The organism is Domibacillus sp. 8LH, from assembly GCF_038806185.1.
Classification (GTDB): Bacteria; Bacillota; Bacilli; order Bacillales; family Domibacillaceae; genus Domibacillus; species Domibacillus indicus_A.
In genome coordinates this window covers 1-112,423 of sequence record NZ_JAVJNG010000014.1, presented here as the reverse complement: position 1 = coordinate 112,423, position 112,423 = coordinate 1, and the positions used below count along the sequence as shown (strand labels likewise).

The 112,423-nt window shown below is 40.2% G+C and carries 134 protein-coding genes, 7 pseudogenes and 1 riboswitch (1 of these 142 cut by a window edge); of the genes and pseudogenes, 49 read left to right on the top strand and 92 right to left on the bottom strand.

Annotated features, from left to right (window positions below):
- From RG959_RS16010 to RG959_RS15965, 10 genes are all read right to left on the bottom strand, one after another.
- A protein-coding gene (locus RG959_RS16010; RefSeq protein ID WP_342797960.1) for a glycoside hydrolase family 32 protein crosses the window boundary here: on the bottom strand, positions 1-125 show its 5' portion. Its footprint begins 1,363 nt before the window's first position; only the first 125 of its 1,488 coding nucleotides appear in the window; the start codon lies at positions 123-125; its stop codon lies beyond the left edge, outside the window.
- 4 nt (positions 126-129) lie between these two features.
- Complete coding sequence (locus RG959_RS16005; protein ID WP_342797959.1) at positions 130-1,380, bottom strand: MFS transporter; 1,251 nt, start codon at positions 1,378-1,380, stop codon at positions 130-132.
- 378 nt (positions 1,381-1,758) lie between these two features.
- Positions 1,759-2,763 (bottom strand): carbohydrate kinase family protein, encoded by a 1,005-nt coding sequence (locus RG959_RS16000; protein WP_342797964.1) that lies wholly within the window; start codon positions 2,761-2,763, stop codon positions 1,759-1,761.
- An 89-nt stretch (positions 2,764-2,852) separates the two neighbouring features.
- A complete protein-coding gene (locus RG959_RS15995; protein WP_342797958.1) occupies positions 2,853-3,479 on the bottom strand; it encodes a YesL family protein in 627 nt (208 codons plus the stop codon).
- Positions 3,476-4,321: a carbohydrate ABC transporter permease gene (locus RG959_RS15990; RefSeq protein ID WP_342797957.1), complete on the bottom strand. Its 846-nt coding sequence runs from the start codon at positions 4,319-4,321 to the stop codon at positions 3,476-3,478. The genes RG959_RS15995 and RG959_RS15990 overlap by 4 nt, the downstream gene beginning before the upstream one ends.
- A gap of 14 nt (positions 4,322-4,335) precedes the next feature.
- Positions 4,336-5,244 carry a carbohydrate ABC transporter permease gene (locus tag RG959_RS15985; protein ID WP_342797956.1) on the bottom strand — a complete coding sequence of 303 codons (909 nt, stop codon included), beginning with the start codon at positions 5,242-5,244 and terminating at the stop codon, positions 4,336-4,338.
- A 59-nt stretch (positions 5,245-5,303) separates the two neighbouring features.
- Positions 5,304-6,578 carry an ABC transporter substrate-binding protein gene (locus tag RG959_RS15980; RefSeq protein WP_342797955.1) on the bottom strand — a complete coding sequence of 425 codons (1,275 nt, stop codon included), beginning with the start codon at positions 6,576-6,578 and terminating at the stop codon, positions 5,304-5,306.
- Between the two features lie 140 nt (positions 6,579-6,718).
- The gene (locus RG959_RS15975; RefSeq protein ID WP_342797954.1) at positions 6,719-7,864 is read right to left on the bottom strand and encodes a response regulator; all 1,146 of its coding nucleotides are present in this window, start codon (positions 7,862-7,864) and stop codon (positions 6,719-6,721) included.
- Entirely contained in the window at positions 7,857-9,608 is a 1,752-nt protein-coding gene (locus tag RG959_RS15970; protein ID WP_342797953.1) for a cache domain-containing sensor histidine kinase, read from the bottom strand. Before RG959_RS15970 ends, RG959_RS15975 begins: the two co-directional genes overlap by 8 nt.
- Positions 9,608-10,858, bottom strand: coding sequence for an ABC transporter substrate-binding protein (locus tag RG959_RS15965; RefSeq protein ID WP_342797952.1), 1,251 nt, complete (start codon positions 10,856-10,858; stop codon positions 9,608-9,610). Before RG959_RS15965 ends, RG959_RS15970 begins: the two co-directional genes overlap by 1 nt.
- 300 nt (positions 10,859-11,158) lie before the next feature.
- Between RG959_RS15965 and RG959_RS15960 the strand changes: the two are divergent.
- Positions 11,159-11,269 (top strand): annotated as a pseudogene (locus RG959_RS15960) (excalibur calcium-binding domain-containing protein); the annotation flags it as partial.
- A 268-nt stretch (positions 11,270-11,537) separates the two neighbouring features.
- Here the strand turns inward: RG959_RS15960 and RG959_RS15955 are convergent.
- A complete protein-coding gene (locus RG959_RS15955) occupies positions 11,538-11,942 on the bottom strand; it encodes a hypothetical protein (RefSeq protein ID WP_342797951.1) in 405 nt (134 codons plus the stop codon).
- A gap of 365 nt (positions 11,943-12,307) precedes the next feature.
- Positions 12,308-13,570 (bottom strand): glycosyltransferase family 2 protein, encoded by a 1,263-nt coding sequence (locus RG959_RS15950; RefSeq protein ID WP_342797950.1) that lies wholly within the window; start codon positions 13,568-13,570, stop codon positions 12,308-12,310.
- A gap of 739 nt (positions 13,571-14,309) precedes the next feature.
- Between RG959_RS15950 and RG959_RS15945 the strand changes: the two genes are divergently transcribed.
- Together RG959_RS15945 and RG959_RS15940 are read left to right on the top strand one after the other, a co-directional pair.
- Complete coding sequence (locus RG959_RS15945) at positions 14,310-15,641, top strand: metallophosphoesterase (RefSeq protein ID WP_342797949.1); 1,332 nt, start codon at positions 14,310-14,312, stop codon at positions 15,639-15,641.
- Between the two features lie 897 nt (positions 15,642-16,538).
- On the top strand, positions 16,539-16,682 hold the full coding sequence (locus tag RG959_RS15940) for a hypothetical protein (protein WP_342797948.1): 144 nt from the start codon (positions 16,539-16,541) through the stop codon (positions 16,680-16,682).
- 131 nt (positions 16,683-16,813) lie between these two features.
- Here RG959_RS15940 and RG959_RS15935 read toward each other — a convergent pair.
- The 4 genes and pseudogenes from RG959_RS15935 to RG959_RS15920 form a co-directional block, all read right to left on the bottom strand.
- Positions 16,814-17,017, bottom strand: a pseudogene (locus RG959_RS15935) (helix-turn-helix domain-containing protein); the annotation flags it as partial.
- Positions 17,018-17,249: 232 nt separating this feature from the next.
- A complete protein-coding gene (locus RG959_RS15930) occupies positions 17,250-18,011 on the bottom strand; it encodes a glycosyltransferase family 8 protein (protein ID WP_342797947.1) in 762 nt (253 codons plus the stop codon).
- Positions 18,012-18,168: 157 nt separating this feature from the next.
- Positions 18,169-19,128 carry a glycosyltransferase gene (locus RG959_RS15925; RefSeq protein WP_342797946.1) on the bottom strand — a complete coding sequence of 320 codons (960 nt, stop codon included), beginning with the start codon at positions 19,126-19,128 and terminating at the stop codon, positions 18,169-18,171.
- On the bottom strand, positions 19,125-19,661 hold the full coding sequence (locus RG959_RS15920; RefSeq protein ID WP_342797945.1) for a PIG-L deacetylase family protein: 537 nt from the start codon (positions 19,659-19,661) through the stop codon (positions 19,125-19,127). The genes RG959_RS15925 and RG959_RS15920 overlap by 4 nt, the downstream gene beginning before the upstream one ends.
- 100 nt (positions 19,662-19,761) lie before the next feature.
- Between RG959_RS15920 and RG959_RS15915 the strand changes: the two genes are divergently transcribed.
- On the top strand, positions 19,762-19,896 hold the full coding sequence (locus RG959_RS15915; protein ID WP_342797944.1) for a zinc ribbon domain-containing protein: 135 nt from the start codon (positions 19,762-19,764) through the stop codon (positions 19,894-19,896).
- 304 nt (positions 19,897-20,200) lie between these two features.
- On the opposite strand, the gene RG959_RS15910 is transcribed toward RG959_RS15915, so the two are convergent.
- From RG959_RS15910 to yneA, 10 genes and pseudogenes are all read right to left on the bottom strand, one after another.
- Positions 20,201-20,458 carry an ABC transporter gene (locus tag RG959_RS15910; protein ID WP_342797943.1) on the bottom strand — a complete coding sequence of 86 codons (258 nt, stop codon included), beginning with the start codon at positions 20,456-20,458 and terminating at the stop codon, positions 20,201-20,203.
- A gap of 203 nt (positions 20,459-20,661) precedes the next feature.
- Entirely contained in the window at positions 20,662-20,907 is a 246-nt protein-coding gene (locus tag RG959_RS15905; protein WP_342797963.1) for a tyrosine-type recombinase/integrase, read from the bottom strand.
- A 157-nt stretch (positions 20,908-21,064) separates the two neighbouring features.
- A complete protein-coding gene (locus RG959_RS15900) occupies positions 21,065-21,565 on the bottom strand; it encodes a tyrosine-type recombinase/integrase (protein ID WP_342797942.1) in 501 nt (166 codons plus the stop codon).
- A gap of 179 nt (positions 21,566-21,744) precedes the next feature.
- Positions 21,745-21,846 (bottom strand): annotated as a pseudogene (locus tag RG959_RS15895) (YneF family protein); the annotation flags it as partial.
- 461 nt (positions 21,847-22,307) lie between these two features.
- Positions 22,308-23,873, bottom strand: a complete 1,566-nt coding sequence (locus RG959_RS15890) for an ABC-F family ATP-binding cassette domain-containing protein (protein ID WP_342797941.1) — start codon at positions 23,871-23,873, stop codon at positions 22,308-22,310.
- Between the two features lie 719 nt (positions 23,874-24,592).
- Positions 24,593-24,808: a YneF family protein gene (locus tag RG959_RS15885; RefSeq protein ID WP_050182786.1), complete on the bottom strand. Its 216-nt coding sequence runs from the start codon at positions 24,806-24,808 to the stop codon at positions 24,593-24,595.
- Positions 24,809-24,941: 133 nt separating this feature from the next.
- On the bottom strand, positions 24,942-26,945 hold the full coding sequence (gene tkt, locus RG959_RS15880; protein ID WP_342797940.1) for a transketolase: 2,004 nt from the start codon (positions 26,943-26,945) through the stop codon (positions 24,942-24,944).
- A 119-nt stretch (positions 26,946-27,064) separates the two neighbouring features.
- Positions 27,065-27,298 (bottom strand): DUF896 domain-containing protein, encoded by a 234-nt coding sequence (locus tag RG959_RS15875; protein WP_342797939.1) that lies wholly within the window; start codon positions 27,296-27,298, stop codon positions 27,065-27,067.
- A gap of 74 nt (positions 27,299-27,372) precedes the next feature.
- Positions 27,373-28,029 (bottom strand): YneB family resolvase-like protein, encoded by a 657-nt coding sequence (locus RG959_RS15870; RefSeq protein ID WP_342797962.1) that lies wholly within the window; start codon positions 28,027-28,029, stop codon positions 27,373-27,375.
- Between the two features lie 5 nt (positions 28,030-28,034).
- Positions 28,035-28,346 carry a cell division suppressor protein YneA gene (yneA, locus tag RG959_RS15865; protein ID WP_342797938.1) on the bottom strand — a complete coding sequence of 104 codons (312 nt, stop codon included), beginning with the start codon at positions 28,344-28,346 and terminating at the stop codon, positions 28,035-28,037.
- 153 nt (positions 28,347-28,499) lie between these two features.
- On the opposite strand from yneA, the gene lexA reads away from it, so the two are divergent.
- Positions 28,500-29,117 (top strand): transcriptional repressor LexA, encoded by a 618-nt coding sequence (lexA, locus tag RG959_RS15860; RefSeq protein WP_242233037.1) that lies wholly within the window; start codon positions 28,500-28,502, stop codon positions 29,115-29,117.
- 204 nt (positions 29,118-29,321) lie between these two features.
- Here the strand turns inward: lexA and RG959_RS15855 are convergent.
- A pseudogene (locus RG959_RS15855) lies at positions 29,322-30,122 on the bottom strand (GGDEF domain-containing protein).
- A 611-nt stretch (positions 30,123-30,733) separates the two neighbouring features.
- On the opposite strand from RG959_RS15855, the gene RG959_RS15850 reads away from it, so the two are divergent.
- On the top strand, positions 30,734-31,495 hold the full coding sequence (locus tag RG959_RS15850; RefSeq protein ID WP_342797937.1) for an SDR family NAD(P)-dependent oxidoreductase: 762 nt from the start codon (positions 30,734-30,736) through the stop codon (positions 31,493-31,495).
- A 33-nt stretch (positions 31,496-31,528) separates the two neighbouring features.
- Here RG959_RS15850 and RG959_RS15845 read toward each other — a convergent pair whose 3' ends face one another.
- The 10 genes from RG959_RS15845 to RG959_RS15800 form a co-directional block, all read right to left on the bottom strand.
- Positions 31,529-32,314, bottom strand: a complete 786-nt coding sequence (locus RG959_RS15845; RefSeq protein ID WP_342797936.1) for an ABC transporter permease — start codon at positions 32,312-32,314, stop codon at positions 31,529-31,531.
- 3 nt (positions 32,315-32,317) lie between these two features.
- Positions 32,318-33,109 carry an ABC transporter permease gene (locus tag RG959_RS15840; protein ID WP_342797935.1) on the bottom strand — a complete coding sequence of 264 codons (792 nt, stop codon included), beginning with the start codon at positions 33,107-33,109 and terminating at the stop codon, positions 32,318-32,320.
- On the bottom strand, positions 33,102-34,118 hold the full coding sequence (locus tag RG959_RS15835) for an ABC transporter ATP-binding protein (RefSeq protein ID WP_342797934.1): 1,017 nt from the start codon (positions 34,116-34,118) through the stop codon (positions 33,102-33,104). The genes RG959_RS15840 and RG959_RS15835 overlap by 8 nt, the downstream gene beginning before the upstream one ends.
- Positions 34,119-34,256: 138 nt before the next feature.
- Positions 34,257-35,579, bottom strand: a complete 1,323-nt coding sequence (locus tag RG959_RS15830; protein WP_342797933.1) for a D-serine ammonia-lyase — start codon at positions 35,577-35,579, stop codon at positions 34,257-34,259.
- The gene (locus tag RG959_RS15825) at positions 35,576-36,766 is read right to left on the bottom strand and encodes a DNA polymerase IV (RefSeq protein ID WP_342797932.1); all 1,191 of its coding nucleotides are present in this window, start codon (positions 36,764-36,766) and stop codon (positions 35,576-35,578) included. Before RG959_RS15825 ends, RG959_RS15830 begins: the two co-directional genes overlap by 4 nt.
- 160 nt (positions 36,767-36,926) lie before the next feature.
- Positions 36,927-37,406, bottom strand: coding sequence for a site-2 protease family protein (locus tag RG959_RS15820; RefSeq protein WP_342797931.1), 480 nt, complete (start codon positions 37,404-37,406; stop codon positions 36,927-36,929).
- Positions 37,407-37,552: 146 nt separating this feature from the next.
- Positions 37,553-37,846, bottom strand: coding sequence for a Dabb family protein (locus RG959_RS15815; RefSeq protein ID WP_050182798.1), 294 nt, complete (start codon positions 37,844-37,846; stop codon positions 37,553-37,555).
- A 71-nt stretch (positions 37,847-37,917) separates the two neighbouring features.
- Positions 37,918-38,208: a hypothetical protein gene (locus tag RG959_RS15810; RefSeq protein WP_242233045.1), complete on the bottom strand. Its 291-nt coding sequence runs from the start codon at positions 38,206-38,208 to the stop codon at positions 37,918-37,920.
- A 154-nt stretch (positions 38,209-38,362) separates the two neighbouring features.
- Positions 38,363-38,614 (bottom strand): hypothetical protein, encoded by a 252-nt coding sequence (locus tag RG959_RS15805; protein WP_342797930.1) that lies wholly within the window; start codon positions 38,612-38,614, stop codon positions 38,363-38,365.
- 201 nt (positions 38,615-38,815) lie between these two features.
- Positions 38,816-39,466 (bottom strand): YiiX/YebB-like N1pC/P60 family cysteine hydrolase, encoded by a 651-nt coding sequence (locus RG959_RS15800; RefSeq protein ID WP_315692237.1) that lies wholly within the window; start codon positions 39,464-39,466, stop codon positions 38,816-38,818.
- Positions 39,467-39,609: 143 nt separating this feature from the next.
- On the opposite strand from RG959_RS15800, the gene RG959_RS15795 reads away from it, so the two are divergent.
- On the top strand, positions 39,610-39,714 hold the full coding sequence (locus RG959_RS15795) for a YjcZ family sporulation protein (protein WP_251273559.1): 105 nt from the start codon (positions 39,610-39,612) through the stop codon (positions 39,712-39,714).
- Positions 39,715-39,764: 50 nt separating this feature from the next.
- On the opposite strand, the gene cotJC is transcribed toward RG959_RS15795, so the two are convergent.
- From cotJC to RG959_RS15780, 3 genes are read right to left on the bottom strand one after another with little or no spacing between them, the layout of a single operon-like run.
- Positions 39,765-40,334: a spore coat protein CotJC gene (gene cotJC, locus RG959_RS15790; protein WP_251273560.1), complete on the bottom strand. Its 570-nt coding sequence runs from the start codon at positions 40,332-40,334 to the stop codon at positions 39,765-39,767.
- Between the two features lie 22 nt (positions 40,335-40,356).
- Positions 40,357-40,620, bottom strand: coding sequence for a spore coat protein CotJB (locus RG959_RS15785; protein ID WP_251273561.1), 264 nt, complete (start codon positions 40,618-40,620; stop codon positions 40,357-40,359).
- Positions 40,613-40,858: a spore coat associated protein CotJA gene (locus RG959_RS15780; RefSeq protein WP_242233051.1), complete on the bottom strand. Its 246-nt coding sequence runs from the start codon at positions 40,856-40,858 to the stop codon at positions 40,613-40,615. Before RG959_RS15780 ends, RG959_RS15785 begins: the two co-directional genes overlap by 8 nt.
- A gap of 139 nt (positions 40,859-40,997) precedes the next feature.
- Here RG959_RS15780 and RG959_RS15775 point away from each other — a divergent pair, with 139 nt between their 5' ends.
- Positions 40,998-41,216, top strand: coding sequence for a hypothetical protein (locus tag RG959_RS15775; protein WP_309087424.1), 219 nt, complete (start codon positions 40,998-41,000; stop codon positions 41,214-41,216).
- A 527-nt stretch (positions 41,217-41,743) separates the two neighbouring features.
- Here the strand turns inward: RG959_RS15775 and RG959_RS15770 are convergent.
- From RG959_RS15770 to modA, 4 genes are all read right to left on the bottom strand, one after another.
- Positions 41,744-41,980 (bottom strand): WYL domain-containing protein, encoded by a 237-nt coding sequence (locus RG959_RS15770; RefSeq protein WP_342797928.1) that lies wholly within the window; start codon positions 41,978-41,980, stop codon positions 41,744-41,746.
- Positions 41,981-42,068: 88 nt separating this feature from the next.
- Positions 42,069-42,365: an IDEAL domain-containing protein gene (locus tag RG959_RS15765; protein ID WP_251273563.1), complete on the bottom strand. Its 297-nt coding sequence runs from the start codon at positions 42,363-42,365 to the stop codon at positions 42,069-42,071.
- A 765-nt stretch (positions 42,366-43,130) separates the two neighbouring features.
- On the bottom strand, positions 43,131-43,787 hold the full coding sequence (gene modB, locus RG959_RS15760) for a molybdate ABC transporter permease subunit (RefSeq protein ID WP_342797927.1): 657 nt from the start codon (positions 43,785-43,787) through the stop codon (positions 43,131-43,133).
- 4 nt (positions 43,788-43,791) lie between these two features.
- Positions 43,792-44,595, bottom strand: a complete 804-nt coding sequence (gene modA, locus RG959_RS15755; protein ID WP_342797926.1) for a molybdate ABC transporter substrate-binding protein — start codon at positions 44,593-44,595, stop codon at positions 43,792-43,794.
- 122 nt (positions 44,596-44,717) lie between these two features.
- Between modA and RG959_RS15750 the strand changes: the two genes are divergently transcribed.
- Positions 44,718-45,635 carry a substrate-binding domain-containing protein gene (locus RG959_RS15750; protein ID WP_342797925.1) on the top strand — a complete coding sequence of 306 codons (918 nt, stop codon included), beginning with the start codon at positions 44,718-44,720 and terminating at the stop codon, positions 45,633-45,635.
- A 71-nt stretch (positions 45,636-45,706) separates the two neighbouring features.
- Here RG959_RS15750 and RG959_RS15745 read toward each other — a convergent pair whose 3' ends face one another.
- Entirely contained in the window at positions 45,707-46,543 is an 837-nt protein-coding gene (locus tag RG959_RS15745; RefSeq protein WP_342797924.1) for an STAS domain-containing protein, read from the bottom strand.
- A gap of 548 nt (positions 46,544-47,091) precedes the next feature.
- Positions 47,092-47,745 (bottom strand): glycoside hydrolase family 25 protein, encoded by a 654-nt coding sequence (locus RG959_RS15740; protein ID WP_483298897.1) that lies wholly within the window; start codon positions 47,743-47,745, stop codon positions 47,092-47,094.
- A 191-nt stretch (positions 47,746-47,936) separates the two neighbouring features.
- On the opposite strand from RG959_RS15740, the gene RG959_RS15735 reads away from it, so the two are divergent.
- The 6 genes from RG959_RS15735 to RG959_RS15710 all read left to right on the top strand — a co-directional run bounded on the left by RG959_RS15735 (position 47,937) and on the right by RG959_RS15710 (position 51,997).
- A complete protein-coding gene (locus tag RG959_RS15735; protein WP_342797923.1) occupies positions 47,937-48,101 on the top strand; it encodes a hypothetical protein in 165 nt (54 codons plus the stop codon).
- A gap of 156 nt (positions 48,102-48,257) precedes the next feature.
- On the top strand, positions 48,258-49,007 hold the full coding sequence (locus RG959_RS15730; RefSeq protein WP_342797922.1) for a TraR/DksA C4-type zinc finger protein: 750 nt from the start codon (positions 48,258-48,260) through the stop codon (positions 49,005-49,007).
- A gap of 167 nt (positions 49,008-49,174) precedes the next feature.
- Positions 49,175-49,705, top strand: a complete 531-nt coding sequence (locus RG959_RS15725; RefSeq protein ID WP_342797961.1) for a GNAT family N-acetyltransferase — start codon at positions 49,175-49,177, stop codon at positions 49,703-49,705.
- 268 nt (positions 49,706-49,973) lie between these two features.
- Complete coding sequence (locus RG959_RS15720) at positions 49,974-50,831, top strand: manganese catalase family protein (RefSeq protein ID WP_342797921.1); 858 nt, start codon at positions 49,974-49,976, stop codon at positions 50,829-50,831.
- A 138-nt stretch (positions 50,832-50,969) separates the two neighbouring features.
- Positions 50,970-51,398, top strand: coding sequence for a YugN family protein (locus RG959_RS15715; protein WP_342797920.1), 429 nt, complete (start codon positions 50,970-50,972; stop codon positions 51,396-51,398).
- A gap of 104 nt (positions 51,399-51,502) precedes the next feature.
- Positions 51,503-51,997, top strand: coding sequence for a L,D-transpeptidase family protein (locus RG959_RS15710; RefSeq protein WP_342797919.1), 495 nt, complete (start codon positions 51,503-51,505; stop codon positions 51,995-51,997).
- Positions 51,998-52,056: 59 nt separating this feature from the next.
- Here the strand turns inward: RG959_RS15710 and RG959_RS15705 are convergent, their stop codons facing one another.
- A complete protein-coding gene (locus RG959_RS15705) occupies positions 52,057-53,316 on the bottom strand; it encodes an ATP-binding protein (RefSeq protein WP_342797918.1) in 1,260 nt (419 codons plus the stop codon).
- 106 nt (positions 53,317-53,422) lie between these two features.
- Positions 53,423-53,842, bottom strand: coding sequence for a hypothetical protein (locus RG959_RS15700; protein WP_342797917.1), 420 nt, complete (start codon positions 53,840-53,842; stop codon positions 53,423-53,425).
- Positions 53,843-53,965: 123 nt separating this feature from the next.
- Between RG959_RS15700 and RG959_RS15695 the strand changes: the two genes are divergently transcribed.
- Entirely contained in the window at positions 53,966-54,283 is a 318-nt protein-coding gene (locus RG959_RS15695) for a DUF2642 domain-containing protein (RefSeq protein ID WP_342797916.1), read from the top strand.
- A gap of 341 nt (positions 54,284-54,624) precedes the next feature.
- The gene (locus tag RG959_RS15690) at positions 54,625-54,822 is read left to right on the top strand and encodes a hypothetical protein (RefSeq protein WP_342797915.1); all 198 of its coding nucleotides are present in this window, start codon (positions 54,625-54,627) and stop codon (positions 54,820-54,822) included.
- A gap of 88 nt (positions 54,823-54,910) precedes the next feature.
- Here the strand turns inward: RG959_RS15690 and RG959_RS15685 are convergent, their stop codons facing one another.
- The 3 genes from RG959_RS15685 to RG959_RS15675 form a co-directional block, all read right to left on the bottom strand.
- The gene (locus RG959_RS15685) at positions 54,911-55,138 is read right to left on the bottom strand and encodes a LexA family protein (protein ID WP_342797914.1); all 228 of its coding nucleotides are present in this window, start codon (positions 55,136-55,138) and stop codon (positions 54,911-54,913) included.
- Between the two features lie 227 nt (positions 55,139-55,365).
- A complete protein-coding gene (locus RG959_RS15680; RefSeq protein WP_342797913.1) occupies positions 55,366-55,701 on the bottom strand; it encodes a hypothetical protein in 336 nt (111 codons plus the stop codon).
- Between the two features lie 52 nt (positions 55,702-55,753).
- Positions 55,754-55,844: riboswitch (cyclic di-GMP riboswitch) on the bottom strand.
- A gap of 101 nt (positions 55,845-55,945) precedes the next feature.
- Positions 55,946-56,086: a hypothetical protein gene (locus RG959_RS15675; protein WP_342797912.1), complete on the bottom strand. Its 141-nt coding sequence runs from the start codon at positions 56,084-56,086 to the stop codon at positions 55,946-55,948.
- A 33-nt stretch (positions 56,087-56,119) separates the two neighbouring features.
- Between RG959_RS15675 and RG959_RS15670 the strand changes: the two genes are divergently transcribed.
- Entirely contained in the window at positions 56,120-56,491 is a 372-nt protein-coding gene (locus RG959_RS15670) for a hypothetical protein (RefSeq protein ID WP_342797911.1), read from the top strand.
- 54 nt (positions 56,492-56,545) lie between these two features.
- Here the strand turns inward: RG959_RS15670 and RG959_RS15665 are convergent, their stop codons facing one another.
- Positions 56,546-57,217, bottom strand: a complete 672-nt coding sequence (locus tag RG959_RS15665) for a Bax inhibitor-1/YccA family protein (protein ID WP_342797910.1) — start codon at positions 57,215-57,217, stop codon at positions 56,546-56,548.
- Positions 57,218-57,453: 236 nt separating this feature from the next.
- The gene (locus RG959_RS15660; protein WP_242233074.1) at positions 57,454-57,759 is read right to left on the bottom strand and encodes a hypothetical protein; all 306 of its coding nucleotides are present in this window, start codon (positions 57,757-57,759) and stop codon (positions 57,454-57,456) included.
- A gap of 652 nt (positions 57,760-58,411) precedes the next feature.
- Between RG959_RS15660 and RG959_RS15655 the strand changes: the two genes are divergently transcribed.
- The 3 genes from RG959_RS15655 (at position 58,412) to RG959_RS15645 (ending at position 60,806) form a co-directional block, all read left to right on the top strand.
- Positions 58,412-58,570 carry a hypothetical protein gene (locus RG959_RS15655; protein ID WP_342797909.1) on the top strand — a complete coding sequence of 53 codons (159 nt, stop codon included), beginning with the start codon at positions 58,412-58,414 and terminating at the stop codon, positions 58,568-58,570.
- 278 nt (positions 58,571-58,848) lie between these two features.
- Complete coding sequence (locus RG959_RS15650) at positions 58,849-59,334, top strand: YhcN/YlaJ family sporulation lipoprotein (protein ID WP_342797908.1); 486 nt, start codon at positions 58,849-58,851, stop codon at positions 59,332-59,334.
- Positions 59,335-59,522: 188 nt separating this feature from the next.
- On the top strand, positions 59,523-60,806 hold the full coding sequence (locus tag RG959_RS15645) for an ATP-binding protein (protein WP_342797907.1): 1,284 nt from the start codon (positions 59,523-59,525) through the stop codon (positions 60,804-60,806).
- A gap of 207 nt (positions 60,807-61,013) precedes the next feature.
- On the opposite strand, the gene RG959_RS15640 is transcribed toward RG959_RS15645, so the two are convergent.
- Positions 61,014-61,178 carry a hypothetical protein gene (locus RG959_RS15640; RefSeq protein WP_309087374.1) on the bottom strand — a complete coding sequence of 55 codons (165 nt, stop codon included), beginning with the start codon at positions 61,176-61,178 and terminating at the stop codon, positions 61,014-61,016.
- Positions 61,179-61,286: 108 nt separating this feature from the next.
- Between RG959_RS15640 and RG959_RS15635 the strand changes: the two genes are divergently transcribed.
- Together RG959_RS15635 and RG959_RS15630 are read left to right on the top strand one after the other, a co-directional pair.
- Entirely contained in the window at positions 61,287-61,394 is a 108-nt protein-coding gene (locus RG959_RS15635) for a YjcZ family sporulation protein (protein WP_285881603.1), read from the top strand.
- 219 nt (positions 61,395-61,613) lie between these two features.
- A complete protein-coding gene (locus tag RG959_RS15630) occupies positions 61,614-61,877 on the top strand; it encodes a hypothetical protein (protein WP_342797906.1) in 264 nt (87 codons plus the stop codon).
- 76 nt (positions 61,878-61,953) lie between these two features.
- On the opposite strand, the gene RG959_RS15625 is transcribed toward RG959_RS15630, so the two are convergent.
- The gene (locus RG959_RS15625; RefSeq protein ID WP_342797905.1) at positions 61,954-62,202 is read right to left on the bottom strand and encodes a hypothetical protein; all 249 of its coding nucleotides are present in this window, start codon (positions 62,200-62,202) and stop codon (positions 61,954-61,956) included.
- 318 nt (positions 62,203-62,520) lie between these two features.
- Here RG959_RS15625 and RG959_RS15620 point away from each other — a divergent pair, with 318 nt between their 5' ends.
- A complete protein-coding gene (locus RG959_RS15620; RefSeq protein ID WP_342797904.1) occupies positions 62,521-62,883 on the top strand; it encodes a hypothetical protein in 363 nt (120 codons plus the stop codon).
- Positions 62,884-63,384: 501 nt separating this feature from the next.
- Positions 63,385-63,564 (top strand): small acid-soluble spore protein H, encoded by a 180-nt coding sequence (locus RG959_RS15615; protein WP_251273586.1) that lies wholly within the window; start codon positions 63,385-63,387, stop codon positions 63,562-63,564.
- 83 nt (positions 63,565-63,647) lie between these two features.
- Here RG959_RS15615 and RG959_RS15610 read toward each other — a convergent pair whose 3' ends face one another.
- Complete coding sequence (locus tag RG959_RS15610) at positions 63,648-63,890, bottom strand: hypothetical protein (RefSeq protein ID WP_342797903.1); 243 nt, start codon at positions 63,888-63,890, stop codon at positions 63,648-63,650.
- Positions 63,891-64,055: 165 nt separating this feature from the next.
- On the opposite strand from RG959_RS15610, the gene RG959_RS15605 reads away from it, so the two are divergent.
- From RG959_RS15605 to RG959_RS15595, 3 genes are all read left to right on the top strand, one after another.
- On the top strand, positions 64,056-64,388 hold the full coding sequence (locus RG959_RS15605; RefSeq protein WP_342797902.1) for a hypothetical protein: 333 nt from the start codon (positions 64,056-64,058) through the stop codon (positions 64,386-64,388).
- An 87-nt stretch (positions 64,389-64,475) separates the two neighbouring features.
- Positions 64,476-64,619 carry a hypothetical protein gene (locus tag RG959_RS15600; RefSeq protein WP_342797901.1) on the top strand — a complete coding sequence of 48 codons (144 nt, stop codon included), beginning with the start codon at positions 64,476-64,478 and terminating at the stop codon, positions 64,617-64,619.
- Between the two features lie 187 nt (positions 64,620-64,806).
- Positions 64,807-64,998, top strand: coding sequence for a hypothetical protein (locus RG959_RS15595; protein WP_342797900.1), 192 nt, complete (start codon positions 64,807-64,809; stop codon positions 64,996-64,998).
- Between the two features lie 128 nt (positions 64,999-65,126).
- Here the strand turns inward: RG959_RS15595 and RG959_RS15590 are convergent, their stop codons facing one another.
- Complete coding sequence (locus RG959_RS15590; protein ID WP_342797899.1) at positions 65,127-65,555, bottom strand: hypothetical protein; 429 nt, start codon at positions 65,553-65,555, stop codon at positions 65,127-65,129.
- A gap of 187 nt (positions 65,556-65,742) precedes the next feature.
- Between RG959_RS15590 and RG959_RS15585 the strand changes: the two genes are divergently transcribed.
- From RG959_RS15585 to RG959_RS15570, 4 genes are all read left to right on the top strand, one after another.
- Positions 65,743-65,925: a Spo0E family sporulation regulatory protein-aspartic acid phosphatase gene (locus tag RG959_RS15585; RefSeq protein ID WP_342797898.1), complete on the top strand. Its 183-nt coding sequence runs from the start codon at positions 65,743-65,745 to the stop codon at positions 65,923-65,925.
- A gap of 370 nt (positions 65,926-66,295) precedes the next feature.
- Positions 66,296-66,445, top strand: a complete 150-nt coding sequence (locus RG959_RS15580; protein ID WP_251273592.1) for a hypothetical protein — start codon at positions 66,296-66,298, stop codon at positions 66,443-66,445.
- Positions 66,446-66,683: 238 nt separating this feature from the next.
- The gene (locus RG959_RS15575; protein ID WP_342797897.1) at positions 66,684-67,124 is read left to right on the top strand and encodes a hypothetical protein; all 441 of its coding nucleotides are present in this window, start codon (positions 66,684-66,686) and stop codon (positions 67,122-67,124) included.
- Between the two features lie 411 nt (positions 67,125-67,535).
- A complete protein-coding gene (locus RG959_RS15570) occupies positions 67,536-68,042 on the top strand; it encodes a hypothetical protein (protein WP_342797896.1) in 507 nt (168 codons plus the stop codon).
- 55 nt (positions 68,043-68,097) lie between these two features.
- Here the strand turns inward: RG959_RS15570 and RG959_RS15565 are convergent, their stop codons facing one another.
- Both RG959_RS15565 and RG959_RS15560 read right to left on the bottom strand, forming a co-directional pair.
- Positions 68,098-68,733, bottom strand: coding sequence for an MBL fold metallo-hydrolase (locus RG959_RS15565; protein ID WP_342797895.1), 636 nt, complete (start codon positions 68,731-68,733; stop codon positions 68,098-68,100).
- 90 nt (positions 68,734-68,823) lie between these two features.
- Positions 68,824-69,081 (bottom strand): hypothetical protein, encoded by a 258-nt coding sequence (locus tag RG959_RS15560; RefSeq protein WP_342797894.1) that lies wholly within the window; start codon positions 69,079-69,081, stop codon positions 68,824-68,826.
- A gap of 198 nt (positions 69,082-69,279) precedes the next feature.
- Here RG959_RS15560 and RG959_RS15555 point away from each other — a divergent pair, with 198 nt between their 5' ends.
- On the top strand, positions 69,280-69,495 hold the full coding sequence (locus tag RG959_RS15555; RefSeq protein ID WP_342797893.1) for a hypothetical protein: 216 nt from the start codon (positions 69,280-69,282) through the stop codon (positions 69,493-69,495).
- Positions 69,496-69,591: 96 nt separating this feature from the next.
- Here the strand turns inward: RG959_RS15555 and RG959_RS15550 are convergent, their stop codons facing one another.
- The 3 genes from RG959_RS15550 to RG959_RS15540 all read right to left on the bottom strand — a co-directional run bounded on the left by RG959_RS15550 (position 69,592) and on the right by RG959_RS15540 (position 72,376).
- Positions 69,592-69,945 carry a hypothetical protein gene (locus RG959_RS15550; RefSeq protein WP_251270117.1) on the bottom strand — a complete coding sequence of 118 codons (354 nt, stop codon included), beginning with the start codon at positions 69,943-69,945 and terminating at the stop codon, positions 69,592-69,594.
- 1,172 nt (positions 69,946-71,117) lie between these two features.
- A complete protein-coding gene (locus RG959_RS15545; protein ID WP_342797892.1) occupies positions 71,118-71,741 on the bottom strand; it encodes a hypothetical protein in 624 nt (207 codons plus the stop codon).
- A gap of 227 nt (positions 71,742-71,968) precedes the next feature.
- Positions 71,969-72,376 (bottom strand): hypothetical protein, encoded by a 408-nt coding sequence (locus RG959_RS15540; RefSeq protein ID WP_342797891.1) that lies wholly within the window; start codon positions 72,374-72,376, stop codon positions 71,969-71,971.
- Between the two features lie 301 nt (positions 72,377-72,677).
- Between RG959_RS15540 and RG959_RS15535 the strand changes: the two genes are divergently transcribed.
- The 3 genes from RG959_RS15535 to RG959_RS15525 all read left to right on the top strand — a co-directional run bounded on the left by RG959_RS15535 (position 72,678) and on the right by RG959_RS15525 (position 74,099).
- Positions 72,678-73,466 (top strand): hypothetical protein, encoded by a 789-nt coding sequence (locus tag RG959_RS15535; protein WP_342797890.1) that lies wholly within the window; start codon positions 72,678-72,680, stop codon positions 73,464-73,466.
- 178 nt (positions 73,467-73,644) lie between these two features.
- Complete coding sequence (locus RG959_RS15530; protein WP_242233099.1) at positions 73,645-73,812, top strand: aspartyl-phosphate phosphatase Spo0E family protein; 168 nt, start codon at positions 73,645-73,647, stop codon at positions 73,810-73,812.
- Positions 73,813-73,949: 137 nt separating this feature from the next.
- Positions 73,950-74,099, top strand: a complete 150-nt coding sequence (locus tag RG959_RS15525; RefSeq protein WP_342797889.1) for a hypothetical protein — start codon at positions 73,950-73,952, stop codon at positions 74,097-74,099.
- An 81-nt stretch (positions 74,100-74,180) separates the two neighbouring features.
- Here the strand turns inward: RG959_RS15525 and RG959_RS15520 are convergent, their stop codons facing one another.
- From RG959_RS15520 to RG959_RS15510, 3 genes are all read right to left on the bottom strand, one after another.
- Complete coding sequence (locus RG959_RS15520; protein WP_251270123.1) at positions 74,181-74,564, bottom strand: DUF6173 family protein; 384 nt, start codon at positions 74,562-74,564, stop codon at positions 74,181-74,183.
- A 178-nt stretch (positions 74,565-74,742) separates the two neighbouring features.
- Positions 74,743-75,921 (bottom strand): beta-ketoacyl synthase N-terminal-like domain-containing protein, encoded by a 1,179-nt coding sequence (locus tag RG959_RS15515; RefSeq protein ID WP_342797888.1) that lies wholly within the window; start codon positions 75,919-75,921, stop codon positions 74,743-74,745.
- Between the two features lie 296 nt (positions 75,922-76,217).
- On the bottom strand, positions 76,218-77,576 hold the full coding sequence (locus tag RG959_RS15510) for a glutamine synthetase family protein (protein WP_342797887.1): 1,359 nt from the start codon (positions 77,574-77,576) through the stop codon (positions 76,218-76,220).
- A gap of 393 nt (positions 77,577-77,969) precedes the next feature.
- On the opposite strand from RG959_RS15510, the gene RG959_RS15505 reads away from it, so the two are divergent.
- A complete protein-coding gene (locus tag RG959_RS15505; RefSeq protein ID WP_342797886.1) occupies positions 77,970-78,185 on the top strand; it encodes a hypothetical protein in 216 nt (71 codons plus the stop codon).
- A gap of 33 nt (positions 78,186-78,218) precedes the next feature.
- Here the strand turns inward: RG959_RS15505 and RG959_RS15500 are convergent, their stop codons facing one another.
- The 5 genes from RG959_RS15500 to RG959_RS15480 form a co-directional block, all read right to left on the bottom strand.
- Positions 78,219-79,250 carry an FUSC family protein gene (locus RG959_RS15500; protein ID WP_342797885.1) on the bottom strand — a complete coding sequence of 344 codons (1,032 nt, stop codon included), beginning with the start codon at positions 79,248-79,250 and terminating at the stop codon, positions 78,219-78,221.
- Positions 79,251-79,555: 305 nt separating this feature from the next.
- Positions 79,556-79,705, bottom strand: coding sequence for a hypothetical protein (locus tag RG959_RS15495; protein ID WP_342797884.1), 150 nt, complete (start codon positions 79,703-79,705; stop codon positions 79,556-79,558).
- Between the two features lie 105 nt (positions 79,706-79,810).
- Positions 79,811-80,005 (bottom strand): hypothetical protein, encoded by a 195-nt coding sequence (locus RG959_RS15490; protein WP_251270128.1) that lies wholly within the window; start codon positions 80,003-80,005, stop codon positions 79,811-79,813.
- A 180-nt stretch (positions 80,006-80,185) separates the two neighbouring features.
- Entirely contained in the window at positions 80,186-80,383 is a 198-nt protein-coding gene (locus RG959_RS15485; RefSeq protein WP_342797883.1) for a hypothetical protein, read from the bottom strand.
- Positions 80,384-80,597: 214 nt separating this feature from the next.
- Positions 80,598-80,825, bottom strand: coding sequence for a hypothetical protein (locus RG959_RS15480; RefSeq protein ID WP_342797882.1), 228 nt, complete (start codon positions 80,823-80,825; stop codon positions 80,598-80,600).
- Positions 80,826-81,969: 1,144 nt separating this feature from the next.
- Between RG959_RS15480 and RG959_RS15475 the strand changes: the two genes are divergently transcribed.
- From RG959_RS15475 to RG959_RS15465, 3 genes are all read left to right on the top strand, one after another.
- Complete coding sequence (locus RG959_RS15475) at positions 81,970-82,524, top strand: DUF7010 family protein (RefSeq protein ID WP_483298896.1); 555 nt, start codon at positions 81,970-81,972, stop codon at positions 82,522-82,524.
- A 610-nt stretch (positions 82,525-83,134) separates the two neighbouring features.
- Positions 83,135-83,527, top strand: a complete 393-nt coding sequence (locus RG959_RS15470) for a hypothetical protein (protein ID WP_342797880.1) — start codon at positions 83,135-83,137, stop codon at positions 83,525-83,527.
- A gap of 313 nt (positions 83,528-83,840) precedes the next feature.
- Complete coding sequence (locus RG959_RS15465; RefSeq protein WP_342797879.1) at positions 83,841-84,011, top strand: hypothetical protein; 171 nt, start codon at positions 83,841-83,843, stop codon at positions 84,009-84,011.
- A gap of 1,558 nt (positions 84,012-85,569) precedes the next feature.
- Here RG959_RS15465 and RG959_RS15460 read toward each other — a convergent pair.
- Both RG959_RS15460 and dctA read right to left on the bottom strand, forming a co-directional pair.
- Positions 85,570-85,773 carry a hypothetical protein gene (locus tag RG959_RS15460; RefSeq protein WP_342797878.1) on the bottom strand — a complete coding sequence of 68 codons (204 nt, stop codon included), beginning with the start codon at positions 85,771-85,773 and terminating at the stop codon, positions 85,570-85,572.
- Between the two features lie 299 nt (positions 85,774-86,072).
- Positions 86,073-87,413: a C4-dicarboxylate transporter DctA gene (gene dctA, locus RG959_RS15455; protein WP_342797877.1), complete on the bottom strand. Its 1,341-nt coding sequence runs from the start codon at positions 87,411-87,413 to the stop codon at positions 86,073-86,075.
- Between the two features lie 648 nt (positions 87,414-88,061).
- Here dctA and RG959_RS15450 point away from each other — a divergent pair.
- Complete coding sequence (locus RG959_RS15450; RefSeq protein ID WP_342797876.1) at positions 88,062-88,388, top strand: hypothetical protein; 327 nt, start codon at positions 88,062-88,064, stop codon at positions 88,386-88,388.
- A 1,085-nt stretch (positions 88,389-89,473) separates the two neighbouring features.
- Here RG959_RS15450 and RG959_RS15445 read toward each other — a convergent pair.
- A complete protein-coding gene (locus RG959_RS15445; protein ID WP_342797875.1) occupies positions 89,474-89,677 on the bottom strand; it encodes a DUF6366 family protein in 204 nt (67 codons plus the stop codon).
- A gap of 291 nt (positions 89,678-89,968) precedes the next feature.
- The gene (locus tag RG959_RS15440; RefSeq protein WP_342797874.1) at positions 89,969-90,523 is read right to left on the bottom strand and encodes an SMI1/KNR4 family protein; all 555 of its coding nucleotides are present in this window, start codon (positions 90,521-90,523) and stop codon (positions 89,969-89,971) included.
- A gap of 372 nt (positions 90,524-90,895) precedes the next feature.
- Here RG959_RS15440 and RG959_RS15435 point away from each other — a divergent pair, with 372 nt between their 5' ends.
- Positions 90,896-91,513, top strand: a complete 618-nt coding sequence (locus RG959_RS15435) for a hypothetical protein (RefSeq protein WP_342797873.1) — start codon at positions 90,896-90,898, stop codon at positions 91,511-91,513.
- 51 nt (positions 91,514-91,564) lie between these two features.
- On the opposite strand, the gene RG959_RS15430 is transcribed toward RG959_RS15435, so the two are convergent.
- Together RG959_RS15430 and RG959_RS15425 are read right to left on the bottom strand one after the other, a co-directional pair.
- Positions 91,565-92,044 carry an immunoglobulin-like domain-containing protein gene (locus tag RG959_RS15430; RefSeq protein ID WP_342797872.1) on the bottom strand — a complete coding sequence of 160 codons (480 nt, stop codon included), beginning with the start codon at positions 92,042-92,044 and terminating at the stop codon, positions 91,565-91,567.
- Between the two features lie 391 nt (positions 92,045-92,435).
- On the bottom strand, positions 92,436-92,807 hold the full coding sequence (locus tag RG959_RS15425; protein ID WP_342797871.1) for a YxiG family protein: 372 nt from the start codon (positions 92,805-92,807) through the stop codon (positions 92,436-92,438).
- 235 nt (positions 92,808-93,042) lie between these two features.
- Here RG959_RS15425 and RG959_RS15420 point away from each other — a divergent pair, with 235 nt between their 5' ends.
- The 3 genes and pseudogenes from RG959_RS15420 to RG959_RS15410 all read left to right on the top strand — a co-directional run bounded on the left by RG959_RS15420 (position 93,043) and on the right by RG959_RS15410 (position 94,820).
- Complete coding sequence (locus RG959_RS15420; protein ID WP_342797870.1) at positions 93,043-93,720, top strand: DUF975 family protein; 678 nt, start codon at positions 93,043-93,045, stop codon at positions 93,718-93,720.
- 148 nt (positions 93,721-93,868) lie between these two features.
- A pseudogene (locus RG959_RS15415) lies at positions 93,869-94,080 on the top strand (excalibur calcium-binding domain-containing protein).
- Positions 94,081-94,358: 278 nt separating this feature from the next.
- Positions 94,359-94,820, top strand: a complete 462-nt coding sequence (locus RG959_RS15410; RefSeq protein ID WP_251270610.1) for a CarD family transcriptional regulator — start codon at positions 94,359-94,361, stop codon at positions 94,818-94,820.
- A 99-nt stretch (positions 94,821-94,919) separates the two neighbouring features.
- Here RG959_RS15410 and RG959_RS15405 read toward each other — a convergent pair whose 3' ends face one another.
- The 3 genes from RG959_RS15405 to RG959_RS15395 all read right to left on the bottom strand — a co-directional run bounded on the left by RG959_RS15405 (position 94,920) and on the right by RG959_RS15395 (position 98,229).
- Positions 94,920-95,177 (bottom strand): DUF3006 family protein, encoded by a 258-nt coding sequence (locus tag RG959_RS15405; protein WP_342797869.1) that lies wholly within the window; start codon positions 95,175-95,177, stop codon positions 94,920-94,922.
- Positions 95,177-96,886: an S-layer homology domain-containing protein gene (locus tag RG959_RS15400; RefSeq protein WP_342797868.1), complete on the bottom strand. Its 1,710-nt coding sequence runs from the start codon at positions 96,884-96,886 to the stop codon at positions 95,177-95,179. The genes RG959_RS15405 and RG959_RS15400 overlap by 1 nt, the downstream gene beginning before the upstream one ends.
- A 110-nt stretch (positions 96,887-96,996) precedes the next feature.
- The gene (locus tag RG959_RS15395; RefSeq protein ID WP_342797867.1) at positions 96,997-98,229 is read right to left on the bottom strand and encodes an S-layer homology domain-containing protein; all 1,233 of its coding nucleotides are present in this window, start codon (positions 98,227-98,229) and stop codon (positions 96,997-96,999) included.
- Between the two features lie 517 nt (positions 98,230-98,746).
- On the opposite strand from RG959_RS15395, the gene RG959_RS15390 reads away from it, so the two are divergent.
- Entirely contained in the window at positions 98,747-98,929 is a 183-nt protein-coding gene (locus tag RG959_RS15390; protein WP_342797866.1) for a hypothetical protein, read from the top strand.
- Between the two features lie 49 nt (positions 98,930-98,978).
- On the opposite strand, the gene RG959_RS25180 is transcribed toward RG959_RS15390, so the two are convergent.
- A complete protein-coding gene (locus tag RG959_RS25180; protein WP_369335185.1) occupies positions 98,979-99,164 on the bottom strand; it encodes a phage holin family protein in 186 nt (61 codons plus the stop codon).
- A gap of 493 nt (positions 99,165-99,657) precedes the next feature.
- Here RG959_RS25180 and RG959_RS15385 point away from each other — a divergent pair, with 493 nt between their 5' ends.
- Entirely contained in the window at positions 99,658-100,344 is a 687-nt protein-coding gene (locus tag RG959_RS15385) for a toxin regulator (protein ID WP_342797865.1), read from the top strand.
- Between the two features lie 339 nt (positions 100,345-100,683).
- On the opposite strand, the gene RG959_RS15380 is transcribed toward RG959_RS15385, so the two are convergent.
- The 5 genes and pseudogenes from RG959_RS15380 to RG959_RS15360 form a co-directional block, all read right to left on the bottom strand.
- Entirely contained in the window at positions 100,684-102,792 is a 2,109-nt protein-coding gene (locus RG959_RS15380) for a S8 family serine peptidase (RefSeq protein ID WP_342797864.1), read from the bottom strand.
- A gap of 647 nt (positions 102,793-103,439) precedes the next feature.
- A pseudogene (locus RG959_RS15375) lies at positions 103,440-103,763 on the bottom strand (phage terminase large subunit); the annotation flags it as partial.
- A gap of 227 nt (positions 103,764-103,990) precedes the next feature.
- Positions 103,991-104,329: a hypothetical protein gene (locus tag RG959_RS15370; RefSeq protein WP_342797863.1), complete on the bottom strand. Its 339-nt coding sequence runs from the start codon at positions 104,327-104,329 to the stop codon at positions 103,991-103,993.
- A gap of 142 nt (positions 104,330-104,471) precedes the next feature.
- Positions 104,472-104,951 (bottom strand): DUF3942 family protein, encoded by a 480-nt coding sequence (locus RG959_RS15365; RefSeq protein WP_342797862.1) that lies wholly within the window; start codon positions 104,949-104,951, stop codon positions 104,472-104,474.
- Positions 104,952-105,224: 273 nt separating this feature from the next.
- Positions 105,225-105,839 carry a stalk domain-containing protein gene (locus RG959_RS15360; protein ID WP_342797861.1) on the bottom strand — a complete coding sequence of 205 codons (615 nt, stop codon included), beginning with the start codon at positions 105,837-105,839 and terminating at the stop codon, positions 105,225-105,227.
- 217 nt (positions 105,840-106,056) lie between these two features.
- On the opposite strand from RG959_RS15360, the gene RG959_RS15355 reads away from it, so the two are divergent.
- On the top strand, positions 106,057-106,236 hold the full coding sequence (locus tag RG959_RS15355; RefSeq protein ID WP_342797860.1) for a hypothetical protein: 180 nt from the start codon (positions 106,057-106,059) through the stop codon (positions 106,234-106,236).
- 181 nt (positions 106,237-106,417) lie between these two features.
- Here RG959_RS15355 and RG959_RS15350 read toward each other — a convergent pair whose 3' ends face one another.
- From RG959_RS15350 to RG959_RS15320, 7 genes and pseudogenes are all read right to left on the bottom strand, one after another.
- Positions 106,418-107,116 (bottom strand): polysaccharide deacetylase family protein, encoded by a 699-nt coding sequence (locus RG959_RS15350; protein ID WP_342797859.1) that lies wholly within the window; start codon positions 107,114-107,116, stop codon positions 106,418-106,420.
- 128 nt (positions 107,117-107,244) lie between these two features.
- Positions 107,245-107,448: a sigma factor-like helix-turn-helix DNA-binding protein gene (locus tag RG959_RS15345; RefSeq protein ID WP_342797858.1), complete on the bottom strand. Its 204-nt coding sequence runs from the start codon at positions 107,446-107,448 to the stop codon at positions 107,245-107,247.
- Between the two features lie 180 nt (positions 107,449-107,628).
- Entirely contained in the window at positions 107,629-107,757 is a 129-nt protein-coding gene (locus RG959_RS15340) for a hypothetical protein (protein ID WP_342797857.1), read from the bottom strand.
- Positions 107,758-108,149: 392 nt separating this feature from the next.
- A complete protein-coding gene (locus RG959_RS15335) occupies positions 108,150-108,299 on the bottom strand; it encodes a hypothetical protein (protein ID WP_342797856.1) in 150 nt (49 codons plus the stop codon).
- A complete protein-coding gene (locus RG959_RS15330) occupies positions 108,296-108,472 on the bottom strand; it encodes a hypothetical protein (RefSeq protein WP_342797855.1) in 177 nt (58 codons plus the stop codon). Before RG959_RS15330 ends, RG959_RS15335 begins: the two co-directional genes overlap by 4 nt.
- Positions 108,459-108,665: pseudogene (locus RG959_RS15325) on the bottom strand (DnaB-like helicase C-terminal domain-containing protein); the annotation flags it as partial. The gene RG959_RS15330 and the pseudogene RG959_RS15325, both read right to left, overlap by 14 nt.
- Before the next feature lie 1,336 nt (positions 108,666-110,001).
- Positions 110,002-110,595: a branched-chain amino acid aminotransferase gene (locus RG959_RS15320; protein ID WP_342797854.1), complete on the bottom strand. Its 594-nt coding sequence runs from the start codon at positions 110,593-110,595 to the stop codon at positions 110,002-110,004.
- Positions 110,596-111,220: 625 nt separating this feature from the next.
- Here RG959_RS15320 and RG959_RS15315 point away from each other — a divergent pair.
- Positions 111,221-112,009: a PAS domain S-box protein gene (locus RG959_RS15315; protein ID WP_342797853.1), complete on the top strand. Its 789-nt coding sequence runs from the start codon at positions 111,221-111,223 to the stop codon at positions 112,007-112,009.
- The last annotated feature ends 414 nt before the right edge of the window (positions 112,010-112,423 follow it).

The window sequence follows — 112,423 nt, the reverse complement described above, 5'->3', positions numbered from 1 at the left end:
TTCGGATCATTGATCCAGCCTGCAGGCGCCATAATATGATAACCTAGTCGATAACAGCCCTTCACTTTTTCCTTAGCGTTTCTGATTGCCTCTTCTGCTTGATGAAGTTTGTTTATTTTTAACATACTCTCATCTCCTTATATAACTTGTTGTGATTTTTCTATATTTACATGTAAGCCTTTGCTTTTTTTGAGTACTTAATAAAGTAAAGATTGAAATGATTGTGAAAACTAAAACCAATCCTCCCATTACCATATAAGAATAACGGAAGCCGATACTATCGTACATTACACCTGCAATTGGCGAAAGAATAGATTCACCAATCTGTTTAGCGAATTGGAAGCCTACCAGATATAGTATAGAAGATAGGCGTGTATCAAAGTTTAGTGCCAAGTATTTAAAAATAGCAATTAGCATGATAGGCAATTCTAACGCATGGATTAATTTCATAGCTGAAATGCCAATCGGTTCTACAGCCAATCCAGAACCGATAATTCTCAGGGCCATTAAAAAGCCTGCCAAAATCAAACTGTTTTTGGCGCCAAGCTTATTTACAATAAAAGGTGCAAAGAACATAAAACCAGCTTCTAGAAATACTTGGAATGAATTTAGATATCCAAATATTTGATTACCCAAGGCTTCAGTTGGGAATAGCGATGAGTAATAAAGCGGGAATTGTTGATCGTATACTCCGTAGATACATGCTACGCCAATAACATACAACATTAAGAACCAGAAATCCTTTAAGAGAAAGAGCTGACCAACATCCTTGAATGTAACAGAATCGGCTTTCTCTAGTTCTTGGTTTGTTATTTCTACTTTTACAGACATAATAATGGCCACTAATATAACTGCCGAAACAGATGCAACCCAAAAGTTGATATTCGGATTTATATTAAATAATTGTCCCGCAAAAAAGGTAGCTGCTGCCCATCCTAGCGAGCCCCACATTCTTGATTTTCCGTATTCAAAGCCATACTTACGACTAATTTTTTCAACATACGATTCGATTGCACCAATTCCAGCCAAAAAGGCAGTTCCTAAATAGAGACCTCCGACTATTGCGCCCAATATCACGTTGTATTGTAATAACGGTCCATAAACATAAATATAAAAGGGTCCGACAAATACTAGCAAAATACTGATAAAAAATAAGATATTCTTCCTTAAGCCTATTTTGTCAGAGATATAACCATATAAAGGCTGCATACACAGAGCAAAGATAGCGTTTACAGAAAAGATTATACCGGTGGCTGATCCACTTAAATTTAATTCTTGTCCTAACCAAATGGAAAATAAAGAATAGCTAGATGACCAAGTAAAAAAGAAAAAGAAAAAGTACGCACTTAGCTTCCAATACAAACTTTTTGAATCTTTCATTTTAATGTCTCCTTTAACTAAAGATATAAAATGCTTTGTTATAATTGTGCTTACAATGTACTTGTGATAGATTACAGGTTCCATTGCAACAGAGCAATATAGACTTAGAAATGATCTCAACCGGTTGAAATGCCAATGCTCAATGTATTTATTAATCCTGCTACATCTTTATTGTAAGCAGTTTGAAACGCTTTCAAAACGAGGTATTCCTCTTATTTATGTTTAAATTTTTATGATAAGGCTTTCAAAATTTCTTTCTCATTTCAGCTGGATCATTGTGCAACACGGGGACTCTGTGGGGAGTAAAAATATACAAAAAAGAGCAGAGAATATCTTCTGCTCTTCGTTTAAATATAGCTTTCTTAGTTCATAGATAAATTACAAACGAGAGGGGGAGTTATGTTGAAAGTCAATAAACTCTAATACCTTTTGTTTCGAAGGCATTGATTGAACGGCTCCCTTAACTGATGCTGTTAAAGCGCCGCTGGCATTTGCAAAAGTTAGTAACTGCTTGTAATTTTCTTTTAATTTTTTGGATAGGTTATCATTAGAAACTTCTAATAATGCCAGCTCTGCTAAAAATCCACCCATAAAGGCATCTCCAGCGCCTGTTGTATCTACTGCGTTTACCGTAAATCCTTTGATTTCAAATTCTTCACCACTTTTTAAGTACAAGATGGCTCCTTGCTTTCCTTTTGTATAGAGAACCGCCTTGACAGACCCGATGAAAAGAGATTGAATAGCCGCTTTCTCTTCTTCGATTGCTGTAATAAAAGAAAGTTCTTCATCAGATACTTTTACAAGGTCTGCTAAAGGCAAAAATTCCTGGATTGTTTTCTGGCAGCTTTCAGCATCTGGCCAAAGAGCTAAGCGTACATTCGGGTCAAAACTAACAATGCCTTTTCTGTTTCTCACAATCTCAATTACTTTTTGATGGGTTTTTTTCATAGAATCTCGTATTAAATTAACGGATCCAAAATGTAGCATATCGCCTTCGCGGAACCACTCTTCCTTTATTTCCTCAGAAGAAAGCAATAAATCCGCAGCGTTTTGTCGATAGAAGGAAAAGCTTCTTTCTCCATCCTGATCAATTGATACAAATGCAAGACCCGTTTCTCCTTGAGTTGAGCGATAAAGGTAAGAAGTGTCAACCCCATGGGATACAAGTACCTCGAACAAATATTCTCCAAAATGATCACTCGCTAGTTTGGTTAACATCACTGAATGGCCACCATATTTAGAAACAGCGACAGCTACATTCATCGGTGCGCCGCCAGCCATCCGTTCGAAACCTGTTACTTCTTTTAAAGAAGTGTTTTTCTGGATAGGAATAAAATCAATTAATGCTTCTCCAATACAAAATACATTTTTCAAATTTTTCACTCCAAACAAGGAACAAGTTTTGACGCTTGTTCCTTCTTTTATTCGTGTTTTACTCGGGCTCTTGCATTTTCTAAGGGATAGAGTAGAAGTTAATCATGCTTAAGCCGCAGTGTTTTATGTCTCTCCAGACGTTCAAAAGAGCGTAAAGAAAAACGAACTGTGGCATAAGAAAATAAAATAAAACTAAACAGCATTAATACTGGGGAAATCCAAAACAATAGGCTGGCTGCAACCCAAAATAATAAGATTCCACAGGCAGTCTGAAAATCTAAAAAAGCTACAATAAATGAGGTCTTCAGTAAATCTAATCCTGTTTTTTTGTAATGAATCATACATGGAAATAAAGCAGTACTAACAAGCAGCCAGATTAAACAAATCGTTCCTACAAAAGAAACCAGAACTATATTCCAGCCTGATGGCAAGTGAAATACAAAGAATAAATCAGCGGCCAGTATAACACCAACTACTAGCCAGCTGTTTCCGACGAGAAACCCTTGCTTGAAATGAAGCTGGAAAAATCGAAAGAAACCGCGGACCACACTGTCATCTCCAGTTGCCTGCCAATCTCTTAAAACAGCCAGTACAGCAGCCGTACTGGGGCCAATTGTGATAAGAGGCAGGCAGCCAATTAACCATAATACATTCAAGATGAGAACATTAGCCACCGGCTTCATCAATCCCGCTGTTTTTCCATTCCAACCGTTCATTTTGTTCATCCTTTCACGCCGCTTGATGTAATCCCTTGAACATAATATCTTTGGAAAAATAAGAAGATTAAAATCACTGGAATCGTGGTTAAAGACAGAGCAGCCATAATTTGGCCGTATTCAATATTATTATCAGTAAACAAATACTGAACACCAACTTGAACAGTACGAATCGATTCATCTGTTGCCACAATGAGCGGCCACATAAAGTCGCTCCAATGAGTAACAAATGTTAAAATAGCGGCCGTCGCAAAAACAGGCTTAGAATTCGGGACAATAACTTTCCAAAAGGTTTGCCAAGGATTGGCTCCGTCCAGCATCGCCGCTTCTTCCAGCTCCTTCGGTATTCCCATAAAAAACTGACGGAACAAAAAGATGTTAAATGCGGAGGCAATAAACGGCACAATAAGCGCCGGATATTCATTGATCCAGCCGAAGTTATTAACCACAATATACAAAGGAATCAACATACTCTCAAATGGCACTACATATAAAGCGATAATTAATACCAAAATTAAATCACTGCCTGGGAATTTAAGTTTTACTAAAGCATAGGCACAAAGTGAATTGACAATGAGACCGAAAATGACAATCATACTCACGGAGAATAAGCTATTCCACATATAATGAAAGAAATGAATCCGGTCTGAAAATAAAATTTGTGAATAGTTACTAAAGGTAATCTCTTTTGGCAAAAAAGCTGCAAGCCCCATATCTTTAAAAATCATAGTCTCTGGCTTTAGTGAAGCAACAATCATCCAGAGAAGCGGTGCAATAAATAGAAAGCCCAGTATAAGGATCGCTACTGTAGTGATGACTTTTCCTGCTTTCTTTTTTGTTTGATGCCGCATAATTCTTTCCCTCCTTACTGCTTTAATACTTTCTTTAAGATAAGTGATGAAATGAGAACAATGAAGAAAAATACGACAGCAATCGCGGATGAGTAGCCGACATCCCGGAATTGAAAGCCGTTTTCATATAGCATAAAGACCAAAGTTTTCGTCGAATCACTAGGACCGCCGTTTGTCATTACGTATGGCTGGATAAATAATCGAAATGCTTGGATCGTCGTAATAATCAGCACAAATCCTGTAACGTGGCTAATGGATGGAAGTGTGACATTTCGAAACTTCTGCCAGACACTTGCCCCGTCCATTTCGGCTGCTTCATATAACTCCTCTTGCACTTCTTTCAAACCAGCTAGAAAAATCATCATTTGAAAGCCCGCTGCCTGCCACACTGACATAAAAATAATGGAATTCATTGATTGGTCTGCACTTAATAGAAAGGGCTGGTTTTCAATACCAAAAAAATTTAACGCATGATTAATCAAGCCGCTGTCCACGTTGTACAGGAAAGTCCATAAAATAGCGACAACCACCATGGAAGTCACCACAGGGCTAAAAAAGAAAACACGTCCGAGACTTGCCACCTTTACTTTCTTGTTGACCAAAATAGCCAGTCCTAATGCCACAGCGCTTTGAATAGGTACAACTAGTGCAGTAAAGTATAATGTGTTTTTTAATGAAGTAAGAAAGATCCCATCTTGAAAAAGACGAATATAATTATCAAATCCTGTAAATTCTTTGCCGTCTGGATTCAACATATTGTAGTTCATAAAGCTGTAACCGAAAGCCAGCATAACCGGTAAAATCAGAAACGTAAACAGCAGTACCAGGGCTGGAAGAGAAAAAGCAATACCTAGCCAGCGTTTTTGTGTTTCATATGTCAGTGTTTTTCTTTCCACTTGTATGGGCGTAACGGTTTTTTCCACTGTCTTCACCTCTTTTTATTGAAAAGGCAATCATGGAAAATGATTGCCTTTTTTGTTTATTAGTTTTTTCGATCAATATCTGTATCTACTTCTTTGGCTACTTTATCTAGCTCTTCTTGCACATCGCCACCAAGGAAAATATTTTGAACTGCTTGTCCATATTTAGTAGAAAGAACAGGGTAAGAAGTAGTTAATGGACGCGGATGCGCTGTTTCTAACACTTGGTCTTTTAATACGTTTAACGGTTCTTTATCCCATTCAGCCAATTCTGCAAATGCATCAGTCCGTGCCGGCGGCTTATCTTCAACAGCTGCCAATTTCAGAACATTTTCTTTTGTATGGATAAAATTTAAAAGTTCAGCGGCTGCTTCTTTATCTTTCGCACTTGTTGAAACGCCCCATGCCCAGTCACCTGATGGAGATACTTGTTCCCCATTTGGACTTTTCGGATAATACGTAATGCCCCACTCTGTGTCTGGATAATCTTTTAGCTTTGCCCACTCCCATGAACCCATTAGCATCATGGCTGCTTTTCCATCTTCAAATTCTGTTGGAGTTGGCTGTAAATTAACAAGTCCTTCTTTTGTGAACTTCTGCAAATATTTCAAAGCTTCCACTGTTTTCGGTCCGTTTACATACCCATCTGCTTTTGATCCATCTTCTGCAATAAAGCTGCCGCCATTGCTCCAGACAGTAGGTCCGGTAAAGTAAATGATCCATTCGCCGTAATCAAGTGTCCAATTGACACCGTAAATTCCCTTCTCTTTATTGGTAAGCTTTTTGGCTGCTGCGTAAAATTCATCCCATGTCCATGCTTCTTCTAACGTTTTGGGCGGCGTAATCCCTGCTTCTTCCAGCATTTTCACGTTGTAGAACAATGCTACTGTCGATTCCATCGGTGAAATGGCATATAGCTTGTCTTCAAATGTCCCCTGCTTAATAACAGAGTCAACAAACTGATCCTGCTCTTCAATCATTCCATCAATTGGCTGAATAATACCAGCGTCCGCGTAGTTGGCTACATTTGGTCCGTCCATTGCTACCAAGTCTGGCAGTGTATTGCTAGTTGCGGCCGCTGAGATTTTATCTTCGTAAGCATATTTATTTCCTCGGGGAATAAATTCAATCTCCGCTTCAATCTCACCGTCATGCTCTTTATTGAATGCATCAATGACTTCTTGATAAGCAGCGCTCGTATTGCCTTCCGGATACCAAAGCGTTAGTTTTGTTTCTCCATTGCTTCCTTCGGCACTTTTATTATCCTCTTTACCACAGCCACTTAACACACCGATAGACAACATCGCTGCTGTGCTCAGTACTAACAATTTCTTCATCTGTATTTCCCCCTGTCTTTCTTAAAGCGTTTTCATATATTCATTTTAGTTTAAGGTAAGCGTTTTCAAAATGAGGTAATTCTATTTTTTATGTTGAAATTTCTCTTACGCAAAAAAAACCTTTTCAATTTGAAAAGGTTTCAGAACTCCGCATGCTGCTTTCTATATTCACTTGGTGTTTGGTGCAAACGCTTCTTAAATACCTGGCTGAAATAACGCTGGTCAGTATAGCCGACTTTCTCAGCAATTTCGTACGTTTTAAGTTTTGTATGGGTTAAGAAAAAACACGCTTTTTCAATACGATAGTTTGTCACATATTCAAGAAAGGTCACACCGGTTTCTTGTTTAAATAACAGACTAAAATAACTAACACTCATTTCTGCGTAGGCTGCCGCTTGCTCGGTACCAATATCCTCATGATAGTGTTCCTGAATGAAAGATATTACTTTTTCAATAGCATCAGATGCTGTCTTTTTAGTCTGATACTTTTCCAGCAGTTCTGTAAAGAAAACGACAGACCCATCCAGTCGGTGAAGATTCATCCATTGCTGAAGAGCTTGTAAATTAGGTTTTAATTGTTCTTCATGTGTGAGAGGCTCACCAATCAATACTCGGTAGCCTGTTAAATTGCGCTGAAACAAATCGTTATATAATAGTTGGATATCCTCTTTTGACCATTCCCCCAGACACAGGGTCATCGTGACCGAAAGCGGATACCAAAAATGCCTCGCTCTGCTGCTGGAAAATAACTTTTCGTCCAGCTGCTCCGCAGACTCCTGCCCTTGCTTTTCAATCAAAATCGGCACGACCGGCTTACTTAAAGAGGTTAAAGTTGGTTCAGTTTCACGGGAACCTGTTATAAATAAATTATACAAATGATGTTTGTCCATCTCATACGTTTTTTCTGCTTCATTCCGTAATTGATTAACAGCTCGCTGGATACATTGCTGTAATTCTTCGTAATCAACCGGCTTTAAGATATAATCAAGTGCTCTCCACTTTAACCCTTCTCTTGCATATTCAAACTCATCATAACCACTAATTAAAATTGCCAAAGGCGCTTTAGGCAATTGATTCAACTGCTTTAACAGCTCTAGACCGGTCATTCCAGGCATAGATATATCAGTCAGTAGTAAATCTGCCTGCTGTTCTTGGCAAAGCCTTAATGCCTCCTCCCCGTTTTTAGCCGTTCCTACAACTTCACAGGCTAGGTCATTCCATGGAATAATCTGTTTTAAATTCTTGAGTATAATCGCTTCATCATCTGCAATTACTACTTTAAGCATTTGCTCTTTCACCTCGGCTTACTGGGAATGATAGTTGTATGATGGTTCCCTGCTCAGAAGAACAAATTATCATACCGTATGATTTACCGTAATATAGTTGCAGCCGCTCATGAACATTTCGAAGGCCATGTCCCTTTTCTTCAAAGTCTTCTCTTTTTTGAAGAATTTTTACTAAATTAGCCTCTGAAATACCTTTTCCATTGTCTCTTATCTGAAAGTAGCCTTTATCATCAACACACTTCCCAGAAATCGATATCAGCCCATTTTCCTGTTCCTCAAAAGCATGAGTCAAGATATTTTCTACAAGTGGCTGTAAGATTAACTTTAGTACTCGCTTGTGACTTAATGACTCATCTATATCCAGCTCATAAGAAAAGGAGTCATCAAAACGGATCTTTTGAATTTCCAGATAACTAATTACATGGCTGACTTCCCGCTGCACAGGTACTTCATAGTCCCCATTAATACTGATCCTCAGAAGGCGTCCTAGATTAATGGTCATTTTGCTGATCTCTTTTTGCCCGCTCATGGCTGCCAGGGCATTAATAGATTCAAGCGTGTTATAAAGAAAGTGTGGATTGATTTGTTGCTGTAAAATTTTAAATTCGGCTGTACGGCTTTTTTCTTCTTCTTTTTTAATCTGCACAATGAGTTGTCCTAGACGCTGGACCATTTGATTAAACCTGAGTGATAAACGGTTTAACTCTTTTAAATTGTAGGTCTTCATTCGAACGGATAAGTCACCTTTTTCAACTTGCTTCATGCTATCTTGAAGAGCTTGAACAAAACCAGCTGTTTTTCTTAAATAAAAGAAATTAAAAAATATGGCTGCTAGCAAGGCTAATAAAGCCAAACCTAATGTAGTGTTTCGGATATAGGTAATATCGTTTGAAAGAAGTGCCCAAGGCCTTAAAGAAACAAGCCAAACATCTTCATTCCCTGCTAAATTCAGTTGAGAAGGCATATAAGTGATTAACTGTTTTTCTCCATTCCATTGCTCTAGTAAATAGCCTGTTTCGCCCGATTGCACTTGCTGAAGAGACTCAACCGCGAGCTTTTTTCCAATCCACTGATCATCCAACGCATACAGAATTTCTCCCTCTTTATTGATTAATAGTTCTGTAGAAATGGAAGATGAATCCTGTTCAAATACTTGATCAAATAGATCAAGCCGAATGAGGAGCACCATATATCCCAAAGGATCAAGAGTATCGATATCATTGACAACTCTTCCATGTGTGAAAAAAAGAGCCGTATTTTGCTGAAATGGATGAGATACAACAGCTGAAGGGCTTTGCCAAACAGGTTCGCCTTTTACTTTTTTCATTTCTTGAAGCAGCTGCTGTGAAAAAAGATTCTCCTCCTGAGATACTCGATTGTTTGACTGGTATACCTTTTCTTCTAATGTATTGTATAAAGCAAACTGATGAATTTCAGCATTAGCATACATTACACCAGCTATTGCTTGCTCTTTGCTGTACAAATCATAGATACTTTCTTCTTTAGAAGACGTTAAGAAAGATTGAACATCTCCTGAAGCGATTATATAATCTGAAAAATGGTTTACTTCTGTAATAGATGCCATCATATTTCGATCGAGCATTTTTAATGTTTGAACCGTCTGACTGCTAATGTTTTTTTGCAGGATGTTTGTTGAGATTCGATTAGAGATGTAACCTAACACTATTATTGGCACCAAGACAAAGATGAGAAAAGCGGCAATTATTTTTTTGTTGAAAGTCATTATGGGTTTACCTTTTCTGATGTCATGTTTTTGTTGTATTTCTCAAACATCTCTTCAAGATTGTGCAAGTATTTTCTCTCATTTTGATCGAGAAAAAATTGCATAGTATGTTGCCGATATTCTGTTTCTGCCGCTGTTCCTCCTGCCCAGTAATGATTAGGCCAATTAACAGTTTCCCCGTCTGTCACTTTTTCTTCAAGCGGCTCTAGTACTTCTTTTGTTTTTTGCACGCCCATAATCGTACTGATTGACCCTTCATACAGCGAAAGACCTTGAGCATTGTTTTCTTCTGTTAAAAAAGACAAAAATAGCTTTGCTTCTGCAGGGTATTTTGTTTCTGACGAAATACTGATTCCAATGTCTACTCCTCCCAATACGTTATTTTGCTCGGGATCATTCGATACAGGAACAGGAAAAATACCATACTGTAAAGTGGGGTTTAATTTCTCAATAATAGGAAGAGCCCAGCTTCCCATTATATACATTGTCCCTTCTTTAGCGGCAAAAGCCTCATTAGCTTCTGAGTATCCCATATTAAAAGATTCAGGGGTTGTATAGGAAATGAGCGTTTTTACTTTCTGGGTTATTTCTTTCCACCTTGGATCATCATCCTGCACTGAAGAGGGCATTTGCCAATAGGATGGTAAAAATGCATTCGCTACAAAACTCAGCGTAACGATACTCGTTTGGTTAGCGTCTTTATTAGGCATAATAAGCGGCTGTTTCCCTGATTTCTTTAATGCATTCATTACAGCAATCCACTCATCCCATGTAGATGGAATAGTCAGGCCTAAATCACAAAAATCATCCTTGTTATATAGAACACCAACGGCATTCTGAGTAAACGCAACCCCATACATGTGGCCGTTTACTTCATATCGCTGCTGAATTGTTGGCTGGACACGATCTAAAAACATTTCTTTAGTTAAATCTAGCATGTACCCTTTTAATGCCCGGTTCCTATAATCTTGTTCAAGTGGATAACTAATAAACAAATCGGGAGGATAGCCTTGAGCAATGCGGGTTTTTAATACAGACATACCGTTTGGAGCAATTACTTGTTCGATGTTGATATGCGGATATTTTTCTTCAAAGTTCGCAATCAGTTGATCAAAAATAGGCCTAGTTTCTTCTTTAACAGTAAAAAATTCAAGCGTAACGGGCTCCTTTTCTTGTTCAAGAATTTCAGGTTCATTTTGAGAACAGGCCCCTAACAAAACAGTAAGTCCAAGCAGCCATCCTTTTTTCATAAATTGGTCTCCTGCTTTCTTTCAACAAATTATATGTAAATAAAGTATACAATAAATTAGAACTATTAAAGTTATTATGTTTTATGGATACATTTCTATTAAGCCCTTACAATTATTGATAATAGGATGTCTCTGTTAGGAAGAATTAGAGGAAAATTCTTTTCGAACTATGTTTTTTAGAAGTTTTTTAATTAAAAAGAAAATAAAAAAGGAATCTGATCAAATTCAATTGCAATTAAAGGTGGATGCGCTCCAAAGCCAGCTCCGGCTTCAAAGAAAGAAACATTTCAGAACTCATTTCAGAACTGCACAGAGCTTCGCAAGAAGTACCCAAATGGTGTTAAGAAAGGTCACCCTGCCTATGATGCTAAGCATGATCGTGATAAAGACGGATGGGCTTGTGAAAAATAAGAAACAGATAAATAGTGATTTATAAAGAAAAGCCATATCAGTTACTGCACTGATATGGCTTTTCTTATTGTTTATGCTTTAACAGCTGCTCTTTAATTACTCTGGCTTTTTCCTTAATACTCTCTGTTCCCCTCAACCTCGAGCCCTTCCGGAAGGAGTCCCGATCTTACTGGCGCCTTTCCTTATGTGCCCGAGCTGTATAAATAAAAAAGAAACGACTGATAAAGAATCAGTCGTTTCTTTTTTATTTATTTGTGTTTCATTGCTGTTACGGCGTAAAAGCCAAATTCGGCTGTTCTTCATCGTCTACTCTATCTTGATCAAAAATTCCTTGGTATGATTCCTGCTCATAAATTCTACTCAACAACATCCCATTCAAGAAGTTGCGAACTACTTCAATGTTATGCTGCTCTTTCGGGAAAACGTCCATACGAGTTCTCAGCAGCCTGCCGATCTCGTCTAAAACAGAAAGGTATCCTTTTTGGCTAGCTTCTGGGTTACTATTGTATTCAGCTTCGAAATCCACGTTCCCCAGTAACATCTTGATCGCACTAATTTGAGCGTCGGTTCCATCAATTACATCCTTATTGCCCGTCATTGATAAATGAATATCGATGAATGGATCAACAAAAAGGCGCGTGCTTCTGTTTAAGGCTTTGTCTTCTGCTGACATGGATGCTCTCCCCTTTCTTTTATCGGTTCTATTGTAACAAGGAATGAATGTTAAGATTGTAAAAGTTTGGTTAAAAAGTATTTAATCCTTCTCATTGGCCTCTAGATTTTGCCATGCTTCGTATACACTATTGACGCGTAGCTGCATGTACTCTGTATTTTATCTGCAGTCATTACGCCCCCGTTCCTTAGACGAACTCCCACCCTGAAGAATAAAAAAGGAGCGGCATAACTAAACCGCTCCGTATATATTATGTACATATTAATAGGAGCAATAGTAACTACTTCTTTTCCCGGATAATCTTTGGAAAACTCGCAGCAGACAATTAATTCTCTGTTATTTTTAATAGTCAATATAATACCTATTTACTTGGCAGCGCGCTCTCCCTGCTTCGCCTTTTTCAATTCCTGCAACGAATAAAAGGTGCCTCGCCAATAAATACCACCCTTTTTAATAGCAGCATAAGCGGACAGGTGGAGAGTGTAAATATAGCATATGGTTGTAAGTGGGAAAATCACCAGCTCTGCGATAAAACTCCAGGAAGGGAAGGATACTTTTTGGATACCAATTGTGTAAAGAGTAAATAAGAAAAGTAAAGACAGTAGACAAATGAAAAAGTTCCACCCTTCAAACAGAAAAACACCGATAAATGGATAAATGCCTAGCAGAATGAGAACTAAGGTAAAAATAATCGCATTGCTAAGCTTATATCCTGTTGCCCCAAACAAGTTCTTTTTAAATCCATTAATGGCTTCTTTTAACGTTGGGTACCACTCTACTTCAATCAGTTCTTTCCCTATGACAAAGTGCTGGTTGCAGTTTAAGGCACTCGCCTTTCTTCCAAGTTCCACATCATCAAGTGGTTCAAGCGGAAAGGCCTGGTGCGTGCCAAGGTCTTGATAGGTACTTCTTTTAATAAGGTTGAAAGCACCTACACCCATGCCTTGTTGTTTGTCACCTTGTTCAAATACCTTCCACGGCTGCACAATAAAGCAGAAAATACCTAAAAACAAATGAATAAACGCTTTTAAAGGAAACGATGAACAGCGGAAATGAGGAGACATGGACAAATGTTCCGCATGGTTAGCTGTCACATATTCCATGACATTTGACAGGCTCTTAGAATGAAAGGTAATGTCTGCATCTGTGAAAAGCAGGTAGTCCCCTTTCGACTGTAAATACCCCTGATGCAATGCATGATTTTTTCCAAGCCAGCCATCAGGAAGGCAACGAATATGAATAGGATCATACCGAATATCTTTGTGTTCTTCCTTTTTATTGGCCAGCTTGTCCACAATTTTCCCCGTGTTGTCCTCGGAGCGATCGTTTACGACAATCACTTCCATATTGCTGTATATTTGATTGAACAAAGATTTAATCGTTTTTTCAATATGCTTCTCTTCTTCTTTGGCGGCAATAATGACAGAAACGAGCGGCCCTTGTTTTATACCTGCTGCCTTGCGTGTAATGATAGGAATTTTCTCTAATCCCCTTACCGTTTGAATGAGCAGCATCATAATGCTGAAAAGACAAATGATCGATAATACAGAAACAGTAAGAATGATGTTTCCCCCTCTCTTTTTATCCTTTTTATTATAAACGGTTGGATGAAAAGGATGTACGCACAAGAGGACAAAAACCAAAATATCCTTAGATTCACAGCGGTTTTAACTGGAGCGGCTGGAAGACGGCTCTTCCTAACAGCTTCCTTACATCCATATTGCCATCAAATATTCCTTTTCTTCTGGTCACACAAAAAACCTCCTATAATCGCTTCGTGGGAAAGTCCAATACACGGTGCAATTTGGCAGATGACCGCTGGACTGACCGTTTCACTTAACGATATGGAAGGCTGATGCAGAGCAAGTTGAATCCGCTTTTTCGTAACGAATCGAACCTACGACTGGCAGCTTAGGAGACTGCTGAGAACCCTTATATATTGCTGCTTTTCATCCGTTCAGTCTAACAGCCCCTTTTCGAACTTAGACCCTTAATGTCTTCCCGTATTATAAGAGTTTGATTCATTGACTTCAAATAAGGAATCTCCTCGTTGACCTCTACCCTGTCAAGTCTCGTACTGATGTTCCCTTCAGTTATCCGAAGTGCGTGGCCAGTTATGTGAGCGCCAAAGTAAAAGGCACTTTTGCGAATACTCTATTTTCACTGATGAGTTTCTTGATAGATAGTTAAAAGACCCCGATTAATTGAGCTCACAAGGGTTTGGCTGTATTCATACTAAGGTGGCTGTCGGCCCATAGGTCTTTTCCCTTATTTTGAAGTCGGTTGGCGCAATTTACGAAAAACTTTAATTTACTTAACAAATCACCGTTACCATAAGAGAGAAACTAGCGAACAGGAGTGAATGTTATGAAAAAGCAATTTCTCGGTAAAATGAAAGTGTGCGGATTTGCTCTCATTGCGACTGGATATGTTGCAAGCTGCTTCTCCCCGGCAGTTCAAGCTTCGGAGCATTTTGCAAAGGACTCGAACGAAAAAGCACCTGATCTGGTGTTTCCTGTGATTAGTGATGTACATATCAAAGACAACGGCACCGACGACTTAGAAAAGTTCCAGAATGCTTTTAATCAGTTGAATGAGCAAGCTCCAAAACAAGATTCTTTTGCCATAGTCGGAGATTTAACAGATTCCGGAACACTGGAACAATACGACCGTTTCTTTTCAATTTATAATATGAATAAACAATCAGAAGCGGTTTCCCTGTCCGCGATTGGCAATCATGATTACTGGAACGGGTTATCTTTTAGTGATGCCCAAAAAAGGTTTCTCGCACAAACGGGAATGGAATCTATTTACTCTCACAAGGTCGTTAAAGGTTACCATTTTATAATTCTTGCACCGGAAGATGATTTAACAGAAGGATATTATTCAAAACAGCAAATTACATGGCTCGGGGAGCAGTTGGAGAAGGCCGCAAAAGATGATCCCCAAAAACCTATATTCGTCTTAATGCATCACCCGATGAAAAATACCGTGTTCGGCAGTGAGTGGGGTACCGAGGCAAATGGCCAGCTGATTTATGATACATTAAAAAAATATCCACAAGTGATCCATTTTTCCGGCCATACCCATTACCCATTAGATGATCCGAGAACGATAGATCAAAAAGATTTCACGACGGTTGGTACCTCTTCTGTGAACTATATGTGGACAGAGGCGGGGTATCTTCAAGGAGAGCTGCCACCTGGGAATGAAAAGATAAGCCAAGGCCTGGTTGTAGAAGCGTATAAAAACAAAGTCGTCATTAAGCGTCGTGATTTTCATAACAATGACTGGACCGGTGAACCATGGGTCATTAAATTGCCAATAAAAGATCACAAGTTTGACTATACCAGCTCAAGAGATCAAATCAAACCGTCATTTAATAAGAAGGACACTATTACTTTAATAGAGGAAAAGAGTACTGCGGGAAGTCTGGAAATTAAGTTTGACCAAGCTCATGACAACTTACTTCTTCATTCTTATAAAGTAGTCACAACAGAGAAGGAAACGGGCAAAACTGTCTCAGAGTTTAAAGCCTTTTCCGACTATTATGTGGATCCTGTACCCAAAACAATGACCCTCCCGGTTCAAGGGTTAAAATCTGATACCACTTATGTCATTAAGGTCACCGCGATAGATGCATTTGGGAATGAAAGTAAAAACTTTTTAACAGTTGAAGGTAAAACGGCTTCTGAATAACCAACTTAAATTATATAAAAAGGAGCTGTTGCTATAAGCACTAGCTCCTTTTTATTTCCACTTTTACTAAACTGTGTGTATAAACATTACTTTAATAATAAAGTACCACTAATATGGAAATGGGACTTAACCCATTGAGTCAGATAAATAAAAGCACTTTTAAGTTGAAAACGGGTATGTAATGACCTGAAAAAACAAATTGGAGGTCCTTTCTATGGGTACGAGAGTTAGTTAGTAAAAATGAAGGCTGTACATATGAGATTGGCTGAGGTCGCAGTTAAAGAAGTGACTAAGCTTTTTATCGATTGTACTTTTTACGCAGCAGTGCAGAAGGCGATGACCTTGATCCGGAAATTTTGAAGAGATAATTGAGAAAAATTGATTTTGCTGCTAGCACGAAATTGCCGTTGAGATTTTGCCCGTTACTGATTAAATAAAAAAGCTCTGGCGCAAACCAAAGCTCCTTCTCTTTCACAATTATTTTCTATCATTTTTATAATATCCAGTTCCGTTACAATGATGGCATCCGTTGCCGTTACAAGGTGTGCAGATATGTAGCTTCATTATTTTCCCTCCTTTTTTATAGCAGTGATACAACCTTTTTTCTAGTTTCAATTAGGTACTTCGATTCTTTCAAAGTCTAAAAAATATTTACCTAAAAATTCATTTTTTAAATAGTAAATATTTTCTGCCTTTTTATTATTTCCAGTCCGTCATGTAATAAACATTTATTGATAAAGATAGTTAGATTTACACAAATTAAAAGGTTTTTTAGATCGTCCATAATAAATCAGACAGCTTTTTTGTGAGATGGTTGTGTTCAAGTGAGTTGAGTAGCAGCTTGGTACGTATGATTTTGTTATGGAAAATGTCGTTCAGGTTTTTGAGGAAGCAAAAGTGCATGCGAATTCAACATCTCTTGAGAAAATGACTTGTGATGCAGATGAAATTAATGATCCGAATAAAGATTATGAAGCAATTTCTGGAGTGTACAAGTTCAAAGATACAGACATTATTGCAGTTGAGTTTCCTATTACGTAGAGTTATTGAAATGGACGGAAAGCAAACGAAAGCGGAGAAATTTCTTAGACAGCTTTGCTGATTATTTATATGAAGTATGAGCTCTGCTGAAAATCTTGGAGAAGCCGTAAGTCTTTACACACTTATATTTCTCCTATCCCATAGGTATACTGCTTACCTACAGGCTGTTCAAACCGATAGGTTTTCTTGTTTTTGTACCATCTCACCCATCTCGTGAGTTGTGAACGGTGCTTAATATTTAATTCCTGCATAACTTCCTTGGCTGGAACCCCGGCTAATCGCATTTCCACCGCCTTCATTTTTATTTCTGCTGGATAACTTACTCTCGTACCCATAAATAAAAACACCTCCAAGTTGGCTTTTTAGGTAATTACATACCCGTTTTTCAACTTAAAGGTGTTTTTATTTGTCTCACTCTATGGGGTCAGTCCCATAAATCAAGGTTTGACGCTTTTTCGGTGGATGATATTACATCATGCCGCCCATTCAACAAATTATAGAATAGAAGAAAATAGAATAATAGAATCACTGATATAATAGGTTTTTTCATCTTTCATTTTAAATAAGTTACCATTCCGTTTTCGCTAAATATTTAAAATATCCTTTTCTACCTGGTGGATTCCCATTCCAAGGCTTATTTTTGCTAGTAAAGTGAATAATGGCAGGTTTAGTGTTTATTTTATTCATACGATTGGCTCGAACATTCCATTTTTCATCTAGTTTTAACCATTTATCTTGTAGAATAACATTCAATCCATCCTGGTCGGGATATAACAACTTGGAAGGATTATCTTTAATAAATTGGAGAACTTTCGTTGAGATATCATGTTCTCTCCACTTCTTTAAGTTTATTAATAGAACGCCCGAATTAAAATACCCGTGCTCTTTTGGGATTAATAGTTTCTTGCGTCTCTCATCATTGTCGTCATAAACCGCAGCCACATAATAATCATCTATATTTGTTTCCCACAAATTCGTAATATCTTCTTTTACAATTAGGTCGCAATCGAGATAAAGGGCTTTGTGAAAACTTTCGGGTAACAGGTCAGGAATAGATAGTCTGCAAAACATTTCTATGCTATAGTAACGATTTACTAATAAATCATCATATAAATTAACATCAATAAATAAAAATTGAGGAATTACATTAAATCTTTGTAAAGATTTCTCTAATTTAACTTTATTCTGTGCTGAAAGGTTACCTCCATCAATGATATAAATATTTATGGGATTGTTTGAAACCTTATTTTCTAACAAAGAGTTTAACATGACAGCTAAATGTTTGGCATAATGATCGTTCGTTGAAGCCAAAATTATAATCGTTTCCAATTCCTTCACACCTTTTTATAAAAGATGGGTCTTTAAACAGTAAATTAGCCCAATGGTTCGAGTCTCTACCAAGTTATATCAAAGGGCTTATTAAGATTTTCTATGTGCGAAAGTTGAGTTAATAATTTAGAAATACTAATCATTAAAAATATAACTTTTACTTCCACCCGTCAATGGCTCTCTGATACAACTCTAAATACCTGTCAGTCATTCTTTCTTTCGTGAACCGTTTGGCAACATATTTCCTCAGATCCTGTGGTTTGATTGACGAATCGCCACTTACTAATTTTCCCATATGATCTAAATCATCACAAATAAACATGGGCAAACCTTCTAACACGTCTAGAACCCCTCCTCGACCATATGCAGCAACAGGAGTTCCGCAAGCCATTGCTTCTACTAATACCAGTCCAAATTGCTCCTGCTCTTCATTCGGAAAGACTAGCCATTTGGCGCGCCTCAATAGGGTTTGCTTTTTCTCCCCATGGACTTCGCCTACATAGGTAATATTTGACAATTTTTCGATTTGTGGATGTATTTCCTTAAATAGCTTCGCACTAAAGACAGGACCGGCAATAATGGTCCTGATGCCTGTCTGTTCACCTAATTTTATAGCGTCTTCAACACCCTTTCCTTTGTCGATACGCCCCAAAAACAACAAGTAGTCTTCCTTTATCTCTGAGAAAGTATACGATTCCAAATCAATACCGTTATGCACGTAGGCCCCCTTGTACTTATTGGTTGACTGCAGCAATTTCGTTTTACTAACGTACACTGGACATTTTACAGAAATATTCAATCTTGATTCAGTATGAATAGTAGAAATGGTAGGGATATCTAAATGTTCACGTCCAATGACTAATTGGTTTGTATGATCATGAATGACATCAATATCCTCTGGCAACGTCTGAAGTACAAAGTCCTTGATATTTTTTTTGTTAAACCCTCTCTGTCCATAGGGAATAATAATCCCTTTACTTTTACTATCAGCCGGAGCGTAAACATAAACTTCATGTCCTCTCCTAACCAACTCATCCGACAGGTTATAAACTACTCTTTCTATTCCTCCGCTTCCGGGAAGAGGCATAACAGCTGGGGCAACCTGAACAATTCTCATACATGTTTACCTTCCGTAAAACAAGTTGACTTATCATACCGCACGATTTTCTCATATAAAATATATGGCATTAACTTTTTAATCACGTGCATCTGACTTCTATAGATAGAGAGAAGATTTAATTTTTTCTGAAGCAGGCTGAAGGGAATGACATCGTTTGAGGTATCAAAGACATAGAGATTATCATGTCCTTGATCATGTAAAATTTTTGAGAGTGATTTGTGTTGCGTATGCCCATACTCCCCACAAAGATTATGTGTAACGATGCGACTAGATCTATACTTGCCAATGACCTTCCTTAAATCCTTTCCGACTAGCTGCACATCAAAGCTTCCGCCATATATATCAGGATAGTCCCATATTTCATATGAAGCTCCAGCCTGTTTCATTACCTGATGAAATTCTTTTGAACGGATACTGTCTTTGCCATTGGTTAGGCATATGACCTTCCAACCTTGTTCTCTTAATAAAGCCGCTCCCCCGAAAATCGATTCATCATCGGGATGGGCGACAAACATGAGTTTATCAATCAAAACGTGACACCTCATTTTTGAATTTTATTACCAGAAATTTCATTCTCAAATAGTGTATGTAGAGATCATAAAGGATGATACAGTGCATGGATAGGACAAATTGAAGAGATGGAACAGCTCCGTCCGAACGCATTCCTGTCTGGATTGTGGCATTGTGCTGGACCGCGACCATAATGCCGCCTTAAACATTGAAAAAGCCGGGCTGGCCCAGAGCGGACTTATTCCGGCAATATAATTCCTTTACAACTGTAGGTCGAGGTCCCGCCCGAACAGCATAAAACAACGCCTGAGGAGATGATGTAAGACCCTGTTCAGAAGAACAGGGCAGATATCGGTGAAGCAGGAAAATCATTGAAGTCAGAGCATGTTTTTTCATGTCTCTGACAGAGATGCTCCATCAAATTACGTAGCAATTAGTGAGAGAGGTCACTGGTTGTCTACTTCTCCCGGCTACAAGCCCTCAACTGGAAAGTCGCATTTCTTTTTACTTTCTCCCATGAATCAACAAGATCAGATGCTGCTAGGACTGGAATTATCCATTAACATCCGCCTTTTTTCCCAAAGCAACAGTGCCAAACTCTCTTAAATATGCATAGACCAAAGAGAAGAGAAGCAAGGAAGCTGAGTATGGCAATAATGAGGGTGAAAGTAGCACCAATGGTTTCTAGACCAAGGAGCGAGAAGAAACCAGGGATTACAGGTGTTGCCCCCCACACCGTTAGCAGCAGCAACACTACACCCACTAAAAACCCTAAGAACATATCAAAAATGCTACATGTAAAATGTTTCGTACTCACAGACGCCCACCTCCTTTCATAGGACTAATTGTCCTACTATATAATACGTAGCTGCTTGAAAGTTCGTTAAAGAGAAACGCACAAAGAAGCTAGAAAAAGTATTAATAAAAGGCCCTTAATATACCCCAGAATTTTTTATTTCAACGATTGTGCTCCCGGAAAAGATAAATAGCGGTAGTTTATGATCTTTTTTATTTTTTCATTTAGCTAGGCTTTCTGCCTATATTCATAAGAAGACTACAGGACGTAGCACGTTTGCTTAGTGCTTCGTCTGTCAGCGACTCTAAATATCTTTGAGTAGTTACAATGCTGGAATGACCTAAAAGGCGTGACAACGAATAAATGTCAATACCGTTCATCAAGCACGTTAATGCAAAGTAATGCCGGAACGTGTGCGGTGATACTCTTTTACCTTTTACTCCCGCCCTTTTTCCTGCTTTCTTGACTATTTTATCTAATGAAACATGTGAAAGTTTTTGACCCTGATGAGATAAAAAAAAGCGTCTTCCTTAAGTATCCTATTCCTTATAAAATTACTTCTCATTCTCTCGTACTTAATTAGTACCTTCTTCAATACAGGGCGTTCCTTATTACCTTTACCGTTAGTTAAAGAATCGAGTTTTCACCCACGTTCTCACATGTCAGTGAACGTATTTCAACTGCCCGTAGCCCACAATCAGCCAGCATAGCTATAATCGCTTTATTACGGGCTCCATGATAGCTTTTATAGCTAAATGCTTCTATCATCGTGTAAATGTCTTGGGCTCCAAAACCAGTCATTCTCCTTTTCGGTACTTTCGGTATTTCAACCTTCTTCATTAAGTTTTCCTGCCAGTACCCTTCACCCACGCACCAGTTAAAAAATGCTGCAACAATTCTGTACACAGAGACTACACTTTGCGGATTCAGTCCTGATTGCTGCTTAAAGCGGATATATGCCCGCAAGTCCTCTAAGTGAATACTTTCAAATTTAGTAATGCCACGTTTTTCAGCTAAGTACAATCGGACATTTTTTAATTCCTGTCTTTTATTAATTATTGTTTTTTCTGTAAAATCTTTTGCTAAACAGTGATAAATGTACTCGTCCATAACACCTTTTAAGTCCACAAAAAAACCACCTTTCCAAGTTAATTAACAAGTAAAGATGGTTATCGTTATTTAAAAGAAAAATAAACCTAAGCAAAGCTAAAATAGTGATAAAGGTTAAACCTTTTCCACGATTCAAACAAATGAACCAGGGTCAATACTGGATTAAAAGCCGTCCAAACCCTTGATGTAGAAGCGTTTTACTTCTTCTCCATCTTGTTCATTTGTGCCATCATTTGGTTGATTTTCTTTTGTGATGGTTTCATACCCATTTGCATCATCATCATACGCAAACGTTGATACAGCGGAGATTCCCGACTAAGATAATGCCTTGATCTGTTATTGGAAAATATACCATGACAAATGATAATTGTCCACGTAAAACTAGAAGAGATCCTTTAAAATGGTGAGTCCTTCTGTTTAAAAAGGATTTAGTCATCAAACAAAAAACACGCCCATAGAGGCGTGTCAGAATTATCTCTCTTTAATAACAATCCTAGATAAAAACAAAAACTGCTACCCACATTAGAGGCTGTTGACAATACTCATACGGCAAGGCAGGCTTCACAGAAATGATTTTCAAGCATTGTTTGATGGAACGCTGTGTCAAATACCGCTGCAGCCGGCACTTTTTGGCAGCACTTGCTGAAACCAATATAGCAATTTCATTTGAGGCGAGCGGAGCAAGGAGTTTACTTTAAAAAAGACCGGATCAGTATAGAAGCTGATCTGGCCTTTTGTAATAAAGAAAGCTGTACTGCTGTTACGTATTTTGCACTTGTTTTGTTGTCCAGGATTCCACATTCCAAATGTCTGTAGCGATGTCATGATAAAACTCAGGCTCATGGGAAATCAAGAGGATGCTTCCTTTGTACTCTTTAAGCGCCCGCTTTAATTCATTTTTTGCATCAACATCCAAATGGTTGGTCGGTTCGTCAAAAACGAGAACATTGCTTTCCCGGTTCATCAGTTTACAAAGCCGCACTTTTGCTTTTTCGCCGCCGCTCAGTACGGATATTTTACTTTCAATGTGTTTTCTTGTTAATCCGCATCTTGCTAATGCCGCCCGGACTTCGCCTTGCGTTAAACTCGGAAATTCATTCAGCACTTCTTCAATGCATGTGTTATTGTTTTCTTTTTTTACTTCTTGCTCAAAATAACCGATATACTGATAGTCTCCCCGCTCTACGCTTCCGGAAAGAGGGTTGATTTCACCGAGTATGCTTTTTAACAAAGTGGTTTTTCCGATTCCGTTTGCCCCGACCAAAGCAATTTTTTGGCCACGGTCCATCGAAAGGTCAAGCGGCTTGGAAAGTGGGTTATCGTAGCCGATCACTAACTTTTCCGTTTGGAAAATTAGCTTCCCAGATGTTCTTGCTTCTTTAAAACGGAAATCAGGCTTTGGCCGGTCTCCTGCCACTTCAATAATATCCATTTTATCCAGCTTTTTTTGCCGGGACATCGCCAGGCTGCTTGTTGAAGCACGTGCTTTGTTTCTCGCTACAAAATCTTTTAAGTTGGCGATTTCCTGTTGCTGCTTTTTAGCGGCTGCCTCTACTTGAAGTTTTTTTGCTTCAGAAACTTTTAAAAAGTTATGGTAATCTCCGACATAGCGGGTTAATTCTTTGTTTTCCAAATGATAAATAATATTCACAACGCTGTTTAAAAAAGGAATATCATGGGAGATTAGAAGGAACGCATTTTCATAGTCCAGCAAATAGCGTTTTAACCATTCAATATGCACTTCATCCAAATAGTTGGTTGGCTCATCGAGGAGTAAAATATCAGGTTTTTCAAGAAGAAGCTTAGCCAGAAGAACTTTTGTCCGCTGCCCTCCGCTTAAATCATACACATCTTTTTCAAGCCCTATCCCATCTAAGCCGAGTCCTCTCGCGACTTCTTCCACTTTTGCATCAATGGTGTAAAAATCATTGGTTGTCAGTGTATCTTGAAGCGTTCCAACTTCATCGAGCATTTTTTCCATTTCTTCTGGACTTACATCGGCCATTTGGCCGTAAATATGATTAATAGTTGCTTCCATGTCAAATAAATATTGAAAAGCTGTTTTCAGGACATTACGAATCGTTTTTCCTTTTTCTAAAACGGCATGCTGGTCAAGATAACCGACCCGCTGATTTTTGGACCATTCAATTTTTCCATCATCCGCCTGAATTTGTCCGGTAATAATATTCATAAACGTCGATTTGCCTTCGCCATTAGCGCCAACTAACCCAATATGTTCCCCTTTTAACAAACGAAAAGATACGTTTTGAAAAATAACACGATCGCCAAAATCATGACTTAAATCTGTTACGGTTAGGATGCTCAATTATCGTTTCCTCATTTCGCTTCAAAATTTCTATTAAACTTTAATAGTACCATATCATCGTACATTTAAACAAGGGACTGTTCTGATCTCCATTGCCCTAAGCCAGCATAGCAATAATAGTTTTATTTCTCGCCTTTTGTTTTGGTGAAAAAAGTAACCAAACGCCTAAATCATACCGAAAACTTCATCAGCGCTGAACTCTTCCATTATTTTCTTCGTTACTTTTGGCAGCTCCATTTTCCGCATTGGATTTTCATTTTAATCCCCTTATTAATGTACCAATTAAAAAAAGCCGTAATCATCTTAGCCATTGATTCCACACTTTGCGGTTGTAAGCCTGCCTGCTGCTTAAAACGAATGTATACCCTCAAATCGTCTGTGTGGATGCTATTTATTGAGTTGTTGTATCCCACGCCTTTTCTCGAGAAATCCCTTTAGCTGCTTTTATTCCTGGCGTTTGTTTATCATCGTTTTTTTCGTATAGCCTTTAAGGACACAGTGAAAGTCACACTCTCCCATAGTATTTCTAACAACACAAAAAACCGCCTCTTTCGGTGTATCTTTCACCAGAAAAAGGCGGTTATCTTAGTTTTTATGAAAAATCAACCGAGTTTTGCTCATTTTTGCAAAGAAGGTTTCACCTTTTCAACAAAAACATTCAAATGAACAATGGCTTAATACGGCTCGAAAGCCGTCCAAACCCTTGATGTAGAAGCGTTTTACTTCTTCTCCATCTTGTTCATTTGTGCCATCATTTGGTTGATTTTCTTTTGTGATGGTTTCATACCCATTTGCATCATCATCATACGCAGCATTTGTTCGTTAATCGGTGGATTTTTCTTTAAGTAATCCATCATGTAACGGCGTGCGATGAAAAATCCGAGAGCTACACCAGCAGCAAGCGCCAGGACAGCCGTAAGCACATACCCAAACATAAACGTGTTCCTCCTTCAAGTTATCTATTCAAAGTGTACTAAACCAGCGCCCATTATACAACTAGAGGCTGTAAATTTTTGCAGAACCGTGACAAAAAAAGTCCGGAACCGAGGTTCCGGACAGCTTTTTTATTTATTTTTCTAAAAGAGCTTTTACGCGGGCCACAACGTTTTCCACGGTAAAGCCGAATTCTTTCATCACAAGATCACCAGGTCCAGAAGCGCCAAATTGATCGATTGCCAAAATGTCTCCTTCATCGCCTGTGTATTTGTGCCAGCCAAATGAAGAACCAACTTCAACGGCAAGACGTTTTTTTACTGATTTCGGAATAACAGATTCTTTGTACGCAGCATCCTGCTGTTCAAAACGGTCAAATGACGGCATGCTGACAACGTTCGCGTGAATACCTTCACCTTGAAGGACTTTTTGTGCTTCTACAGCAAGACCGACTTCTGAGCCAGTTGCCAAAAGAAGAACATCTGGTGTTTTTTCCGCTTTTACAACCGTATAAGCACCTTTTTGGACACCTTCATGCGCCTGCTCTTTTGAACCCGGAAGAACCGGAAGATTTTGGCGGGTCAACACAAGAGCTGTTGGTGTTGATTTGCTTTGAAGCGCCACTTTCCAGGCTGCTGCTGTTTCATTACCGTCTGCCGGACGAATTACAGACAGGTTTGGCATGCTGCGGAATGAAGAAAGATGTTCGACCGGCTCATGTGTAGGACCGTCTTCACCGACTGCGATACTGTCATGTGTAAACACGTATGTGACAGGAAGACCCATCAGCGCTGCCAGACGAATTGCTGGACGCAGGTAGTCAGAGAACACGAAGAATGTTCCGCCAAACACTTGCAGACCGCCGTGAAGAGCCATTCCGTTCATCGCAGCACCCATCGCAAATTCGCGGACACCAAACCAGATGTTGCGGCCTTCATAGCTGCCTGGCAAAAAGTCCGCTGTGTTTTTGATCGTTGTTTTGTTTGATCCAGCCAAGTCGGCAGAACCACCGATAAACGTTGGCACAGCTTTTGCAATCGCATTTAACGCTTCACCAGATGTGTTACGCGTTGCGTTTGATGTTCCTTCTTCATAAACAGGAAGAGCATCTTCCCAGCCTTCTGGCAGATCGCCGTTGATCGCTTTTTCAAGCTGTGCTGCCAATTCGGGATAACTTTCTTTATACGAAGCAAATAATTTGTCCCACTCAGCTTGCGCATGGGCACCACGCTGAACCGCTTCCTGTTCAAAACGCTCTTTTACTTCTTCAGGAACATAGAAGTCTTCCTCAAACGTCCACTTGTAGTATTCTTTCGTCAGCTTCATTTCATCTTCACCAAGCGGTGCACCGTGAGAAGCTGATTTACCGGATTTGTTTGGAGAACCATAGCCGATCACTGTTTTTACTTCAATGATGGTTGGCGCGTTCTCGTTTTGTTTCGCTGATTCAAGCGCTTTTGTAACAGCTTCAAGATCATTGCCGTCCTCAACGCGAATGTAGTTCCAGCCATATGCTTTGAAGCGGCCTTCCACACTTTCAGAAAATGACTTATTAAGGTCTCCATCCAGTGAAATATCATTCGAATCATAAAGAACAACAAGACGGCTTAATTTCAAGTGCGCCGCAAGTGATGCTGCTTCTGACGCTACACCTTCCATTAAGTCACCATCACCACATAGCGCATATGTATGGTGGCCGATCACTTCATGTCCTTCTTTGTTGTACACAGATGCCAGGTGGCGTTCAGCCATTGCCATACCCACTGCCATCGCAATACCCTGTCCAAGAGGCCCGGTTGTCGCTTCTACGCCAGGTGTATGTTTGTATTCAGGGTGTCCTGGAGTTTTACTTCCCCATTGACGGAAATTTTTGATTTCATCAAGCGAAAGACCGTAGCCGGCAAGATGAAGCAAGCTGTATAACAACATGGAACCGTGACCTGCTGAAAGTACGAATCGATCCCGGTTGAACCATTCTGGATTTTTCGGATTGTGATTCATTACTTTTGTCCAAAGCGCGTACGCCATTGGCGCTGCACCCATTGGCAAACCCGGGTGGCCGGAATTTGCTTTTTCAATTGCGTCGATTGACAGCGTACGGATCGTTGTGACCGCAAGCTGATCTGTCTTATCAAACATCAGATTCATCCTTTCAAAAGGGGATTTACCCTTATATATTAAATGTCTTTGGCACAATATACAACAAAAACACAGAACAATGTGAAAAAAGAGACAGCTCTCACTGTCTCTTTTTTCCATTAATTCATTTTTCTGCGTTTTTGAATATCTCGCACTTTTTTCGGTGTTACTTCATTGCCGTTTGGATCAAACACCCGGACGTGTTCGACTGTGTCCCGCATTGACGTACGGAAAACACGTAAATATTCCTGCCGAAGCGCAGTTTGTTCCTGCAGCTCTTCGTCTGTCAGCGCCATTCTTTTTGCTTTTTGGGCCAGTTCATTTATACGTGCAATCTTGTCAGATGATAACATCGTTTCCCGCTCCTTTCCGATACTTCCACTACCGTTATCGTACAGAAATGCACAAGGGTTGACAAGAAAAAAGCTTATTGGTCAACAGCCTGGCTTTCTGCATGCTCCATATAACGGCGATGGACAGTTGCACGGGAAATTTCATATCCGAATCCCCGGAGTGTTGCCGCAATTTCTTCATATGTAAGTCCGTTTTCACGAAGGCGGACAATTTCAGAAAGCGGCACTTCCTTCCGGACACGTCCCATTTCGTTGCCCCTGTTTTTTAAATTTTTCTCGGGACGGTATCCTTTTTGAACAGCCCGCTTCATGCCGCGTTTAATTTTTAAATTATGAATTTTACGCTGGTACTCTTCCACCATACTGACAATTTGAAGAACCATTGAATCCGATTCGGACAATTGCAGCTCGCCGTCGTCAGCGATGCTTAAAACCGAGACACCTTCTTTCCACAAACAGTGAATCAGTGCAATTTTCGCATTGCCCCGTCCAATTCTTGTTTCATCCTGAATCAGTACCACATCAATTTCTTCCTGTTTTACAAGGTCAAGCAGATCAAGCATACCCGGCCGGTTCAGCTCGTATCCGCTTGCCCGGTCCCGGATCACGCTAACCGCTTCGAATCCCTTTTCATGCGCAAGAGCCAGAAGTTCTTCCTCCTGACGTTCCAGTGATGTTTCCTGCGCTTCGTTTTCTGTGCTCACCCGGCAGTAAATAGCCGCTTTCTTCATCATGATCATTTCCCGTCTGCCAGTTGAAGCCCGCTGTCATTTTCATCCGCAGGGACTGGAATCGTTAACTCTTCTCCTGGCACTATTTTTGTTGTAATTAAATCGTTTTTATCCTGGACCCATTTTATAAACTCGATTTGGTCCATGTTATGTAGGTTTTTATAATCTTCTGCTAAGCTCCAAAGTGAATCTCCCTTTGCCACTTTTATCGCTTGATAAGTGGGTTCACCGGATCCTGAAAAGCTAAAGTATAACGCCGCTGAGGCCATCATCACCGCTAATAATAACATAAATGAATAGTTTTTTGCTTTTCCCACTAAGAACACCCTTTCCTCGAATACTCGTTCGTGATATAATCCATTCTAAGGCGAACGATTGTTTCAGTCAAGCGATAATTCGAACTTACGTTTGTGAAAATTCAGAACACATGTTATACTATACGTAAATATTTCCTAAGTGAGGTGCAAACATTGACTAAGTTATCAAAACGCCAGCAGGATATTCTCGATTTCATTAAAGATGAGGTTCGTCAAAAGGGCTATCCGCCATCTGTCCGTGAAATTGGAGAAGCTGTTGGACTCGCATCAAGTTCAACGGTCCACGGACACCTTGCCCGCCTTGAAGCAAAAAATTATATTCGGCGGGACCCGACAAAGCCTCGTGCAATCGAGATATTAGACACAGACAGCTCAGTGCCTAAACAGCACCCTGTTAATGTACCGGTTGTCGGAAAAGTAACGGCTGGTCTTCCTATCACAGCGATCGAAAATGTAGAAGAGTACTTTCCTCTTCCGGAACGTCTTGCTCCACCGGATGAGCAGGTATTTATGCTGGAAATCGTGGGTGAAAGTATGCGTGAAGCTGGTATTTTAGACGGCGACTATGTAGTGGTCAGACAGCAGCAAACGGCGAAAAATGGTGATATTGTTGTGGCTATGACTGAAGACGACGAAGCAACCGTGAAGCGTTTTTACAAAGAAGCTGACCATATTCGCCTGCAGCCGGAAAACTCTTCAATGGAGCCTATTTTACTGCCGAATGTGACCGTTCTAGGAAAAGTCATTGGTGTATATCGCCAAGTTCATTAAGCTTGTTCATCCTATGTAACAAAAGTGCGCAGCATGAAAAAATCCCCTAAAAAATTTTAGGGGATTTTTTGGTATATAAAAACACCCTGTTCGAAAACAGGGTGTCTCTCGAAAATTTGCGGCGTTCAAGCCATGCTCCACAACATGCTCCTATAAAGGAATGCTTGATCGTCTTACGCAAACGAGCTCATCGCATAAACTATATTACACGCTATTGTGTAATATGTCAACTTTATTTTTATTTATGGACACTTGATTCCGCCCATTTTCTTTTGCCCGATACAGTTCATCATCTGCCAGAGCCAACAGGCTATCTATCCCTTCCTCAACATGCCCTGTTTGAATGCCCACACTGATCGTTACACAATGGGCAGCTGTTGAACGAGCATGCTCAATTTACAGCTCCCGAACCTTTCGGCAAATCGTATTGCCCAGCTCTCTCACCCATTCTTCTGTTTGATCAAACAACACAACGACAAATTCTTCGCCGCCATAGCGCGCTGCAAAGCCAGCGCGAGAAGGAATATGCTGATGAATAGTTTGGGCAGTGGACCGGATCACGACATCTCCTCTCATATGGCCATAAAAATCGTTGTATTGCTTAAAGCAGTCAATATCAATCATCACAAAAGCAACAGGGCGCGTCCCGGCTGAACGTTTTATTTCTTCTGTTAAACAGTCCCTGAAGCCTCTGCGATTTGGAATGCCTGTCAGTTCATCTGTCAGCATAAGTGCCTGCAGCTGTTTATTAGCTTCTTCAAGCTGAACATTCATCTCGATATTTTTTTGGATTTGCTCTTCTAAATCTTTATTTGCGTTATGCAGCAGCCAGTTTTGATAAAAATCCTTATAGTAATAGGCATAAAGCATTCGTGAGGTGAGCCAGCAAAAAAATAAAAAGACCGTTAAACTAATATAATGGCCGGCTAAAACATCGGCAGATGACTGAAAAAAAGGCAGGCCGCCATATACAACCAAAACAGGCAGGCTGTAGATCCAAAGCATCGCCCGATTTGTGGCATGAAATAAAATTGACACACACATAACATTCACGACAAATGCCATCACATGGCCGTAATGCCGCTGGTCTTCAAGTGTCACAACGCCTCCCCATGTAAGAAAAAGAACAACAACAGCCAGCAGCCCTTTTCGGTACCAGCGAGTGTGGATCGAATCGGCACTGCCACCTTTTTCAAAGAATCGGACCATGATTAAGTGCGCGATACTTAAACCGATCAGCACAAGATACATGGTTAAATAAAAGTCAAATGAAAAAATGTCTCTTCCTTCTGAGACAGCAGTTGAAAGATTAAACACAATCAAAAGCATTTCGAAAAAAATGACCAGTTTGGCGAAAAGCTTTGTCCGCTGCATGTTTTCTTTAAATAGTTTATGTTCCAGCTTTTTTTCTCTTCCGCGGGCAGTCTTTTAGGAAGATGCAACAATGTCATAAGCATTCTCTTTTCTTTATATCGTTCTTTTTTCCTATTCCCAATGATATTCATTGTACAAAATTCTCTTTCATTTATCAAAACGAAAAAAGAGACAGGCTTGTTTTTGCAAAATACCTTTTCTTCTCTTATTGTTAAAGTAGCAAAGAAAAGGAGCTGAAGAGAATGAATAAAACAGCTTTGATCACAGGCGCCTCAGGCGGCCTGGGGCTGGAATTTGCCAAAATATTTGCGGAGGCTGAATATAATCTCGTTCTTGTGGCCCGCAGCCGGGAAAAGCTGGAGGCTTTCGCCGATGCGTACCCAGATACAGAAATGAAACTGATCGTAAAAGATCTCGGCCAGCCGGGAGCCGCTAAGGAAGTAGCAGATGAAGTGCATCGATCCGGCATTCATATTGATGTACTCATTAATAACGCTGGATTTGGCCTGTTTGGCCCTTTTGACGAGCTCAGTTTAGAAAAGCAGACAGAAATGATGCAGCTGAACGTGATTACACTCACCGAACTTACCCACTGTTTTCTTCCGGGCATGCGTGAACAAAATTCCGGCCGCATTTTAAACGTAGCCAGCACAGCGGCATTTCAGCCTGGACCGCTGATGGCCGTTTATTTTGCAACAAAAGCATTTGTTTTGTCTTTTTCAGAAGCACTCGCCGAGGAATTAAGCGCCACCAACATTACGGTAACTGCGCTTTGTCCAGGCCCGACAAAAACAAACTTCGGGACAGTGGCAAGTGTGGAAGAAACGAAGATGTTCAGCCAGCCTATGTCCGCTGCACAGGTGGCCAGAGAAGGTGTGGAAGGTCTTTTGAAAAATAAACGAGTAGTCATTACAGGCAGCAAAAACAAAGCCGGCGCTTTTGCAGCTAAGTTTTTGCCACGGAGTACCACTGCCAAAGTGGCCAAGTCTATTACACAAGGATAAAGAAAACGCCAGCCCGATAACGGCTGGCGTTTTTTAGTTTCCGGCTCCCCGGTATTTTGTCACTCCCACATTCCACATAAAAATAGAAAACAGAAAGAATACAAGGCCGATAACCGGTGTTAAAAATGCATACGTATACCATTCTTCCCGCCCTAAAAAATAAGCGGCCGGGTATACACCTACAAATGCAAACGGCAAAATCCAGGTGAGAACGAACCGGATCATATTGTTGTAAATGTTGACCGGATAACGGCCATAATTTCCGATATTGTACATCATCGGCATAATACTCGTCGGGCTGTCCGACCAAAAACTGATACTGGCAATCAAAACAAAAATAGACGCGTACACGAGCGTTCCGCCAAGTACAAGCAGGACCATCACAAAAGGATCGTACCAGGCAAATGACAAGTCAAGCCGGCTTCCCGCATAAATCATAACAGCGGTTCCCGTGATGACGCCGAACAGCGATTCAAGCTCCATCCGCTCGAGCACAATTTGAAAAAGACTGTGAATTGGGCGGGTTAAAATACGATCCATTTCTCCTTTTACGATATATCGATCATTAAAATCCCAAATATTAAAGAAAGCACCGAATATCGCAAAAGGCACAAGGAAAAAGCCGTAAATAAAAATAATTTCATCCCGGCTCCAGCCGCTGATCATCGTTGTATGGCCGAAAACAAGCAAAATAAAAATAAAATTAACTGCCTGGGACATTAAATCTGATCCAATTTCGACAATCATATCTGTCCGGTAGGTAAGCCGCGTTTTCATGTATTGGGCGGCATATTGAAAAAAGAGCCCTATATATTTCATTCTTTACCCCCCCTGTACAACAAGCTGTTTTCTGGCGATCAGCCAAATCATTTGGATAGGGAGAATTAAAATAAGCACCCAGATAATCTGAAACAGAACAGCATGAATAATTTCAGGCTGTGTAAAGCTTTCTGTAAAAATCATGCTCGGCACATAACTGATCCCTTGAAACGGCAAATAATTCATCACCTGCTGAGCCCAGGCAGGAAAAAAGCTGATGGGCAGCAGCAGGCCGGAAAACAAGTCAATTACCACGCGTTTTGCCCGAATAAGCCCGGTATTGTTATAAAGGAAAAATGTTAAAATACCGGTGAGCAGATTGATTTGCATGTTAATCAAAAAGCTGAAGACGAGTGAAATGGCAAAAAGCAGCCATGTTGCCGGGTTGGCGGAAAAAGCAATCGGAAAAATGAGTGCGACAATGATCATGCCCGGCAATGAAAAAAATGACAGGCGAAAAATCCCTTCTCCAAGTCCCTGCATCGTTTTCATCAGCAGGTAGTTATAGGGACGTATAAGCTCGACCGCTACTTTTCCTTCTTTAATTTCCTGTGCAATTTCCCGGTCGATATTGTTAAAATAAAACGCCCGCGCCATCCAAGCAATGGCTACATAAGACGTCATCTGCAACGCACTCATGCCTTCAATAGACCCTTTTTCACCGTAAATGGCATTCCAAAGAAAGTAATATGCGCCAATATTAATGCTGTAAATCAAAATACCGCTGTAATAATTAGTCCGGTACGCCAGCATCATTAAAAAGCGAATCCGGATCATTTCGATGTATTTACCCATTTGTCACGCCTTCTTCGTAAATATTGCGAATAATATCTTCAATCGAAATCTCGTGCACTTTTAAATCAGTAATTTTATGGGCAGCCGCCACGCGGCCGATCACTTCAGAAATCACATGCTCTTCATTGAGTACATTGGCAATCCAGACATTTTGACGGTCTCCCGGTGTCCATGCTCCGTCCAGTTCGGCCAAAAGCGGCTGAAGTTCTTCTTTTGTAACACCCGTATTGGCAAACTGAAATTCAATTTGCTTGCCTTCTCCCCAGTTAGAACGCAGGCTTTCGAGCTGGCCATCATAAATAATTTTGCCTTCATCAAGCATGACAACCCGCTCACACAGTGCTTCAATATCACTTAAATCATGTGTAGTCAGCAGCACGGTTGTGTTGTATGTGGCATTCATCTCTTTTAAAAATTCGCGAATCTTTAGTTTCACCAATACATCAAGCCCAATTGTCGGCTCGTCCAAAAACAACAGCGGCGGGTTATGCAGAAGTGCTGCCGCCAGCTCACACCGCATTCGCTGGCCAAGTGACAGCTTGCGGACCGGCTTGTCTAAAAGCGGGCCAATATCAAGAGATTCGATTACATGACCCATATGCTTCTTATATACATCATCCGGCACATTATATACTTTTTTCAGCAGGCGGAATGATTCCTGCACGGCAATATCCCACCAAAGTTGTGACCGCTGGCCGAAAACAACACCAATCGAACGAACAAACTGTTCCCGCTCTTTATGCGGGTCCATTCCGTTCACGCGGACAATGCCGGATGTCGGTGTTAAAATGCCAGTCAGCATTTTGATGCTTGTTGATTTTCCCGCCCCATTTTCACCGATATAGCCGACCATTTCCCCCCGTTTTACGGTAAAGGAAATATCGTTTACAGCCGGAACCACTTTATACTGGCGCGTGAATAAATCACGAAAAGCTCCTTTTAATCCGGAGCGGCTCGAATGCGATTTAAACTCTTTGCGCAAATCTTTTACTTCAATCATATTTTCCACGATACACGTCTCCTCTTCTTTTACACCTTCAATAGTTTACCGGAGAGCACAGAGAGACACAAATAATTTTTCTTAAATACTAAAACTCTGCTTCCAAATAAAAAAGCCATTTTCTCCATAGAAAATGGCAGATTGTATTTATTTCTTGATGTTCAGGCAATCAGCTAGAACCGTGCGTCCTTTTTGAATGTATGCATCCATCTTTTCATCTGGGACCATGCTGCCGCCGGTCGCCCATACAAGATGAATCGGCTGGCCGCCTATCTTTTTTTCTCCAGCCAAGAGCACAGGCCCGATCATGCCGGCTAAAGCGGACGGTTCAAGCTTGATCTGTTCTGTTTCGGCAAGCCCGTTCAGCATGGCAAACAATTGGTCATCATGCACCGTGCAGCTGCCGGCTATAAAGGGTTCAACAAGCTTTCCGACAAATCCGGACGGACGGCCGACAGCAAGGCCATCTGCTTCCGTTTGATTCGTTAAGCCAATATCCTGCACTGAAATACGATCATGCAGTCCAGTGGCAAGCCCGAGCAGCATACAGGCGCTTTCTGCCGGCTCGGCGAAAAAACAGTGAACGTGCGGACCAAAAGCAAGATGGAGGCCGAATGCCACACCGCCCGGGCCTCCCCCAATGCCGCATGGCAAATAAACGTAAAGAGGCTGCTGTTCATTCACAAGGATTCCTTTTTCATCAAACTGGCGCTTCAGCCGAAGTCCTGCCACTGCGTAGCCTAAAAATAGCCGGTGCGAATGCTCATCATCTATAAAATATGCGCGCGAATCCTGTGCAGCCTCGTTCCTTCCTTCGGCAACCGCTTTTTCATAATCCGCTTTATGTTCCACCACAAGGGCGCCTTTTTGACGAAGCAGCTCTTTTTTCCATTTCTTTGCGTCTGCCGACATATGCACGGTTACTTGAAACCCCATCTTGGCGCCCATTATGCCAATGCTGAGTCCAAGGTTTCCCGTTGAGCCGACAATGATTCGATGCGATGAGAAAAGGGTTTTAAAAGCCGGACCATTAAAAGCACGGTAATCATCTTCTTCTGTGATCAGGCCTTCTTTCAGTGCCAGCTCTTCGGCATATGTTAATACTTCATAAATCCCGCCGCGCGCCTTGATCGAACCGGAAATCGGAAGCTTGTGATCTTCTTTTAGCCATAAACCGCCTTCGATCTGCCGGTCTGCTGCCGTCTCCAGCCATGCTTTCATCTCCGGGATTGGCACGACGGGCGATTCAATAAATCCTTTTTCTTTCTCCAGCTCAGGAAAAAGGACTTCCAGATAAGGGGCAAACCGCTGGAGCCTTTTTTCTGCTTCTTCTACGTCCTGGAGCGAAAACAAGGGCGGAACCCGGTTATGCCGATTTCGGTTTACCCATAGGACATTTTGACGCTGCTGCAGGCTTTCAATCACAGCCGCCGCAGGTTCGCTAAATGACATTTGTTTGTCTCTTTTCATTGTACCCACCCCTTTTTAATAATGCCCTCTCCAAATTTCCGTTTTAATGCTTCAACTGTCGTTACAAGCGGTTCAAGCTTGTCCGCTTCTTTCTGAAAAGAAAACAAATCCATTTGCGTTTCCAGCGTCTGCTTATGGACAGCATTTTGTGCAGTAATGCCCAGCAGCCGGACTGGCTCTCCTGTCCAGTGCTTGAAAAAGATCGCTTCCGCTGCTGAGAGGAGCTCTTCTTCTTCCTGAATATCAGCCGGCAGCGTCTGGCTTCTGGTGACGGTTTTAAAGTCACTGTAACGGATCATCACTTGAATGGTGCGCGAAACCGCCCCCTTCGCTTTCATCCTTTCGCTGACCGAGCGGGCGAGCAGACGAAGCTTAGCATAAATAATGGCCGGCTCGGTAAGATTCTCGGGGAAAGTCGTGGAGTTTCCAATGCTCTTATACGACGTATTTGCTTCCGGATCCACTGGCCGGTCATCTATTCCGTTGACCCGCTCCCGCATCCGTATCCCTCGTACACCCATGATAGACTGAAGTTTTTTCACATCTGCTTTTGCCAGATCGCCCATCGTGGCAATTCCATGTTCCATCAGCTTTGCAGCTGTTTTGGCCCCGATCCCGTGTGCTTCCACCACCGGCCTGCCCCAAAGTACACGCTCAACATCCCGTTTTCTTAATATAGTAATGCCAAGCGGCTTTTTCATGTCGCTTGCCATTTTAGCTAAAAATTTATTCGGAGCAATACCAATAGAAAGCGGAATGGAAAAATCATCCATTATTTTCTTCTGAATGCCTGTCGCAATATCAATTGGTGAGCCTAGGTGTTCACAAGCTGTAATATCAAGATACGCTTCATCAATAGAAGCATACTCAACCAAGGGAGAGATCTTGGCTATTTGCGCAAAAATCCGCTTTGAGTACATTTTATATAACGCATGATTCGGTTTGATCACAACCGCTTCCGGTACAAGCTTCAGCGCTTCCCGTAGCGCCATCGTTGTATAAACCCCTTTATGTTTACATAAATAGTTGGCTGCCACCACAATGCCTCTTCGCTCCTGCGGGTTTCCGGCGATGATGACCGGCTTATCTTTTAATGCCGGATTTTCAGCTATCTCTACACTGGCAAAAAACGCATTCGCATCGATATGAAAAATCACACGGCCATTTTTCGGATAAAAGCCCGCCATATGCTCACCTCCCTCTTGAATCGCTGTCGTTTTTTGATTACACATGGATTACATAACGGTCAATTTTTTCTATTCTTATTTTAGCATTTTTTTCGCTCTGCCGCTTTGCTGCTGGCCTAAAGGAAAGAAGTTTACCCCCATGAAGGACTTCATGAGGGTGTTAATCAAATTCCTTATATACTTTTCCAAATTTAAGCACATCGTAAATCGCTTTTCCATCACTCGGTCTTTCCCTTCCATAATCGATCGGAAGGATGGAAAAAAACACAAGATAAATCGAAAAATAAACAAACTGATAAAAAAAGAGATGTGGCGGCAAAATGCCATGATAAATCAAGCCGTTCACAACAAAAATCGATAAAAGATTAAAAATGGGGCCTCCTGCATAAATAAGCGCATGCTTCCAGCGGCGGTCATGTTTCAGGTCATTGTAATGGCATGCAGAATCAATAAAATAAAATCTTCGGATTTCCAGGTTTTTTACCCGGCACAGTTTGGCTCCCCGGCCAATCACAAGAGAGGTTTTGCTGCCAAACAAGCGGGCAAAAAACGCATGGCCTGCTGTATGAATGAGCAGCGTCAGCGGAAGCGTAATGAAAAATGCCCATATAAACGCACCCATATCGTCTAAACTAAACATGCAAAAACCCCTTTTAAATAAACATTCGTAAGGAGTTTACCTCTTTTAACCCTATTAAAACGCCTCATCCTGATATAACCCATTTTTAATAATTGTTATCGCATTGATATAAAAAAACTCCTTGGTCGCTCAAGGAGTCAAAGCTGTTAAATTTCAATATCAACGACGATACTGTCGAGACGGCCAACTTCACGAATAAAAGCAGCGACAGCTTGATGCTCCGGGTGAGGACCGTATGCTTCAAGAGCTGCTTTATTTTCAAAGCGCGTGGTAAGAACAACCTGGTAGCCTTGATTTTTTTCTGAAAAGTTAATTCCAGCTTGAATATCAATGACACCCTCAAGGTGCTGTTCAAGGGCTTTAAAGCGCTTGACTACTTCCTCAAGCTGTTCGACAGTCGTCGTTTCTGCAAATTTAACAAGTACAATGTGGTCAATCATGTTTTATCCTCTTTTCATCATCCATTTACTGTGAATATATCATTTTTAAGCCTGGCGGTAAATATGTGTTTTTATCCCGGTTTTCTTTTAGATAATTGTCGAAACCATTGCTCATCATCGGTCATGATAGCCAGATCAATCATCGCATCCCAATCTTCTTTTGCAAGGGTTAAGCCGACAGCCATAATTTTTTTACTTTCCACTACTTCAAGGACTGGTTTCATAGGTGTAATTCGTTTATCCATATACGTTGATACCTGCACAATATATACTTCATTCCGCAGCCTGGAAAAATCACGTATGAAGCCGATAATTCGTTCCTGCCCATTCGCAATAATAACCCAATCACCCGGTTTAAGCATATGTCCCCCTCCTTGCCGCCACTGCTATTTATATTAGATGCATACACGCACATGAATGCGCTCCTTTTTACGATTTAAATTCTTTGTTTATTTGGCATAAAAAAGAAGCTGCTTTTACCGGCTGTTACCGGCCTTCAGCAGCTTCTCCATGTGTTTATTCTGTTCGTCCCGCATTTTTTTCAAGAAATTCATATCCCGACTCTGTAACGGAGTATTCATCTTCAATCGTGCAGCCGACAATGTCTCCTTCATCGGACCGGTTCACTGTAATGCCTGTTGCAAGATTATTGGAATCAAGAAAATGAAGCGCTTCTCCGAATGACTGAAGGCTTGTTTCTCCCTGTCCTGGCTTTTCGCCGTTTTTCATGATATTTAGCAAATCTAATGCGCGTTTTTCAATTTGCATGGCTGGTCACTTCCTTTTTTCTTTGTCGATAACATTCTTTTCCCTTTCCTGCTTTATTATAAGCCTTTTTATAATTTATTTGAATTTAGCACATAATGTAATAAATAAGAATATTTTTAAAAGGACCATCCATACTAAGGGTGAGCAGCTTATGAAAAAGGAGCGTTTTGTTATGAAGCAAACAGATCAGCGCAATTTTATTTATCTGTGTGTGTACGGATTGATTGTTTTGGCGGTTGCGTTCACCCTTTCGCCTGATAAGTCAGGAACCATTTGAAACATCGGGTAAACATTGGGATCTGCCGCAATATGTTCGGGGTAGATAAAACCTTCTTTTGTCCGTGGAAACTCAACGCCTATTTGTTTAAAACATAAATCTACAAACTCCGAACAAATATATTCTTCATTTTCTTTATGCCGTCCAATGCCCAGTTTAATTCTCGTTAAAATTCGGACCAGCTCTGCCTGGTCATAATTTTGATGAAGCAAATCAAGCGCTTTTCCAATCATATAGTGCAGCTTTCTTCTATCGAATGAAGAATCAATGAGGGTTTTGTGGCGCGCTATGTACAGCGCCCCTTTATACTTTTCACCTGTCTGTCGATTTCCCTTTACGTATTGAGCCAGCGGAATCACACGCACCCCGGCGCTTTCTATACTTTCAAATACGAGAATCCGGCCGTGCCAGCGCACTAAAAAAGCGACATGGCTCATAAGAGAATTGGATGCTTTTTTAATAAATTCAGAGATCAAAGAAGTTCCACTGCAAAATAAGAGATCGCCGGTTTGAATTTTCGAAACGGCCTGCGAATAGGGAATTTGAATGATACCATTAAACTTTTGAGAGCTCATTTTCCCCCTCCTTCAAAAATCAGTTTCATTCTTTATACGGTATGCTTCCAATTTGAAGCTGTCCCTAAGAAATACCCTTGTCTGCCGATTTGTCCAGGAATGTTTTTTTCTGCCGCATACACTACTATGTGGAGGTGGAAAAAATGGGTGCTAAACAGGAAGGAAACAGCTGGGGGTATGGATCAGGTTTCGCGCTTGTTGTCGTTTTGTTTATTCTCCTCATTATTATCGGTACAGCGTTTGTTTAATGTATGGACAAACAAAAAAGCCTGAGCCGGCGGCTCTGGCTTTTTCTCATTTAAAATATTTTTTTCTGGCTGCGGTCTTCCTTCACGATTTCAACAGCTTCCCGGAAACGCTGGGAATGTACAACTTCCCTTTCCCGCAGGAAACGGAGGGAATCGTTTAAGTCCGGGTCATCGGATATATCAATAAGCCACTGATAGGTGGCCCGGGCTTTTTCTTCAGCGGCGATATCTTCGTACAAATCCGCAATCGGATCCCCTTTTGCTTGAATGTACGCAGCGGTAAATGGCACACCAGCCGCATTATTATAGAAAAGAGCACTGTCATGGCTGACATAATGCTCAGCGAGCCCGGCTTCACGGAGCTGCTCGGGCGTGGCATCTTTTGTCAGCTTGTAAATCATGGTGGCAATCATTTCAAGATGAGCGAATTCCTCTGTGGCAATATCATTTAAAAGCCCAACTACCTTATCCGGAATCGTATAGCGCTGATTCATGTAGCGGAGTGCAGCGGCAAGCTCTCCATCTGCTCCTCCGTACTGTTCCATTAAATATTTGGCAAGCGTTGGGTTGCATGTACTTACTTTCACGGGATATTGCAGCTTTTTTTCATAAATCCACATTCGATAGCCACCTTTTCATTTTTTAGACCTGCCACGGCCAGGGAGAAGTGCTCCACGTCCATTCAGCCGTAGATGTATTCGGACTGTTCTGCTGGAGCGGACCAAACTGCGCTTCAAAAGCCTGCTTCAGCTGTTTACTGTACTGAGCAAACTGTTTGTACTGCACAAGAGCCTGCGGATCATGAGGATGCGTGTCTAAATAAAGAATTAATTCAAGCACAACAAAGTCAGCCGCTTGAATTTCTTCGAGCTGCTGGTAATATTCCTTTGGCAGAGGATTAGCCACGGCTTCGTCCTCCTTTTCGGTACGGATTATCATAGTAATCGTAAAATACTTTCCAAAGAGTCCCTTTTTTCAGCGCCTCTCTGGGAGAAAACTGTGGAAGGCCCGGCGGCTGAAAGCCCACGTACAGATTCGGAGGCGTACTGTAATACTTACATCCGATCGGCGGACAAGGATCAAATGGCCCATGTCGTGGTACATAAGACTTCAAAGATGAAAAAGATTGCGGCTGGCTGCTCATACTTTGTCCCCCTATCTCTTGTTCTTTTCCTATGTGTATGTACAGGCATCAAGATTATGCGCAAGTAGAGAAACCGAAAAAGAAAAGGTTTTTCCTTTTCCCTTTTTTGGGTAGAGCATGTAAAAAGGAGCGATGCAGCATGCACATTGATTATCAGCGTCTTTATGAAGATTATTTGATTGCAAAAGAAGAAAGAACAAGGCAGCTTGAGCTTGATGAATTCCAAAGTGAACAAGAACATATGTCCAATTGGCTGCAAAAAGTGCGCGGCATGACGGCCGAGCAGGCGCAGGCAGTTATCGATCATTCACCCATCCGCAGCCAAATTGAACAAGAACATAAAAGAAAAAAAGAATGAGTCAAACGAGTAATGGTTAAAAAAAGCACCTCTTTTAAAAGAGGCGCTTTTTTATTTTCGAAAGAAATGTTTTTTATTTCTGCTGCATAAACCAGTTTAATAGAATAGTAGTATCACCAAGTGGTAAGGCAAAGGTCTGCAAAACTTTTATCCTCGGTTCGATTCCGAGTACCACCTTTTTTGACCAGTACTCGCCTGTTCTATTTTCAGCAGGCGGATATCTTCAAATGCCTGATAAAGATGGGCTTTTACTTAAAGCCCATCCATATTTAACCCGATGAACGGCTTCCGCTCTGCTCTTTTTTTTTGTTTATAATAGCTCCGCCTAATAGACTCCATTCATCGTTTACACGATTTCCTCCTTTATCGTTTGAACGCCCATATGTTTTATCATAAACAAATTCATGCCGTGCATCCTATGGCCGTTCTGAGCTCTCCGCTTTTGGATTTTTCACAAACAAAAAAGCACAGAAATGCCGCCCGGCGGTGATATTTCTGCGCTTGGTATCCTGCCCTTTAAAAGGTACTTATAAAGCAGTTTTAAACTGGTTGTATTTCTTTTTTCGAAACGGCTTAGAGGCCGCCAAAATATTGTCACGCTTAAACGTACGTAATGTTCCACGTTTAAAGCAGTAAGCCCGAATATAGTCAGAATGAATTTTCCTTACAATAATGCTGCGGTCGGTAATAACCCGATCGTCCGTCATGTACATAATCACAATTGGCTTTTTTTCTTCAAGGGACATTTGAAACAATCCATTCATTTTTTAACCTCCCTTTCTTCTTCTATTGTACCGAACAAACGTTCAAAAAGCAACTAAAAATCGAACGTCTGTCCGCAAACAACGGGGGTTAAAAAATATCTACTGTTAATTCCTCAAACCATTCTTTGTCCCTTGTCAGCAATGCCAAATCAATCAGCGCTGTTTTATCTTGATAAAAGTCGAGTAGCTGTGCAGCAGAGTGGAAACGGCTCGATTCATAAATTCCCTGAGTCGGTTTGCGCCACTGGATCGTATTGTTTGTGATCCATCCTACTTTTGTAAATTCAACGCATTCTCTATGCCAGCTGTGATTTTTGATACTGCTCACATAGCCGATGGCTGTTGAACCTCCAATTTCGATCATTTTCCACTCCCCTATATTCATTTTAAACGCCTCCCTTTGTTTTTTGTTTAGAAATCCTTTTTCACACCCTTGAGGGAAATAAACCATCCATATATCATGTTCAGCTTCACTGCCTGCCGATTTGTTTGGCCGCCTTTTATGATTTCATTTGATTTGAATGTATGCGCTATACTATGTTAATAGACTTCTTTTTTGTTTTATTTATATGATAAAAGAGAAGGACCATGCTAAAAAATTTACTGCACAAAAAAAGCAGCCATAAAAAAAAAGCACTTTTTCAAGCGCTCTCAGACTGTAGACAAATGATATGAATGACCTTGAACATGAATGGGATGGATCGGCGGCGTCCGGACAGCTCCGCTTTCCATGGGGCAGGGCGCTGAGTCCGACTTCGCCTGGTGCTCCACCAGTTTCCGCTGCCCGCTAGTCCCATAGGAGTCTGCGCCGCCCTCCTGCCGCCAAGTGGCTTGCGATAAGATGGTATAGAGAGTTCATAAGGTCATATCTTTCTGTTTAAAAAAGAGAAAATGTCTAGTCAGTTCTTGCTTATGAATTTTCCACCCACTTATCGGCTCTTTTTTAAAATCGAAAGACTTTGTTTACACACTGAGAGCACATTTTCAAGCGCTCTCTTTTTAATCGGATTCTTTTTTACTTTCTATTGCATATTGTTGAGAAAAGTTGGATAAGCTGTAGGTGTTGGGAACTTCATCCCTCCAACTCCTATTTCAGCTGGTTATTCGTTTGCCGAGGAAACCCCTCGGCTTTTTTTGTGAGCTCTTTTCTTTAGGATTTAATCAGCTGAATACAGGCTAACATCAGAAACGAAATACCAATCATACTGCCCACCCACATCCAGGCCATCCCCATATTTCCCGAATCAATCGCCATGTAAATAGCTGTCGAAGCCGTTTGTGTTTTTCCGGGAATGTTTCCGGCAAACATAAGCGTTGCGCCAAATTCGCCCAATGCCCGTGCAAAGCTTAATAAAAATCCCGAAACAATGGATTTGATTGCGAGCGGTGCGGTTACAAATAAAAACAGCGCGAACTCACCCGCTCCATCTACACGTGCCGCATGTTCAATGTCCCGATCAACAGATTGGAAGCCGGTTTTGCATGATTGATACATAAGGGGGAAAGCCACCACCGTTGACGCAATGACGGCAGCCCACCACGTAAACATAATACCCTGGCCCAATACTAATTGAATGAATCTGCCGACCGGGCTGTTTTGTCCAAACAGCACAATTAATAGAAACCCGACGACCGTCGGCGGCAGGACGAGCGGCAGTAAAAAAAGAGTTTCTACAGCCGCTTTTCCTTTAAACGACACATTTGCCATCACTCTGCCGAAAAAAAGACCGGTGATTAAGACGATGAAGCTGGACACAAAAGCGATCTCAACCGAAAGACGGAGCGGCGGCCAAAATGAATACTCCATCGTGTCAGCGCAATCCTTTGAATCCGTACTTCTCAAAAATGTTCATCGCTTCTTCACTCTGCAGATATTGATAAAAAAGCGCTGCTTCCTTTTGCTGCTTGCTGCTTTCAACAATGCCTGCCGGATAAATGATCGGTGCATGGCTTTTTTCCTCGGCTGCCGCCGCTATCTTTACTTTCGAAGAAATGAGTGCATCGGTTTTGTAGACCATTCCCGCATCGACATTTCCTGTTTCTACGTATGTAAGCACCTGCCGCACGTCTTTTGCGTAAATTAATTTTTCGCTCACTTTATCCCAAATATGGAGATGCTGCAGCGTTTCTTTTGCATATTGACCCGCTGGAACCGATTCGGGCGTACCGATGGCGACCTTCTGTGCTGCTGGAAGCTCTTCAAACGATTGGACAGCGGCATCCCCTTCTTTCGGTACGATGAGAACAAGATCATTGCCTACAAGGTCGGCACTGTTTTCCTGCTTAATGGATCCGTCTTTTACTAAAGCATCAAATTTGTCCTCTGCTGCTGAAAAAAACACATCAACCGGCGCTCCCTGCGAAATTTGCTGTGCCAGTGTTCCGGAAGAACCAAAATTGTATGTAACGTCTACATTGGAATACTTTTTTTCGAATGATTTTTTAATTTCACCGACTGCATCCTGAAGGCTGGCCGCGGCTGACACCGTAATGATTATGTTTTCCTCTTCCTGCCCGTTGTTCTTCGCCTGTTTGCTTTGTTCTGCTGATGAGCAGGCTGCACAGCCAATGATCAATACAAGCAGCAGGCAAGCAAACATTCTTTTTTTCTTCATGCTTCCCCTCCTAGTTATAATTAGTTATAACTCATTATAACTAATTATAATTTATCCTTGGCCAGGAAGGAATATTTCCTTTGAAGAAAGGCTCGAGTAAAATAAAAGGTGGAGGGATGAAAATGACCATAGAACACTCATATACGATCGAAGAAGTCGCTAATTTATTAAAAGTATCAAAATTAACCATATATGATCTTGTTAAAAAAGGAGAGCTTCCGGTTTTTCGAGTTGGCCGGCAGATGCGCATGTCTGCAGCAGATTTAGACCTTTATGTAAAAAAGCAGACCACTACCGCCCCGACAGCGGTCCCTTCCCACAGTGATTCAGAACACAAAGCCAGTATTGTGATCAGCGGACAGGATATTGCGCTTGATATCCTTGCCCAGCATATTGAAAAAGAGTCTTCTTACAAAGCGCTGCGTTCACATGCTGGAAGCTTGAACAGCCTCATTTCGATGTATCAGGGGAAGTGTGATATTGTCAGCCTTCATATGTATGATGGAGATACCGGTGACTATAATCTGCCTTATGTGAAAAGAATTTTGAGCGGGTACTCGTATACTGTCATTCACCTTTTAGCAAGGAAAGCCGGGCTGTACGTTCAAAAAGGGAATCCGCTGCACATCCGCTCATGGACGGATTTAGGGCAGGAGCATGTAACCATTATCAACCGTGAAAAAGGATCTGGAGCCAGAATTCTGCTTGATGAGCAGCTAAGAATTCATAACCTCTCTCCCCGATTTATAAACGGCTATGAGCGGGAAGAAAACAGCCACTTGCGCGTTGCATCGGCGGTTTTAAACGGAGCAGCCGATGCAGGCGTCGGCATTGAGAAAGCCGCACAAATGGTGGGTGTTGATTTTATTCCGCTTATTACAGAACGCTATGATCTTGTTCTATTAAAAACGTCCGAAACAGAAGAGCTCGTTCAAACGGTTCAAAAAATCGTATCTTCTCCGTTGTTCCAGGCTGAAATCGGATCTCTCGGGAATTACGACTGTTCACAAACAGGCCTTATTTTATTTGAAACCGATTAAAAAGAAAACCAGTTAAAGAATGGCCCCTTTGATGGGCATCTCTTTAACTGGTTTTCTGTGCTGATATTCTATTACATTTCACTGGCGGCCATCGCATGTGACAGCGTGGAAGCAATGGACAGCTTGTCAAAGTTAAGACCTAGCTGCACGGCTGTTTGCGCAAGCTCCGGACGGATGCCTGACAGCGTGGTTTTGACGCCGATTAAGCCTAGCGCTTCTACAAGATGGAACAGCTGCTGGGCCACCATTGTATCAATCATAATCACACCTGACAAATCAATGAACAGACAATCCACTCGTTTTTCCGCGCACTGCTCGAGCGTTTTTTCAAGAATCAGCTTGGCGCGTGCAGTATCAATATCCCCTACTAGCGGCAGAAGTCCCGTTCCACGATTTAATGTAATAACAGGAGAACTCAGCTCGTTAATCATTTCCTGCTGGCATTGAAGCCGTTTCACAGAGAATTTATGGTGCTCTTCCATAAACCAGATCACGACGCTGTCAATGCCCCGGCTAACCCGCTGATTCCATAGATCAACGTTCTCCTGTGGAAAAGCGGACCGATGCGCAGAAAAAAACTCTCCTAAAAACTGGAAGTACTGGTCGCGTGTTCTAAAAAATTCCCTCACAATAAAATGCATTGGTGTATTTAAGTGCTGCTCATCTTTTGCGACTTGAATAATCCATTGTTCCAAATCCTTTAAAAAAACACTTTCTTCTTTTACAAACAACTCGCAGAATTGCAGATGGAATTCGTAATTTTGCTTTTTAAGCAGTTCAATAGCATGGGGATCAGTTGTGGAATAAACGCCGCTTGGATCATTTTTATCCAAAGAAGCGTACCACTCTTCAGTGATCTGCTTTGCTTTATCTAATAAAAACTCACGGATTTCTTGAGCTGGCTTCATATTTTTTCCTCCTGCGGCTGAATAAATGAACATTCGTTATTTTAAACGATTTTTGTAAAATAAGCTATCCTTGCACGGCCTCTCTGCATAAGCAGCCTTTTTCTTTTAAAAAACATATAGACAATCAAAAACAGGCAGCAGCTGCAGTATTTTTTATTTTTGAACTGAATATGTTTTATTTTTTTTAAGATGGGTAAAGAAGTAATTCATTACGATAAAACAAGGAGGTTTTCTACAAGATGACACCAATTGAACTTTTCGGATGGTCTTTATCTACTTTGCTGACAGCCGGCTTCGCTGGTTCACTTTTTTTCATGTCGAGAAAACCAAAATTGTTTTCTGAATCCGAGTATAGCTCCTCACGAAAGCATAATCGTGAAAACAGACAAAACCACAGCCGATAACTGTTGAATGTTTTTGTTGAGCAAACCGGAAAATCGACAACTGGGGAGTTTAGGTAAGCTCCTTTTTGCTTTATGACCATGGATGCCATACACTTGAAACCTGAAAAAGCTCCAAAGCCGCCCCTTAGCGGCTGGGGCTTTTTGTCATTTATCCCCTGTTATTTTATTTACAAATGAAACAGCGAGATCGATTATACTCTCCGCTTTTGTTTTCGTTACGGCTTCAGACGGGCTGTTAAGAAACCACTCCAATGATTTTGTTCCAGTTAATCGATTTAAATCAACTGGTCCCTTGATTCCTTCAATTTTCCCCCTGTCTGTATACTGCCATATGTCACACGGAAAGTCCGGCTGTTTTTGGCTGTACCGCGGAATCCAGACAAAATCAGCCCTTACTTTTTCTGCTTCAAATGCCTTGTATGTATGGTGGCCGACATACAAGCCAACTTTTTTGGCCCCTAAACGCCGAAGCTCATCAATAAACGCTTGCGTACCGGCACGCATATCATTCATCGTTTTCACTTCCACATCTGCCGCCCAAAAAGCGGCTCTTTGATCACCCCGTTTCCAAAAGTCGCGCGCTTCGATGACCGCATCATTAACTGAAACAAACCGGCAGAACGCATAATTGCCGAATGGAACATCATACTCGTTACATGCTGCAGCATTAGCTGCATAACAGCGGTCCCTTGTTGTGCTGCCATCCTGCACCCGCAGAATGGCCAGCTCTATATGGCGATGAGCTGTTTTCCAGTCAATGACGCCTTGGTGATGGGAAATATCTATAATCTGTTTCATCCGTCTGCCTTTCACTTCCATATTAAATAATGTTTTATTCCCTGTTTTTCTGTTTTTAAAACCTCTATTTATTTTTTATCGAAAATATGGGACAGCTTACATCTCTTTTGCATATTTATAGTGCTAAGTGTCCAAACTAGCGCATATCTTATTTATAATATCGTGTTTTTTCAACAAAGGAGGTTTTGCAAATGGCTCCCATTGATATGTTCGGATGGCTGTTATGTGTATTGTTAACCATTAGCTTTATTGCTTCAATTATTTTCCTTCCAAAAAACATAGACTCCGAAGAAAAATCGGATAAGGTCTTTTCAAAGAGTATTCCCATCAAAAAAGAAATAAAAAAGGAACATTAAGCGCTTAAGGCGCTTTTTTTTATGTGCCAAAATATACAACTGCACGCTGCAGGAGTCAAAATGGCTGCTTTGGGAATCATACTTTAAAAGAGCTTGCCCTTTTCAAAATGAATATGCTGAAAGACGTTAAAAATGGAATGTAAAGGACTGAACCTTATGCTGAACAAAACCCAATTAGCCGATTTTCAAACAGAGTTAACGAACAGAAAAAAGGAATTGGAATCCCGATTTGAGGGTACTGATCACTTCCAATTGCAAAGAAGCTTGTCTGACTCGACGAGGGAATTGTCCGTTTACGATAATCATCCGGGTGATGTGGGGACAGAGTTATATGAGCGGGAAAAAGATATAGCGTTGAATGAACATAGCCGGTTTGAATTGGAAGGAATCAATACAGCACTAGAAGCGATTCAAAATGGAACGTATGGTATTTGTAAAACCTGTAAAGAAGAAATTCCTGTAGAGCGTTTAGAAGCCGTGCCAACCACTTTGTTTTGTCTGAAGCATTCACAGGACCAAAACATTTCAAACGACCGGCCCGTTGAAGAAGCCGTTCTTGCGCCGCCATTTGGACAGTTTGATTTTGATGATAAATCAGAAAATGTTGCTTACGATGCAGAAGACGCCTGGCAGGATGTTGCCCAGTACGGCACTTCTGAAACACCGGCGGACTTTATGAATTCGCCGGAGGAATACGGAGACATGTACGTGGAATCACAGGAAAATAAAGGTTATGTGGAGGATTATGAAAACTTTGCGGCCGTTGATATTCACGGAAACAGAGTGGACGTTTATCCAAGCAGAGAGCATAAATTGTATGAAGAAGTGCTTGATGATGAAGACTTAATGTCTTCTTTAGGCGATCTTCCTCCGGCGGAAAAAGACCCGTACACAGAACGAAAATAAACTTCTTGTTTGCCAGCTGTTCATGAGACAGCTGGTTTTTATTTCCATAATTATTTTTACACGTTATAATAAAAAAAGCTTATGCTGCAAAGGAGCTGGACGATGCACAGAGAAACCCACGCTTTTATTCAATAAATTATCTTGCATGTGGAGGGGGAAAAAGATTGTTGATCGATTTCTTTGAAACGAAGCGGCTCATACTCCGTAAAGTAACAGAAGCGGATGCTGCTTCCCTATTTTCAGTTTGGTCTGATCCAGCCGTTACAAGGTTTATGAACATTGATACTTTTACTAATGTGGAACAGGCGGAGCAAATGATTCATTTTTTAAACCAACTGGCAGACGAAAACAGAGCTGTCCGGTATACTTTAACCGAGAAAAAAACGGATCAAGTCATCGGCTCATGCGGGTTTAACAGCCTTGATTTCGAAAATGCAAAAGCTGAAATTGGATATGATCTTGGCCAGCCTTATTGGGGAAACGGATATGCGGGGGAAGCGGTATTGTGTTTGATTGATTACGCATTTCATCATTTACAATTGATGAGAGTGGAAGCAAAAGCAGAGCCTGAAAACCTTTCTTCCATTAGAGTGCTGCAAAAAACAGGTTTTTCATTTGAAGGCATCCTTCGAAAAAGCGAAAAGTCAAAAGGAACATTTATTGACCTTGCTCTTTATTCACGTTTAAAAACAGATTGATTACCGCTAATCGCTGTCCTCATCTCCTGATGAGGGCAGCGATTGATAATCCGTCATAAAACACCCCGCACTTGTTATCCTTCATCTCCTTTATCACTTTTTTATTTGAGACGGCTCCTTAGATTTACCGAATGTACTTTCCTCCTCAAAATCCTTCCATTGCATGACTCGTTTTCTTCGAAAGAAATCCTGCCCTATGAATAAAACGAACAGGTCTCTGCCATGATAACGACTGAACAACCAATATGAAGAAATGAGGCAGGGATATATGTATTATTACAAGGAAGAATTAATCAATATTGTAGCACCAGACCAGCCCGATCCCGCTGCTGCAAAAGTGCTGCAGGAAATATTAGGCGGACATTTCGGGGAAATGCGGACAATGATGCAGTTTTTCTTTCAAAGCTCCAATTTCAGAGGAAAGGCCGTTCAATACCGGGATCTTCTTCGCGGCATTTTTCTCGAAGAAATTGCCCATGTAGAGCTTGTACAAAACACCATTAACCAGCTGCTCAATGGTTCCGGTGAGTCCTCTATGCCGGGCAATTCCGGAGCAGATGGAGCGCCGCTCGGTGACGTAGTCAAGCATGCGAATCCGCATCATTATATTATCGGCGCCCAGGCTTCTCTTCCAGTAGACGCAGCAGGAAATCCGTGGAATGGCTCCTGGGTGTACAGCCACGGAAACCTGATCGGGGATTTGCTTGATAACCTCGTTCTCGAATCAACGGGTGTTCTGCAAAAAACACGTATTTACGAAATGAGCAGCAACCAAACATTTCGTGAAACGCTGGCTTTCCTGATTGTCCGGGATAATGCCCATCAAAATGCATTTGCCAAAGCACTTGAAACACTGGGAGTTGATTGGGGCAAGCTGTTCCCGGTTCCAAATTACGATATTAATAAATACCCAGAATGCCGGAAGTATGTAGAAATGGGTTACCACAACGCGCTGTTTAACTTCAGAATGGATGAAACAAAAATAGCCCAAATTTTCCAAGGCGAGTCTCCAAGCCGAAATGATGGTACGCTTTCGGTTGTCGATCCGCCGGCCGGCTTCCCTGTTCCCCTTATGCCGGAGATGCCAAATGAACATAGTCCAGGAACAAACGACTTGAACGCTTAGTCCACCACACACCTACACCCCGGGTTCAAACAGACTCGGGGTGTAGGTGCTTTTTTACTTCGTTCGGTCACTGTACGTATTGAATACAGATTTACCGTCAAAACTGTAAACGAACTTTCGGAACAGGAGTGAAGAAATATGTTAAAGCTGCAAACAGAGCTGGAAGGAAAAACGGCCCGCTTTGGTGATATAAGAGACAAAATGAATGAGCTTGGATACAACTTGGGTGGAAATTGGGAGTATGACGCTGGCAGCTTTGATCACACATTATGGAACAGTAAAAGCGAAACCATTTATATTCGCCTTCCGTTTACAGTACTCGACGGTATGCTTGATGAGTATGATGCTTTTATTTCGTTTCAATCTCCTTTTATTATTAAACATGTGATCAATATGGGCTTAGAAAAAGACGAGCATTCTTTACTGACAGCATCCGGCTGGAACCAATTTCAAGATCCCGTTTCTTCTGACGCGCCCATCAATCAAAAAAACAAATGGGAAGAAGCAGGAGAACAAGCAGTCAGCCGGCTGATTCAACATTTGGAAAAAGGGCTGAGCGCCAGCTGATGTTCATACTGTTACTTATATTAGTATGAATATTAGTACGATTTCTCCCGTTTTGCGGCTGCCTTGAATAAACTAAAGGGTCAAAGCAAAAAAGGAGGAATCACGTGATTCATACTGTAAAACGCGGGGAAACACTTTCCTCAATTGCAGGAGACTACCGGATTTCATTAGCCGCTCTTATTGCCAGCAATCCGGGTATTACGCCCAATTTGATTTATGTGGGACAGCGCATTACCATTCCTGGCTTCCCTTCTCCCGCAAGCCTTCCTTTTTCCATTGTGGTCTCTCTCTCGAATCGAACTTTAACACTATTTTACCGGGGTCAAGTCAGAAAAGTATACCCAGTTGGCGTTGGCAGAATGCTGCATGAAACGCCTGTAGGAGATTTTATCATTATTAATAAAGCACCCAACCCGGGGGGGCCGTACGGAACGATGTGGATGAGTTTGTCGAAGAAAAGTTATGGTATTCACGGCACAAATGATCCTTCCTCTATCGGAAAATATGTATCTAAAGGCTGTGTTCGAATGCACAATAAGGATGTGGAAGAGCTTTCCCGAACGATTCCTATTGGGACTCCTGTATCCATTCGGCCTTAGTATACTGAACTGAAAAAGCCTGGCTTGTGAGCCAGGCTTTTTCAGATGATGTTCATTTGTTATTCATGGACGGTCGGAAGCTCGATTACAAAACACGTTCCTTTATTGACTTTGCTTGTAACGTGGATTCTTCCGCCTAAACTTTGAATAATTCTAAAAGAAACCATCATGCCGAGACCGGTTCCATTTGCTTTTGTTGTAAAGTATGGTTCACCAAGACGAGCCATTTGCTTTTGTGTCATTCCTTTTCCCTGATCGCAAATACGGATTTTAGCAAGATGATGTTCATATGTTGTTTTGATCCTTATTTTACCGCCGTTCGGCATGACTTCGATTGCATTTTTAATGATATTGATTAAAGCCTGCTCGAGCTTTTTTCGTTCACCAAGAATATAACAGTGCTCTTTTTTTTCTGCAGACACGTCGAGCTCTATACTGTTCATATTGGCCAGCGGCATTAACACGTTCACAGCATGATTTATTGTTTCGTGAAGAATAATGGCTTCTGCCTCATCGGGAGCGGGTTTTGCAAATGTTAAATAATCATTAATAATGCCCGTAGCCCGGTCCAGTTCCTGAATGGAAATCAGAATTTGCTCTTTTGTTTCCGGTGGTATGTCACTTTCATAGCAAAGCTGCATAAATCCCCGGCTGGCTGTCAGCGGATTTCGCACTTCATGGGAAATGCTAGCAGCAAGGTTGCTGACAATCTCTAATTTCTCTGCTTTCATCAGCTTTTGCAATACATCAAAATTGGTTTTAATCACCTCTAACAAAACGGCAGCAATCAGGATAAAAACAATATTAAGTATGTAAAAGATCACCCACATACTTACCGTCATATGCATATCATATATTTGCCCGGCCACGTACGTTGTAAGCAGCAAAGAAAAAAGGATAAGCACGCCCACCGAAGGGAGTTTTTGTTTTAACGGCATCTTTAAATAGTACTTCGAGAAAAACATCGCCAGCACGGCAATAGGCGTAAAGGTAAAAAGGGTTATAAAAAAGCCGGATCCTCCTATAAAAAAGCGGGCAGCAAGCAAAGCCGGAAGCAGCCATGCAGCGAATCCCGGCCCTCCATATAAAATCCCCAGCAGAAAAGGAACCCGGCGCAAGTCAAAGTTAAATCCGTCTCCAAATGAAAAAGGAAACAGCATGCATAAAACAAAAGATATAATCGGAAACACAACAAACCATGATGCCTTTACTTTTTCAAAACGGTATAAGTAGGAAACGAGGTAAAGCATTTGCATAAAAAAGATCGGAAGAAGAACAAATAAAAAATTAATAAGTAAATCTTTTATGATAAGCTCCATCAAGGCACCGACCATTCTTGAATGTATAAAATCGGCTCATTCATGTTATTTCTTTAAGAATAATCGATCCTTCGCTGGAACTGCAACTGCTTTTTAAAAGCGTTTTCTACTTCTCAATAATCACTGCATTGATAGCCGATGTTCCATCTTTCGCTTTTTCCACTGCCACTGTTCCATACACCGTAACGCTCTCATTTATTTCGACTTCCGTCTGTGTGGCATTCATAATCACATACGTGCCATCCGATGCCTGAAGGAAAAATGAGCCCGTTAAGCCGGGTTCGATCACTTCCGTAACACGTCCTGTCGCAGCCACTTTTTTACCGACTGGCGGCTCGTCAGCATTTAACTCCGTAAATTTCGCCGGCACGGCTTCCTCTTTCATCTGTTCGGCCAGCTCTTCCTCTGACGGCTCTTCAATAATTGATTCCGTCCCTTCTGAAAACGTGCTTTGAACCATTTCTTCTTCTGCCGAACAGGCACTTAATACGATAGCCGCTGCAGCCGCTGCGATCCATTTTTTCATTACAGTACCCTCCTTTTTCTGCTTGTCCTAACATTATGAGCGAGCTAAGCCGGAAAGTACACGAAGGCAAAGTGTCACTCCGCCAATGGACGCATACTGTAACTATATAAAGGAGTGAAATCGATGGTACAGGAATATCCAAATCCGCCTCAACACTCGCTGTTGCCGCCAGGACATTATTTGTATTCTCCCCAATTTCCAGCCATTATGCAGCAATTATCACCGGTTTATACCGTAACAGCAGAACCCGTCTTTCTCGACCACCTTCTAATGCATAGCGGTAAAACGATTCAAGTAGACACAACCGGCGGGTTATTGACCGGAAAGCTGACTGGAGTGGCCATTGATCATCTTCAGTTAACCATCAATGATGTTCATCATCACATTCGATATCCGCACATTATTTCTTTCAGCATGGCACAACCGAACCAAAAAACCTGAAAGTGGACACTTTCAGGTTTTTTGGTTCGGTTGTGTATAAACTTCTTTTAAAAGGTCATCCTGCATGTATACCTGCGTTTGTTTATTTTGCGGCCGCTATCACCGTGATCGGCCCGCTTTTTTATGAAGGCTCCAGCCCAAACAGCAAATTAAATGCACCAGAGGAACAAAACCAGAAAGCAGACCATCTGCCCAACTGACGGCCGATGCCTTCTTCCAATTAAATCGTTTGCGTCTTTCAAAAAACGGGTACGCTGGATATACATTCTCTTGTCTGCTTTTTCCAGCATATTTCTCCACTTTTTTCAGATAACAGAGAATAAAGAGTGGGAGGTGATCATATGAGGAGAGTTCAAGGCATTCCCAGCTTACTCACATACCTTAATGCCCATCATTATTCGCTCACACATGAAGAGGTTGAGGATTTAATCCGAAAAAGACAATTTCCTCATAGAAAGCTGATGAACGGGGCGATGATCTTTGACTTAAATCATATTGACTGGTGGTTATCAGAAAACCGGATCCCAAAGAACAGTTGATTACATTGGGTTTGTATCATTTGCATTCTTATGAAAGCGAACCGATCTTTCCCGGTTCGCTTTTTGTTTGCCGTCCTGATGAAATCCTTTACTGAACAAATTTTCCGGTTACACGCAGGGTTCTTGGCTTTCTATCTTCCCAGGTTACATAGCCGGATTCTTTCAAGCGGTCTAAATGGCCTTTTACAGTTGAAGCAGATTTTAGTTCTACCGCTTTGCCAATCCCACGTATCGTAGGCGGATAATTTTTCGTGCGGACAAACTCATTTATATAAAGAAGCATTTTCTGCTGGCGGACGGAAAGCTGATTAAGCATATGGTTTTTCCTCCTTTTCGCAGGATTTCTTCGGTTGACACCCAAATAGCAGGACAAAAATGTTTTTACTTCTTAACATGTAAAGCGATACATGTTTATATAATCTGCTTGATCTCCTCCTTTTTTTATTGTAACGAACAAATGTTTCCTTTTTCAAATAAAATCCAACTACATATTTCCACAATTAAAGGAAAGCCCCCGCTTTTAAACAAAAAAAGCTCCCTTCATCAGGAGCTTTTCTTTGTTTTATATTCCCGGCTTTCATATATGGCTTGAAGCTTATTTTCGGCTTCCTGGGGACTCATCGATAAACCCGTTAAAAAAGCCAATAGGTTATCATGCTCTGAAAGCTTTCTCATAGAGTAAAACGCGATCGGCTTATGTTCTTTTAAAAGTGTCATAATTTCAATCGTAGGCAGTACTTCCGGCTGGGAGCAGTCCCTTAAAAAAGAGCGTAAAAACCGTACAAAAACTAAAGCTGAATCTGTACTGTCCGGATAGTTTTTCAATAAAACAAAAAATTTTTCTACATGTGCTTTTACGTCGTTTGATTTTCTCCGCATGTTTCCTCCTGCTTTAAACAGTTATTCAACCAAATACGGAGAAGCTTCCCTATTTGGCAACCCGGCTGTCGTTTTTCACTGGCTGAAAAGTAGACCCGTGGCTTTGCGTCCTTCCCTTTCGGAGAAGTTTGCCTTTATCTTTAGTCCCATTAAATCATGTCGAATTATGTCAAGTCAAGCCGAAATAAACTATATTACAAACCCAATTAGCTTTTTATACCTATACACTATACAACCTTTTGGCTCAATCGCCGTCTGCTTTAACCTGTTCTGGATAGCGGAATGTATGACTTGGGATCAATAACGGATTCGTTTTGCCTGCCAAAAATTCTTTGGTCATCCTGCTCTTTTTGTTTACTTCTTCATACACTGGGCATGCTATCATTGACGACAACCTTACTTAAAGGAGAATGCACACATGAAATTAACCGGCACAAAAGAACTTCTTGTCAGCGGGCTAACGGCTTTGCTCGTACTCGGGCTGGCTGGCTGCGGCGGCGGACAAAATGACGACACCAATAATGAGCAGGATCAAATGCAAGAACAAAACAATACCGATACCCAAAATCAAACTGAACAAGATGAAACAGAAGGCGATTTAGATACCGAACTAAGAGATGAAAACGACAAAGGAAACGGCGTCAACGATGGGACGGATCAAGAAAACGGCGGCAACAACGAAGATGCTAACGGGATCAATGACGGAAAAGATCAGGATAACGGTATCGATGATGGAACAACCGATGACCAACTGGACCCTGAAAATAATCCAACGGAAAACAATCAATAACAAAGAAAGTCCCGGCCTATATGCGGCCGGGACTTTCTTTTCCCAAAGGGTGTCTTAGTCTCTTGAGGTGAAAAAGTTCAGCACCCGCAAAATATCCAGGAAGATATTAATAAAATTCAAATACAAATCAAAGACCGCTGCTGGCACGTCCGCTTTTTTAAACCCTGACTCCTTCATCCGGGAAATATCATATAGCATATAGCCGGAGAAAATAAGGATTCCAGCAAAAGCAAGACCAAGGTCCATAAAGCTGGAACCAATAAAAATGTTGGCAATGCTGAGCAGGATCAGTGTAAGCAGTGCAAAGAAGAGCATACCGCCCAAAAAGGAGAAATCTCTTTTCGTAAAGTATGTGTAAACAAACAATCCGCCGAATAGAGCGGAAGCAATACCGAACGCTGCTACAACGAGCGCCATCCCCATCGCGTCGACATATAGATCGATAGCCGGATAAATAGAAATTCCAACCAGCAGCGTAAACACGTACACGAGCCACATAGGAAGCCTCAATCCATACGTACTGAGTCCTTTCTTTCTTTTTCTTCCCGCTGAAAATGATTTTATTAAAAGCAGCAGCAGTACAAGGATCGGAACCAGGCCTAAAGCAAGTGCTACTGTTTCTGGAATAAACATCCCGCCAACTAATGTACCGATAAACGAAAGCAAAAGCGCACTGAAAAACCTCGGCAGCACATGGGACGTAATTAATGATTTTCCTGATTGCATAATAACCAGTCTCCTTCTCTTTGTTTCATTTTTTTCTACGGATCAACCCCTTCTTTTGTTTCATTGTTTTTCACTTTCTCTATCACTTAATGTTCCATTTCCGTTTTTAATAACCAGTAATAAAGCCGCTCAGCCGCACAAAAAAGCTTCCTTTTTTATAAGGAAGCTTCAGGCTTGTATAGGCAAAGTTAGAAGGCAGGCTGAGAGCAAGAGCATCCGAATGGATGCTCTTTTTGTTACGAGTGCTTCTGCTGAACGAGCAGCTGCCGCTCATGGTATTCATCAATTTCTTTCATGAGCTTTTTTTCAATCCACTGCCGGGTGCTGCTCTCTAGATTGCCAAATGAAGTGTTTAAACTATCTGCGACAACTTCACGTTTGTTTTTATTAAATGTAATAGTCCCATAAATAGGCACTGGCTTGATAAAAGGCTGATCCCGGTCTCTTTGTTCTGCCACAATGGCAAAACGGTAAAACGGACGGTTTAAAATTTCAATTAACATAATGTGCCCGGACAGCATCATGCGGCTGTTTGTTATCATCGTTTCACCACCTGTATCCGTCAGTATGGTCCATTTATTATTTTTTATTCAATAAAAGCCGCTTTTTTTAACCCGTTTAAAAACACAAAGCCGCCTGCCTCTTCCATTGACAGACGGCTTTTCTCCTGTTTCGATACCCCTTTCATCAGGAGATGGAAATAAGCGGCGAAAAAAGACATCTCTTTTAAGGGACCGCATATAATGAGTTCGTGCAGAACGTGTTCTTGGCAAACAGGAATCACTGCATTCGTTTCTAGATAAGTGAACAGAAAGTCACTGCAGTTTTAAGGATGTATACTTATCGCTAGACAGAAACGGAGAGGATTTTATGCACTGGTTTCGATTTGTTCCGGTTGTGTTTTTTTCTTTCTCCAGCCTGTGTTTATTTGCTCTGCAATTCAAAGAAATTATGCGTTCCATTCGAGAAATGATGGCATTTTACAAAAAGAAATCATCCTAGTCAAGCGCTGGTCATCCTCTGGGCAGAAATTCATGCTGATTCTGCCTCCTTTTTATTTCGCACACAATTGTTTGAATGTTTTTCTTCCTCTTCACATAAAATTTAAAAATAACCATTTTTATTTTTTGTCCTTTTCAACCTCTCCATGTTCACGGACAGTATGTAAAATGGGGAGAATTTATTTAAAGGAGAGTGTTTGCTCTGAAAGAGGTTGCCCTTCTTTTATCTGTTGAACTGGAACGGCTCGTTGATGACTATTTAAAATGTCCTGATTTAATCATTAAAGAACAGATTCAAGATGATATCCAGCTTTTAAGCAAAGCTTTAGTACAATGTAAACAGCCGATATAAAAAAGTTTTTTATTTTTATCTGGATGTATGGTAATCGAAACGAGCGGTGTCTGCTTCTGTGCGGGCTCGACCCGTTCATGTCGATAGATTGAGCATAAAAAGTACGGCCGGACTCATTTGATCGTTCCTCCATTTTATTTTTAAACTCTTTATACAAGAATGGTTATATCAGGAAGCCTTTTTCATAAAGGCTTCTTTTTCATCTTCATGGTATATTCCGGCATCCATTGGAGAAAATATCCTTTGTTCATTTTAACTTGTACAAAGGAGGATGTTCGATGAAAAAAGCATCAATGTATTTGGCGGCTTGTATGACCATCTTTTTCTTGGCCGGATGTATGAATAATAATGATGAAACAGCAGACAAAGCCGACAATAATGCAGCTGAACATGATACGCATAATGAGCAGACAACAAATGACGAAGGTAATAATGAAGCCCGCCTGTCTGTATTGGATAAAGCAGAGGGCAGCCTTGAGGACATGGATAAAGTAGAAGACGCCACTGTTCTGGCAACAGGAGAGCGTGCTTATGCCGCCGTTCAGTTAGAAAATGGCACTCAAGTAACGGACGAACTGAAAAAAGACATGGAAGACAAAGTAAAAGAATCAGATACGTCCCTTGAAGAGGTGTATATTTCGGAAGACCCGGATTTCACTACTCAAATGAAGGATTATGCTGAGCGGATTGAAGCAGGAGAGCCTGTAGAAGGACTTGTTGATGAATTTAGCGATACCGTTCGCAGAGTGTTTCCAAGCGAATAACAGATCGTTTTTTACCCGGCTGGGCAGCCGGGTTTTTTGTTTGATTGAAGGCGTTTTTTTATTTTTCACATTTTTTACTAATCAAATAGAAGAAAAAAGCTCCTTCCGTGTTATGATAAAAAACGTATCAGAGCTGGAGTGAAAAATCCCTTCATCTCTTACCACTTTACACGACTGGAGTTGCAAGATTGGATATTCTTCTTACTAATATTCAAAGCTTCTTATTAAACACTCTTTTGATTTATTTCGGTTTTACAATTTATTTTAAATTCCTGGAACGGAAAGTAAACCAGATTGCACATACCCTGATTATTATATTGATTTGTGGGATATCGATTGTGTTTTCAATGAGTTTTCCTATTATTCTTTTAAAAGAAATACCGATCGACTTCCGCCAAATTCCTTTGATCATCGGAACATTATACGGAGGACGCCGGGCTGCCTGCATTCTGACAGCCATTTTACTCGGCTATCGTTTTGTACTGGGAGTTCCAGACTTTCTATCCGCCCTCTTCGTTTATTCTCTGCTGCTGCTTTTATGGGTTGTGGTTCTGCCTTTTTTCAAAAAAACAGCCGTTCTTAAAAAGAAACTATGGATTGCTCTGTGCATCTCCTTGACTGCAGCCCTATCTACACTGGCTCTTAATATGCTTTTATTGCCATTAACTGTCACGGCAACGTTTATTGTATTCGCTGTTTTGATCGCAGCGCTTCAAACAATCGGCCTCCTCCTTTGTATATGGATGATTGAAAAAGCAAAAAAAGAGATGATATTGTCCGAAGAAATAGCGAAGCTCGAGAAATTAAAAACCGTCAGCACCATTGCCGCCAGTATTTCTCATGAAGTGCGAAATCCGTTAACCGTCACGAAAGGTTTTCTTCAGCTGCTGCGCGACCCGCAGCTTTCCAATCAAGAAAAGGATTATTACATCAGCACGGCTGTAGATGCCTTAAACAAAGCAGAGTCGATCATTACAGACTACCTTACCTTTGCCAAGCCTTCATTGGAAAATGTAAAAGTGCTAGATCTGCAGCATGAATTAACGAGTATCTCACATTTTGTGGAGCCTTATGCAGCTATGAATGATGTAGAAATCAAAACAAATTTCCAGAAAAACAGCTTGCTGGCTGGAGAAAAAGAAAAGTTTCATCAATGTATCCTCAATATTGCAAAAAACGGAATTGAAGCCATGCCCGGTGGCGGCACCCTGACAATCGAATTGAACCGCTTTAAAGATCATGCTGTTATTACTGTAGAGGATACAGGCATTGGAATGAATAAAGAACAAATTGAACGCCTGGGAAACCCTTTTTTCACAACAAAGGATCTCGGCACAGGACTTGGCACAATGGTGGTTTACAGTACCGTCAAGTCTATGCGCGGCAGCGTTCAAGTAAAAAGTGAGCCTGCAAAAGGTACACGCTTTATTCTTTCCTTTCCTGCTGCTGAGCAGTCAGGCTCCGCTGGCTAGCCTGTCCCGTTTTTCTTTTAAAGCGGACATTCAAGAGAAACACGAAACGTTTTTTGGCTTTTTTGTATAAATTTTTATGGAGAGGTTCATAATAGGATTGTTAGTTCCCAACCCCAACTCCTACAAGTGAACATGACTTTTCAGCCAGGCATTGCCTGGCTGCTTTTTTTTTGCGTACATTCTACTGCTAATCTGGAAAAGGCGGTATTACTCTTTCGTTTTTTCCCTTTCTGCTTGATATTCTTCGGCAGACACCCACCTTATCCCGTAACCAGACATCATAAATGCGTGAGCAGCCATATTAAAGTTTTGCCCCTTGCCTCGAAATGTTGCGACAACCTTATTGTCCTTCACAACAAAGCCATACTTCACGCATTCTGCTCCTTTCACGATTCCTCTAACATTTTTTGTTTCACTATGACCATTCGCACAAGAGCCGCCTTTACTTTCTCATACTATATGGAAAAGGAGGTGATCATGATGGGCTACAAAAACGGTGATGGATACGGATCTGGCTTCGCGCTGATTGTTGTTCTGTTTATCCTTCTTATTATCATTGGTGCGTCTTACGTTGGCGGAGGATTTTAATAGGTATTAAGAGAGTATGCACAAGATTTGTTTACATGACTCCTGCTTTTGCTTTCTGACCGGTTTTACCCGCCAAACCACTATGTTAACAGCTGTATGCCTGGTCATACAGCTGCTTTTTACATGCAGACAAAAGCCTTGCTGCTTCGCACACTGTGCCTGTTTCTGCATACAATGTGAACGGATATATGCTTATTCCATTGGGAGAGGAGGCACATAGTGAATCAGCGTTATGTAAAAGCAGCTCAACAGGAAAACTCCTCGGCGTCTCTTGAAGTGAATGCAGCCAAGCTGACGGTTCTTGCTACAGCCCTTACAACCCTCGCGGATGCGGTTGCCACATTTGCCGCACTGCTCGCTTTAGAGGAAGCAGCAAGCGCCGAGTCTTCAGCACCACAGCAGACAGAGTCGATTCAAAAGCAATTAACAGCCATGCAAAAACAGCTTGATTTTTTAACATGTGAAGCAGCCAAAAGACGGTAAACTTCCGTCAAAACGCATGGTGTTTATGATACAATGCCAAAAAACAGCTCTCGTCCAGGAGTGCTGTTTTTCCTTTTTAATCAAATTCTTTGCCGTTAAATTTCTTTGTTATATAAGCATGAAGGCCCTTTCTGCAAGCGGCTGACAGAGAAGACTTTTGGGGATGAATGCTGTCCCCAAACGGCCTGCCTCTTAAAAACTTAATGACTTCCTCAAATGCCTTCCCCTTTTCGGCATCGAAGCCCGCTGCTTTTACAAATAAAATGTGCTGCCCTGTCCATTCATAATCAACAATGTAAAAGGTGCTCTGCTGTTTATCGCGCATGTAAAGATTCCTCCTATGTACTGTTTTTAGCTAACACTGTTTAAAACAAAATAGCAACCTTTTTCAATAGATATTGTTATGATTTGTCGGCTTAAAGAGCTGGCTTTTCTTTGTTTTTTGGATGAAAATAAACATAATTATGTTCCCTCGTCAGCTGCCCGCTTCCAGCCCAGGCGTGAATTCACGGAAAATCACAGCTCGCTTGAAAGAAGGGATCGCTTGATTTTAGTTAGCCTGCTCGGACTTACTTTGATCGCTTTTGCTTGTTTATATTTTCTTTTTCACTTTTTGTGCAGCTTATTCAACAGGAAGCATCGTGTGTTCAAGCGCATCTTTTACCCGGCACTTTTTGGGGGGATTTTTCTTGTTGCGCTGGCGATGCTTGGAAATGAAAACAAGGATTTTGAAGCCGCTTTGGATGAAAACAACCGGCTTAAACAGGAAATTACGATATTGGAAGAAAAGATAAGCACATTAGAGGGAAAGATGGCGGGTGCCGAACAATATAGTATAGCTTTGGAGAAAGCCAATGCAGCAGCTCTTTCAGAAAAAAAGATCATAACGGAAGACAGCGCCGCGCTTAAACAGGAAGTGGCCCGTTTAAAGAAAGAAAACGAAGCACTTTCCGCCGAGCGGGACAGCCTCATCAAACAAAAAGCGGCTAATGAAGCCCAAAAGTAATCCCGCCTTCAGCTGGTGAAGCGGCGGCTGCTCTCATACATGAGATCATCCACAATAGCAGGCAAATGGCTTACCTATGCCAGATCACTCAAATAACGTAATCCTTTAAAGGAGTTTTTGTTTGAATGGATCAGGCGTTAAAAGATCTTTTAGCTATGGCGAACTTGTATGGCCTGTCAGCAAAAAAGCACGAGTATATAGATAGATCCGCAGCAGCACGTGTATAATGACCAGCTTCATTTTCAATATGCTAATCAGGTGGAACGGCATTGCAGGATGATGGAAAAGCTGCACCTTGGCCTTCATTATGGGACGTATTCAAACAAACAAGCTGCGCTTTGAACCGGCTTGTTTGTTTGAACTTCTAATACACCCCTCCTCGTTTTAAGCAGCCAAAACATTGGCAGCAGATACACTTTCGTTCACTTCACATCAGGCAGAATAAGGAACGCTTTTTAAGTAAACGTTAAAAGTGTTATCAAACAAAAGGAGGCCACAATGATGAATTTACGACGAGCTCAGGAAATCGCCGCTTCTCCTGTAATGGCTGACGTGACGTTTAACGAATTACCTATTTATATCCAGCATGTAGACGAAGACAATGAAATGGCTCGTATTTATCCTCTGGATGAGCCCGAAAAAGAACAAAGTGTTCCCCTGGCTGCTTTAAAAGAGCATTAATTTCTTTGTGTTATCAGAAAAAGGTGTATCTGTGCGGAGCCAGATACACTTTTTCATTAGTTGCCGGCAAGCTCCTTTCCAGCTTACGAACCTTGTTCATTCGTTTCGGTTTCGCCATCATTCGGATCGACTTCTACTTGATCGTCTTCATTCGTGCCTGTATCGTTCTTTTCGTTCATCCCTTCATTAATGTCACTATGATTGTTTTGCTCAACTTCTTCCTGCTCAGTCGGCGGATTTTCTTCGTTTCCACAGCCAGCCAGTCCAAGTGTAAACAGAACCGCTATTCCACTCATAAGCATTTGTTTTTTTCGGCTTACGCCCATTTTCAAGTCCCTCCTTAACGAGTTTCTTACTCAGTAGCATGTCCTTTCCCTTTATCTTCAACCAAAAAACATATCGATCCATACAGCGCCTTGAAAAAAGCACCTGGCCGACTTATAAATAATTTTTTTTCGTTTGCGCACGATAAAGCTCGGGAGGTGAAAAAGATGGCGAATCAAAATCAAAACCAAAACAACCAGCAGAATGGAAACGGCCAGCAGAACGGCGGTATTTTAGAAACGATTGGCAAAGGCATTGAAAATGTTATGGACACATTAACGGGCAATAACCAAAACCAAAACAACCAGAATCAAAACGGCCAAAACCAGCCGAAAAACCAAAACAACAATGAAGGCGCCCGGTATCAAACAAGCGGTCAAAATGTAAGCCGCCAGGGCCAAGGGGACAATCAACAAAACGGCTCATACAGCAGCCAGGGCTCGCAGCAGAAGAACAGCAAGCAGCAATTTGGCGATGCCAATACGATACGGGTAGAGTAAACGTGCCAAACCCTTTTTAAATGTGTGTATGTAAAACAGGCTTTGTTTTTTCATCTGACCCTACTCCGTTAAAAAAGTGGTGATCATATGCTCCATTCCCGAGCAAAATGTATACTCTTAGGCGGTACGATCTTATCAAGTGTATTAAATATTATTATTTTGATTTTAACCGTTATTCACCATATAACCATTCAAGAACAGATGGATGACTTAAAAAAGAACAGCCGTTGAACTCATGTTTAAAATGGCAGCTGCCTCATGTATACGCAGCTGCCATTTTACATGGATCATTTAAAAATTGAACGATCAGGTATATAGCTGGGCCCAACAGGGTAAAAAGGTTTATATTCACTCATTTGATCCTTTACACAAGTTTTTCTCTCCCAAGCCCGGAGAAATATTTGTGGGAGGTGATGAAATGAGAAGAATTCAAGGAATACAGAAATTAATCTCCTATCTTGAGCCGGTAAACTATCCAATTGCTGAAAAGGATATTTATGATCTAATCACAAATAAGAAGCTTCCTCATAAAAAAGTTGGTTTAGACATCATTATTTTTGATTTAGATCAAATCGACTGGTGGATCGAACAAGATCAAACACAAAGTTGACAGAAGAGCCCCTCGTTATCAAAACAGGGGCTTATTACTGTTTGGCCATGTAAACAGGCAGAGAAGCGCCTCGTTATGAGTTCGACTAAATAAAAAAAAGAGGAACACCCGCCGATGGTGTCCCTCTTTTATTGATAAAGTTCCTTGTAAGCCAGCACTTTTAAAGCCTGTATTTCATCTTCAGTCAGCTTGCTCTGGAGTGTCTCTAATAATGCTTGTTTCTTTTCTTCTGTCAGGCCGCCTTGTACGGTCGATTGAATGTCTTTAAGCTCGCCTGGGCTGAACTTTTTCACCATTTCCCTTGCCGCTTCTTCTTTTGTCGTAAACGGAAGAGAAGAAGTGTCGGCATTTGCGCCTTCTTCCACCAGCTTTTTCAGTTCTGGGTTGTTGTTAATTTGCTGCTTAATCTGTTCCACTTCTCCGCTGTTTTCAATCTGTTGTGCTACTTCATCCATTATTTTATCAGATGCAATTTTGGTTCCGAAGTAATACAGTCCGGCTCCTAGAAGAGCCAAAAGCAATGCCAGTCCAATGAAGAGCTTGAATAATATCTTCACTTTATATCCTCCTAAATGTACCTCATGCTTTTATTAACATAACAAATTTCTCTTTCTTTTCCCAGTGCTTTAACAGCTTTCAACCATATCTTTTGTTCAAAGACCATTTACATTTTATATAAATAGGTTTCCCCCCTTTCTTTTTTGGGTAACTGAACCTGCGAAGTACATAAATGGAGAAAAAAAGATGCTAAATAAAAAAGACCCTATAGGTTATTTGTATGAAGAAATCGAAAGAGTCCGCGGGCTGCTGGCTTCCGCGGTTCAGCTCTATGGACTTTCCAGTGCAGAAGCGCTTTATTACAGTGAAGAATTAAATACATTAATTCTTCATGCCCAGCTTCAAAACAGGCAGGTGCTTCTTGTTTAAGATTTTTTCAAATGGTACATACTAGAACTGTTAGTTCCAAATCCTACTCCTATAAGTAAACCTTGTATCAGCCAGGTTCTCACCTGGCTGCTTTTTTATGCGCTCCCAGCCCTCCTGATCATTGAAAAACCAGACCGAAGCTTTTTAGGCTGAACCTTATTGGCTTTCTGCTGTCATAATGGAGTCTGGCCCTGCTGGTGGTTCATCAGAGCATTTTCTTTTCCGGCGGCCGGCCCAATGAGTTTTTTATTAAAAACCGGTCTGTTCATTTGTTTCATAAAATATAGGTAATTATAGCTAGTATATTAAACCTATTTTAGGTAAAATTAAATAAGGATTACGCAAAAACCTTTATCTAGGAGCGTTTACTATGGAAGATCTAGCCATCATCCTGTCTAATGAGCTGGGAAAATTAATTAATGACTATTACCGATACGATGATCCGGAGATTAAAGAACTGATTCAAAGTGACATTCAGTTATTAAACGAAGCTATTTCTTTGTGTGAGCAGTCAACGTAGGGCAGCCCTTTCGGCTGCTTTATTTTTTTGAATTTTGTACATTATTAATTTTACCTACTCCTTTGCTTGCAGTGTAGGATATAAAAAAAGCAGCCGCCTCTTCGGTTCTTTTCTTTCGTATTGTACAATAGCTTTATACTTTCACAATAAGTCCTGTTATTGGAGATGAGCGGCTATAAAAATCTATAAATCGAGTATGTACCTTTTTGTCTCCCTGCTTGCAGCACTTTCCTGTTTTTTGCTGCTTTTGAATGTTTTTTTAACAGACAAACCAGAACAAAAAACCGAAGACGCAACAGCTGAACAAACCGAAACAACCGCACCGGAAAAGGAACAGCCTGCTGCCTCAAATGAAAACGATACAACAAGCAATGAAACCAAACAGGAAAAAGAAACAACATCCCAGACATCTGAAAAAAAAGACGGCTATGTATCCGATTGGTTTAACCAAGCAGATACACAAAAAAAGGAGAAAGCGGATTCTACAACTGACAGTAAAACGGTGAATCAAGCAAATAATGAACTGGCTGACCGAGAACAAACGGACCAAGAAACAAATCAGGCGGATACAACCTCATCTGATAACCAAATGAGTGACGAAGCGAGCGCAGAACAGCCTGTCCTGCAGCCTGTTCCCCCGGCCCAGCCAGAGCAGCCTGAACTTTCCTTCGAAAAATAAGTTTTTCAGCCAACAAAAAAGCACTCACGCCCTGTGAGTGCTTTTATTATGTGTGTACTATTTCGAAATGGGTACTTTATATACACGGCTTACCAAACCATACTTTAGTGTACCCGTTGCAGCTGCTCATTAAACTGCCCCAAAGTCATGTACAGTCGATTCCTTATCCCTTTCCACTTTTTCAAAAATGGGCGGTGTACCCTTTCTTGCTCTTTCAAAGAATTCAGTGATCATAAACAGCATCAAGCTGTGATTACACCCCCTGTTGTTACAGGCTTGATCGCCGGGAAGATTTCATACGGGCGTTCATTCTTTTAAATGTGTGCTGAAAGACCATTCGGGGTACATAATGAGTATAGGAGTTTCCTGCTTAAACGAATACAGGTAACAATCAAAAAAGAAGGTGTTTGTATGGGATTTTGGAAAGGTGCTGCTTATGTAGCAGGTGGAGTGGCAGCTGCAGCAGCCGCTCCGCTGGCTGCTAGCGCGATTGCCGCGACGGCTGCAGGAGCTGTCATCACCGGCACCGCTGCTGCTGTCACAGGTACCGCTGCTGCAGCTGGAACGCTTGCAGCGACGGCGGCTGCAGCGGCTGGAACGGTCGCTGCCGGAGCCGTGACCACAGCCGGGACCGCCGTCGCTGGCGCAGCTGCGGCTGCCGGTGCGGCCGGATTAGCCAGTGCGGTAACCACTGCCACCGGAGCCGTCTCGGGAGCCGCGGTCACAGCCGGAACAGTGGCTGCCGGAACTGCTGGTGTTCTTGCAACGATTGCGGGAGCGGCTGGAGCAGACATATTGATGGAACCTATTTCACCAAAAGGAATCCGAAAAAAAGGATTAAAAACAGTTATAAGCGGTGTTCAGGAAATGCATGCCTCCTGGAAAGAGAGACAGGCAGGAAAAGACACATCCGCTTAAAAACGTGAAAAGCTGTGTTTGTTCTTTTAACAAACACAGCTTTTTTATGTAAGTTTTATTTATGCTTCTTTAAAAAAGGGTTATTTTCCTTTTCCCGGCCAATCGTTGTCACACTATCATGACCCGGCAGTACGTATGTATCGTCCGGCAGCGTTAAAAGCTTTTGATGAATGCTTTTCAACAGCTGGGTTTCCTGCCCGCCTTTTAAATCCGTACGGCCGATACTTCCTTCAAACAAGGTATCTCCTACAACAACAAAGCCTCCCTCTTTAAAATAAAAGCTGACACTGCCGGGAGAATGTCCCGGAGTTTCGTACACATCAAAAGAAAAGCTGCCAATCGAAAGCCTTCCTTCCCCTGTGAATAGCTGATCAGCGGGGTTTACTACAATAGGCTCTATTCCCTCAAAAGAAGCCGATCCATTCAAAGCAGGATTCAACAGCCACTTTTTTTCAGCGTGATGAAGGCAAACCGGTATACTGTATTCCTCCCGAAGCGGTTCCACTGCCCCTATATGATCAAAATGGGCATGTGTTAAAAGAATGGCTTCCGGCTGCAATTTTTTCTGCCGGATAAACCGCCGAATTTTATTCCCTTCTCCGCCTGGATCAATCAGTAAGGCTCTTCCTTTCTCGTAAATCACGTATGCATTCGCTTGAAGCGCCCCTGCCGGCAGCCCAATCCATTCCATGTCTATCACCTCTTCTCCTCATTTTATCATGAAAGAACGGCTGTCCTTTTCCGGATGTGCTGCCCAGCAAAAAAGCGCCCGGATAGGCGCTTATACTTTTCCTGATTGTTTCCTGCGAAAATCGGCTATTTTTGATTCAACATCCATATAAATGTTTCTTGCTTCATCAGCGGAAATATTAAATTCACGGCTCACAAGTGCGGTAAGCTGAGGATCCTGCACTTTAGCATCATACGCATCACCGTAGCTCACCGTTCTTTCGTATTCGTCTCTCATAAAACGATACACGTCTTTTTCGTGCTGACTAATCCCGTCAATAACATTTTCTGTACCGGAATCTCTTTCCATTTTGTTCACTCTCCTTTTTTAGCTTTATTCTTTATGTTCCCCCAAAAAGGGCAAAATTCACCTCTATTTTGCCGGCGCAAAAGAAAACCTTATACATAGCCGCTTCAAGTGTACGGTCAAAGAACAGGCATACGGCTTATACAAAGATTCCGTATTTGAATATCTTAAAGTAACTCTTTAAAGGAGGCTTTTTTTGAGATGATGGACCAAACCTTAAAAGATCTTTTGGATATGGCGAGTTTGTATGGCCTGCTGGCAAAAAGATATGAGTATGTAGATCCGCAAAAGCATATGCACTTTGAATTGCTTCATCTTAAATACGTCGATCAGTTAGAACGGCATTTCAAAATGCTGGAAAAACACCATAGCCCGTCTTCTTTTTCCTTCTCGCCTCCTCCTAATGCCATGTACTAATAAACAAGCAAGCCGGACAGGAGAACGGCTTGCTTGTTTTGTTTATTTCTCATTTAAGCCTTTAAAACGACGGCTCCATAATCCTTTTTACTTTCCTCAAGCAATAATTTTTTCATTTTGAAGACGTTGAATAAACTCCGTGTACTGGCGCTCATAGCTTTCCGGAAACTCATTTGTAATTGAAACGGCCACCTCTTTTATAAACGGAATCTGGCTCTCGTCTACCGTATAAAAAATTTCGTTTTCTGTTTCCTCAGTGCTTAAAATATTCGTCAAGCCTATTTTTCTTTCCTCTTCAGAAGCAAGCTTTTCATAATGCTCAATATATCGGTGATAACACATTCCTCCGCCAATATCGATGGGCGGATCCAATGTTTCCGCTGCTGCAAACGCAATATGGTCCCCTGCCCGGTGCGCTTTTTTGTTAATTTGCAAAATACACTGTGTCATTCACAGCCGTCTCCTTCCTTACTTGTACAGTTGGTTTGGAATATTCACTTTCATGTCCATATTTTTCACCATTCGTTTTAAAATAAACAAAAACTCTTTTATCTACCACAGGAAACATGTCTTTTATCGCATTGAAGAAGCTTCATTCTCCAATAAATAAATTTTTTTATATATTTACGCATATTTTTTTGAAATTAGGGTATAAACATATAGGTTTGACTATTTTACCCTTTAGTAGTTTGATAGACATCACCCACACGTTCATCTGTCCCGCACCTTGGTGAAAACAAATTATCCAAAAAGGAGTGCTCATTCTGGAAGATACGATCATTCTTCTTTCTGCTGAATTGGGTCGTTTAATAGATGATTATAACCGGTGTCGCAGCTTGCGCCTTAAAAAATTAATAGAAGAAGATATCCAGCTTTTAAAAAATGCACTGCTGGAGTGTGAGCAACCAGTTTAAAAATATGTTGGTTGTTCTTTTTTATTCCTTTATTTGAAATTTGCACATTGTAAAATATGTACTTTTTAAAAACACTATTTTTTTCTGTGTTTAAAGACGAATATGTCCCGTGTAAGATGGGAAGAAGCAGCTGTATCCATTCTTTTCTTGAAACCATACATACTGGATACCCATCTAATAGGAATTGTCACTTTTTATAAGACCGGGATTAAAAATTTGAATATTCTATTTTCTTAATGCTTTTTTGTTTACTTTTGTTTTTCTATTTATTTACTTTACCTTTTCTAAAAATAGAACAAATAATTTAATAAACATCCTTGTGATTACACTCTTTCTTTCAAATCAAAAAAAAACCGTTCATCATGAACAGTTTTTTTGATTTGAAAAACAATGTATTGTTTTATGCAGGCAGTTAGCCAATCAGCCATGCGGCAATCAATGCGGCCGATAAACAAACACCGCCTAAGCCGTTCTCATGGATTTTATCGAACTTATCAACGTTGAGCCTTAAGCTTTAACTTTTAAGAGCTTTGATCTTTCACCTTTAAGGTTTGAACGTTTAACTTTGAGCTTTCAGCCTGATAACGCTCGCTCGCGTTTAAGTTCCCTGTATCCTCAAATGGATGAATGAAAAGTTAGCGGCTGTAAGGCCAAAGCCGCCCGCACCTGTTTAGTTTTGCTGATTTTCGACTGACTAACCGCTTTATCTTATTCCGGCACTTCAATTTCCGTCAAAGTATTCGAGGTAGACAGGACAAAATCGACTTCTGATAAAAATTCATCAATTTCCTGCTCCAGTTTCTCGTATGTATGGCGGATTTTCAGCGGATCGATCATTTTAGCTTCGTTATCGTTTCGGTAGCTTTTCACAAGCTCATTGTTTTCATCCACTTTCGTTTTTGCTTCGCGCCCATACAAAGCATCGAGCTTTCGATTCAATTCTTCTTTGACTTCCTCATTTATTCTTTGAATGTTGTTTACCGCTTTTGTATACTCGTTTTTCATTTTTTGCATAAGCTGCACTTCATATTGAATAGATGTTTTTCGCTCGATGGCTTCCGCAACCGTATATTCTTTGTCCGCAATTTTCACCCTTGTCATGGCATTGGAAAGAACAATCGCAGACTTAATATCATTGCGTCGTTTTATCAAATCTTTCACAGACTGATAAGCTGATTGCACTTTATCTTCATATTCTTTGTTCGATGTGTATCCGTTCACCGCTTTTTCACCGATGGCAAAGTCAACGAATGCAGCCGAGTTCATTACTGTCTTGATACGCTTGTCCAGCAGCTTCAATTCTGCCAGCCCCCGGGTCACAGACATTTTCATACAAAAAAACCTCCATTTTTTCTCTCCTTTTATAGTAACACAGGCAGAGAAAAGAAGCTTTCTTTTCGCGACGGACTTGATCATACAAAAAGATCCGCCTGCAAAGAAGTAAATTCAGCTGTTGTATACAAAAAAGCCACATCAGCTGAATCGCTGATACGGCTTTTTTCGCTTCTTTTCTTCCTTTTGCTGTTCAGTTTATCTCTTTTTGTACAAAACACTTTTATTCAATGAGCCGGGCCTGCCGGCAGGTATTCGACTACTTTCAATCCGGAAAGATCGGGCGGTCTGTATGGATTGGTCACTTCATACCTGGCCAGAAGCATTTTCACGGGAGTTTTGTGCAAAATCGATTCTTTCATCAGCTCTCTGGCCCGGTCATTTAACGCTCTTTCCTCATCTGACGTTAGAGCTCTTTTTTCTTTTTGCACAAAATCAGCGGTGAGGGACCGGCTGATGGCAGCAAAGTAAAACCAATACTCCGTTGAACGTTGATCATGCGGCTTTCCCATCACAATATGATCCGGTACAACACCGATAATCTCGCCCGCTTCTCCCCAGTATTTTTTGTCGTCCCATTGCCAGCCGGATGAGTACTGAACGAGTGATTCATTAAAAGGAACTGCTTCACTCATAAGTCTGCCGCTTTCCTTATCTTTTCTTCGCCATTTACAGCAGCTTTCTCACCGATTCCGTTTCTGCCCACTTTTTTCATCCTTTCTTTACCGAGGTTTCCATGTACGTTTCTACTTTGGCCATACAGCGGCGCAGTACACAGCTTGAGCGGATAGTATCACCGCTGCAGCCGAGCCATATTCATCGATCAGTGCTTAAGAAAAGCAACAAATAACGGCGGATTCATATGATAAGAGTGCTGCATATGCCATTATCCAGTATCCGCTTTTTTGCGGCTGGCTTTTTAGGAGGGGTGTTTCAATGAGAAACTCACAAAAGCAGGAAACCACCCAAAAAAAGAATTTCCCTTTATTTTCTTTTATACATGGAGCAGATCTGACTGTTGTTTTCAGCTTGTTTTCTGTTCTGTCGGTTGCTTTTATGTATTTTTATACGGAAAGTCAATTCAGGTATTACGGCATGCCGGCTGAACTGATCGAAATTAAATTGATTAACTTCACTGGGACCTTATTTTACCTGCTTATTTTATGCCTCGTGCTGGCGCAGTTTATTTCCCTATTTTCCTCACCAGCGGCTTATTCAAAAATGTATTCAAAAAGATGGTACACTAGAATCCTTTTTGTTTTTTCGTTCCTCATTACAGCCCTGCTTGTGCTTTCTAAATCCACTGATTTTTTTGTGACATCGGAATACGATAAAGCCTTTACCTTTCTCCTAACAATCGGCACGATCATTGTATTTCTGCTTATTTTCTCTGAAATCACCTATCTTGTAACGCGAAAAAATTCAGATACACACAATCAATTGGTTTGGTATATATCAGCTGGAATCGGAGTGTTAATGTTAAGCAGCGCGCTCGGCTATTTTCAAGCTTATTTTAAAACGGCTTACTACGTAACGACAGAGGAACCCCGCCGAGTGGTCGTAGGAAAATATAATGGTCACTTTATTGTGGCACCAGTTGATTTGAAAAAAGGGGTAATCAAGCGGCAGTATGGCATCTTGAAAATGGAGTCAGATGATGGAAAGCTTATTTTAGAAAGTATGCACACAGGAAAGCTAAAAGTAGAGGAACCGAGGATAAAATAAATCCCGGCTGGATGACCAGCGTTTAACTTTACTTCTCTTTTCTCTCATTTCTTGTGAATGTTACTTCAAGCACTTTCCTTTACTTTCGTCAGATTTTCTCACAAACAACTGTTTCTTTTCTATGCAAAATATCCTATAATCAAGTTAGTTCCTATTCTTTTTGACAGGGAGAATGCATATGGATACGAACCAGCCAATTCTTGAAGAATTATCATTCCAAATTAAAAAACTGCGCCATCTAATGATTCTCGCTGCTGCTATTTATGGATTCGGAAGTGAGGAAGTGTTAGGATACAGCCAGGAATTAGATAAATTAATTATTGAGTATCAGCTTCAAACGAGCTGACTATTTATAGAGCCGGAAAAATTTCCGGCTTTTTTTGCGTGTTTACCCAACATAAACTTATCTTTTTTCTCCTTTCCCTACAGCACCTCCGAATATTTCCGGGCGTTCAACAAACTCTATATAGAGGAGGTGACAACATGGAAAAGCAAGAGCAGGCGAAAAAAACGGGACAGAAAGATGAATCCATTAAAACCATGGATCAAGGGTTTAACTTAATTGTTCAAGCGGTTAACAACGTGACAGGCATAGATAAAAGCAATGATGGAAAAAAGAATAAAGAAGGGTAAAGCGAGCGCCTTTTATGGCGTTTACCCCTTTTTTCTCCAAGCTTCAAATAAAAAAAGCCACCTATAAAAGTGACTTTTGGCTTACTGAATAAAACCGAGTGGAATTTTTGGTTCTTTAGGGTTCGGCCGGGGCATGGCCATCAGCAAAAAGTTAAGCTGCGATACGTGCTGAATCAACTGCACTTCCAGTCCACTCTCCGTAACGCCATCAAAAATGATTAAACTCGGATCACAATAACCTAATGCCCTGACTTGAAAAGTAACCGACTGTCCGGACGGAATCAGTTTCACACCCACTCCCTGGGTGCCATCCAGTTTGTTGTCAAAATCTTCCGCTCTCTTTTTTAAATGCTTATACACTTCACTTGCCAGGTTTTTTTGTCCCGGTGCACTCATCGGTAGAGGCAGTTCATTGCAAATGTCACTGTCGTTCATTGGTTGAAGTGAATCTGGCTTTTGTTCCACTTTATCATCTCCTTCTTCGAACCGGGTAAATCTGCTTTACATCCCGTTTTATTATCTCCTTTTTCGAGAAATTATTACCCAAGTCTTCAGAAGCGTTCTTCCCCTTTTAAGCCACTCGATATGAAAAAGCCTGCCGATTCAGTCGGATCAGTCGCCGTTGTGCAGAACAAAGGCCGCCTTATCCTGTAATAAGCAGCCCTGTGTTACTTCCTCCAAAGCCGTGTGTCGTCACCGCAACCGAGGAAACCGGCTTTTCTTGTTTTTCGGTTACAATCGGCAGTGATTCAAAGCCTTTTTTATCGGTTCTATATGTGGCAGGAATAAAGCCTTCCCGTATGCTGATAATGGAAGCAATCGCCTGGGTCACACCCGAGGCTCCAAAGGTATGACCGAACAGCCCTTTTATAGACGTGATGGGCACACTGCCGTCGAAGCAGTTTCGATAAGCAATGGCCTCCACCCGATCATTTTCCTCTAAACCTAAAGCCTGGCTGTTCACGTATGACGGCAGGCGGCTGCCGCATATTTCCTGAATTACTTCAGTCATGTTTTCTCCGGTTTGATCGGATTGAAACACTGAGATATTATCATGATTGGAAAAGCCTTTTTCGATAAAAGCATAAATGTCTGCCCCTCTTCGCACAGCATCTTCTTCCCGCTCCAACACAAGCGCCCCAGCCCCTTCGGACACAATAAATCCATGAGTCGATGTTGAAAACGGCATGCCTGCCTGATGTACATCTTCTTCAACAGCAAGACCTCTTTGTTTTAAAAAACCGTACACGAGTGTTCGATTAATTAAAGAATCTGCTCCCCCTACTACACATATGTCCGTGGTATAACTTTCAAGAAGTTGTTTTCCGAGCAAAATAGCATCGGTGCTGGCGGTACATGTGTTTCCAAGCGTCAACTGAAGATGATTTGCTTTTATGTATGAACCAATCCCCATTGCAAGTGACCCAATATTGCCATGGACAACACCCGTCACCGGATAACGCCGCAGGTTTTGTTGTGCAGCGGATGCCACGAGTTCTTCGATTTCTGTGAGCCCGCCTACAGACGTCCCAAAAATCACGGATATGCGTTTACCTGGATGATTTTCTATATGGATATCTTTAAACGCCTCTTTCACTGCGGCGATGGCCAGTTTGTTTATCCTCGAATACCTTTTAAAATAAGGATCACTCAGTATCTCATGATCAATCACACCCATAACTAAATCTCTGTGTTTTTGCGTTCCTATATTTTTTACAACCTGCAAGGGACAAATATTGTGAGCCAGCATTTCAGCAAAGCGGCTTACACTGTCCGCTCCTGGAAGCTGCACGCCCATCCCCGTCACTGCTACTTTCATCATTGATCTCTCGTTTCTAAAGTCCTGTTTTTTATCAGTATAACACTGAAGTTAGAAATGAATGAGTTATTTTTCCTCCTCTTTATCAAGGGTGACGGGGCGAAAGCAGCCGAAGCCCTTTAAAGAATGTTATAAGAGATTGATGCAATCTTTTTCTGCCTGCACGATATAAAGATCCGTTTTAGTGTAAACAGGATCTCACATCCACCCGCGGAAAGAAAAAGAAAAACAGCCCTCCATTTTACCAACAAGGTGAAATGAAGAGCTATCAAAAAAAGCGGGCAAAATCCCGCTTTTTATTAGAATTTTGCGTGGTAATTTTCGATTTCCCATCCATGAACGGCTGTACGGTAGCTGTCCCATTCTGCTTTTTTCAAAGAAACGTATTCGTTATAAACGTGTTCCCCTAATGTATTTACCGCAATATCGCCTGATTCCAGAGCTTCTACTGCTTCTTTTAAGCTGCCAGGAAGACTTTCAATTCCGTAAGACGCTCTTTGTTCTTCCGTCATGTGGAAGATGTCTTCGTTAATAGACGCTGGCGCTTCTAGTTCTTTCTCAATTCCATCCAAGCCTGCAGAAGCAATAACCGCAAACGTTAAGTAAGGGTTTGAAGATGGATCCGGGCAGCGCAGTTCCACACGCGTTGCAAGGCCTTTTTTCGCCGGAATACGGATAAGAGCAGAACGGTTAGACGCAGACCAAGCAAGGTAGCAAGGTGCTTCGTAGCCAGGAACTAAACGCTTGTACGAGTTTACCAATGGGTTTGTTACTGCAACAAAGCTCTTCACATTTTCTAATAGACCAGCAATAAAGTGGTACGCTTCTTTTGATAATTGCAAAGCATCAGAAGGATCAAAAAATGCATTTTCGTTTCCTTTAAAGAACGACATATTCACGTGCATACCAGAACCATTGATTCCGAACTTTGGTTTCGGCATAAATGTTGCGTGTAAGCCATACTGTTTCGCAACTGTTTTAACGACCCACTTGTACGTAGTCGCTTTATCCGCTGCACCCAATGCATCTGCATATTTAAAGCTAAGTTCATGCTGGCCTTCAGCCACTTCGTGATGCGATGCTTCAATTGTGAAGCCCATTGCTTTTAATGCACGGTAAATTTCCAGGCGAACGCGCTCACCAAGATCTTTTGGAGATGGCTCAAAGTAACCGCCGTTATCTGATAGTTCAGTAGTCGGGTTTCCATTTTCGTCTGCTTTGAACAAGAAGAATTCTAATTCCGGTCCGACTGAAATCGTGTAGCCATGTTCCGCTGCACGGTCAACTGTTTTCTTTAAAACGTTACGCGTGTCTCCTTCAAACAAAGAACCATCTGGATTTACGACCGAGCAAAGAAAACGTGCTTCCGCGTAGCCTTCTTCTTCTGTCCAAGGAAGAACCGCAAATGTAGATAAATCAGGCTGAAGATAAAGATCTGAATTGTTGATGGCAGAAAAACCTTTAATAGATGAACCATCAAACATCATTTTGCCTTCTACGACATCTTCTAATTGTTCAGTTGTTACAGTGACATGCTTTAAGATTCCTTCGATATCTACAAACTGTAAGTGAAGTAGATCTACACTTTTTGTTTTAATAGTTTCTTTAATTTGTTCTAAAGCTGCTTCTGTTGTATTTGAAATAAGAGTTTCTGTCATGTCATCTTTTCCTCCAAATTCACGTTATGTAATATCACATCTGATATTTTGATTATAGTTCAGTCGACACGTTTTGACAATCATTTTTTTGAATATTTATGCTAGTTTAAGTAATGGTTTTTTTCTATAAAGTGAAATCTTCCAGATTTTCCGCTAGAAAATAAGAACCTCTTAAAGCACTTTATTGTTTTCTTTTAAAACAAATAAAACAGGATTAAACCCCGTTTTCCTCATGTATAAAATATGATTCCATAAAAAAAGCAGCCGCTATAAGTAGCGGCTGCTTCAGTGTGTAGACAAAGTCTTTCGCTTTTAAAAAAGAGCCGATAAGTGGTGTTGAAGATCCATAAGCAAGGACCGAATAAACATTTTCTCTTTTTTAAACAGAAAGACATGACCTTATTAGCACTATACCATCTTGTCGCAAGCCACACTTGGCGGCGGGAGGGCGGCGCAGACTCCTATGGGACTAGTGGGCAGCTGAGACCGGTGAAGCCTTCTGGCGGAGTCGGACTCAGCGCCTGCCCCATGGAAAGCGGAGCTGCCCGGACGCCGCCGATCCATCCCATTCATTTGCACAGTCATCCATATCATTTGTCTACAGTCTGAAGCAGCTGCTGTGAGTAGCGGCTGTTTTTCCCCTCAAACCTTTCGTACCTTGTAGTATTGGTCGATTAATTGGTCCATCCTCTGCAGGTGAAAGGAGTATTCAACGATGGAAGAAGCAATAATCAATAAGCGAAATTTTTGGTCTTTGTTTTGCTTATAAATATCCAGCGCCCGTTCAAAAAAAGCGGCGCTTTCCTTTATTTCTTTTAGTTCGTGATGGTTTTCCTGCTGCTTGATTTTCCCTTCATATTTTAAAAGTAAATATTCATGATATTTAATTAATTGTTCAATATGAGTATCAAACAAATAATCCTCTGCTTCGTTTGCTCCGGTTTGGAAATAATGTTCTTCGATATTTTCTAATATTTCTTCTCCCTGCTGAAGCGTCTTGAGCATTTGCTTAAATAAGACAATCTCCCGCACATCAACCGGCTTTAATTTCGACAGCTTGGTGCGCTCTTCATCGAACATTTTGAACAAGTCCTCCAATTTCCGAATATCATCCTGGAGCTTTTTGCTTTGCTCTTGAAAAGATGTTTCCGTTAATTCATTGGACACGGCCGTACGCAGCAGCAGTGACATATTTTGAAAAACTGTTCTTGTTTTTTCAAGGTAATTCTTTTTATAGTTTGGCGGTATAATCAGCAGGTTCACGACCAAAGCAGATCCAATACCAACTAAAATAATCAAAAAGCGGTTCAATATAAAATCTATATTTTCATTGTCCGGGGTACTCATAATAGCCAGTACTGTCACGAGGGTCAGTGGAATGGTGCTTTCCATTTTCATTTTCAAGCTTAATGAAATTACGAGCATCATCAACACCCCGATGATAATAGGGTTGTCCCCTATAAAGTAAATAGAAAAAAGGGAAATCGCAGCGCCCATGGTATTGGTCATTACCTGATCGAGCAGCTGCCGCCAGGATCGGTAAATCGATGGCTGAATTGTAAAAAGGGCTGCCACCGCTGCAAAAACAGCCGGCTCAAGATTTAAGAAATAACATATGTATAGTGATAGTGTGACAGCAATACCTGTCTTAAAGACACGCGGACCTAACGTCATCTTTTAATCCTCCTGTTTGGCTTTTCAATATAAACAAAGACACTTTCATTTGATTTTAGTGGAATATGTAGTTTACTACAAATAATTCTCTTTAATCCATTTTAGACGGTATGTATAGCAGTCTGGTTAGAATTGTGTATGTCTTCATGTGCACCGCACCTTAAAAGCCGGGTGCCTTAAGCAGCCAGGAAGTGTCTTAAAACCTGCGTATTTCTGGAATAAAGAAAAAAGCACCCCGAAGGCTGCTCGCTTGTTTTATATTTTAAGTATATTCTTTCCATCATTAATTAAGTGTTATAGAGGAGTCAGCCATTTTTAGATACCCATCGATCAGGAATGAACTTGTTCTTTTCCAAAATTAACGTTTTCAATAGCTTTTTTGTCCCCTGGTCAATTTCAATGTTTTTTAATATTTTGTTCATTTCCTCTGCGGTCAATTCCGTTTGTTTAGTCATATCATCGTCTCCTTTTATTTACATTTCGGCAATAGAAGAATGATTTCCTGCTTGATCTCTTTCGCTAAGAGCTTTGTTTATTCGGATATAAAAAATAGCACCCGTTTATTTGGATGCAATTGTTTCTCTTTTTTCTTTTATAAATTTGTTTAGTTCCCTGTAAAATTCTTCTTCCGTTGCGATATTCTTTTCACTAAGTAAAGCAGACACGGCTGTAATGTGTGGAAATATATTGCACAATTCCTTGAATTTCTCTAGCTGTTCAATGTATTTTTTCAATTCTGTTTGTTTCTCACTCATTTTCCCATTTCCTCCCTCCTATATATTGCAGGAGGAAGCGCTAAAATCCAATAAAAATCATTCATCAAATTCCGACAAGACGACGGCTGCTTTTATTCGGGAAAGTGATACATGAAGATTACCTCTCTTGATATACATATGTTCTTTTTAAGTTTTCAAGCTAGAAAGCCAGTTATACACTCAGATAGGTCTGCTCTCGATTATTTCAAACCGATCTTTATTTAAGTGTAATTTCCTGCTTAAGGCGTCTCCTGCCAGTTCTCCTGAGTCGTCGATTGATTGATTATCGATTTCTACTATTTCGTAAGAATAATTGAGATTAGGTACTAATCGCCCTTCTTTCATATCAAATCTTCGATATTTTACTTCTACCTTCATTCGAAACCCTCCTTTACCTTTATTGTTTATTTCGATTAAAGCGGTCAACTTCCTTCAAACACTACTTGTTCTAATAACTACCTTATTTAGTTTTTTACTTTACCCGCTTTGATTTAATATCATCCCAGTTCGCCAATTTACATCACCGTCACCTCCAAGTTTTTTTGAACAAAGAAAAAAGCACCCCGGAGGATGCTAGTTATCTTTTCCCGCATTACATGTCTGCCGGTTCACCTTTTATACTGACCGGTTTTACAATTGAGATCTTTGTTACTAAATTCAAGTTAATCGCCTGGTTGTTTTCGTCAATAATCCATTTCTCTTCATGATCCGTAAACATCTTCAATACTACTTCTTCCTTACCGGGTGGACCTTTGACTTCGATAATCTCACTATTGTCTTTATCGAATTGCAGTATGACTTTATAGATGATTTTATCCATTGCGCGCTCCCCCTTTTTCTAACATTTCGTCAAAAGGAGGTGATTCCCTTTTTTCTTAGCTGCTCTCTCATATGATATTGTACAAGGGCTCAAGAGGAGGATGCAGCATGGAAACAAAACGAGAAATAGACTCAGAAGTTGTCCATGTATAGCCAGTCAATAAATTAGCAGCTTCTGCCTTTCGCATCTGTATTCATAACGGTTGAAGATTTAAAGAAATCCACTTATTGCAGAAAAATAAACGAAAAGCTGGCAGCTGCTGACTAATCTACTTTCAAGAAAGCCTGTAGACTTCGTTAACCTATCTATAAGCTTTTTTATTTGGCTTGTATAAAATATGACGAGCTTGTCCATACTGACCGATAGCGAGAGACTCCTCTCTCCCATGTAATATTCACACCGTGCAGCCAGAGCCCCCTCTGGCTGTTCTTTTTTACGCACATTCCCATTATTTCTTTCCTTCTTGCTGCCTGTTACTTAATGAACGGTCTTACAAATGCTCCAATTACGACAGCGGTTGCGATAGATGCTGATACACCTACGGGATTAATATTCGCCTTTGTGTACTCGGCTACTGCAAAAAAAGTAGCAATTGCAAATACCAGAGACCAGTGTATCACTTTCAAGGTTGCTCCTCCGATGCTTCGCATTTAGTGTTTCCTTGTATAACTTTGTTTGTTTTATTTGTCCCCAAAGATGAGTAATCCCATTCAGCGTGTTATGCTATCCTGCTTCGCAAGTGAGTTTTGATCTTAGTAACGGTGTATTTATATCTAGTAGTTGCCTTCCTTATAAAGTAAGAACATTGACTTCGCATAATTTCTCCAAGTATAGGAAATGACCAATATCAGGGCGTTAAATAATAGTGCCCTCTCCATTCGTAACACCTCATATCGGCCTTGAAGCTCGGAAACCTCCCTGGATTTTTTGTATAAATTTTCATCTAACCGCCCATAATGATACTGTTACAACCCAAACCCAACTCCGACAGCTCGTCACCATTTTTCCAGTCAGGCTCCCCGGTCTGGCTGCTTTTTCATGCAACCTGAAAATATCCCATCAATGATTTAACCTTTAAAGTTCATAATAAATATAAGCATTCAACAACACATTATAGGCAGGTCGTAATATGTCAGTGTAAGGAGTGAACTACTTGAATAAAACACTTGAACAGTTTCAAACCGATATGATCCTGGCAGCCAAAAAAGGATTTCCCATATTGTTATCTGGTTCCATTATTTTTTTGTTATTCACCTTTCTGCCCTTTGTCTTGCCTTTAAAACCAGTCTGCTTGATATGGATTTTAGGTATGAGTGCAATTTTTCCATTTGGTCTGGTGCTATGTAAAATGATGAATGTCCATTTGTTATCAACCGATAATCCACTTAGTGTTTTAGGCGGTATGATTGCAGCTGCCCAGGCTTTTTTTATTCCTGTGTTTATCCTTGTGTATAGACATATGCCTGAATACCTTCCTTTTACAATTGGCCTGCTTGGAGGCTCGCACTTCCTCCCTTACATGTGGATCTATAGAAGCAAGGCCTATTTGTTTATCACATTAGGCAACTGCTCTTCCGCTCTCGTTTTAGGTGGTTACTTTGTTGAGCAGGCATTTACACTTGTACCCCTGGCCACTTCCATCGTACACGCAATCGGTATTTTGTTGATTTTTAAGGAACTTAAAACTGATGCTGTTTAACTATTCGCGCAAGGATTGTTCCACGCGATATACTAACCGGCAGTCTTACTCACGACAGCTTGGATTCGCTTTCCGACGGAAATATCATAAACTAAACATGACCCTGCTATTTATAGTCAGAGTCCCCTGGCTGTTTTTGTTTAAATCCCCTTTTTTTCTTTTCTCGTCATCTCTTTAAGGCTGCATCTTTGCTGTCTGTCAACTTACCTGCTAGGAAAGAAAAGTTTTAAAAGGTTACCTATTGGGCATACTTTAAGCAGGTGCATATTACGACTGCGGTACTTAACCAAGTTTTGAAGACCTCACGGCACCTGTGAGGTCTTTCTTTATATAAATCATCATTCCACTTCTCGAGGATATATCATCTGCTCAGCACTTTAAAATAAAAGTCTCTTCTTTGCTGAGCATACCTGAAAATTCACAATAATATCAGCCGCATATTCCTAAAAAAGTGACGTACACAAAATCGATACACGCGCCTTACAGCATATCGCTTCCTTCTTAAAAACCTCAATCTGCCGTTTTATTATGCAAAAGCAGGCAATCTTCTTATACAACATAAAATGAAGTGAATACCCTACTAAGGTAAAGCTAAAAGGGGGAATTTTTAATGAAAATGGATGACATGTTAAAGGATCTTTTAGAAAAAGCAAGCTTATATGGACTGCTCGCGAAAAAATACGAGTATGTAGATCCTCAAAAACACATGTATTATTATCAAAAACATTTTCAGTACGTAATGAAGGTGGAACAGCATTACATGATGCTTGAAGGGCGCAGCCATGCCCCCAAAAGAATGCCTAAAAGATGCGGATGTAACAAAGTTCCCCAAATGATGCCTGAAGGATATAACAATGCTCCTTATATGATGGGGGAGGGACATGATAACAACGCTCCTTATATGATGCCTCAGAGCCATGATAACAACGCTCCTCATATGATGCCTCAGAGCCATGATAACAACGCTCCTCATATGATGCCTGGACAGTATCCAATGTATTAATTTTTATGAAGAAGTCGTTTTTCACGGCTTCTTTTTTGTTAAAGAACGATTTTAGCGTTTTCTCCTACTCACCGCGACTGTACCCCACTGCTGTTGTCCCTTCCTGCCCGATTCCTCACTCTAGAAGCTTTCTTCGGGGCGAGAGGCTTGTCTCCAACATTAACAAAGACCTAATCTCCCTCTGAAAATGGCAAGGCTGCCCCTTTTATTCAAACGTTTTGTTATGACTTAAATTAAAAAATAACGCTTTATTTTCTTTTAAATGGGTAAATAGATAATTCAAAGATTTCCTTAACAAGGAGGTTTCCAAAACATGCATCCAATTGAACTGTTCGGATGGTTTTTATCCGCGGTTTTAACGGTAAGCTTCATTGTTTCGGTCATTTTCCTATCAAGAAAATCCAAATCCTTTTCCGAATCAAACGACGAGTCTTCAAAAGACAATAATCAAAAACTCAAAAACAAAGATAAACGATTTTATTAAAGGGCTTCATTTTTTGTTTTTACTATTGTCACTTCTTATCCACTCCCTTACCCTTAATCGTCCTGCCGCCCCTTTTATTTAATTTGGAGAAACTATTTCATTTGTCAATTTGCAGGTTTGAAACCTTTCGCTCAGCCAGAGACCAAAATCATTTAATACTTGCAAGGAGCTGATATGATGAACCCTGCTTTGTGGATTTTTATGTTCCTCCTTTTTTCAATTGTTATCACTTTCGGCTACTATTGGGAAAAAAATGATTAAATTGCATTTGCTGCAGCTCAATTGACTCAATGATGATTTCAACGCGCGGTGTGACACTAACAAACTTTGAAACTCTTAAATCAACAATCTGACTGTCATCTACCTAAATGACCTGCTGTGACTGCTTTCTTTTTTCTGAAGCTTTTCAGTGTTGGCTCGAATACCCGGTCAGTATTTCCACTGGACCTTCTAGAAGCTGAACGGGTCAGCGCTGAGAAGCAGCGAACTTTATGCACTCCTTGATTTTTGTGGATCATACATTTGAACTTTGCCATGAAAAGCCGAAGCTCTTGATCGGCCTGGCGCAACCAGCTCTTCATATACTGCAAATGCAGTGAATCAACTCAACCTCCTTTTCCACTCTCACTATACTTTTTATTCAAGAAACTCAACGATCATTTTTGTCATCTGACTTATCTATATCTTTCAATGTTCAGCTTTCGTTTCCTCATAAAAGTTCCATACGTATTCATGCATAATACACCTGGAATGAAACAAGCTACTCAAAAATAGAAAGGAGCTGTTCACTCTGGAAGATCTATTCATCATTTTTTCTGCTGAGATTGGCCGTCTTGTAGATGACTATCATAAATGTGAAGATGAGAACCTTAAGGAACTCATCCACAATGACATTCAACTTTTGAGTAAAGCATTGCTGGAATGCGAACAGGAAAAGTAGTATATATTACCTTTTTCTTTTTCATGTTCAATTGTTGAATTTTGCACAGTGTTTATTATGTTTTTTCATTTGACCCATGTTCCTTTAGCTTTAAACTGCCGCTGATCTCTATTTAAGAACCGAATGTTAATAGTTGGCTGGCTGAGGATTAGACGTCACTTCCATAATATTTCCAAGCCTCTATAGCTCCTGTTTTTTTGTGTATTATTAAAGACAATGATGATTCTGATGCGCTCGATTAAATAATCTGCAGCATCGGTTAAATACTTGAATTGGTCTCATGCTGCCCCCCTCCGACCGTCTACATAACTGCTGAATTTATGAACAGCATTGATGATAGGAGCTCTTCGCTGGCAGCTAAAATCATTTGCAGAGAAGTCATTGTAGGACCTGTTTTTTATGATGCTCCTTGAGCATTTCGTACACTTCATGCCGACTCATCGCCTCATCTCCTTTCAAGATTTCCAAACTCGCTATATTCCTTCATGAAAGCAACCTCCACAGTACTGATTGGGCCATTCCATTGTTTTACTAAAATGACCTTTGCTTTCCTTACTCCACAAAAAATACCCACTATCAATAACGGATAGCGGGCCTAAGAGAATCAAGTTAAAATAATTATTTATTTTTTGCGGGTGTTTCTGCTGGTGGCTCAATGGGTGTTTCTGCCGGCGGTTTTGTCGGCGCTTCAGCTGGCGGCTCTACTGGTGTTTCTGCTGGTGGCTGTGTCGGCGCTTCCACCGGCGGCTCTACCGGTGTTTCTGCTGGTGACTTTGTTGGAGTTTCTGCTGGCGGCTTTGGTATTTCTGCAAAATCGCTCAAATTAATTCTCCTTACCTGTAGTAGCATATCGTATTTAATATCATTAATTTACTCAATCCTTGTGTTTTAAACCCGTATTTCAAGAAATGCACCTGTCGCACATAGCAGGTCCGAAACTCTTGATATTTATGCAAATAAGAGCAAAGACGGCATTGCATGTGAACAATAAAATTAAGCAGTCAACTAAGTAAAGCTGCATCAGCAATGAATACTTAAATACCCAACCTCCAAAAAATATCAGCAAATAATAAAGAACCCGCTCAACAAGCAAGCCCTTATCATTTATCCCTATCCATTATTTATTTGAAATTCTTTAAAGGTAAATCGTTGCTGGATGCTTTAGGCGCCATACTAACAGGCTCAATTTCAATACGGCCGGCCAGAACGTCTTTTGCACGTTTTATATCGAGCAGTCTTTCCCAGCGTGCGATGACAAATGTTGCTACTGCATAACCAATAATGTTGACAGTTGTACGGTAATTACCCATGAAGCGGTCAGGAGCGAGCATTAATGCTACCGCGGCAACAGGAATAGAGCCTGTGGCAGCTGCGGTTGCAGACAGCGCTACGAATGCAGATCCTGGAATACCGGCCATGCCTTTTGACGTTAATAAAAGAACACCTAAAATTATAAGCTGGTCCATTAAACTTAAATCAATCCCTACCGCCTGCGCAAGGAACACCAAGGCAAGTGACAGGTAAATAGAAGCACCGTCCAGGTTAAAAGAATAACCAGTTGGAATAACCAGCCCGACTACCGCACGATTACAGCCCGCGTCTTCTAACTTGTCCATTAGTTGTGGCATGACAGCTTCTGAAGATCCTGTTGCAAAAGCGAGCATAATTTCCTCACGAATATAGACAATTATTTTCCAAAGGTTTAGACCTAAAAATACACGTGTGATAATAGCTAATACTACAATAAAAGCAAGACACGCAATAGTCATTGCAATAAACAACTTACCAAAAGATAAAAGTGTCCCCATTCCATACTGACTAACGGCAAAAGCCATCGCACCGAATGTGGCAATTGCTGTTAGCTTCATAATGTAATCCATAATCTTAAACAAGACTTCATTCACTTTTTCTAGTAAATCAAGAATCGTTTCACTTGTACGCCCGCCTACATGAACAAGAGCAAAGCCGAACAAGCAGGAAATAAGTAAAACCTGCAGCATTGAGTTTGTTGTAAAAGCACCTACCGCACTATCAGGAATAATACTCATTAAAAATTCAGCTTCACTCGGCAATTCAGATCCTTGGGTTTTTTCTTCTACTGCATCTGTAGTTAAAGTGGAAGGATCCACATTCATTCCTTGACCTGGGTTCATCAGGTTTGCCACTGCCATGCCGATAATTAATGCAAGCGTAGTGACGATTTCAAAATACAGAAGTGTTTTTCCGCCTATCCGGCCTACTGTTTTAATGTTCCCTACTTTAGCAATTCCGACTACGACGACACTAAACACAAGCGGAGCAATAATCATCTTGATCAGTTTTACAAAACCATCGCCCAGCGGCTTTAAAGCAAGTCCAATATCAGGAAATGCATAGCCAACTAAAATCCCCGCTATAATTGCAACCATGATTTGAAAGAATAGCCCTTTATAAAAAGGAACTTTCGCTTTTTCTTTCTTCATCTTCCTCTCCCCCTTTTGCAATATTCCACTAATCACAAATGTAATAAAATGTAACATTAAATATCTCTTAATCATCTTAAACCATGATTAGTGAGATTTCATTGTTCATTATAGCTAATTTGTTTATAATTTTTAGGTGTTTCTTCTATTTATTTTCCTGAATAAAACTGTATAGTAAACAATTGTAATTAAGTTATGTAATATTTCTTTCCACTAAATTTAAAACAATAAATAAAAAGCCGCACCAGCAAGATGACTGATACGGCTTTTACTCATAATTTAATGAATAGCAAAACCTGTTCTCCGGCATAAGCAGCTAGTGCTGCATCTAAAAAAGAATCGTTTAAAAACTGCCTGAACTCCGCAAGAAGTACCCTGACAGCATGACAAAAGATGGATGTAACCAAAAAATAGTTTCCTTATAATTTTATCTATATTTCAACATTGAACTTTAAGATGCCTTCTTTTTAACGCGACATAAAAGCGGACGTCCTGTGAAAAATGGCATAGATACGCACTAAGCCTTCCTTTCTTCTGTTCGTTATAGTTAATTTTCCTTACTGAAAATGAGAGGCTTTACCCTTTCTTGGCAAAACAGGAATCTGTTACACTCATGAAATAACAATTGAATACGGAGGTTGTCCCTTAATGTCTGTCACATTATGCGTGTCCTGTCATACAAGTCAGGCCGTTTTAAAAGAAAATGAAAAACCTTTTTGCCTGCCCTGTTATTCAACTCTAACGGGAATTAAGTTCCAAGAGGAATCAGAGCCTGCTGAATCTGATCGTCCGTCTTTCTTTTTCGACTCAGGCGCTATCCCCACATTAGAACTTCTTGCTGAAACATTGCGGTCATTAAAACAAGAAGAGATTGAGACAGTCCGCTCGGAAAACATGATGGATGCTGCAAAAGCCAAAAAGCAATTAGACCAATTTATTTATGAAGCAGAATCGCTTATCCAAAATTTCAAATAAGATTCTCTTATTTTTAGTGAATACATATTATCCAAACAGAAACTTTCTCTAAAGTTTGTTCATGATTGCGTTTGAGCCCAAGTTATCATATACCTTTGTTTTTTCTCAAGAGCCCCCTATAACATGGAGGCTCTTTGCGTATTATTTGTTTCATTTTGAGCGAATTAGAAAAAGAATATCCCCTCATCATCAATAGCGAACCAGTTTTCACCTGAAAAATCAAATCCATTAATCCTAAAATCAAGCGACTGGTCATCAGGCATGTCAGCGTCACTAGTATTGAACTAGCTGAAAAAGCGCACAAGGCGGCTCAAAACACACTTCATTTTTGATACAAATCTGTGCAAGAAATATACAAACGGCGTAAAAAAAGACCACCAAGCTTATGACAACAAGTGTGACTGTGATAACAGCGGATAGGCTTGCGAAAGGTAATGAATAAGTAATGAATTTCCTAAAGTAAAAGCCGTATCAGTTAGCATGCTGATACGGCTTTTACTCATTGATTGCGCTTGAGCAGCTTCTCTTGGACTTCAATATATAAACAGAAAAGAATAAGCGCTACTAATATTGTGCCAGAATTGATAGATAAATACACACAATTGCCGCAGTAAATAAGAAGACAGAATTCAGAAGGTTTCTCCGCATTTTAATGCCATATGCACAAAAAAAGATTGCTGCAGCTAATTTGGAGCTACTTTGGTAATAGGCATTATTCGAGAAAAATGAACTGCTAAAAATAATAGAACTAAGTAAAGTGGTAGAGACTAGTATTTTAAACCATAAAGGCTCCATTAAGAATTGTTTGATCATAAATTCGATCCACTGCATAACCCTATAAACTCCCTTCAAGAAACTTTTAACTTTAATTAAACATAAGATACTCTGTTCATTTTATTCATACCTTTTAGAGAGGGACCATACTTTTTTAAAGGCTATTTCTCTTATTTCTGGAGCGTATTAGACAAGTGTTTATCCTTTGAAAAACAAGTGGAACAGACACTTATTTCAGCGGATCAAAAACCTAATGGACTACGGTTGAGATATTAAAAGTGCATAATAAAAAACCTCAAAAAGAGGCCTTCTTATTTGAAAAATATTGATATCAAGACAAAGCTTATTAAAATTACAAGGATTATAATGCCGACACCTTTCCAACCTAAACTACCTGCTAAATCAGCAAGGTTTTCATTAAATGCATCATTCATATTTCCAGTTGGATTTCTTTTTAGTTCTTCTTGTCTTAGTCTTTCTCTTGTTCTTTCAGGAGTTTCTTTATCTTTGCTCATTTTAGCACCCCCTATTTTCTATAATTCTAACATAATTTGTTAATTCTCGAATAATCAATCTTGTTTAAATGGATATATAAGGTAATAGTGCAATGTTATAGAAAGTTCTCAATTACCTGTAGCCAAAGTAATATTCTTTATGAAAAAGCCTTTTTAAGAGACAAAAAGCCGTATCAGCATGTGAACTGATACGGCTTTTTCGCATAACTTAACAGTTAATAAAGTGAAATTGCAAAGAATTATTACTTATCTTTATAGTCAGCAGTAGAACAAAACTGTTGATTAAGAAACTTATGAGAACCTATAGTAATTCTCAGCAGTATGTATAGACCACCACCAAAATTTTTCACCTTGGCTCATAATAAATCGGTCCATCCATAGCTCAAAGTTCATCTGCAATGGCTGAGCTTCTGTAAATTGCTCTGTGTGGTCTTTCCATAGAAGATAATTTTTTTGGTTTTCCGAATAAAGTTTAGAATTGATTACAATGTTATCTTGATGAATATATGCTATGTCATAACAACCGTCCAATTCGTCATAATACTCATTCAGTTCGAGAATTTGTTCCAAGCTATAAAGCTCAATCTCACCACCATGCTCAACATCATCAAATAATTGGCAGCCATTTGTTATTCTTAGAAACGCTTTGTAATCTGGCGGCAATATTAAGCCCGTCTTGTTTTCAAAATTAGCTATTTCCTCGTCACTTGCCGGGTGATTGAACGTGCATTTTGCTTTATATACATGCCCCCGTTCGCTTTGGACATCGATTACATTATCATTTTGCTCAAGACGCTTTTTTAGAGCACTTATTGTTTGTTTGACTATACTTCCTTCTGTTAGCACCTGATACTCCCCCATTCTCTATATTCTAGATTTAATATTTAAGTAACCTATCTTTATAATCAGCAGTTGACCGATACTGTTGATTATGAAATTCAGTTAAATTAGTCGACTAGACGAAAAAGCTGACTTAAAAAATCATCAAATGTATCAGCTACCTTGGTGTATCCCCAAGTTCTTTTTTCTGTTGAATAATCCTCATAAATAAATTGAATTGGAGGATTTTCTTTAAACAGTACGCCTAAACTGTTGAGCAAAGAGGAAGCTGTAAATTCTCATGAGATTGTGTAACATTTGATATGACAGTCAAATGCATGCTATTTAATGGTATATTAAAATTTAATAAATAATTCATTAATAAAGGGATGAATACGTATGGATGTTGGAGTAGCTTATTTTCCGAAACATTATTTTAGCAATAAACCGGATGCTGGCGGCCATTTTCCGTTTGCTATCGAAGGAACTGCAAATTATGTTTTTGATATAGATAACTTTTATCTTCCTGAGTGTGATGAAAACTTCGTGCTTTTATGGATGAAAAACATTAAAGCATACCCTATTTATTTTTGTGCTGAAATCCTTTCTTCTTGGAAACAAGACTATGAAAAAGATTGCGAGGAAGCAAATGTCTATTATAAATATTTGTACCAAAGCCCTCAGCTAACTGTGGCGATTACAGAGATTCAAAATGAAAAGCAATTCCAGGAAATTTTCCCCTGGTTCATTACAATGGGAACCGCAAATGAAATCGTTGTATGGTCAGCAAATAAAGATGTGTTTAGTGTGGAACAAAGAGAATGGACAGGAAATTGGGAGGGAAAAATCACAGAAACAATAGTAGTGGAAGTAGATCAAGACACAAGTATCTTTTGGATTGGCTATGATGGAACTAGTATTGCCGTTCTCTCAAATAACCCACAATTCTCTACGTACGAAAAAATATGTGAAACGCTTCCTGATTTCATAAGTCCAACTCAGTATGAGTACCAATGATTATTGTATGAAAGCGCCTCTAAAATAAAAAATGCATCATATGGTTGGATATCATGGTTCAACTAACTTAAAAGAAGCAGCAATTATGATCTTGTTTTCTGGACTGTATTCTTTCTCAGCTTCGCTAAATTCTTTAATAAGTCGATAATGACCAGCAGACAGCTCTTCATTGAAAATATCGAGCGAAATCGTTTCGAAAATATTTTGGCCTGGAACAAGGTTGTAACCAATAGCAGTAAATCCTATCCTTTCATTGAATTCGATCTCGTACCATGTGCCATCTATGTTTTTTCCCAATAAATACTCTCGCCCATAAAGGAATGTTGTTTCGCTATCATTGTGCAGGGTAAGTACGGCTTCTGTATCCTCCGTGAGGTATTGTTCTTTTTCAAGCTTAATGGTTATACCCTTGGCAGACGAAGGAATATTTTCTTGATTCTTTGACTTGGTTCGTTCTGGTTCTTGCTGACAAGAAGCTAATGCAAAAGATAAAATTGCTAAAAAGAAAATAAGTATCGTACGATTACTCATAAAATTACTTCTCCCCAGTAACAATAGCATATATTTCCATTTTAAAGAACCGAGATTACTCAACAATTCGTTCATATAAATGAACAACACTATCCCCCAAATTAAGCGGCTCTTGACCAAAGCTGTTGAGCTGTTGAACAGAGAAGACTGTCAACTCTTAGTCTTCTCTGTATCTGTCCTTGATGAATCTAATTTTTTAATAATCGTATCTAACTGCCCCACGATGCTTATAAGCAGCCCAGCAACCCAACCTATTAGTACACCCATTCTCCCACCTAGTACAAAGCCTATAGTTATTCCTATGAACAAGTTAATTATTGTTTGCATGATTACCCCTTCTTTTTTATTGTAAAGGGTACTCCACGTTAAAAATTGTATGGTTAATCACTACTTATTTGGCTTCCACGAACAGTATGGAACCCCAAATTTCTATGGGAAAATTAGCACTTGAAAGATATTGTTTTGCCCATTCTTCCTTCTCTGACTGAATTGAAATTGATCCGATACCTTCTGGATAATAGTGAATGGAGGTTAATTCTAAGTAATTGTCTTCTTCTGTTTCTAACAAATGAAATCTTTCCTTACCAGCACCTTCAAGGAAGTAAAATGACGATACTTGTTCAAATCTTAATTGATGATTATGAACCGTTTCATGCTCAATTTCCTTTGTTTGAAACGCAATTGTATGACTGAAAATATCCGTGTCCATTTTTTCAATGATATTTGCCCATAAGCTATTTAAACAATCTTGCAAACGAGTCACTCTTTCACCTTCTATCATTTTTCTTTTATTAAAGCACTTAAACCTAAATATTGCTTTTTTAAATGAATAATATAGCGGTTGCAACTCGACAGTTGGACCACATGAAATAGTAATTGTTTTTTACATATTTCCTAAATTTAAAATCCATTGTCATTCCTTTACACTTCTGATATGATAATTTTTTTGTGCTTGAAGTTGCTTGTATACTAAAAAATGAGGAGAGAACTATTACTTTATGAGAAATAAAGACATTAAAAAAGAGGCACGAAAAGGTCTTGCAGGACATTGGGGCAAAGCACTTTTACTTACCTTTATATCAGGATTATTGTTTGTCCTTCTGCCTACTGCCGTAGAAATTTATTTATCAGGCGGGTTTGAAGCATGGATGTATACGACAAGTACACCAGTTGCTTCTGATGTATTTAGCACCGTTCTTTCGATTTTACTCACTCCTTTTATGGTCGCTTCTTTATGGTTTTATCTAGCTATTTCCCGAAAAGAGAACCCATCTCTTTCAAATGTATTTGGGATTTATAAACACGGTCGGACTTCTTTCAAAACAATTATTGCCTGCTATTGGATGCTTTTGTTAACTTTTCTTTGGTCACTTTTGCTTATCGTACCAGGGATTATTAAAGGCTTTTCGTACTCACAGACTTATTTTATCTTAAAAGATCATCCTACTTATACAGTTAACGAAGCTATCACAGAAAGCCGTAAAATGATGGACGGTTTAAAAAATCAGTATTTTACACTTTGGCTGAGCTTTATTGTTTGGGGATTTTTGTCCCTCCTTACATTCGGTATCGGATTTTTATGGCTTTTCCCTTACGTTCAAGCATCTCTTGCCGTATTTTATTCAGAAGCTGCCGCAAAACGGAATACTTCAGCACCAGAAACGGTTACGTCTTAATCAAAAAAAGAACTTCACCCGAAGTTCTTTTTTTTGACTCTATTAAATTTAAGTGTTGGTATTCTAAAAAAATGAAGAGATTCTCCTTCACTCGTTTTCTTCACTTCTCTTAAGCAGCTGCTCTTTAATCGCCCTGTCTTTTTCCTTAATGCTTTCCGTTTCCCCTTCTAAAAGTTCAACCCGAAGTCCTTCCGGAAGAGACTCGATTTTAAACAAGTCGTATAAAGGTGGCGTGGCTATGATTCTAAAGCGAAAAATAAAGGCGGGAAAACAAACTATAAGCCGTATGTATCCTCTGCTCTTTATAATGCTAACAAAGATAAAGATCGGGACAAAGATGGTATTGCTTGCAAAAGATAAAAAGTAAACAATGCTCTATGGGAAAAAGCCGTATCGGTAAATAACTGATATGGCTTTTAGACTGTGGACAAACACCTGCTTTTTTACTTCATCTACACTCCCAGACTGCTTACGAGTAAGCAGTCTTTTTCCAGAAAGAAAACATATTGACAATAAAAAATGAAATATGATATTATATAAAATTTGAATAAAAATTCATATTGTGTTAATCTCAAGAAAGGAATCATCCATGGAGGTGGATTAGTTTGTTTGAGATTGGTGACAAGATTGTATATCCAATGCATGGGGCAGGCGTAATTGAAGCCATTGAGGAAAAAGAAATTCTAGGGAAAACACAGCAATATTTCATTATGGCTTTTCCTCTTAAGAAACTGCAGGTAATGATTCCAATCACGAAAGTGAGCGACTATGGGATGCGGCTCGTATTGAACATGACGGCGATTGAGCAAGTCATGGACATGTTCGGGCAGGGAGAAATTGATCGGTCTATAACATATAAACAAAGATTTAAGATCAACACCGACAAAATGAAAACGGGTATGACGAAAGATGGAGCTGAGGTTATCCGCGATTTGGTTATGATCCAAAAGGAGAAACCATTAAATTCAAACGAAAAAATAATGCTCCGCGATGCAATGCAGTTTCTTGTCAGTGAACTTGAGCTAAGTAACAGCATGACGCAGCCACAGGCGAAAGACTTATTACAAGATCGGCTTAGCCGGGTAAAAACCGCTGGCTAAAAATATATATAATAAAAAAGCTTGCAGACATCGTCTTCAAAATGAAGACTTTTTCTACAAACTGAAAGCCGTATCAGTAAATAACTGATACGGCTTTTTTCATTTCTTTTCTTCAGTTTGCTTGAGCAACTGTTCTTTAATTGCTCTAGCTTTTTCCTTAATACTTTCTGTTTCCTCTTCTAAAAGCTCAACTTGGAGTCCTTCTGGCAGAGACTCGATTTCAATCAAGTCCCCTTCCTTTACATGAGTTCCGAGTTTTTCAGCCTCTACCAGCTCTTCAATCGATTCATCTTCACGCCATAACAGCTTCGCCTGGCCTTTTTCAATGGAATCAATCGTATAAATACCGTTTCTCATCAATCCATCACGCTCACGATCTCCCAATTTGAATCAAACAACTGTGCTGGATCTCCGATATTGGCCCATATGTTAGAGGTTGTCCATTTCAGATACGTTGGCAGCTGCTCTCTTGCGTCGGGCCCTGAAGTCACGTAAACGGTCTTCCCTGCTCCGAGGATATAGCCATCTGGAAATGTATATATCTGGTTTCCTTGAACACTGACAAGCTTCCATCCCGACATGTCTACGCTGCTAGAGCCGCTATTCTTGATGCCCACTGTTTCCCCACTCAAATCTTTGCTGGCAATTTCGACTGGGCTGCTTCCTTCCGCTGGATCCTCTACAGTTGGCGGTACATCAATCCCTTGTGTGAAATGAATCTCCTGGCCTTCTGTCCACGTTTCGATGCTGCCTTCTGGTGTTTTCCATACATCCACACCATAATCAAGCAGGCGGTTTAGCACTTGAGAATGAGGATGCCCATATATGTTTCCTTCCCCGTAAGACAAGATCGCATCACCTGGGTTAACGGCAGCTAAAAAGGCTGCTGAGGTTCCCGTTGAAGATCCATGATGTGAAACTTTCAATACTTCTGCATCCAGATTGTATTTAGCCATCATTTCATTTTCTACTTCAATACCGGCGTCACCTGTTAATAAGTAGTCAGCATCACCATAACTCACCTTAAGAACAATTGATCCTTCATTAAGATCCGCTGCCTGGCTGTCTGCGTGCAGTACCTTCACTGAAACAGATGGATCCGGCGAAATATCCTGGCCTTCTTCTGCTACCTTAAAGTCGGCACCTGACGCCTGGATGGCTGCCAGATAATCCAGATACGTATTTGTCGTATGATCCTGGCCGGAATCAATGACGGTTTTCACACCGAAATCTTTAATCACAGTATCCGCCCCACCAATATGGTCAGCATCTGGATGAGTAGCCACAAAAGTATCAACCGCAAAGCCAGGACCAAATCCGTTAACTGCTTCCCTAATGTCCGCATCCCACCGGCCAGCATCCACCATCATCGTCTGCCCATTTGGGAATGCAAGAAAAATGGCATCCCCCTGGCCAACATTCAAGAAATCCACGTATAAAGCAGGTCCTTCCGGCAATGGCTCAGAAGTGTCTGCGGCATCTATGGCGCGTGACATAAACGCCGCAAATTCGCCGCGTTTCACTACTGTATCAGGACGGTATGTATTATCCGGGAAGCCTTGTGTAATACCGGCTGCAATAATCTTACCGATATAAGAATAAGCTGCTGAATTCTTTGATACGTCTTTAAACGTTACTGGTGCTTCTTCCGTCAATTCATAAGCACGTGTCAGCAAAATCGCCAGCTGTCCCCGGGTAACCGGCTCATTAGGACGAAATGTTCCGTCTGGGAAACCGCTAATAATTCCCCCTTCTACCGACTGTGCAATATAACCGGACGCGACACTGGATGGGCTTACATCATCAAAGACTGTCGATCGCTTCGTACCATCTACATCAAATGCACGGCCAATCATAATCGCCGCCTGAGCACGGGTTACCTGCGTATCAGGCATAAACCGGCCATCTGGAAAACCGGAAATAATCCCTGTATTGGATAAATAATTAATGTCCTCATAGAATCTGTAACTTTCAGAAACATCTTTAAATGTTGCTGCCTGAGCTAGCGGAGCCGCAATGCCAAGCGAAAAAACTATGCTTGATAATAAAGCTAATGACTTTTTCAACTAATCTTCCTCCCTCATTTACCAACCTGTTTATGTCTTTAAATTACTTCTTTAGGTGTCGGTATTTCGATTTAAAGAGAAAACCGCCAAATAGCTTGGCGGTTTCTCGTTTACTTCAATGCAGTCATACCTGCTGCCTCCATGCGCTGGAAGAAAGCAGAGATTTGAGCACGGGTTAACGGCTCATTAAAGTGATAGTCTTCAAATGTTTTAACCCCCGTTGTACCAGAAGAAAGATTATTTTTATACATAAATCCGACTGCTGAATATGGTCCATAAGCAGCTCCCTGAGAAGCCGCAATGACCTGTGCCAATTGGCCGCGTGTTACGGTACCGTTTTTCGCAGTATCATTCGTGTACCCTTTAAGCGGCAGATTGTATGGTTTAAAGAAATCGTAATATTGCTGTGCCCGGTGACCATATGTAGCACCTGGCTTAAATCCGAAATATTTAGCCGCAATTACAGTGAAGTCAGATTCTTTCAGTAAAGAAAGTGGCTGGAACCGGCCATTTGGGAACCCTTGAATCATTCCCGTGCGGAATGCCCATGTAATATTTTCACGTGCCCAATGATCTTTTCGAACATCGATAAATGCTGGATACAGCCAATTTTCCAGTTTCCAATGTAGTCTGTACGGATCGTAACTCAATTTTGGCGTGCCGCCAGACGTTAAAAAGAGCACACCGCGCATATGATATCTTGCTTCTTCATCAAGCTCAACGCCATTTACTGAACCCCATCCTGAAAATACATTAGTTTCGCCGACTTTCAGCAGATCCACTGGCAATTGTTTATACCAATCAAAATCAGACACAGCAAATTCATACACTGTTGTGCCTTCTGGAATTAGAAAATCTTCATTTAAAAATACATCGCCAACTAAATGCGTTGCTCTTGGCTGGCCGAAATGAAAATAGCCATACTGGTTATCTTCATCCCAAATATCTTCAAAGGCATAATTTCTCAGTGTACGCCAAAGTATCGAACCATTTTCAGCGTCAACAGCTGCCCCTTTTTCTTTTGATGTGTAAGCAGCATAAAATCCATCTTTACTTACAAGCATGTAATCTTTTGTATTATGAGGCCGGGCGATAATATAATTAGGAGTTTGCTCATAAATTTTAGTAAACCCATACTTCATATTATTAAAATCAACCGGCTTGTGCGTATGAGTGTAAACAGTCATTCCTGCTCTTTCTCGTAAAATATTGTAAATCTCAGCTGGAACTTCCCATTCTGGTTTCTCTGTCACATTTTCCTGTGCCGAGGCAAAAGCTGACACTAACAAAACAAGCGAAAAAAGCAACGGTGTCAAAAACAATGATGTGATAAATTTTTTCAAACTATACTCTCCTTATCAATTTTACAATATATTACCTTAGAATACGTGGAGTTCAATGAGTTTAAATACCTATTATTGTTACAATTTATATTATTTTTTAAAAATAATTGTTAAAAATCATAATATTGGAAAGTACAAGCATCAATTCGGGTAATTAAATATAAGTTTCATTAACCGCTGCAAATTCGCCAGTTATATTTTGCAAGGAAACATGTTCATCAACACCCTGCTTTCTTTTTCTTCTAAACTACTTTTTTTGTATACTGTCATCGAATACATAATCCTATATAAATCAAAGGAAGGAAAATTTAAAGAGATGGTCAAAAAATACTTATGTCTGGCTGTGTCTGCTCTTTTCCCAGATAAGATTATCTTTCATTAAAGACACGATATAAGAAAGAAGTTAATCAATAATCGATCCCTTGCTCCACAAAAAACGCCCACCATCCATAGCAGACAGCGGGCTTAAAAGAATCAAATTAAAATAGTTATTTATTTTTTGCGGGTGTTTCTTCTGGTGGCTCAACGGGCATTTCTGCCGGTGGTTTTGCCGGCGCTTCAGCTGGCGGCTCTACTGGTGACTTTGTCGGTGCTTCCACTGGCGGCTGTATCGGTGTCTCTGGCGGTGACTTTATTGGAGTTTCCTCTGGTTGTTTTGGTATTTCTGCAAAATCGCTATATTGATTCCCCTTTTCTTTAGCAGCATGTAATATGATTAATTAATTCTATCCTTGTGTTTTAAACTTTTTTCAAAAAAAGCTCCCGTTACACATAGCGGATCCGGAACTCCTACTATTCACAGCAAGCGCGCCGTCTACTCCGAAAGTCTGGTCTGCACTATTAGCTGCAATTATCACCATAAACACGCGCGCTTTTCTAGCATAGCCATATAATACTGTCCGACTGTGCAGTCGTCCTGCTTTCCAGGCACACATAATGCGGTTACAATACACTTTTACTCGAGGCAGCGCTCGTATTGCTACATGTTTGGTCTCACTAGAGATAGCTCATCCCTTTTTCTCTCGTTGTTTTTTGAAAAACGAAGAGAATCTCTTCGTTCTGCTTTCTTTACGTAAGCTCCAATCTTTTCAACCTCTATTAGCGATAAATACTGGATGCGGAAGTTACTCGAGTAACGAAGAAAAAAGTGACAACACCAGCAATATAACTTCCATCCCTGCCCCTTTTAAAAAAATCCTTTACTCATACAGGAACATACTCATGCGTAAATCTATTTTTGCAAATGGTAATAATTATGTTTAAATACATTATTTTCAGCGTTATGTCAAGGGAAATTATGTAGAAACTCCTAGTTTTTTATAGCATAATAAAGAAGTTGTTTTTTCAATTATAAATTTACTATTTTAGAATTGAAAATATCGTTGATTTAGTCTGGGAGAACTATTTTAGATGGAGGTACATACATAAGTGGATTGGAAAAACAAAAAGGTTATGGTTTTGCTCGGTGCTTTTATCTTGGTGACTATTTTACTGGTCACGAATTTAAGTTCTGTATCTGAAAAAGAAGATCAGGTAGCTGCTTTACAACTTAAACTTGATGAAAGTGAAAAAACCATCAAGGATCAGGACACTAAAATCACCACATTAGAACAGAAAGTCGAAGAGGCACAGCCATGGTTTGAGCTAACAGAAAAAGAACAGCAGCAAAAGGTTGAAGAACAAAAAGCTAAAGATGCCGCTAAAAAAGCTGTTGAAGAAGCTGCTGCGAAGAAAAAAGCTGAGACTGAGGCTGCCGCCGCTGCTGAAGCTCAAAGAAAAGCTGAAGAAGAAGAAAAAAGAGGTTACGAGACAGGTATCACTTATGACCAATTAGCTAGAACACCTGATGATTATATCGGTGAGAAAGTTAAATTTTATGGCAAAGTTGTTCAGGTAATGGAAGGCGATGGAGAAGTCCAAGTAAGGATTGCTGTTAACGAAGATTATGACACCATACTTTTTGGTGCTTACGATTCCTACATTACCAATTCTAGAATATTAGAAGATGATTTAATTACTGTGATGGGAACATCGAATGGTCTGTTAACTTATGAGTCTACAATGGGTGGGGATATTACTATCCCTAGTATATTTATTGACAAAATTGAGCAATAATGATTTGCAAAATCAAAGGCCGCATCAGCTGTTATGCTGACACGGCCTTTTTTAATTACTTTCGTCATTTCGCTTAAGCAGCTGCTCTTTAATCACTCTGGCTTTTTCCTTAATGTCCTCTGTTTCCTCTTCTAAATTCCCTTCCTACACATGGGCACTAAGCTTTTCAGCCTTTACTACCGATTCATCTTTAGGCCATAACAGTTTCGCCTGGCCATTTTCAATGGAGAGTAAAAGCCACGTTATTCTTACTTTTCCACAAAAGTTTAACAATAAGAAAAGCTGGCACAAAAGCACGAATGCTTTTATGCCAGTTTAATCTGGGTACTCCTATAAACGTTATTTAGACGACAATCGATAGAGGAAAATGGCCAGCTGACCGCGGGTAATATTACGGGCAACCCCGAATTGCGTTGCGGTGTAACCAGATGTGATATTATTTGCAACCAATGCATCCACAGCTTCCTTGTAACGAGAAGACACATCCGTAAAAGAAGATGACCTTCCGTCTCCTGTGAGGTTGTAAGCCCGCTGTAAAATAAGAGCAACTTCCCCACGTGTCAGCGGATCAGAGGCACCGAATCTGGTTGCTGTTTTCCCACCAATGATCCCTGCTTGTTTCAGCGCATTTACGGCCCCTGCAGCCCTTGGCGGTACATCCACAAAGCCAGATTCCTCTGCCCTTTCCATGTTTAAATTTAGTTCTTTAGCTAACCAAATGGCAGCGTCTGCACGGATAATATCCTTCTGAACACCAAATTCTGTCCGAGATAAACCCTGGGTAATTTGATTACGAACCAAATATTCTACGGCCGGAGCATAAAAGGAAGAAACGTCCTGGAAAGAATGAATACCTGTTTCTGATTCTGGCAGCGGCTCTGGGCTATTGACCACAATCATAGTTGATTGACCCTCATACGTAACCATGATGGTTGTGCTGCCATAGCCGGTGAACTCTACTCTTCCGTCCTCGACCATGGCAACAGCCGTGTTGGCCGATGACCATGCTGCCTCATTCGTCACATTTTGCCTATCACCATTTTTGTAGGTGGCGGATGCTGTGACATTAATAGCATCTCCTGGCTGCCCTACTAGAATTGTTTGGTTGACTTCAAGGTTGACAACAGGATTCGGTTCTGGCTCTGGAGCTGGAACGTTTACAATGATCACAGCGGATTGGTCTTCGTATGTCACTGTAATTGTTGTGCTGCCATAACCTTTCAGTTCCACTCTTCCGTCTTGAACCGTTGCCACAGCGGTGTTAGCCGATGACCACGTTGCCGCATTCGTCACATTCTGGACTTCGCCGTTTTTAAATATCGCAGATGCTATGACATTGAGGGTATCTCCCGGCATTCCCGAGAGGGAACTTTGACTGAGGTTTATACCGGTCAATGGATTCTCTTCCTCAAATTCTGTAGGCTCTGTGAAGGAAGAAGCCTGAATGAAACCATAGCCAAAAAACGGATCTCTTCCTGCTGAGCCTAAATCCCTTGTATGCTCAATTAGTACCTGGCGCAATTCTTCATTGGTAAGCCGTGGGTAAGCCTGTTTCAATAAAACCAGTTCCCCTGTTACATAAGGTGCTGCCATGGAAGTGCCACTCATATAAGCGTACTGGTTCCCTAAATAGGTACTTAGAATTCTTACGCCGGGAGCAGCTACCTCGACAGCTGGCCCTGTAGATGAAAAAGGAGCTCGATTAAAATAGCTATCTACGGCGCCGACTCCAATAACCGACGAATAACGCGCCGGAAAGTCCACTGTATCTTCTAGTCCATCTGGCGCTCCATCATTTCCGGCAGCTGCAACTATAAGCAGGCCGCTTGCATAAGCTCGGTCAATGACAGAGTGTAATACAGCGGATTCTATTTGAGTGCCTGAACTTAAGTTAATGATGTCCATTCCATTTGAAATGGACCAGTCGATTCCTTCGATCAAATCAGACAAATACGCTTCACCATTTTGATCAAACGCTTTTACAGCGTAAAGTTCCGATTCGTAAGCCGCCCCTTTTACACCGAAGTTGTTGTTTCGTGCGCCGATTATACCAGCCACATGTGTTCCATGACCTTGATCATCGTTGTAGGAAGTGGTATAGCCAACCGTTGATACCCCTCCTGCAACCGCCAAATCACTGTGCGGTGCGATACCCGAATCAATCACCGCTACTTTAACCCCTTGACCTGTAAAACCAGAATTCCAGGCAGAAGGTATATTGGTGGCCTGAATACCCCAATCTTCTATTTGTTCGCTCAGATGAATGAGAATATCTTCCTCTACATGCTTTACAGAAGGAGATTTCTGGAGGTCATCGATTGAATCTTCTGGTATTTCAATAGATGCGGCCGCCACTTGCTCAAATGCATCTATCACATCACCGTCTACACTCTCTACCGTTTTGTCAATCTCTTGCTGACTGGCTTTCTCATCAAAAATAATAAGCATTTGTTTTTCCTCATTACTATCAGCAAAGACCGGATAGTTTCCGTGAATTGACAGCCACAACCCGATACCTATTACTCCGCAGACGAAGTTTTTCAATTCACTACTCCCTTTCATCATATAATCCGGAAAAATACCCCATTATTTCATTCCTGCTTGAGAAAGTAATGAAACCCTAAAAAGACGTATCTAAAAATAAAAAATAATAACTGGTAGTATCTAATTCAGCCTCCTCTTTCTAACTAAGTTATTCTTTTTGAGTATCTTTTTATTAATTATTTTTTGGAAACAAGCCCTGTTTTTCTACGAAGCTTCTATAAAGGTTCCTTTGAAGATGATTTGTAAGTAGTTCTATTTCGTTCCACTGTACTTTTTTGGGATTTTTTCTTTTCGTCAGTATTTCTCCCTTTTTTGAGTAGATGCATTATATTTATAAATCAGCATATCCAGACCAGAAGAGCTGGATAGTAATCTAACTTCAGCAAGGATGGATATTGAAGGAGACTATATATCCGGTCCCAGCAAGTGCGCAGAAGTCGGATCACATACACTTATCTTATTAAATGATTCCCTTTCTTGTGCTCTGCAATGACCAGAATATGCGCATGAAGCAGCGCATATTCTCCGTCACTAATGAATGGTACAAGCAGGTTAATAGACTTTAACTTAGCTGGCTTGTCCATTCCTTTGAATATAATCTTGCTGCCATTCGGAAAGCGAATCTGCATAAGAGATGTCATCCACTTAATGTGATCCTCCAAGCCCAAATCGATAACCAGTTCTTCTAGTAAAGAAAATGTGGATTCACGGCGTGTATCATAAACTTCACGGACAATCAAAGCCGTTCGTTTTTCTTCTAGCAGCTTCAAAATATTTTTTAAAGCTACATGATAGCTCTTGCTGCTGCCATAGCCGCCGACAAGAAACTGAAATTTAATGGACCAATCAAATAAAAAGTCGCGGAGTTCTTCCAGCGCTCGAGATTGAGCGTTTAAAAAGGTAGCCTGCCGATCCCAGGCAAATTGAAACTCCCATTCCTGCTTTTCTAAAGTTGAATTATCATCCGAATAAGTTTCGGTCTTCTTAATCTCTTTGATCATTTCATCTTTATCTTCAACCCACATAATTTGTTGAGAACGGATGATTGCAGCAAATTGGATCTGTATCTGCTGCCGTATCAAATCAGCGGCAGAAAGATCGGTCATTGCATCCATGATCTCTTTTGTTTCATCTGGCAGGAACCTGGAGAACAACGCATGCTTCTCAGCAGCCTTGTTCCGTTTTGTAAATTGGTTATTCGGATGTGAGTTTCCGCTTCTCTTTCGTTGAGGCCCTTACTTTTTTCAGTTGTATCCTTTTGTTGAATGGTTGCAACCTTTCCACTTTTGGTTGCATCCTTTTTCGTAGGATTCCTCGACCATCCTTCACGGCTTTTCCGGTTTTTTAAGGTACCGAGTTTTATACCATGCTTTTCCGCTAATGCAGCAAGCGTGATCTTTGTTGTTTCCCATTCTGATCTAATGTCATCCCAGTTCTCCACTTCACATCACCACCACCTCCATTGTTTCTCCACAATAAAAAGGCCCCTCCCAGGAGCCTTTTTACTTAATACCGTTTTCTATTCCTATCTTTAAAAACTAACAGTACTCAGATATAAAACCGTCATTCTAAAAGGGGGCCAATTAAAATATGACAGGTGCAAAAGTTTTTTCTAAATACCCTTCTAAATGTTCTATTTTAAATTCTTCATCATGCCTCTCGCTAAAAAGCTTGCCGTTCTTAACAATGAGCTCGTCTAAATATAGTTCTTTTTGATGCTGAAGAATTTTTATTTTGTTCGTACTTTGTTTTACCTTAATATGTAGTTCCACATCTTTAATTCTAATTTTCCCGCCTGTTTCAGGTGACATCCTAAAGCTATAACTTCTGTTCTCTTCAGAACCTATTTTACTGTTTAATTCAGAGAGATACGGGAATAACACCTCTTTAAATTCTTTCTTTAAAACAGCTTTATCAGGATCTTCAACCAGATGCTCTTTAACTTTCCCGGCAAAAATATCTTGAAAACTCAAACGAATCACTCCTTCTGCTGTTTTATAATCATAAGTTCGGCAAAAGGAGATAATTTCCTGCCCTTCACTAGACACAAAATTTATTATCATGTTCAAGTGACTTCATAAGAAAGAGTGAGCAGCACCAATGGAAACAAAACAAGAAATCGATTTAAGCATCACTTCTGATCCAATAGCATCCCAGTTCGCCACTTCACATTACCACCTCCAAGGTTGTTTTAAGCAAAGAAAAAAGCACCTTATATACAGGTGCTTTATGATTATTTCCTTCATATTTTACTGCAATAAATATTTTATGCTTTTAGCCCTTTCTTTCGAGGACTGTGTTCAGGTTTTTCACCGTTAAATAATCTCTTAATAACTTTATTTAAGAGAGATAGTAATATCGGTGTTACCCTGGGAACCAACATATTTACTTTCAGATGCCTTATAATTAAGATCATAGACATAGCCTGTTTTTACATCAGTAAAAGTCATTTTAGTTTCTGAAAGTTTCCCGGTCACTTTATTTACAGAAGACCTAACAGTTAATTGTCCTTCAAACGTATTAGTGGTTGGATTGAAAGCAGTCATTTTTAATTGAATGTCCCCTCGCAGACCGTTGTATGCCTCATAATAAGTACCATAGTAAGGAACTTGTAATTTTATGCCCAATTGCGTTAACAATTTTGAAGAAGTAATGATATCCGCTGACATTGTCGCAGAGCTGTAATTCACGCTTGCTCCCAACATTTCAGCAACATCACGAATTGGAACATAGGTTGTATTATTTGAGTACCATGTACTCTTAGACACAGCTTTTCCGTTTACTTTTAGGGCTATACGATTTTTATGTACATCTTCTTTTTCCACCGTAGCAATGTTGCCTCGTGGAGTTTTATATTGATCAATAACTGTCCCCGCGTAAACGCCTATTCCACCCGATAACAAAGATAATCCCAATGCACCACTAATTAAACTCTTTTTACTAATTTTCATAACCTTAACGCCCCCTAAATTTTTTGCACTTTACTATTTCAACAAAAGGAGACATTTTCCTGCTTTCTCCCTTCCTATATTAGTTTTCCTCTATAGCTGCAAATAAGAATGGAGTCCCTGATTTTAGTGTATGAGAATAGCCTCCTTAAAACCCCTACCCAATAAAGGCCAATATGGATTATAATGTATTCATTACATGGTTTTAGGAGAGATACTTATGATGCCAACCATTCAGGTGATCGCCTTATCGGCTATGATTTTATTCACTCTGACAAACGCTTTTTTGGGGGTCTATACTTTAATTAGAACTGGAAACAAGAAAGTAGCCTTATTTAATTTTAGTGCGGCTATCCTGATCGCATTTTTGACAGTAGACAAGATTAATACATACTTCTAAATAAAAAGCCTTCTAAGAAAGTTTTGTATGATCTTTCTTCGTGAGTACCAGAATTGCGGCATGAAGAAAATTATTTAACCCTGTCATGTGACAGGGTTTTATTTTTTACGCTTTCATATATACGGCAACTGTACGACAAAAAGCACCATTTAAGGTGCTTTTTATGTGCTTGATATTGCATTTACAATTCCTGAAGTTCATTAACAGTTACAAATTTGTACCCTTTGTCTGAGAGTGCTTCTAAAATCCCCTCGATTGTTTGAAGTTCTTCTCCATTGCCATCATACATCGGATGTAACAAGATAATCGAACCTGGTTTAATATTTTGTTTCACGTAATCCACTTTTTCAGAAACAGTCGTATAATAGCTGTCGGGTTCAACGTTCCAAGTTATAGTGTCTCTATTGTGTTTATTTAAATAATACGGCAGTCCAATAAGCTTTTTCCCATTAGGCGGCCTGAAGTCAATTTCACCCTTATATCCGGCTTTTCGAATTAGTTGATCCGTTCTTTCAATTTCTTCTTTAATATAAGAAGATTTCTTGAAAACCATTCGATTATGAGAGTAAGTGTGATTTCCAATTTGATGTCCTGCTTCCACAATCCCTTTAGCCCCATCTGGATATGTTTTAATGTCTTTACCAATTAGAAAGAAAGTGGCCTTTGCATTGTATTTTTCCAATAGTGGAAGAATTTCATTTACGCTCTTTGTAGGGCCATCATCAAAGGTTAAAGCAACTACTTTTTGATTTGTCTTCACCTGCTCGGTTAAACCACCAAATAACTGGTATGTTCTAGCATTCATTAATTTGTAAGTACCAAGCAACAAAAGAAATACCAAGAGGATTCCTAATCCAATAAATATTAATTTCTTTTTCATAATCAAACCTTACTTTCTAATAGTTTGTTAATACAATATTATAATTCTAAATGAAGCTATTAAACAAAGCCAAAATAAATAAAGCCCTTCTCAAGAAAAAGGCTGCAGTGTTTTCTTTGTTCGGTTTTTCATTCTGCCCTCTCTAAGTACGTCTGAACAGATAATTTAGTGAGCCCCAACAATTCTGCCGTATACTCAAATGTGATTTCTTCTACTTTTACCAGCATAAACACACCTTTCTCACGCTTCGTTAATGTGCATAACACATCCTCAATGATTTCTTTCTCCAGTAATGTTAATTCTTCTTGCAATTGCTTTATAAGCGGGTGCAACTGGCAACACACCCAGAATAGCAGGATCCAATGTATAAGCCCTTGTTCGATCAGCCCTGCGTCTCGTGTCAGGATTTCGGCCGGACACCATCCATTTAAGCAAATAAAAAAGGACACTAAACAGCACACAGGTTTCCTCGTCTGTTCAATGCCCTTGGGGTTTCCAATAAGCGTATTTATTTAGTTATACTGTACCAAACTATCCTTCTTTTTGGCTGTTTCCATTACGTCACCAGACAACATTTTTTCTTTTGCATCCAGCAGCATACCGACAACCACGCCGATACTTTCTACCTTTTCAAAAATCATCGGGATCGGTGTTTCTTCTGCAATCTATCAGTCTCGCCGGTGTTCAAGTCATGATGAACGATCTCCAATTGCCGCTCTATCCCCTATTTTCTTCAATATATTTACAAACACCCTTCCTGAATGTATAAAATTTCCCATTACTGGACGATACTATATTTGTAGGAGGGGAGGTTGGCCCCTCCTTACTTTTGTCCAAAATAATTTCACCCCCGTCAGACGGCTCACCATAAACAGTGAATGGAATCACTTAACCACTTCCCTTGGTTTTTATATTGAAATTTGCACAATGTTTATTATATTTTAAAAGGTATTGCATTTTATTAATACCAAGTTCTTTTTTCCGTAAATTGCCGCTGTTCTCCATTTAAAAAACGCATATCAATAGCAGCTTGTTATGGGCTTGCTTTCACCTCAACAACATTTCCAAGCCCATGCTGCTCACGTTCTTTACTTGTTAAAGACGATAAGTGTTTCTGATGTGCTTGAATGAACAACCTGCGTTCAGAACCTGTTAAATGCTCATAACCTTGAATTGGTCTCATGCTGTTCTCCCCCTTTGTTGATCTAAATACCTGCTGAACATATGAACAGCATCAATGATAGCAGCACGCTCTGTTTCCTCCCCTGCAGCCAACATCATTTGTGCAGGAGTCGTTACACATCCTGTATTCTTATGATGCTTCTTCAACATTTTGTACACCTCATGCCGGATCATGATTCCAGCTCCTTTTAAGATTTACAAATTTGCTGTATTCCTTCACAAATGCAAGTTCAACCGTACCGATCAGGCCATTACGCTATTTGGCTAGAATCGCTTCTACTACATTCTTAGCTCCACTTTCCTTGTTGTAATAATCGTCTCGATACAAAAACGATACGATATCAGCGTCCTGCTCAATGGATCTAGATGTATACTGACTCCTCCTTATCTTAATTGAAACAGGGCTCCGAAAAGGTGTAGCTGTTGCTCTTCAGTGGCCTGATATTAACTTTAAAGACCAAACTATTACAGTATCAAAGACCTTAGATTTCAAAGAAAAAACAAAAGACAAGCTCTTTGGAGACACGAAAAACTATAACTCTTGACGTACCATTACGATTAGTAAATCATTAACACGCATTCTTCAGGACCATTTTAAAAACCAGAATCAGAACAAGCTAGCACTTGGCAATTTATATCACTATGATTTGAATTTAGTTCTTTGCCGTAATGATGGAAACTACATGCCGAAATCTTCATTATTTAATGCTTTCAAAAAGATTGGCACGTATGGATCACCCTCAGTTGCCTATTCATTCACTTCGATATACTCGTGTGATGTTACAAATGGAAGCTTGTGCAGATTTAAAGTATATCTAGGAATGATTGGGTCATGGAGGAATTGAAATAACAGCTGGTGTGTATGCCCATCTTTCAAAGAAATTGGACGAACAGCAAATGGGCCGCTTTGGGGAATATACTAAGGATCTTTTTGGGCAAAAAACTCTTAGAAAAAAGATGGGCAAGCAGCTATTAAGCTACCTGATCCAGCCATTTGCCCAACAAAGAAAAACCCCTTGAAGCCATAAGGCTCAAGGGGCTTGTCCATCTTAGCCCATTTGCATGTACTGTTCGCGCTCCCAAGGATGTACTTGTGTGCGGAAAATGTATGAGATGAAAATAACACAAATAATGCAAAATAAACGTTGATATAATAGGCTTTTAATTTTCTTCGATAAATAAAGGTGAACTAATATACCTGAGTTCGTGGTAAGTTCGTGGTAACTTTACAACATCGTTTGTGGTAAAAAACTGAACCTGTTCCTTCTATTATATAGGCAGCTTTCTTAAGTAAAAAAATTTAAGAAGCTCCAAATAAACACCAGGACAATGGATTTGCGTGCGGAACAGATCTTTTACAGCTAACAAAGAAAATGCAACTCATTAAAACATTAATATATCGCCGTTTCTAAACAAACACCCGGAATAAGTAATAATTAAATAAAACCTCTTGATGGGCAAAACTTTATTGCTCACTAATTAGATATTTACCGATAGTGATAGGGTGTGCTTTGATACTAACCTAATATACTAGTACTTGTCCCTATACTATATGTAAATAAGCGGAACAGCCAAATACGGGTTTATGACATAGCTTAAATAAGTACGTTTAATAAACAGGTCCTGTTAATTTTTAACCAAAGAAAAAAGACCGAAAAAAAATTGGTGTTTTTGTATGTCTTCTTGAACTAATGCATTATGAATTACAACATATCTTCTTCGATTGTTTCAACAAGAATAAACAGAAAATGATAGATGAGGCTTAAAGCATCGCCCAAAGACATCTCTTCCTTAAATCCTTCTACACTATTCAAGGAAAAATTGACATCCCATAGTCCATCATCTTGGTTGAACATTAAACTGTATGTTCCAATCCCTCCTTGGAGTTCATTATTTAAGTAAGCCTTTAATACATTCCCCATTTTCTTTTGGAATTTCAAGCCGAACAAGGCATTGTATGTTCCGAACACATCATCGACTTCCAATGAAAGTGTCTCAACTCCGATTAATTCAAACCATGAAGATTCGAAGTAAAGGAATTCGCTTTTATTAATTTTTAGGTATTCAAGCGGTTGTGATAAAAATGCAGCTGATTCTTCCGAAATCAACTCTTCGTTTTCTTTATTACAGCGCTCGATATAAGCATCAGTAAAGCGGCTAATATTTTCTTTTTCTACTATAGTAAAATCTTTTATCAGGTGATGCCTTTCTGCATATTCCTTTTCCTCTTTAAACAATTCAACCTTATTCTCCCTTAAAGCTTTTGATATGTATATTTCCATTTGTTTTTTTAACATGGTGAGTGTCCTCCTAGTATCTTTTCATACCTGTTTCATTCAATCATAGCATATAAACCACGGGTAAAATATCTGTAACCGTGCAGGATTATTCCTGCATATTTAAAACTTCTAGTTACCATAGTCACAATACCTATTATGATGACAAGAACTACGAATACAGTTTTAGCAAAACGCTAATTTTTCTCCCAAAGGAACACCCGTTATTAATCAACAGTCGTCAGCGTATCACAGAAAAAACTGGGCTTTATCAGCATTAGGCTTCAACAGAGCCTTTCTTAAATACCTCACATGTAACCTTAGCGGCTTACCCCTTGTATTCATGCGGTTTGATCTCTTTCTTATAAAAAATTAATTCGATTTATGTACTACGAATCCGCTCCCCTCTAGGCTTTTATGATACCTGCCCTTGTATGCGTTCATATGTAAATAAGCTAAACAGCCAAATACGGGTTTATGACATAGCTTAAATAAGTACGTTTAATAAACAGGCTTTGTTAATTTTTTATATGTCTTCTCAAACTAAAGCACATGTTAGTATCAGTACAATTCTTTACAGGCTGTCACAAAATTGATGTATAATGGATTTCACAACCTTTGATGTCATACAACAGGAGTGACTTTTATGAGTGAAAACATTTCAGATATTGATTACAAACAAGTAATTGAGTATGCTTTAGAACCTTTAATTATTCATTCACAGCTAAAAATTATCTATGTTAATCGTGCAGCCGAAATATTCTTTAGGGCTTCAAAAGAAGAAATTATCGGAGCAAGCCCTTTAGATATTTTTAAGGAGTCATCCAAATCAGCAATAGACAAAAGAATACAAAATGCTTATGAACGACCAGCTAATGTAATTGAAGAAACAATATATCGAATGGATGGTACAACGGTTGATGTAGAACTATACTGTCATCCTGTGTTACTGGGTAATACAAAAGCTATCCAGACATATGTAAGAGATATAACAGACAGAAAAGCAGCTGAGAGAAAACAAAAAGAAATTTCAAAACAAATAAACGAGTTATCATCAACACTAGTTCCGCTATTGGACGGGATTGCGGTACTTCCTTTGTTGGGTGCTTTTGATGAAGAACGAGCAATACAAGTTTTAGAAAAAGTTCCAGTGAACGTACAGAAACAAAACGTAACGTGTTTAATTATAGATTTCTCTGCTATATATAATCTAGATTCTATTGTAGCGGAATACATTTTCAGAATTACTACTGTATTGTCATTGCTTGGCGTACGTTCTATCGTCACAGGTTTAAGACCCGAACTAGCTCTAGTTGCCGCGCAACTAGGTATAAATTTCAATTCCACACCCACTGTTTCAACTGTAAAAGCAGCACTTCATTTATTAGGTGTAGAGTATAATGTGGATTCACCAACTCAAACGGAAAACAAGTAAAGCAAAGAATTTAGGAAGCAATGTGACGAAACATTGCTTTTTTATTTTGAATTTGTCTCTTCAACCAACCTGTTCTGTTAGCTCAATAAGAGAACAAAAACATTTTACATGTATTTATCATAATCCCTGTTTTCAAATATCGGATTTCTTCATCCCCTTTTTATATTTATTTAACTTGTTTTTGTATGCATTTATATGTAAATAAGCGGAACAGCCAAATACGGGTTTATGACATAGCTTAAATAAGTACGTTTAATAAACAGGCTCTGTTAATTTTTAACCAAAGAAAAAAGACCGAAAAAAAATTGGTCTTTTTTGTATGTCTTCTTGAACTAACGCCCCCGTTCGTATTATAAGGTCAGCCAGAAAAGAAAATATTTCTGGTTGACCATTTTTTATATGGTTTTATGATAA

Bases quoted from the DNA above. Each gene is read 5' to 3' on its own strand.
- RG959_RS16005 (WP_342797959.1), bottom strand. From the start codon at position 1,380: ATGAAAGATTCAAAAAGTTTGTATTGGAAGCTAAGTGCGTACTTTTTC.
- RG959_RS15995 (WP_342797958.1), bottom strand. From the start codon at position 3,479: ATGAACAAAATGAACGGTTGGAATGGAAAAACAGCGGGATTGATGAAG.
- RG959_RS15990 (WP_342797957.1), bottom strand. From the start codon at position 4,321: ATGCGGCATCAAACAAAAAAGAAAGCAGGAAAAGTCATCACTACAGTA.
- RG959_RS15980 (WP_342797955.1), bottom strand. From the start codon at position 6,578: ATGAAGAAATTGTTAGTACTGAGCACAGCAGCGATGTTGTCTATCGGT.
- RG959_RS15975 (WP_342797954.1), bottom strand. From the start codon at position 7,864: ATGCTTAAAGTAGTAATTGCAGATGATGAAGCGATTATACTCAAGAAT.
- RG959_RS15970 (WP_342797953.1), bottom strand. From the start codon at position 9,608: ATGACTTTCAACAAAAAAATAATTGCCGCTTTTCTCATCTTTGTCTTG.
- RG959_RS15965 (WP_342797952.1), bottom strand. From the start codon at position 10,858: ATGAAAAAAGGATGGCTGCTTGGACTTACTGTTTTGTTAGGGGCCTGT.
- RG959_RS15955 (WP_342797951.1), bottom strand. From the start codon at position 11,942: ATGTCAGCAGAAGACAAAGCCTTAAACAGAAGCACGCGCCTTTTTGTT.
- RG959_RS15945 (WP_342797949.1), top strand. From the start codon at position 14,310: ATGAAAAAGCAATTTCTCGGTAAAATGAAAGTGTGCGGATTTGCTCTC.
- RG959_RS15925 (WP_342797946.1), bottom strand. From the start codon at position 19,128: ATGAGAATTGTTCAGGTTGCCCCAGCTGTTATGCCTCTTCCCGGAAGC.
- RG959_RS15885 (WP_050182786.1), bottom strand. From the start codon at position 24,808: ATGTTTGGGTATGTGCTTACGGCTGTCCTGGCGCTTGCTGCTGGTGTA.
- tkt (WP_342797940.1), bottom strand. From the start codon at position 26,945: ATGTTTGATAAGACAGATCAGCTTGCGGTCACAACGATCCGTACGCTG.
- RG959_RS15875 (WP_342797939.1), bottom strand. From the start codon at position 27,298: ATGTTATCATCTGACAAGATTGCACGTATAAATGAACTGGCCCAAAAA.
- RG959_RS15870 (WP_342797962.1), bottom strand. From the start codon at position 28,029: ATGAAGAAAGCGGCTATTTACTGCCGGGTGAGCACAGAAAACGAAGCG.
- RG959_RS15850 (WP_342797937.1), top strand. From the start codon at position 30,734: ATGAATAAAACAGCTTTGATCACAGGCGCCTCAGGCGGCCTGGGGCTG.
- RG959_RS15845 (WP_342797936.1), bottom strand. From the start codon at position 32,314: ATGAAATATATAGGGCTCTTTTTTCAATATGCCGCCCAATACATGAAA.
- RG959_RS15840 (WP_342797935.1), bottom strand. From the start codon at position 33,109: ATGGGTAAATACATCGAAATGATCCGGATTCGCTTTTTAATGATGCTG.
- RG959_RS15830 (WP_342797933.1), bottom strand. From the start codon at position 35,579: ATGAAAAGAGACAAACAAATGTCATTTAGCGAACCTGCGGCGGCTGTG.
- RG959_RS15825 (WP_342797932.1), bottom strand. From the start codon at position 36,766: ATGGCGGGCTTTTATCCGAAAAATGGCCGTGTGATTTTTCATATCGAT.
- RG959_RS15820 (WP_342797931.1), bottom strand. From the start codon at position 37,406: ATGTTTAGTTTAGACGATATGGGTGCGTTTATATGGGCATTTTTCATT.
- RG959_RS15815 (WP_050182798.1), bottom strand. From the start codon at position 37,846: ATGATTGACCACATTGTACTTGTTAAATTTGCAGAAACGACGACTGTC.
- RG959_RS15810 (WP_242233045.1), bottom strand. From the start codon at position 38,208: ATGCTTAAACCGGGTGATTGGGTTATTATTGCGAATGGGCAGGAACGA.
- RG959_RS15805 (WP_342797930.1), bottom strand. From the start codon at position 38,614: ATGCAAATTGAAAAACGCGCATTAGATTTGCTAAATATCATGAAAAAC.
- RG959_RS15800 (WP_315692237.1), bottom strand. From the start codon at position 39,466: ATGAGCTCTCAAAAGTTTAATGGTATCATTCAAATTCCCTATTCGCAG.
- RG959_RS15795 (WP_251273559.1), top strand. From the start codon at position 39,610: ATGGGTGCTAAACAGGAAGGAAACAGCTGGGGGTATGGATCAGGTTTC.
- cotJC (WP_251273560.1), bottom strand. From the start codon at position 40,334: ATGTGGATTTATGAAAAAAAGCTGCAATATCCCGTGAAAGTAAGTACA.
- RG959_RS15780 (WP_242233051.1), bottom strand. From the start codon at position 40,858: ATGAGCAGCCAGCCGCAATCTTTTTCATCTTTGAAGTCTTATGTACCA.
- RG959_RS15775 (WP_309087424.1), top strand. From the start codon at position 40,998: ATGCACATTGATTATCAGCGTCTTTATGAAGATTATTTGATTGCAAAA.
- RG959_RS15770 (WP_342797928.1), bottom strand. From the start codon at position 41,980: ATGAATGGATTGTTTCAAATGTCCCTTGAAGAAAAAAAGCCAATTGTG.
- RG959_RS15765 (WP_251273563.1), bottom strand. From the start codon at position 42,365: ATGAATATAGGGGAGTGGAAAATGATCGAAATTGGAGGTTCAACAGCC.
- modB (WP_342797927.1), bottom strand. From the start codon at position 43,787: ATGGAGTATTCATTTTGGCCGCCGCTCCGTCTTTCGGTTGAGATCGCT.
- modA (WP_342797926.1), bottom strand. From the start codon at position 44,595: ATGAAGAAAAAAAGAATGTTTGCTTGCCTGCTGCTTGTATTGATCATT.
- RG959_RS15750 (WP_342797925.1), top strand. From the start codon at position 44,718: ATGACCATAGAACACTCATATACGATCGAAGAAGTCGCTAATTTATTA.
- RG959_RS15745 (WP_342797924.1), bottom strand. From the start codon at position 46,543: ATGAAGCCAGCTCAAGAAATCCGTGAGTTTTTATTAGATAAAGCAAAG.
- RG959_RS15740 (WP_483298897.1), bottom strand. From the start codon at position 47,745: ATGAAACAGATTATAGATATTTCCCATCACCAAGGCGTCATTGACTGG.
- RG959_RS15735 (WP_342797923.1), top strand. From the start codon at position 47,937: ATGGCTCCCATTGATATGTTCGGATGGCTGTTATGTGTATTGTTAACC.
- RG959_RS15730 (WP_342797922.1), top strand. From the start codon at position 48,258: ATGCTGAACAAAACCCAATTAGCCGATTTTCAAACAGAGTTAACGAAC.
- RG959_RS15720 (WP_342797921.1), top strand. From the start codon at position 49,974: ATGTATTATTACAAGGAAGAATTAATCAATATTGTAGCACCAGACCAG.
- RG959_RS15715 (WP_342797920.1), top strand. From the start codon at position 50,970: ATGTTAAAGCTGCAAACAGAGCTGGAAGGAAAAACGGCCCGCTTTGGT.
- RG959_RS15705 (WP_342797918.1), bottom strand. From the start codon at position 53,316: ATGGAGCTTATCATAAAAGATTTACTTATTAATTTTTTATTTGTTCTT.
- RG959_RS15700 (WP_342797917.1), bottom strand. From the start codon at position 53,842: ATGAAAAAATGGATCGCAGCGGCTGCAGCGGCTATCGTATTAAGTGCC.
- RG959_RS15695 (WP_342797916.1), top strand. From the start codon at position 53,966: ATGGTACAGGAATATCCAAATCCGCCTCAACACTCGCTGTTGCCGCCA.
- RG959_RS15690 (WP_342797915.1), top strand. From the start codon at position 54,625: ATGAGGAGAGTTCAAGGCATTCCCAGCTTACTCACATACCTTAATGCC.
- RG959_RS15685 (WP_342797914.1), bottom strand. From the start codon at position 55,138: ATGCTTAATCAGCTTTCCGTCCGCCAGCAGAAAATGCTTCTTTATATA.
- RG959_RS15680 (WP_342797913.1), bottom strand. From the start codon at position 55,701: ATGCGGAGAAAATCAAACGACGTAAAAGCACATGTAGAAAAATTTTTT.
- RG959_RS15675 (WP_342797912.1), bottom strand. From the start codon at position 56,086: ATGATAGCATGCCCAGTGTATGAAGAAGTAAACAAAAAGAGCAGGATG.
- RG959_RS15670 (WP_342797911.1), top strand. From the start codon at position 56,120: ATGAAATTAACCGGCACAAAAGAACTTCTTGTCAGCGGGCTAACGGCT.
- RG959_RS15665 (WP_342797910.1), bottom strand. From the start codon at position 57,217: ATGCAATCAGGAAAATCATTAATTACGTCCCATGTGCTGCCGAGGTTT.
- RG959_RS15660 (WP_242233074.1), bottom strand. From the start codon at position 57,759: ATGATAACAAACAGCCGCATGATGCTGTCCGGGCACATTATGTTAATT.
- RG959_RS15650 (WP_342797908.1), top strand. From the start codon at position 58,849: ATGAAAAAAGCATCAATGTATTTGGCGGCTTGTATGACCATCTTTTTC.
- RG959_RS15635 (WP_285881603.1), top strand. From the start codon at position 61,287: ATGGGCTACAAAAACGGTGATGGATACGGATCTGGCTTCGCGCTGATT.
- RG959_RS15625 (WP_342797905.1), bottom strand. From the start codon at position 62,202: ATGCGCGATAAACAGCAGAGCACCTTTTACATTGTTGATTATGAATGG.
- RG959_RS15615 (WP_251273586.1), top strand. From the start codon at position 63,385: ATGAATTTACGACGAGCTCAGGAAATCGCCGCTTCTCCTGTAATGGCT.
- RG959_RS15610 (WP_342797903.1), bottom strand. From the start codon at position 63,890: ATGGGCGTAAGCCGAAAAAAACAAATGCTTATGAGTGGAATAGCGGTT.
- RG959_RS15605 (WP_342797902.1), top strand. From the start codon at position 64,056: ATGGCGAATCAAAATCAAAACCAAAACAACCAGCAGAATGGAAACGGC.
- RG959_RS15600 (WP_342797901.1), top strand. From the start codon at position 64,476: ATGCTCCATTCCCGAGCAAAATGTATACTCTTAGGCGGTACGATCTTA.
- RG959_RS15595 (WP_342797900.1), top strand. From the start codon at position 64,807: ATGAGAAGAATTCAAGGAATACAGAAATTAATCTCCTATCTTGAGCCG.
- RG959_RS15585 (WP_342797898.1), top strand. From the start codon at position 65,743: ATGCTAAATAAAAAAGACCCTATAGGTTATTTGTATGAAGAAATCGAA.
- RG959_RS15580 (WP_251273592.1), top strand. From the start codon at position 66,296: ATGGAAGATCTAGCCATCATCCTGTCTAATGAGCTGGGAAAATTAATT.
- RG959_RS15570 (WP_342797896.1), top strand. From the start codon at position 67,536: ATGGGATTTTGGAAAGGTGCTGCTTATGTAGCAGGTGGAGTGGCAGCT.
- RG959_RS15565 (WP_342797895.1), bottom strand. From the start codon at position 68,733: ATGGAATGGATTGGGCTGCCGGCAGGGGCGCTTCAAGCGAATGCATAC.
- RG959_RS15560 (WP_342797894.1), bottom strand. From the start codon at position 69,081: ATGGAAAGAGATTCCGGTACAGAAAATGTTATTGACGGGATTAGTCAG.
- RG959_RS15555 (WP_342797893.1), top strand. From the start codon at position 69,280: ATGATGGACCAAACCTTAAAAGATCTTTTGGATATGGCGAGTTTGTAT.
- RG959_RS15550 (WP_251270117.1), bottom strand. From the start codon at position 69,945: ATGACACAGTGTATTTTGCAAATTAACAAAAAAGCGCACCGGGCAGGG.
- RG959_RS15545 (WP_342797892.1), bottom strand. From the start codon at position 71,741: ATGAAAATGTCTGTGACCCGGGGGCTGGCAGAATTGAAGCTGCTGGAC.
- RG959_RS15540 (WP_342797891.1), bottom strand. From the start codon at position 72,376: ATGAGTGAAGCAGTTCCTTTTAATGAATCACTCGTTCAGTACTCATCC.
- RG959_RS15535 (WP_342797890.1), top strand. From the start codon at position 72,678: ATGAGAAACTCACAAAAGCAGGAAACCACCCAAAAAAAGAATTTCCCT.
- RG959_RS15530 (WP_242233099.1), top strand. From the start codon at position 73,645: ATGGATACGAACCAGCCAATTCTTGAAGAATTATCATTCCAAATTAAA.
- RG959_RS15525 (WP_342797889.1), top strand. From the start codon at position 73,950: ATGGAAAAGCAAGAGCAGGCGAAAAAAACGGGACAGAAAGATGAATCC.
- RG959_RS15515 (WP_342797888.1), bottom strand. From the start codon at position 75,921: ATGATGAAAGTAGCAGTGACGGGGATGGGCGTGCAGCTTCCAGGAGCG.
- RG959_RS15510 (WP_342797887.1), bottom strand. From the start codon at position 77,576: ATGACAGAAACTCTTATTTCAAATACAACAGAAGCAGCTTTAGAACAA.
- RG959_RS15505 (WP_342797886.1), top strand. From the start codon at position 77,970: ATGACCTTATTAGCACTATACCATCTTGTCGCAAGCCACACTTGGCGG.
- RG959_RS15500 (WP_342797885.1), bottom strand. From the start codon at position 79,250: ATGACGTTAGGTCCGCGTGTCTTTAAGACAGGTATTGCTGTCACACTA.
- RG959_RS15495 (WP_342797884.1), bottom strand. From the start codon at position 79,705: ATGACTAAACAAACGGAATTGACCGCAGAGGAAATGAACAAAATATTA.
- RG959_RS15490 (WP_251270128.1), bottom strand. From the start codon at position 80,005: ATGAGTGAGAAACAAACAGAATTGAAAAAATACATTGAACAGCTAGAG.
- RG959_RS15485 (WP_342797883.1), bottom strand. From the start codon at position 80,383: ATGAAGGTAGAAGTAAAATATCGAAGATTTGATATGAAAGAAGGGCGA.
- RG959_RS15480 (WP_342797882.1), bottom strand. From the start codon at position 80,825: ATGGATAAAATCATCTATAAAGTCATACTGCAATTCGATAAAGACAAT.
- RG959_RS15470 (WP_342797880.1), top strand. From the start codon at position 83,135: ATGAAAATGGATGACATGTTAAAGGATCTTTTAGAAAAAGCAAGCTTA.
- RG959_RS15465 (WP_342797879.1), top strand. From the start codon at position 83,841: ATGCATCCAATTGAACTGTTCGGATGGTTTTTATCCGCGGTTTTAACG.
- dctA (WP_342797877.1), bottom strand. From the start codon at position 87,413: ATGAAGAAAGAAAAAGCGAAAGTTCCTTTTTATAAAGGGCTATTCTTT.
- RG959_RS15450 (WP_342797876.1), top strand. From the start codon at position 88,062: ATGTCTGTCACATTATGCGTGTCCTGTCATACAAGTCAGGCCGTTTTA.
- RG959_RS15445 (WP_342797875.1), bottom strand. From the start codon at position 89,677: ATGAGCAAAGATAAAGAAACTCCTGAAAGAACAAGAGAAAGACTAAGA.
- RG959_RS15435 (WP_342797873.1), top strand. From the start codon at position 90,896: ATGGATGTTGGAGTAGCTTATTTTCCGAAACATTATTTTAGCAATAAA.
- RG959_RS15430 (WP_342797872.1), bottom strand. From the start codon at position 92,044: ATGAGTAATCGTACGATACTTATTTTCTTTTTAGCAATTTTATCTTTT.
- RG959_RS15420 (WP_342797870.1), top strand. From the start codon at position 93,043: ATGAGAAATAAAGACATTAAAAAAGAGGCACGAAAAGGTCTTGCAGGA.
- RG959_RS15410 (WP_251270610.1), top strand. From the start codon at position 94,359: ATGCATGGGGCAGGCGTAATTGAAGCCATTGAGGAAAAAGAAATTCTA.
- RG959_RS15405 (WP_342797869.1), bottom strand. From the start codon at position 95,177: ATGAGAAACGGTATTTATACGATTGATTCCATTGAAAAAGGCCAGGCG.
- RG959_RS25180 (WP_369335185.1), bottom strand. From the start codon at position 99,164: ATGTGTGCCTGGAAAGCAGGACGACTGCACAGTCGGACAGTATTATAT.
- RG959_RS15380 (WP_342797864.1), bottom strand. From the start codon at position 102,792: ATGCTTATTATTTTTGATGAGAAAGCCAGTCAGCAAGAGATTGACAAA.
- RG959_RS15365 (WP_342797862.1), bottom strand. From the start codon at position 104,951: ATGATAATAAATTTTGTGTCTAGTGAAGGGCAGGAAATTATCTCCTTT.
- RG959_RS15360 (WP_342797861.1), bottom strand. From the start codon at position 105,839: ATGAAAATTAGTAAAAAGAGTTTAATTAGTGGTGCATTGGGATTATCT.
- RG959_RS15355 (WP_342797860.1), top strand. From the start codon at position 106,057: ATGATGCCAACCATTCAGGTGATCGCCTTATCGGCTATGATTTTATTC.
- RG959_RS15350 (WP_342797859.1), bottom strand. From the start codon at position 107,116: ATGAAAAAGAAATTAATATTTATTGGATTAGGAATCCTCTTGGTATTT.
- RG959_RS15340 (WP_342797857.1), bottom strand. From the start codon at position 107,757: ATGATTTTTGAAAAGGTAGAAAGTATCGGCGTGGTTGTCGGTATGCTG.
- RG959_RS15335 (WP_342797856.1), bottom strand. From the start codon at position 108,299: ATGAGACCAATTCAAGGTTATGAGCATTTAACAGGTTCTGAACGCAGG.
- RG959_RS15330 (WP_342797855.1), bottom strand. From the start codon at position 108,472: ATGATCCGGCATGAGGTGTACAAAATGTTGAAGAAGCATCATAAGAAT.
- RG959_RS15320 (WP_342797854.1), bottom strand. From the start codon at position 110,595: ATGTTAAAAAAACAAATGGAAATATACATATCAAAAGCTTTAAGGGAG.
- RG959_RS15315 (WP_342797853.1), top strand. From the start codon at position 111,221: ATGAGTGAAAACATTTCAGATATTGATTACAAACAAGTAATTGAGTAT.